The 115,343-nt window shown below is 51.1% G+C and carries 109 protein-coding genes and 2 pseudogenes (1 of these 111 running past the window's edge); 60 read left to right on the plus strand and 51 right to left on the minus strand.

Annotated elements, in window-relative coordinates; translation table 11 throughout:
• Positions 1-36 precede the first annotated feature (36 nt).
• Positions 37-1,500, minus strand: a complete 1,464-nt coding sequence (locus OGX86_RS08910) for a pyridoxal phosphate-dependent decarboxylase family protein (protein ID WP_410741882.1) — start codon at positions 1,498-1,500, stop codon at positions 37-39.
• Positions 1,501-1,515: 15 nt separating this feature from the next.
• The gene (locus OGX86_RS08915; RefSeq protein WP_008784983.1) at positions 1,516-2,901 is read right to left on the minus strand and encodes a diaminobutyrate--2-oxoglutarate transaminase; all 1,386 of its coding nucleotides are present in this window, start codon (positions 2,899-2,901) and stop codon (positions 1,516-1,518) included.
• A gap of 608 nt (positions 2,902-3,509) precedes the next feature.
• On the opposite strand from OGX86_RS08915, the gene lysC reads away from it, so the two are divergent.
• Positions 3,510-4,871: a lysine-sensitive aspartokinase 3 gene (lysC, locus tag OGX86_RS08920; RefSeq protein WP_048224056.1), complete on the plus strand. Its 1,362-nt coding sequence runs from the start codon at positions 3,510-3,512 to the stop codon at positions 4,869-4,871.
• A 126-nt stretch (positions 4,872-4,997) separates the two neighbouring features.
• On the opposite strand, the gene ychH is transcribed toward lysC, so the two are convergent.
• The gene (ychH, locus tag OGX86_RS08925; RefSeq protein ID WP_003833480.1) at positions 4,998-5,279 is read right to left on the minus strand and encodes a stress-induced protein YchH; all 282 of its coding nucleotides are present in this window, start codon (positions 5,277-5,279) and stop codon (positions 4,998-5,000) included.
• Positions 5,280-5,553: 274 nt separating this feature from the next.
• Between ychH and pth the strand changes: the two genes are divergently transcribed.
• Together pth and ychF are read left to right on the plus strand one after the other, a co-directional pair.
• The gene (pth, locus tag OGX86_RS08930; protein WP_128317244.1) at positions 5,554-6,138 is read left to right on the plus strand and encodes an aminoacyl-tRNA hydrolase; all 585 of its coding nucleotides are present in this window, start codon (positions 5,554-5,556) and stop codon (positions 6,136-6,138) included.
• 115 nt (positions 6,139-6,253) lie between these two features.
• The gene (ychF, locus tag OGX86_RS08935; protein WP_003020818.1) at positions 6,254-7,348 is read left to right on the plus strand and encodes a redox-regulated ATPase YchF; all 1,095 of its coding nucleotides are present in this window, start codon (positions 6,254-6,256) and stop codon (positions 7,346-7,348) included.
• A 172-nt stretch (positions 7,349-7,520) separates the two neighbouring features.
• Here the strand turns inward: ychF and OGX86_RS08940 are convergent, their stop codons facing one another.
• From OGX86_RS08940 to OGX86_RS08955, 4 genes are read right to left on the minus strand one after another with little or no spacing between them, the layout of a single operon-like run.
• Positions 7,521-7,787 carry a YkgJ family cysteine cluster protein gene (locus OGX86_RS08940; RefSeq protein ID WP_048224059.1) on the minus strand — a complete coding sequence of 89 codons (267 nt, stop codon included), beginning with the start codon at positions 7,785-7,787 and terminating at the stop codon, positions 7,521-7,523.
• Positions 7,784-9,355, minus strand: a complete 1,572-nt coding sequence (locus tag OGX86_RS08945; RefSeq protein WP_048224062.1) for an ATP--cob(I)alamin adenosyltransferase — start codon at positions 9,353-9,355, stop codon at positions 7,784-7,786. The genes OGX86_RS08940 and OGX86_RS08945 overlap by 4 nt, the downstream gene beginning before the upstream one ends.
• Positions 9,356-9,401: 46 nt before the next feature.
• On the minus strand, positions 9,402-10,499 hold the full coding sequence (locus OGX86_RS08950; RefSeq protein WP_048216231.1) for a hypothetical protein: 1,098 nt from the start codon (positions 10,497-10,499) through the stop codon (positions 9,402-9,404).
• 38 nt (positions 10,500-10,537) lie between these two features.
• Positions 10,538-11,458 carry a helix-turn-helix transcriptional regulator gene (locus OGX86_RS08955; RefSeq protein ID WP_048216230.1) on the minus strand — a complete coding sequence of 307 codons (921 nt, stop codon included), beginning with the start codon at positions 11,456-11,458 and terminating at the stop codon, positions 10,538-10,540.
• Positions 11,459-11,987: 529 nt separating this feature from the next.
• Here OGX86_RS08955 and OGX86_RS08960 point away from each other — a divergent pair.
• A complete protein-coding gene (locus OGX86_RS08960) occupies positions 11,988-12,599 on the plus strand; it encodes a GntR family transcriptional regulator (RefSeq protein WP_286639840.1) in 612 nt (203 codons plus the stop codon).
• A 53-nt stretch (positions 12,600-12,652) separates the two neighbouring features.
• Here OGX86_RS08960 and fucO read toward each other — a convergent pair whose 3' ends face one another.
• The 7 genes from fucO to OGX86_RS08995 form a co-directional block, all read right to left on the minus strand.
• Positions 12,653-13,804, minus strand: a complete 1,152-nt coding sequence (gene fucO, locus OGX86_RS08965; protein WP_048216228.1) for a lactaldehyde reductase — start codon at positions 13,802-13,804, stop codon at positions 12,653-12,655.
• Positions 13,805-13,883: 79 nt separating this feature from the next.
• The gene (locus tag OGX86_RS08970; protein WP_286639841.1) at positions 13,884-14,780 is read right to left on the minus strand and encodes a dihydrodipicolinate synthase family protein; all 897 of its coding nucleotides are present in this window, start codon (positions 14,778-14,780) and stop codon (positions 13,884-13,886) included.
• 29 nt (positions 14,781-14,809) lie between these two features.
• On the minus strand, positions 14,810-15,910 hold the full coding sequence (locus OGX86_RS08975) for a mandelate racemase/muconate lactonizing enzyme family protein (RefSeq protein ID WP_048216226.1): 1,101 nt from the start codon (positions 15,908-15,910) through the stop codon (positions 14,810-14,812).
• 47 nt (positions 15,911-15,957) lie between these two features.
• The gene (locus OGX86_RS08980; protein WP_079934766.1) at positions 15,958-16,953 is read right to left on the minus strand and encodes an aldo/keto reductase; all 996 of its coding nucleotides are present in this window, start codon (positions 16,951-16,953) and stop codon (positions 15,958-15,960) included.
• A 28-nt stretch (positions 16,954-16,981) separates the two neighbouring features.
• Entirely contained in the window at positions 16,982-18,361 is a 1,380-nt protein-coding gene (locus OGX86_RS08985) for a PTS transporter subunit IIC (RefSeq protein ID WP_136391960.1), read from the minus strand.
• Positions 18,362-18,374: 13 nt separating this feature from the next.
• Positions 18,375-19,229: an amidohydrolase family protein gene (locus tag OGX86_RS08990; protein ID WP_053069328.1), complete on the minus strand. Its 855-nt coding sequence runs from the start codon at positions 19,227-19,229 to the stop codon at positions 18,375-18,377.
• A 523-nt stretch (positions 19,230-19,752) separates the two neighbouring features.
• Positions 19,753-20,748 carry a LacI family DNA-binding transcriptional regulator gene (locus OGX86_RS08995; protein ID WP_286639844.1) on the minus strand — a complete coding sequence of 332 codons (996 nt, stop codon included), beginning with the start codon at positions 20,746-20,748 and terminating at the stop codon, positions 19,753-19,755.
• 174 nt (positions 20,749-20,922) lie between these two features.
• On the opposite strand from OGX86_RS08995, the gene OGX86_RS09000 reads away from it, so the two are divergent.
• The 3 genes from OGX86_RS09000 to OGX86_RS09010 all read left to right on the plus strand — a co-directional run bounded on the left by OGX86_RS09000 (position 20,923) and on the right by OGX86_RS09010 (position 24,662).
• Positions 20,923-22,359 carry a glycoside hydrolase family 32 protein gene (locus OGX86_RS09000; protein WP_286639846.1) on the plus strand — a complete coding sequence of 479 codons (1,437 nt, stop codon included), beginning with the start codon at positions 20,923-20,925 and terminating at the stop codon, positions 22,357-22,359.
• A gap of 30 nt (positions 22,360-22,389) precedes the next feature.
• Entirely contained in the window at positions 22,390-23,337 is a 948-nt protein-coding gene (locus tag OGX86_RS09005; RefSeq protein ID WP_286639848.1) for a PfkB family carbohydrate kinase, read from the plus strand.
• Between the two features lie 65 nt (positions 23,338-23,402).
• Entirely contained in the window at positions 23,403-24,662 is a 1,260-nt protein-coding gene (locus OGX86_RS09010) for an MFS transporter (protein WP_286639850.1), read from the plus strand.
• A 76-nt stretch (positions 24,663-24,738) separates the two neighbouring features.
• Here OGX86_RS09010 and OGX86_RS09015 read toward each other — a convergent pair whose 3' ends face one another.
• The 4 genes from OGX86_RS09015 to ycgZ form a co-directional block, all read right to left on the minus strand.
• Complete coding sequence (locus OGX86_RS09015; protein WP_286639851.1) at positions 24,739-25,290, minus strand: LuxR C-terminal-related transcriptional regulator; 552 nt, start codon at positions 25,288-25,290, stop codon at positions 24,739-24,741.
• A gap of 133 nt (positions 25,291-25,423) precedes the next feature.
• Positions 25,424-25,690, minus strand: a complete 267-nt coding sequence (locus OGX86_RS09020) for a biofilm development regulator YmgB/AriR family protein (protein ID WP_008784990.1) — start codon at positions 25,688-25,690, stop codon at positions 25,424-25,426.
• A gap of 34 nt (positions 25,691-25,724) precedes the next feature.
• A complete protein-coding gene (locus OGX86_RS09025) occupies positions 25,725-25,997 on the minus strand; it encodes a hypothetical protein (protein ID WP_008784991.1) in 273 nt (90 codons plus the stop codon).
• A 40-nt stretch (positions 25,998-26,037) separates the two neighbouring features.
• Positions 26,038-26,274 (minus strand): regulatory protein YcgZ, encoded by a 237-nt coding sequence (gene ycgZ / locus OGX86_RS09030; RefSeq protein ID WP_003833500.1) that lies wholly within the window; start codon positions 26,272-26,274, stop codon positions 26,038-26,040.
• A gap of 318 nt (positions 26,275-26,592) precedes the next feature.
• Here ycgZ and OGX86_RS09035 point away from each other — a divergent pair, with 318 nt between their 5' ends.
• The 19 genes from OGX86_RS09035 to OGX86_RS09125 all read left to right on the plus strand — a co-directional run bounded on the left by OGX86_RS09035 (position 26,593) and on the right by OGX86_RS09125 (position 51,618).
• Entirely contained in the window at positions 26,593-27,822 is a 1,230-nt protein-coding gene (locus tag OGX86_RS09035) for a diguanylate phosphodiesterase (RefSeq protein ID WP_048224091.1), read from the plus strand.
• 203 nt (positions 27,823-28,025) lie between these two features.
• Complete coding sequence (locus OGX86_RS09040; RefSeq protein ID WP_286639852.1) at positions 28,026-28,757, plus strand: MerR family transcriptional regulator; 732 nt, start codon at positions 28,026-28,028, stop codon at positions 28,755-28,757.
• Between the two features lie 309 nt (positions 28,758-29,066).
• Positions 29,067-29,597 carry a Csu type fimbrial protein gene (locus tag OGX86_RS09045; RefSeq protein WP_003833507.1) on the plus strand — a complete coding sequence of 177 codons (531 nt, stop codon included), beginning with the start codon at positions 29,067-29,069 and terminating at the stop codon, positions 29,595-29,597.
• 14 nt (positions 29,598-29,611) lie between these two features.
• Positions 29,612-30,334, plus strand: a complete 723-nt coding sequence (locus tag OGX86_RS09050; protein WP_286639854.1) for a fimbrial biogenesis chaperone — start codon at positions 29,612-29,614, stop codon at positions 30,332-30,334.
• A gap of 55 nt (positions 30,335-30,389) precedes the next feature.
• A complete protein-coding gene (locus OGX86_RS09055) occupies positions 30,390-32,675 on the plus strand; it encodes a fimbria/pilus outer membrane usher protein (protein ID WP_286639856.1) in 2,286 nt (761 codons plus the stop codon).
• Between the two features lie 13 nt (positions 32,676-32,688).
• Positions 32,689-33,657 (plus strand): Csu type fimbrial protein, encoded by a 969-nt coding sequence (locus OGX86_RS09060; RefSeq protein WP_048216215.1) that lies wholly within the window; start codon positions 32,689-32,691, stop codon positions 33,655-33,657.
• 322 nt (positions 33,658-33,979) lie between these two features.
• Positions 33,980-35,254, plus strand: coding sequence for a Glu/Leu/Phe/Val family dehydrogenase (locus OGX86_RS09065; RefSeq protein WP_020996616.1), 1,275 nt, complete (start codon positions 33,980-33,982; stop codon positions 35,252-35,254).
• 396 nt (positions 35,255-35,650) lie between these two features.
• A complete protein-coding gene (locus OGX86_RS09070; RefSeq protein ID WP_133158641.1) occupies positions 35,651-37,510 on the plus strand; it encodes an STY4199 family HEPN domain-containing protein in 1,860 nt (619 codons plus the stop codon).
• 38 nt (positions 37,511-37,548) lie between these two features.
• Positions 37,549-39,660, plus strand: a complete 2,112-nt coding sequence (locus OGX86_RS09075; protein ID WP_286639859.1) for a hypothetical protein — start codon at positions 37,549-37,551, stop codon at positions 39,658-39,660.
• A gap of 275 nt (positions 39,661-39,935) precedes the next feature.
• Entirely contained in the window at positions 39,936-41,006 is a 1,071-nt protein-coding gene (gene dhaK, locus OGX86_RS09080; protein WP_286639861.1) for a dihydroxyacetone kinase subunit DhaK, read from the plus strand.
• A gap of 11 nt (positions 41,007-41,017) precedes the next feature.
• Complete coding sequence (dhaL, locus tag OGX86_RS09085; RefSeq protein WP_020996617.1) at positions 41,018-41,650, plus strand: dihydroxyacetone kinase subunit DhaL; 633 nt, start codon at positions 41,018-41,020, stop codon at positions 41,648-41,650.
• 10 nt (positions 41,651-41,660) lie between these two features.
• Positions 41,661-43,091 carry a dihydroxyacetone kinase phosphoryl donor subunit DhaM gene (dhaM, locus tag OGX86_RS09090; protein ID WP_286639862.1) on the plus strand — a complete coding sequence of 477 codons (1,431 nt, stop codon included), beginning with the start codon at positions 41,661-41,663 and terminating at the stop codon, positions 43,089-43,091.
• Between the two features lie 170 nt (positions 43,092-43,261).
• Entirely contained in the window at positions 43,262-44,974 is a 1,713-nt protein-coding gene (locus tag OGX86_RS09095) for an alpha,alpha-trehalase (protein WP_286639863.1), read from the plus strand.
• A gap of 207 nt (positions 44,975-45,181) precedes the next feature.
• Positions 45,182-46,204, plus strand: coding sequence for an ABC transporter substrate-binding protein (locus OGX86_RS09100; protein WP_286639865.1), 1,023 nt, complete (start codon positions 45,182-45,184; stop codon positions 46,202-46,204).
• Between the two features lie 26 nt (positions 46,205-46,230).
• On the plus strand, positions 46,231-47,190 hold the full coding sequence (locus OGX86_RS09105) for a FecCD family ABC transporter permease (protein ID WP_394810792.1): 960 nt from the start codon (positions 46,231-46,233) through the stop codon (positions 47,188-47,190).
• A complete protein-coding gene (locus OGX86_RS09110) occupies positions 47,187-47,948 on the plus strand; it encodes an ABC transporter ATP-binding protein (protein ID WP_286639866.1) in 762 nt (253 codons plus the stop codon). The genes OGX86_RS09105 and OGX86_RS09110 overlap by 4 nt, the downstream gene beginning before the upstream one ends.
• A gap of 9 nt (positions 47,949-47,957) precedes the next feature.
• On the plus strand, positions 47,958-48,770 hold the full coding sequence (locus OGX86_RS09115; protein WP_032943738.1) for a class I SAM-dependent methyltransferase: 813 nt from the start codon (positions 47,958-47,960) through the stop codon (positions 48,768-48,770).
• Positions 48,767-49,624 carry a ModD protein gene (modD, locus tag OGX86_RS09120; RefSeq protein ID WP_136391975.1) on the plus strand — a complete coding sequence of 286 codons (858 nt, stop codon included), beginning with the start codon at positions 48,767-48,769 and terminating at the stop codon, positions 49,622-49,624. Before OGX86_RS09115 ends, modD begins: the two co-directional genes overlap by 4 nt.
• Before the next feature lie 23 nt (positions 49,625-49,647).
• Positions 49,648-51,618: a TonB-dependent receptor plug domain-containing protein gene (locus tag OGX86_RS09125; RefSeq protein WP_286639869.1), complete on the plus strand. Its 1,971-nt coding sequence runs from the start codon at positions 49,648-49,650 to the stop codon at positions 51,616-51,618.
• Between the two features lie 772 nt (positions 51,619-52,390).
• Here the strand turns inward: OGX86_RS09125 and OGX86_RS09130 are convergent.
• The gene (locus OGX86_RS09130) at positions 52,391-52,645 is read right to left on the minus strand and encodes a GlsB/YeaQ/YmgE family stress response membrane protein (protein ID WP_003020908.1); all 255 of its coding nucleotides are present in this window, start codon (positions 52,643-52,645) and stop codon (positions 52,391-52,393) included.
• A gap of 201 nt (positions 52,646-52,846) precedes the next feature.
• Here OGX86_RS09130 and ycgR point away from each other — a divergent pair, with 201 nt between their 5' ends.
• On the plus strand, positions 52,847-53,581 hold the full coding sequence (ycgR, locus tag OGX86_RS09135; protein WP_286639871.1) for a flagellar brake protein YcgR: 735 nt from the start codon (positions 52,847-52,849) through the stop codon (positions 53,579-53,581).
• Positions 53,582-53,592: 11 nt separating this feature from the next.
• On the opposite strand, the gene emtA is transcribed toward ycgR, so the two are convergent.
• A complete protein-coding gene (gene emtA / locus OGX86_RS09140) occupies positions 53,593-54,204 on the minus strand; it encodes a membrane-bound lytic murein transglycosylase EmtA (RefSeq protein WP_003020914.1) in 612 nt (203 codons plus the stop codon).
• 98 nt (positions 54,205-54,302) lie between these two features.
• Between emtA and ldcA the strand changes: the two genes are divergently transcribed.
• Together ldcA and OGX86_RS09150 are read left to right on the plus strand one after the other, a co-directional pair.
• Positions 54,303-55,217, plus strand: a complete 915-nt coding sequence (gene ldcA, locus OGX86_RS09145) for a muramoyltetrapeptide carboxypeptidase (RefSeq protein WP_048224132.1) — start codon at positions 54,303-54,305, stop codon at positions 55,215-55,217.
• Between the two features lie 97 nt (positions 55,218-55,314).
• Positions 55,315-57,030: pseudogene (locus OGX86_RS09150) on the plus strand (potassium/proton antiporter); the annotation flags it as partial.
• Here OGX86_RS09150 and OGX86_RS22825 read toward each other — a convergent pair.
• The 3 genes and pseudogenes from OGX86_RS22825 to OGX86_RS09160 all read right to left on the minus strand — a co-directional run.
• Positions 56,989-57,102, minus strand: a pseudogene (locus tag OGX86_RS22825) (hypothetical protein); the annotation flags it as partial. The pseudogenes OGX86_RS09150 and OGX86_RS22825 overlap by 42 nt on opposite strands.
• Before the next feature lie 51 nt (positions 57,103-57,153).
• On the minus strand, positions 57,154-58,224 hold the full coding sequence (gene dadX / locus OGX86_RS09155; protein WP_168978208.1) for a catabolic alanine racemase DadX: 1,071 nt from the start codon (positions 58,222-58,224) through the stop codon (positions 57,154-57,156).
• Between the two features lie 12 nt (positions 58,225-58,236).
• A complete protein-coding gene (locus OGX86_RS09160; RefSeq protein ID WP_286639874.1) occupies positions 58,237-59,535 on the minus strand; it encodes a D-amino acid dehydrogenase in 1,299 nt (432 codons plus the stop codon).
• A gap of 322 nt (positions 59,536-59,857) precedes the next feature.
• Here OGX86_RS09160 and OGX86_RS09165 point away from each other — a divergent pair, with 322 nt between their 5' ends.
• Entirely contained in the window at positions 59,858-61,390 is a 1,533-nt protein-coding gene (locus OGX86_RS09165) for a SpoVR family protein (protein ID WP_003833557.1), read from the plus strand.
• A 102-nt stretch (positions 61,391-61,492) separates the two neighbouring features.
• On the opposite strand, the gene fadR is transcribed toward OGX86_RS09165, so the two are convergent.
• Positions 61,493-62,212 carry a fatty acid metabolism transcriptional regulator FadR gene (gene fadR, locus OGX86_RS09170; protein ID WP_003833559.1) on the minus strand — a complete coding sequence of 240 codons (720 nt, stop codon included), beginning with the start codon at positions 62,210-62,212 and terminating at the stop codon, positions 61,493-61,495.
• Positions 62,213-62,448: 236 nt separating this feature from the next.
• Between fadR and nhaB the strand changes: the two genes are divergently transcribed.
• The 3 genes from nhaB (at position 62,449) to OGX86_RS09185 (ending at position 65,117) form a co-directional block, all read left to right on the plus strand.
• The gene (gene nhaB, locus OGX86_RS09175) at positions 62,449-63,993 is read left to right on the plus strand and encodes a Na(+)/H(+) antiporter NhaB (RefSeq protein WP_008785014.1); all 1,545 of its coding nucleotides are present in this window, start codon (positions 62,449-62,451) and stop codon (positions 63,991-63,993) included.
• Between the two features lie 141 nt (positions 63,994-64,134).
• Entirely contained in the window at positions 64,135-64,665 is a 531-nt protein-coding gene (dsbB, locus tag OGX86_RS09180; protein WP_286639876.1) for a disulfide bond formation protein DsbB, read from the plus strand.
• Positions 64,666-64,775: 110 nt separating this feature from the next.
• Positions 64,776-65,117: a TehB family protein gene (locus OGX86_RS09185; protein WP_003020940.1), complete on the plus strand. Its 342-nt coding sequence runs from the start codon at positions 64,776-64,778 to the stop codon at positions 65,115-65,117.
• A gap of 29 nt (positions 65,118-65,146) precedes the next feature.
• Here the strand turns inward: OGX86_RS09185 and ycgN are convergent, their stop codons facing one another.
• The 3 genes from ycgN to OGX86_RS09200 form a co-directional block, all read right to left on the minus strand.
• Positions 65,147-65,593, minus strand: coding sequence for a cysteine cluster protein YcgN (gene ycgN, locus OGX86_RS09190; RefSeq protein WP_003020944.1), 447 nt, complete (start codon positions 65,591-65,593; stop codon positions 65,147-65,149).
• Between the two features lie 92 nt (positions 65,594-65,685).
• Positions 65,686-66,345 carry a fumarylacetoacetate hydrolase family protein gene (locus OGX86_RS09195; protein WP_128317262.1) on the minus strand — a complete coding sequence of 220 codons (660 nt, stop codon included), beginning with the start codon at positions 66,343-66,345 and terminating at the stop codon, positions 65,686-65,688.
• A 69-nt stretch (positions 66,346-66,414) separates the two neighbouring features.
• Entirely contained in the window at positions 66,415-66,708 is a 294-nt protein-coding gene (locus OGX86_RS09200; RefSeq protein ID WP_003833735.1) for a YcgL domain-containing protein, read from the minus strand.
• 126 nt (positions 66,709-66,834) lie between these two features.
• Here OGX86_RS09200 and minC point away from each other — a divergent pair, with 126 nt between their 5' ends.
• Genes minC through minE form a run of 3 tightly spaced genes read left to right on the plus strand, consistent with a single transcriptional unit; the run spans position 66,835 to position 68,648 of the window.
• Positions 66,835-67,542, plus strand: coding sequence for a septum site-determining protein MinC (minC, locus tag OGX86_RS09205; protein ID WP_003833736.1), 708 nt, complete (start codon positions 66,835-66,837; stop codon positions 67,540-67,542).
• Positions 67,543-67,565: 23 nt separating this feature from the next.
• Positions 67,566-68,378, plus strand: a complete 813-nt coding sequence (minD, locus tag OGX86_RS09210; protein WP_003020956.1) for a septum site-determining protein MinD — start codon at positions 67,566-67,568, stop codon at positions 68,376-68,378.
• Between the two features lie 3 nt (positions 68,379-68,381).
• Positions 68,382-68,648 (plus strand): cell division topological specificity factor MinE, encoded by a 267-nt coding sequence (gene minE, locus OGX86_RS09215; protein ID WP_003833739.1) that lies wholly within the window; start codon positions 68,382-68,384, stop codon positions 68,646-68,648.
• A gap of 86 nt (positions 68,649-68,734) precedes the next feature.
• Here the strand turns inward: minE and OGX86_RS09220 are convergent, their stop codons facing one another.
• Positions 68,735-69,652: a LysR family transcriptional regulator gene (locus OGX86_RS09220; RefSeq protein WP_003833741.1), complete on the minus strand. Its 918-nt coding sequence runs from the start codon at positions 69,650-69,652 to the stop codon at positions 68,735-68,737.
• Between the two features lie 103 nt (positions 69,653-69,755).
• Between OGX86_RS09220 and OGX86_RS09225 the strand changes: the two genes are divergently transcribed.
• The 4 genes from OGX86_RS09225 (at position 69,756) to OGX86_RS09240 (ending at position 74,897) form a co-directional block, all read left to right on the plus strand.
• Positions 69,756-70,838 (plus strand): tartrate dehydrogenase, encoded by a 1,083-nt coding sequence (locus OGX86_RS09225; protein WP_128317264.1) that lies wholly within the window; start codon positions 69,756-69,758, stop codon positions 70,836-70,838.
• A gap of 251 nt (positions 70,839-71,089) precedes the next feature.
• On the plus strand, positions 71,090-72,691 hold the full coding sequence (locus tag OGX86_RS09230) for a BCCT family transporter (protein ID WP_048216200.1): 1,602 nt from the start codon (positions 71,090-71,092) through the stop codon (positions 72,689-72,691).
• A gap of 44 nt (positions 72,692-72,735) precedes the next feature.
• On the plus strand, positions 72,736-73,860 hold the full coding sequence (yeaW, locus tag OGX86_RS09235) for a carnitine monooxygenase, oxygenase subunit YeaW (RefSeq protein WP_048216199.1): 1,125 nt from the start codon (positions 72,736-72,738) through the stop codon (positions 73,858-73,860).
• A 71-nt stretch (positions 73,861-73,931) separates the two neighbouring features.
• Positions 73,932-74,897 (plus strand): PDR/VanB family oxidoreductase, encoded by a 966-nt coding sequence (locus OGX86_RS09240; protein ID WP_286639881.1) that lies wholly within the window; start codon positions 73,932-73,934, stop codon positions 74,895-74,897.
• A 49-nt stretch (positions 74,898-74,946) separates the two neighbouring features.
• Here OGX86_RS09240 and rnd read toward each other — a convergent pair whose 3' ends face one another.
• From rnd to yoaA, 5 genes are all read right to left on the minus strand, one after another.
• Positions 74,947-76,062, minus strand: a complete 1,116-nt coding sequence (rnd, locus tag OGX86_RS09245) for a ribonuclease D (RefSeq protein ID WP_048224155.1) — start codon at positions 76,060-76,062, stop codon at positions 74,947-74,949.
• Positions 76,063-76,146: 84 nt separating this feature from the next.
• Entirely contained in the window at positions 76,147-77,832 is a 1,686-nt protein-coding gene (gene fadD / locus OGX86_RS09250) for a long-chain-fatty-acid--CoA ligase FadD (protein WP_122973804.1), read from the minus strand.
• A gap of 204 nt (positions 77,833-78,036) precedes the next feature.
• The gene (locus OGX86_RS09255; protein ID WP_003020975.1) at positions 78,037-78,621 is read right to left on the minus strand and encodes a Slp family lipoprotein; all 585 of its coding nucleotides are present in this window, start codon (positions 78,619-78,621) and stop codon (positions 78,037-78,039) included.
• Positions 78,622-78,715: 94 nt separating this feature from the next.
• Positions 78,716-79,411 carry a tRNA (adenosine(37)-N6)-threonylcarbamoyltransferase complex dimerization subunit type 1 TsaB gene (gene tsaB / locus OGX86_RS09260; RefSeq protein ID WP_168978206.1) on the minus strand — a complete coding sequence of 232 codons (696 nt, stop codon included), beginning with the start codon at positions 79,409-79,411 and terminating at the stop codon, positions 78,716-78,718.
• Between the two features lie 58 nt (positions 79,412-79,469).
• Positions 79,470-81,380 carry a DNA repair helicase YoaA gene (yoaA, locus tag OGX86_RS09265; RefSeq protein ID WP_003020980.1) on the minus strand — a complete coding sequence of 637 codons (1,911 nt, stop codon included), beginning with the start codon at positions 81,378-81,380 and terminating at the stop codon, positions 79,470-79,472.
• Positions 81,381-81,521: 141 nt separating this feature from the next.
• On the opposite strand from yoaA, the gene OGX86_RS09270 reads away from it, so the two are divergent.
• Positions 81,522-81,866 (plus strand): RidA family protein, encoded by a 345-nt coding sequence (locus tag OGX86_RS09270; RefSeq protein ID WP_286639882.1) that lies wholly within the window; start codon positions 81,522-81,524, stop codon positions 81,864-81,866.
• A 6-nt stretch (positions 81,867-81,872) separates the two neighbouring features.
• Here the strand turns inward: OGX86_RS09270 and OGX86_RS09275 are convergent, their stop codons facing one another.
• Positions 81,873-82,052, minus strand: a complete 180-nt coding sequence (locus OGX86_RS09275; RefSeq protein ID WP_003020986.1) for a YoaH family protein — start codon at positions 82,050-82,052, stop codon at positions 81,873-81,875.
• An 83-nt stretch (positions 82,053-82,135) separates the two neighbouring features.
• Between OGX86_RS09275 and pabB the strand changes: the two genes are divergently transcribed.
• The 4 genes from pabB to pdeD all read left to right on the plus strand — a co-directional run bounded on the left by pabB (position 82,136) and on the right by pdeD (position 87,359).
• Positions 82,136-83,497 (plus strand): aminodeoxychorismate synthase component 1, encoded by a 1,362-nt coding sequence (gene pabB / locus OGX86_RS09280; RefSeq protein WP_286639884.1) that lies wholly within the window; start codon positions 82,136-82,138, stop codon positions 83,495-83,497.
• 3 nt (positions 83,498-83,500) lie between these two features.
• Complete coding sequence (locus OGX86_RS09285) at positions 83,501-84,079, plus strand: CoA pyrophosphatase (RefSeq protein WP_003020991.1); 579 nt, start codon at positions 83,501-83,503, stop codon at positions 84,077-84,079.
• Positions 84,080-84,262: 183 nt separating this feature from the next.
• Entirely contained in the window at positions 84,263-85,627 is a 1,365-nt protein-coding gene (gene sdaA, locus OGX86_RS09290) for an L-serine ammonia-lyase (protein ID WP_003833765.1), read from the plus strand.
• Between the two features lie 130 nt (positions 85,628-85,757).
• A complete protein-coding gene (gene pdeD / locus OGX86_RS09295) occupies positions 85,758-87,359 on the plus strand; it encodes a cyclic di-3',5'-guanosine monophosphate phosphodiesterase PdeD (RefSeq protein WP_048224169.1) in 1,602 nt (533 codons plus the stop codon).
• Positions 87,360-87,365: 6 nt separating this feature from the next.
• On the opposite strand, the gene yoaE is transcribed toward pdeD, so the two are convergent.
• Positions 87,366-88,925, minus strand: a complete 1,560-nt coding sequence (gene yoaE / locus OGX86_RS09300) for a CNNM family cation transport protein YoaE (RefSeq protein ID WP_008785026.1) — start codon at positions 88,923-88,925, stop codon at positions 87,366-87,368.
• Positions 88,913-89,122 (minus strand): protein YoaL, encoded by a 210-nt coding sequence (locus tag OGX86_RS22830; protein ID WP_008785027.1) that lies wholly within the window; start codon positions 89,120-89,122, stop codon positions 88,913-88,915. The genes yoaE and OGX86_RS22830 overlap by 13 nt, the downstream gene beginning before the upstream one ends.
• A 262-nt stretch (positions 89,123-89,384) precedes the next feature.
• Between OGX86_RS22830 and manX the strand changes: the two genes are divergently transcribed.
• The 5 genes from manX (at position 89,385) to mntP (ending at position 93,587) form a co-directional block, all read left to right on the plus strand.
• Positions 89,385-90,347 (plus strand): PTS mannose transporter subunit IIAB, encoded by a 963-nt coding sequence (manX, locus tag OGX86_RS09305; protein WP_003833768.1) that lies wholly within the window; start codon positions 89,385-89,387, stop codon positions 90,345-90,347.
• A 58-nt stretch (positions 90,348-90,405) separates the two neighbouring features.
• Entirely contained in the window at positions 90,406-91,206 is an 801-nt protein-coding gene (locus OGX86_RS09310) for a PTS mannose/fructose/sorbose transporter subunit IIC (protein WP_003021004.1), read from the plus strand.
• Between the two features lie 12 nt (positions 91,207-91,218).
• Complete coding sequence (locus tag OGX86_RS09315) at positions 91,219-92,070, plus strand: PTS mannose transporter subunit IID (protein ID WP_003833769.1); 852 nt, start codon at positions 91,219-91,221, stop codon at positions 92,068-92,070.
• Positions 92,071-92,130: 60 nt separating this feature from the next.
• Positions 92,131-92,589 (plus strand): DUF986 family protein, encoded by a 459-nt coding sequence (locus tag OGX86_RS09320; protein WP_048216190.1) that lies wholly within the window; start codon positions 92,131-92,133, stop codon positions 92,587-92,589.
• Between the two features lie 431 nt (positions 92,590-93,020).
• Positions 93,021-93,587, plus strand: a complete 567-nt coding sequence (mntP, locus tag OGX86_RS09325; RefSeq protein WP_003021013.1) for a manganese efflux pump MntP — start codon at positions 93,021-93,023, stop codon at positions 93,585-93,587.
• Here mntP and rlmA read toward each other — a convergent pair.
• The 6 genes from rlmA to mgrB form a co-directional block, all read right to left on the minus strand.
• Positions 93,584-94,393 carry a 23S rRNA (guanine(745)-N(1))-methyltransferase gene (rlmA, locus tag OGX86_RS09330; protein WP_048216189.1) on the minus strand — a complete coding sequence of 270 codons (810 nt, stop codon included), beginning with the start codon at positions 94,391-94,393 and terminating at the stop codon, positions 93,584-93,586. The genes mntP and rlmA overlap by 4 nt on opposite strands.
• 63 nt (positions 94,394-94,456) lie before the next feature.
• Entirely contained in the window at positions 94,457-96,202 is a 1,746-nt protein-coding gene (gene ftsI2, locus OGX86_RS09335) for a peptidoglycan DD-transpeptidase FtsI2/PBP3(PARA) (RefSeq protein ID WP_003833773.1), read from the minus strand.
• A gap of 219 nt (positions 96,203-96,421) precedes the next feature.
• Positions 96,422-96,631: a transcription antiterminator/RNA stability regulator CspE gene (cspE, locus tag OGX86_RS09340; RefSeq protein WP_001062678.1), complete on the minus strand. Its 210-nt coding sequence runs from the start codon at positions 96,629-96,631 to the stop codon at positions 96,422-96,424.
• Between the two features lie 12 nt (positions 96,632-96,643).
• Positions 96,644-96,787, minus strand: a complete 144-nt coding sequence (locus OGX86_RS09345; RefSeq protein WP_003034983.1) for a DUF2627 domain-containing protein — start codon at positions 96,785-96,787, stop codon at positions 96,644-96,646.
• Positions 96,788-97,423: 636 nt separating this feature from the next.
• Positions 97,424-97,708, minus strand: coding sequence for a YebO family protein (locus OGX86_RS09350; RefSeq protein ID WP_048216188.1), 285 nt, complete (start codon positions 97,706-97,708; stop codon positions 97,424-97,426).
• 74 nt (positions 97,709-97,782) lie between these two features.
• Complete coding sequence (gene mgrB / locus OGX86_RS09355; RefSeq protein ID WP_003034977.1) at positions 97,783-97,926, minus strand: PhoP/PhoQ regulatory lipoprotein MgrB; 144 nt, start codon at positions 97,924-97,926, stop codon at positions 97,783-97,785.
• A 164-nt stretch (positions 97,927-98,090) separates the two neighbouring features.
• Here mgrB and OGX86_RS09360 point away from each other — a divergent pair, with 164 nt between their 5' ends.
• Entirely contained in the window at positions 98,091-98,330 is a 240-nt protein-coding gene (locus tag OGX86_RS09360) for a YobH family protein (protein ID WP_003034975.1), read from the plus strand.
• 114 nt (positions 98,331-98,444) lie between these two features.
• On the opposite strand, the gene kdgR is transcribed toward OGX86_RS09360, so the two are convergent.
• Complete coding sequence (gene kdgR / locus OGX86_RS09365) at positions 98,445-99,236, minus strand: DNA-binding transcriptional regulator KdgR (protein WP_003833778.1); 792 nt, start codon at positions 99,234-99,236, stop codon at positions 98,445-98,447.
• Between the two features lie 174 nt (positions 99,237-99,410).
• Here kdgR and OGX86_RS09370 point away from each other — a divergent pair, with 174 nt between their 5' ends.
• Complete coding sequence (locus tag OGX86_RS09370) at positions 99,411-100,784, plus strand: MFS transporter (RefSeq protein ID WP_048216186.1); 1,374 nt, start codon at positions 99,411-99,413, stop codon at positions 100,782-100,784.
• Positions 100,785-100,831: 47 nt separating this feature from the next.
• On the opposite strand, the gene htpX is transcribed toward OGX86_RS09370, so the two are convergent.
• The 4 genes from htpX to msrC form a co-directional block, all read right to left on the minus strand.
• Positions 100,832-101,713 carry a protease HtpX gene (gene htpX, locus OGX86_RS09375; RefSeq protein ID WP_003034964.1) on the minus strand — a complete coding sequence of 294 codons (882 nt, stop codon included), beginning with the start codon at positions 101,711-101,713 and terminating at the stop codon, positions 100,832-100,834.
• A 192-nt stretch (positions 101,714-101,905) separates the two neighbouring features.
• Entirely contained in the window at positions 101,906-103,954 is a 2,049-nt protein-coding gene (gene prc, locus OGX86_RS09380) for a carboxy terminal-processing peptidase (protein ID WP_008785035.1), read from the minus strand.
• A 19-nt stretch (positions 103,955-103,973) separates the two neighbouring features.
• On the minus strand, positions 103,974-104,660 hold the full coding sequence (gene proQ / locus OGX86_RS09385) for an RNA chaperone ProQ (RefSeq protein WP_003833781.1): 687 nt from the start codon (positions 104,658-104,660) through the stop codon (positions 103,974-103,976).
• 96 nt (positions 104,661-104,756) lie between these two features.
• Positions 104,757-105,254 carry a free L-methionine (R)-S-oxide reductase MsrC gene (gene msrC, locus OGX86_RS09390; protein WP_136391988.1) on the minus strand — a complete coding sequence of 166 codons (498 nt, stop codon included), beginning with the start codon at positions 105,252-105,254 and terminating at the stop codon, positions 104,757-104,759.
• 128 nt (positions 105,255-105,382) lie between these two features.
• On the opposite strand from msrC, the gene yebS reads away from it, so the two are divergent.
• The 5 genes from yebS (at position 105,383) to OGX86_RS09415 (ending at position 111,400) form a co-directional block, all read left to right on the plus strand.
• Entirely contained in the window at positions 105,383-106,666 is a 1,284-nt protein-coding gene (yebS, locus tag OGX86_RS09395) for a membrane integrity lipid transport subunit YebS (protein WP_048216185.1), read from the plus strand.
• A complete protein-coding gene (locus OGX86_RS09400; protein WP_048216184.1) occupies positions 106,635-109,268 on the plus strand; it encodes a PqiB family protein in 2,634 nt (877 codons plus the stop codon). Before yebS ends, OGX86_RS09400 begins: the two co-directional genes overlap by 32 nt.
• Before the next feature lie 79 nt (positions 109,269-109,347).
• A complete protein-coding gene (rsmF, locus tag OGX86_RS09405; protein WP_075552803.1) occupies positions 109,348-110,769 on the plus strand; it encodes a 16S rRNA (cytosine(1407)-C(5))-methyltransferase RsmF in 1,422 nt (473 codons plus the stop codon).
• Between the two features lie 100 nt (positions 110,770-110,869).
• Positions 110,870-111,106, plus strand: coding sequence for a YebV family protein (locus OGX86_RS09410; protein WP_165612495.1), 237 nt, complete (start codon positions 110,870-110,872; stop codon positions 111,104-111,106).
• Positions 111,107-111,208: 102 nt separating this feature from the next.
• The gene (locus OGX86_RS09415) at positions 111,209-111,400 is read left to right on the plus strand and encodes a YdfD/YebW family protein (RefSeq protein WP_003034941.1); all 192 of its coding nucleotides are present in this window, start codon (positions 111,209-111,211) and stop codon (positions 111,398-111,400) included.
• On the opposite strand, the gene pphA is transcribed toward OGX86_RS09415, so the two are convergent.
• From pphA to yobA, 4 genes are all read right to left on the minus strand, one after another.
• The gene (gene pphA, locus OGX86_RS09420) at positions 111,401-112,042 is read right to left on the minus strand and encodes a protein-serine/threonine phosphatase (protein ID WP_048224177.1); all 642 of its coding nucleotides are present in this window, start codon (positions 112,040-112,042) and stop codon (positions 111,401-111,403) included.
• Between the two features lie 412 nt (positions 112,043-112,454).
• Positions 112,455-112,793 carry a YebY family protein gene (locus OGX86_RS09425; protein WP_032943770.1) on the minus strand — a complete coding sequence of 113 codons (339 nt, stop codon included), beginning with the start codon at positions 112,791-112,793 and terminating at the stop codon, positions 112,455-112,457.
• Between the two features lie 20 nt (positions 112,794-112,813).
• Entirely contained in the window at positions 112,814-113,686 is an 873-nt protein-coding gene (copD, locus tag OGX86_RS09430; RefSeq protein WP_008785042.1) for a copper homeostasis membrane protein CopD, read from the minus strand.
• 3 nt (positions 113,687-113,689) lie between these two features.
• Positions 113,690-114,064: a CopC domain-containing protein YobA gene (gene yobA / locus OGX86_RS09435; RefSeq protein WP_212025416.1), complete on the minus strand. Its 375-nt coding sequence runs from the start codon at positions 114,062-114,064 to the stop codon at positions 113,690-113,692.
• A 143-nt stretch (positions 114,065-114,207) separates the two neighbouring features.
• On the opposite strand from yobA, the gene OGX86_RS09440 reads away from it, so the two are divergent.
• The 3 genes from OGX86_RS09440 to exoX all read left to right on the plus strand — a co-directional run.
• Positions 114,208-114,438 (plus strand): DNA polymerase III subunit theta, encoded by a 231-nt coding sequence (locus tag OGX86_RS09440; protein ID WP_003034925.1) that lies wholly within the window; start codon positions 114,208-114,210, stop codon positions 114,436-114,438.
• Between the two features lie 106 nt (positions 114,439-114,544).
• Entirely contained in the window at positions 114,545-115,201 is a 657-nt protein-coding gene (locus OGX86_RS09445; RefSeq protein WP_008785043.1) for a carbon-nitrogen hydrolase family protein, read from the plus strand.
• Between the two features lie 23 nt (positions 115,202-115,224).
• A protein-coding gene (gene exoX, locus OGX86_RS09450) for an exodeoxyribonuclease X (RefSeq protein WP_003833802.1) crosses the window boundary here: on the plus strand, positions 115,225-115,343 show its 5' end (the start). The gene runs 544 nt beyond the window's last position; 119 of the gene's 663 nt are visible here — the first part of the coding sequence; its start codon is at positions 115,225-115,227; its stop codon lies beyond the right edge, outside the window.

Raw genomic sequence — 115,343 nt, forward strand, 5'->3', positions numbered from 1 at the left:
CTTACCTGGGAGCCATTTTTATAACAAGCTTATTGCTTACGCGTTCAACAGTTGCTCAGCCGTTGCCTTCACGCTTGCCAGCAGGACTTTAACATCCTCCAGACATACCGTCGGATTGAGCAGCGTTAGCTTCAGGCAGGTGACACCATCTGCTTCGGTCACGCCGACGTTGGCGCTACCAGAAGCCAGCAGAACGTCACCAATACGCTGGTTCAGCAGCGCGACAAACGCCATGTCGTCACTTTGCGGGCGGAAGCGGAACAGCACGCTTGCCAGCTGCGGCTCCATCACCAGTTCAAGATGTGGCTGGGTTTTGACAAACTCAGCAACATCACGCGCCAGCGTCACACCGTTATCAATGATCTCGGCATACTGCTTTTTGCCCAGCGCTTCGAGGCCCATCCACAGCTTCAGCGCATCGAAACGGCGCGTGGTCTGCAGCGACTTCGATACCAAGTTTGGTACGCCAGCCTCTTCATCGAAATCAGAGTTCAGGTACGCCGCCTGGTAACGCATCAGCTCGTAGTGGCGCGCATCTTTTAACAGGAACGCACCGCAACTTATGGTCTGGAAGAACTGCTTGTGGAAATCCAGCGTCACGGAATCTGCCAGTTCAAGGCCGTTCAGGAAGTCACGGTACTTCTCAGAAAGCAGTAACGCCCCGCCCCATGCCGCATCCACGTGCATCCAGATCTGATGTTCTGCAGCCAGCGCTGCAATATCCGCTAACGGATCGATTGCGCCCGCATCGGTAGTACCGGCAGTGGCGACGATTGCCATCACCTGCTCACCGTTGGCTTTCGCCTGGGCCAGCTTGTCTTTCAGGTCAGCCAGATCCATGCGTGAAAACGCATCGGTCTTCACCTGGGTGACGGAACGGTAGCCCAGCCCCATCAGCGCCATGTTCTTCTGCACGGAGAAGTGCGCGCTTTCAGAGCAGAACACTTTGATTTTACTCAGATCACCGGTCAGACCATCCTGCTGAATGGAGTGCCCCTGGCGAGCGAAAAAAGCATCACGCGCCAGCATCAGGCCCATCAGGTTACTCTGCGTACCGCCGCTGGTGAATACGCCCGCATCGCCTGCCGGGTATCCAACCTGCTCACGCAACCACTCGATCAGCTTGATCTCAATGATGGTGGCCGACGGGCTCTGGTCCCAGGAGTCCATACTCTGGTTGGTGGCGTTGATCAGCACTTCCGCCGCCTGGCTAATCACCAGGCTCGGGCAGTGCAGATGCGCCACGCACTGCGCATGGTGAACCAACAAGCTGTCTTTGAGAAAGTATTCAACCGCACGCTCAATAGCGGCCTGGTTGCCCAGGCCCTGAGACGTAAAACTCAGGTTGATACGTTCACGCAGTTGCTCAACGGTTTTACCCTGATACATCTCAGGCTGCTTTAACCATTCAACGACCGCTTGCGTACTCTGCTCGATAGCGTCCTGATAAGCTGCAATGCTTTGCGCCGAGCCGGACAGAATCGGATTTACGTCTGACATTCGATCCAACTCCGTTTAAACCGGCTTCACGCCAGCGCCCAGCAGGGCGTTTTCGAATTTATCGAGGAAGATTTCCAGCTCAGCGTTGGTGATCAGCAGTGACGGCAACAGGCGCAGCACGCAACCATTGCGGCCACCACGCTCCAGAATCAGCCCATTTTCGAAGCATTTTTTCTGCAGCAACGCGGACAGCTCGCCATCGGCCGGGTAGCAGCCCATGTGATCCTGCGCTTCGTTCGGCTTCACGATTTCCAGGCCGATCATCAGACCCAGACCGCGCACCTGGCCGATAACCGGGTAGCGTTTCTGCAGGTCAGCCAGTTTGCCTTTCAGCCACTCGCCCTGGGCAGCAACTTTATCGGCAATCTTGTCGTCTTTGAGGATCTTCAGCGTTGTCAGACCGGTCGCCATCGCCAACTGGTTGCCGCGGAAAGTACCAGTGTGGTGGCCCGGAGCCCACGCATCGAACTGCTTTTTAATGCCCAGCACCGCCAGTGGCAGACCGCCGCCAACCGCTTTGGACATCACGATGATATCTGGCTCAATACCGGCGTGTTCGAAGGCGAACAGTTTACCGGTACGTGCAAAGCCCGCCTGAACTTCATCGATGATCAGCAGAATGCCGTGTTCCTGCGTCACTTTACGAATGCGTTGCAGCCACTCGACCGGAGCCGGATTCACGCCACCTTCACCCTGCACCGCTTCGAGGATCACGGCAGCCGGTTTACGCACGCCGCTTTCAACGTCGTTGATCAGGTTTTCGAAGTAGTAGGTTAATGCTTTAACGCCAGCGTCGCCGCCGATACCCAGCGGACAACGGTATTGATGCGGATACGGCATAAACTGCACTTCCGCCATCATGTTGCTGACCGCTTCTTTCGGCGACAGGTTGCCGGTCACGGACAGCGCGCCGTGGGTCATCCCGTGGTAGCCACCGGAGAAACTGATGATGCTGGAACGGCCGGTGACTTTCTTCGCCAGCTTCAGCGCCGCTTCAACAGCATCTGCGCCGGACGGACCGGTGAACTGCAGGCAATATTCTTTGCCCTGACCCGGTAATAAAGAAAGTAAATAAGATGAGAATTCATCTTTTAACGGCGTGGTAAGGTCAAGCGTATGTAACGGTAAGCCGCTTGTGATGACACTTTGAATGCTCTGCAGCACTTCAGGATGGTTATGACCAAGCGCCAGGGTTCCGGCACCTGCCAGGCAATCAAGATATTGATTATTTTCTACATCAGTAATCCAGACGCCCTGCGCTTTAGCGATCGCTAATGGCAGTTTACGTGGATAGCTGCGGACATTAGATTCAAACTCAGCCTGTCTTGCTAAAAAGGTATCATTGCTCTGCGGTAATGAATTAGCACTTAAAGTATCAATACGGACTTTATCCGTCATCATATCACTCCTACAACCAGGTGTAGATTAACGCCTGATTGAATAAATGGTTATAAGGATTACCTGTAAAAAAGCGCGGCTAATATATGTTGTTTTAGCTTAGGACTCAATCATTTATTTTTCGGCATTAAAAATAACAACTTTCCCCTTTAAATTCAAAGTGTAACAACCATTTACCATTACTAAATCCTAAAGAAATATATCTATTTAATTAACAATGTTGTAGCTAATTGCAACGCAGACAATCTAATAAAAACCATGGAATTTTCGTGTTTTTATTATTTTTTTACACGTTTTTACCATTAATGATGCTCGCAATATCTTGTGATGACATGATTTTTCACTTATTTGTCGATAAATCGAATAAAAAAGTCGATCCCTCAATATAAATCACTTAGTATGGCGCGCTTATTTGCAGGCTATGTAGATAAAATTAATGCGCAGCACCCGATAACGCGTACAGGCGACACGCGTTATCGACAACAGGTATTCCCTGGGTTGTCAGCAGAAATGTTCGCGGGCGGACATTTCGTAAGGCGAACTTCGTTCCCTTATGCCGAGAATGAAAATTTTCTAGCCATACTTTTATGGCGCCCTGATATGAGATTGTTATGACTCGCATTTATCCACCATCCGTCGTTGCCAAATTTGGCGGCACCAGCGTCGCTGATTTTGATGCGATGAACCGCAGCGCCAGCATTGTCCTTGCTGATCAAGATGTCCGTTTAGTCGTTTTGTCTGCTTCAGCAGGCGTGACAAACTTACTGGTTGAGCTTTCTGAAGGTCTGGAAACACATCAACAATTAGATAAGATTGAGACTTTACGCGCCATCCAATACAACATTATTTCCCGCCTGAAGCAGCCGTCCGTTATCAGCACGGAAATCGATAATCTTCTAAACAATATCCGTCGTCTTGCACAAACGGCGATGGTTTCGCCGTCTGATGCGTTAAGCGATGAATTAGTCAGCCATGGCGAGCTGATGTCCTCGCTACTGTTTACTGAAGTCTTACGTGAACGGCATGCTGAGGCCGGGTGGTTTGACGCCCGTAGCGTGATGCGTACTAACTCGAACTTCGGCTGTGCCGAACCCGAGCTTGGCACACTGCACCACCAGGTGGAGACTCACCTGCGCCCTCGTCTTGAACAAGCGATTATGGTGACTCAGGGATTTATCGGGCGTGATGCCGCAGGGCACACCACAACGCTTGGACGCGGCGGTAGTGATTACACGGCTACGCTTCTCGGTGAGGCGCTTCACGCCACACGCGTTGACATCTGGACCGACGTCGCAGGGATCTACACCACCGACCCACGCATTGCGCCGCGGGCCAAACGAATCGACCATATCTCATTTTCCGAGGCCAGCGATATGGCCGCCTACGGTGCGAAGGTCCTCCACCCGGCGACACTGCTCCCGGCAATGCGTAAAAGCATTCCGGTCTTTGTTGGCTCAAGTAAGGATACTGCCGCCGGAGGTACGCTGGTGCACAACACCACCGATAATCCACCTCGCTATCGCGCGCTCGCCGTGCGTCGTAAACAGACGCTTTTGCGGTTACACAGTCTGGAGAAACAACCTTCCTGTTCTTTCCTGGCGCAGTCCTTCGCCATTTTAGCTCGCCATGCGGTCACGGTGGATTTGGTTACAACCTCAGAGAATAGTATTGCGCTGGCGCTGGACGCCACTCATGCAACCTCAGGTGAAGACCATGTGTTGACCACCGCATTGTTTACCGCATTGTCCTCCCACTGTCGGGTGGAAGTGGAAACCGGGCTGGCGTTGGTCACTTTGGTAGGGAATCAACTCACACAGGCTGCGGGAGTTTGCAAAGACGTTTTTGCCTGGCTTGAAGAGCATACGGTACGAATGATTTGCCATGGGGCGTCAAACGACAACCTGAGCATCCTGTTGCCGGCTGACAATGCAGACAGCGCGATCAAAGCGTTACATTATCGGTTATTCGAATAACGCTTCTTTGTAGTATGCCACCAAGGGTAGAAGTCGTTTAACCCAGTACTGACGAACAAGCAGAGCCCTGGTTTTTAAACCAGGACTTTGTGTTCAAACAACTGCACTCCGAGTTGGGAGAGCTATTTAGTTATGCCGATGATTGGTATCACCGCGACGGCAGCGTTTGTCATAATGGCGCACCCACCAGTAACGATCGCTGATTTGTTCGTGCCCCCCCACTCTGGCACCCGCCAACCAGAGGACACCACCAACAAAAATACTGAGCACGGCACCATGTGCGAAAAACTGTGGCAGATTAAATTGCGGCAGTTGGTTTAAAATAGAGTAACCAACACCACCCACCATCACCACCAACCCTAAAGCCATGAGCACGTTACCGAGTAACGAAGCGTTTTTGCGTTTCATGTGTCACCTCCGGAACTTTGGGTTGTTACAGGGAATACCCCTAATCCTTATGTGTAAAGTATAGACAACACTGCCGTTCGCAAGTGCGGGAGCGATCACAATTACAAACACTCATGCAACAAAACTTTACAAATAAGCTACTGAACATACTCATTTTCTAATAGTCCATTTGTGCAATTATTCAGCTTTTGGCGATAAGCACGCAGTTTTTTGTCAACAGCAACGTCAGACAGTAAACTACACGTCGTTTATCGAAACACTCAGGACAAAACACGTGGCGATTAAATTGATTGTCGGCCTGGCGAACCCCGGCGCAGAGTATGCGGCAACGCGACATAATGCAGGCGCATGGTATGTCGATCTGCTGGCAGAAAGATTACGCGCTCCCCTGCGCGATGAGCCGAAATTCTTCGGCTACACCTCCAGAGTTACGCTTGAAGGTGAAGACGTCCGTCTGCTGGTGCCAACCACATTTATGAATCTGAGCGGCAAGGCTGTCGGTGCGATGGCCAGTTTTTATCGTATCAACCCCGATGAAATTTTGGTCGCACACGATGAGTTAGACCTGCCGCCAGGCGTTGCCAAATTTAAGCTTGGCGGCGGCCATGGCGGACATAATGGCCTGAAAGATATCATTAGCAAGTTAGGTAATAACCCCAACTTTCATCGTTTACGCGTTGGAATTGGCCATCCGGGCGATAAAAACAAAGTTGTCGGATTTGTTTTAGGCAAACCACCTGTTTCAGAACAGAAGTTAATTGATGAAGCAATTGACGAAGCGGTACGTTGTACCGAGATTTTGTTCAAAGATGGCCTGACCAAAGCAACGAGCCGGTTACACACCTTTAAAGCGCATTAAGTAGCGATGTGGGGCATTTTTCTCGCGTGCTGTGTATAATAGGCAAAGTTATTTACATTTCTACAATCTGTTTTCCATAACAGGTTGAATATCAAAAGATTAAGGTGATTTAAACATGGGATTCAAATGCGGTATCGTCGGTTTGCCAAACGTAGGCAAATCCACCCTGTTCAACGCGCTCACAAAAGCGGGTATTGAAGCGGCAAACTTCCCGTTCTGTACTATCGAGCCGAACACCGGTGTTGTCCCGATGCCCGATCCGCGTCTGGATCAGCTGGCTGAAATCGTCAAACCGCAGCGTATCCTGCCAACAACGATGGAATTCGTCGACATTGCCGGTCTGGTAAAAGGTGCGTCCAAAGGTGAAGGTCTGGGTAACCAGTTCCTGACCAACATCCGTGAAACCGAAGCTATCGGCCACGTGGTGCGTTGCTTTGAAAACGACAACATCATCCACGTTAATAACAAAGTGGATCCGGCTGACGACATTGAAGTTATCAATACCGAGCTGGCGTTGTCCGACCTCGACACCTGTGAGCGCGCTATCCATCGCGTGCAGAAGAAGGCTAAAGGCGGCGACAAAGACGCTAAAGCAGAACTGGCTGCGCTGGAAAAATGCCTGCCACAGCTGGAAAACGCTGGCATGCTGCGCGCACTGAAAACGCTGACTGACGAAGACAAAGCGGCCATCAAATACCTGAGCTTCCTGACGCTGAAGCCAACAATGTACATCGCCAACGTCAACGAAGACGGTTTTGAAAATAACCCGTACCTCGATAAAGTGCGCGAAATCGCGGCTGCCGAAGGTTCTGTTGTGGTTGCCGTTTGCGCAGCCGTTGAAGCTGACATCGCAGAACTCGATGATGCTGACCGTGAAGAATTCATGGCTGAAATGGGTCTGGAAGAGCCGGGTCTGAACCGCGTTATCCGTGCTGGATACGAATTGCTGAACCTGCAGACCTACTTCACCGCTGGCGTGAAAGAAGTCCGTGCATGGACCATTCCTGTCGGTGCCACGGCTCCGCAGGCAGCCGGTAAAATCCATACCGACTTCGAGAAAGGCTTTATCCGCGCACAAACCATCGCGTTTGAAGATTTCATCACCTATAAAGGTGAGCAAGGTGCGAAAGAAGCTGGGAAAATGCGTGCCGAAGGTAAGGACTATATCGTCAAAGATGGCGATATCATGAACTTCCTGTTCAACGTCTAAATAAAATGTGTTGTCTCATGAGGTTGCAACGAATCTCATGAAAATCGCAAAACCCTATAAAATCCACGCAATTGCGTGGATTTTTGTTTTCACAGCATCTCAACTCATCTCGTCACAGCACCGTCAAAAATGAGTACATATTGACGCTGACCCCTTCGTGAAGCACACCGCCCTACAGTTTCTCCAGAATTAAACACGCTTCACGATTAAGCGTAATGAACTCCTGCCAGCTATATTGCTGTTGGTAGTTAAGCTGATACTGCTTTTCTACCTGGCAAATAAGCGGACGTGTTTCATAAATCGCGCACAGCTTTGTCTCCATCTGATAGTGACGACAAATGCCGTCACCGCGATCAAGAAATTGCGTTTCACTGGCGCGATCGACGTGGCGACAACAAGCGCCACACTGGTTACAGGGAAACGCGGGCGTGAGCGTCATAGCTTACTTAACCAGCTACGTACAGAGCGGGTATTCCCTGCTTCAAACGGTAGCGCAATATTTCGGCGCTCAACCTCTGCACGCAGCAACAAACCACGCTCAATTTCATTGTTCACCGCGTTAAGATGCAGCGAGAAACGCGATAACGCTGACGTATCAATAGCAAACTCTAACGCCGAAAGCTCCAGTAGATAACGATCGAGTTCAGCATTCACCTGTTGATAATACTCTAGTGCTTTCTGATACTTATCTTTAAACGTATCCAGAAACGCCCAGACCTTTTTCATCAATGCGCTGTGTTCCAGGAAGTAGTTCATTACCAGCGTCAGAATACCTGTCGCCAGCGCACCGCAGAAAGCGGCCAGTTCCGGACCAAAAGGAAAGACGAGCATCTTGGCTAAAGCTTCGTTAACCACCACACCAGCAGCCACGGCCACACCCGCAGCCACCAGCTTGCTTACCGCTTTAGCGAGCTGCCCCGGCGCTAAGCCTTCAGGGTTAAAGACCATAACTTTAAAGGCCTGTACCAAATTGTTCCACATCTCACGAATCAGGCGCACCATCATCTTCTTAGTCGTAAAGAAGATATTGAAGAGCGTCGTCGTAATGCTGGAGAGCACGCCACCGATGGCACCGTCTTTAAAGGACGTCAGGAAAGTGCTGAATTTACCCTGCACTCGCTGCCAGACTGCGCGTAATGCCTCCGCCGCATCTTGCAGGAAGTCTCCGGCATCGAATGAATGACGATGCTTCTCAAACATCACGGGAATACGCTCGCGGAACTCAAACCAGGTCTCTGCCAGAATCAGTCCCAACATCTGCCGCGTTCCCATGCGAAACGCATTGTTCATTGTGGCGGTGGCGACATTCTTCGCAAACTTACTGCTGGTATAATATTCCTGATTGATTGTACTGTTGTATTTTGCCCGCGCCTTTTTGTCGGCCTCTTTCATCCGTTCAAAATCGGCGGCGGCTTTATTTTCCAGCTTATTCAGCTGTTTTTGCTCTTGCTCGGAAAGCGTTGGTTGGCTGCGTAAACGGGCAATTTCCTGCGTGGTCACAGCATGCTGTTCTTGTAGCGTTTGCACGAAGGCATCCATCGTTTTCGCCTTCTTCGCCTTATTCAGCGACTCATTCGTGAAGGTCAGATTTGATGAATCATTAGCCAGATCGGCACCATCGCATTCGGCAAGGATACGCCCAGGATCGTTGTGAATTTCATGGGCGGCAATAATATGGTCGAGGTTCTTTTTATCATTAGCCGCAAATTTCTCACCGGTGTAGGTATCGGTCAACTTACCGGCCTCGTGCGCCTTTTTTCCCGCCCGGTTGGTGGCAATGTAGTTTTCGTGGCTATGGTAATGATGAGAATCATACCCTTCACGTTGCTCGTACCGTTGACGCTCGGCATCGGTGGCATACACTCCCTCGCGAGCGTTATGAATGGTATTCACATCGCCGCCGTGTTTATCCTCCAGCAAGAGAAAATCCAACCCAAAAGAGGTGGTCAGACTCTTAACCACCGTCTGATGTAACTCTTCACCCCAGTCAAACCTGGCTGTGTTCATTGTGCTCGCCCATAGCAATGCCGGGCAGATTCGCCCGGCGCGTCGATTAAATACGAGAAGAAAATGCGTCAAACTCAGAAGCAGAAACCGCCAGTTTTTCGTCCAGAATCTCTTTGTTCAGCAGGTTCATACCGTTGCTGTCGGTCTGCAGTTGGATCACGCCATCTTCGATAACGGCTTCACCGTTTTCCTGCGTCACCGGCTTGAACAGCGGCGTGGTGATCACGTCGGTCATGATGGCGGCTAATTCATAACCATGGTCGATAATCGCCATGATCTCTTCCGACTCACTAATCTCGGTGGTTATATTCTTCTCATGACGTTCAACAATGATGGCATGCATCGCTTTCAGCGGTTCAAAGTAGTGTTGAACAAAGACGCTATGCATACGGGTTATTGATTCATAAATGCTATTTACATACTGCTGCACCTTCGTCAGCTGCGCTTCAGCCGCATTCATTTTTTCCACCGCAGCTGTCACTTCACGAGAGCTTTGATAAGCATTGTTAAGCGCCTTTTCGGCATGGCTATCGTAAGCCCAGCCTGCGATAGCAATCAACGGAGCCACTACCGCGCCGCCAAGTACCATCGCACCGCCCGCCATTCCCCAGCCGCCTGCGGCCAGAGAACCGCCGCCAATAGCCGCCATTGTGGCGTTATACGCCGCCGCACCAGACAGGGCGGCAATCGGCGTACCGGTAGACGCTGCGGCAAACGCCATCACGCCGCTGTACACGGCAAAACCAGCGGCAGCACCGGACACCCCGGCACCGACGACCGTCGTCAGGTATTCCGTGGCGGAAATCGCCAGACTCTGAATTTTATTGATGTTGTGCTGCGGTACCTTCAGACGAAGATCTTTATGTCCATCCTTAGCCATACGCGCCAACAGATCGTCGGCAATCGTTTTAAATTCATTGAAATCTTTACCGATCTTCAGTTCTTTTTCACCCAGCTCGGCCAGTTTTTTCGACGTTGTTTCATTCGCCAGATCAAAGCTCTCTTTATGCTTATCAAAGCGACGCTGCGCGCGATCTAAAACATCGTCGGCTTCAGATTTTTTCTGGTAGCCATCATAAGCTTTTTTGCCACCAAACGCCGTTGCCGCTGCCGCGACGCCCAGAATAATGAAAGGTAATGCCATAAATAAAAATCTCCTGTGCAATAAGTCGTTGTTACCCGCTACGCATCACATTCCAGAACAGGAACAGAGTCGCGATCGCCAGTGATGTAGTTATGCAGTATGTTGATGACCGTTGTTTTCAACCATTCAGGTTCCAGAATTTCTATATTCGGTAACCAGAATAGAATTAATGGAATAATTTGATTCTGATGTGCTGCCTTGCAAAGCAAAGTCACGCCATCATTCTCTTCACGCACTAATTCTTGCTGAGGCAGTAAATCTCGTCTTGCGAAGTAGCCAGCAATGCTGTGTTTAATACGCACCCGCACCTCAAACGTCTCTTCACTTACCCAAGGATCGCGATGCTCATCAATTAATGACAGTGTGGGTGTATCGACCGTAAAATGCTCTTTCCGGATATCCAACCACCGAATTTTACTTAACGAAAAAGACTTTAGCTTTCCGTCCTCGGTCGCCTGCAGATACCAAATATTTTTCTGGTTAACTAATTTATAAGGGTGAACGGTGCGCGTTTTGTCTTTATATAAAATATGACAGACACTGTTTTTCTGAATCGCTTTTTCTAATAAGTTAAAATACTTTCGCAAATCATTTCTGACTGAATGTTCAGGGCGACCAAACTGAACTCTAACATGCTGTTCTACCGCTCGTTTTTCTAAGCTAAGCCAAAAATCCTCATCTCTATCAGGAAAAACCGCGTCGGCGTCCAGCAGCTTTGCCAGTGGGTCATGAAGGGCATAGGCGCTATTATTCTGCGCGCGAATCGGTATCAATCGATACTCTCCTCCACCACACCCCTCAATAAAGGAGGAAAGCATATTAAGATCACGATAGACCGTTCGTTCAGTGATATTAAATTTCTTCATCAACTGATAGCGATTCACAACGCCACAAGTTTGCAGCTCTATTAGGATATCGACTAAACGTTCTGCTGAGCAACTCCTTGCTGAATCAGCCATAAGCACCTACTTTTCTGTTTTCCTGACATGAATTATATATAAAATGCTGACATATCCTGTCAGTGTATCGGCACGCTGATCATTTTTTTTAGAGAAATCGACAATTTATTTGACCATTAGTCGCATTGGACAATTTTTAGGGACAAAAAGCGCTCCTCATCAGGAGTAAATGCCAGAGACATGGCGGCCAAAAGACCACCTACATACATCCTCATCAAACTGGCTAACGGCTATCTCTTCCACTAAGCCAAATTCAACGTTGAGTTTGCAAAGGTGGATTGTCAGGAGAGTTTCTTAATGATGGCCAGTATCGTGGTATGAACGCCGGTATTTGGTTTCTTCACGCTGAGTAAAAAAACATCATCTGCAGAAGGATGTGGGCGCGCTGGCAGCTGTTAGTGCTGCTGACTGAGTCGTTGAAACACGAGCTAATTCGTTGTACAACCGGGCTTACCCATTGATTTCATAGTGACAAGGGGCTAATTTGTATCTCATTAAACATGATTATGACCCTCATTAAAGCCAGACTATGAACATCAGCGAAAAAACATATCATCAATTGAAGGCCAAAATCATCGCCAATGAGTTGGTGGGGGCTATCTCAGAAAATGAGCTATGTCAGGAACTTAATGTCAGCCGTACGCCGCTGCGCGAAGCTTTGTTTCGCCTGATGACTGAAGGCTGGATTGAGCCTTCCAAAAATAAAACGAAAACCATTAAACCCATTACGCTCAGTGAAATACGTGATATTTTCCAGATCCGAAAAGACATTGAAATTATGGTATTGAATTTGTCATGGGAGAACCAGGACCCGCAACGCTACCAGACAATTAAAGATAAAATTGAAGTCGGTTTTCATGATTCGAATGTGTCTTTATTACTCGAAGCTGATAACGAGCTACATGAACAAATGCTATCCGATTGCCACAACGCTATTGTGACTAAAACGCTGACCTTCATGTATGACCGGTTACGCATGCTGCGTTCAGACAAAATGAAAAATGATTCAATTATTGATTCATCCAAAGAACATTTGAAAATTTGCGCCGGTATTATTGCCCGCGATATAGAACAAACCCGTGAGGCCATTGTCCATCACGTCAACAACTCCTACAACCGCCTGTTCTCCAGCTTTAAATAGGCTATGCATATAACATGACCGGTATTTCTACCGGTCATGTGGAAAGTTAAAAATTAGTAGAGTTGTCGGTACAACGCCTTAATCTCTTCAATACAAGTATCTCGAGGGTTTCCACCTGTACAGACGTCCGCCATTGCCGCGGCTGCCAGAGCATCGATATCTTCATATTTCATGCCGATATCGCGCAGTCGGGCGGGAATATTTACGTCGCGGTTAAGCTGTGCCACGGCTTCAACGGCCGCCTGACGCGCCTCTTCGATCGGCATCACCATGGCCTGAGTATTGCCCAAAGCCTGTGCAATTTGGCGATATTTGTCTCCTGTAAACTCGGCGTTGTATGCCATGATATGCGGCAATAGCACTGCATTGGCGACGCCGTGTGGCGTACCATAGAATGCACCCAGAGGATGGGCCATCCCATGCACCAGGCCCAATCCGACATTAGAAAAGCCCATCCCGGCAATATACTGCCCCACCGCCATGCCTTCAGCGTCCTGGGCGACTCCCTGTATCGAACCGCGTAGCGAACGCCCTATCATCTCAATCGCCTTTAAATGAAGCGTATCGGTTAATTCCCATGCCCCTTTCGTAATATATCCTTCGATTGCATGAGTCAGTGCGTCAACACCGGTTGCCGCTTTTAAACTGGGCGGCATGCTGGCCATCATGTCAGCATCAATAATGGCAACGACCGGAATAGCATGAGGATCGTAGCAAACGAACTTACGTCGGTTCTCTACATCGGTAATCACATAGTTAATAGTCACCTCAGCTGCCGTACCCGCGGTCGTTGGAATGGCAATCATCGGTACAGCGGCATTTTTAGTGTCAGCCCCACCTTCGAGGCTGCGGACATCGGCAAACTCAGGGTTGTTAATGATTATCCCTACCGCTTTGCACGTATCCTGCGGTGAACCGCCACCAATAGCGACCAGGTAATCTGCCCCCGCCTGACGAAATGCCTCAACACCTTGCTGCACGACGTCAATCGTAGGGTTAGGTATGACCTTATCAAAAATTTGGTAAGGCAACCCTGCGCTATCAAGAATATCAAGTACCTTGGTCGCTACATTAAACTGGATAAGATCGTGGTCAGTAACTACCAGCGCTTTTTTAAAACCTCGCTTTTTAACTTCATCAACGATAGCGTTAATTGAACCCACGCCAAAATATGAGGTTTCATTTAATATCATTCTATAAGACATATTCTATACCTTATAACAGAGAGGTATAACAGCAATACAGCATTGCCGTAGCATAATGTATGCTGTTATTGATTTTTGATTATTGGATACTGAACATTATGTCAATCTGTTGCGATTCCTGACGAGTTAGTTCCCCCGCAAAGCTTCTTGATTTCTCTCCAGAATACTGAAACTTATGAGCCACCGCGGTTTTAATTGTAGTAACAAAATCATTACCAATATTATAAATAGCAGAAAGTCGGCTTATCTCACGCTGTATGCCAGTAAGCTGGGTAAGATCATTTTCATCCCAGGCTTTAATTGCCCGCACAAAAAGTTCGGGACAAATATTATTTAATCCTGAAATAACTCCCGCGCCACCCGCGAGAAGATTTGGGATAAGATATTCATCATAACCGGACAGAACAACAAAATCGTCTCTAACGGACGCGACTTTCTGAATAATTTCGCGAGTATGAGAGAGACAATCAACAGTATCTTTAACACCCACAAAATTGGGAAATTCTGCCGCTAATTGCGCTACCAGTACCGCGTCCAGGTCGCATCCAGTTCGGGCAGGAAAGTTGTATGCGAACCATTTTCCATTCAGGCGCTGCCCCAGACCGCGGTAGTATGCCAATAGTTGGGCCGGCGTTTGTTGAAAATAGTAGTGAGGTAGAATCATCACTGCTTGATACCCGCAATGCCAGGCCTCTTCTGACAGACGTATCATATCCGCCATACAGGTAGCTGAGATATTTGCCACCAGCGGCAGCGATGACATTTTCCGTGCCTCACGGATAAGCATCAGTCGTTCATCCAGCGTTAATGCGGTGAACTCCCCAATACTTCCCATTAGCAATACGACATGAGTCCCAGCCTCTTCCAAACGTCGCAAATGCTGCTGCAGTGCCGATAAATCAATATTTCCTTGTTGATCAAAAGGCGTAATTGATGGGCACCATGCACCGTGAAATTGAACATGATTTTCAGACATAATATATTCCTGAGAACATAAAAATTGTTTTATTCAATGACATGGTAAACAACAGTATCAGCCTGTATTTTCTGCCAGTCCCACTGAATACCCAAACCAGGTTCTTCTGGTGGGAAAGCATATCCTTCGCGAATATTCACTTTATTCAGAGTAACACTATCGAGCTGTGGAATATATTCCAACCAACGGCTATTAGTAATGGCGCAACATAATGATATATGCAATTCCATCAAGAAATGCGGACAGACAATTTTATTAAAGCATTCCGCCATATGTGCAACTTTAAGCCATGGTGTAATACCACCAATACGAGCCACATCAACCTGAATAATATCTGCGGCATTATTCTGTAAATACTCTTTGAAGTGCTGGATAGAATAAATGGACTCACCCACCGCGACAGGAATGGTGGTTGACTCACACAATTTTTGATGAGAATCAACATCATGCGCCAGAAACGGCTCTTCAATCCATGAAAGATTAATATGCTCCAACAACGCTGCGCGCTGTTTGGCTTCCGAGAATTTAAACGCCTGGTTGCAATCAGTCATGATCACGTACTCATCACCCACCGCTTCACGTACAGCAGTCAAACGCTCGATATCACGCACCGGACTTTCAGAACCAATTTTGATTTTAGAACCGCAGAATCCCTGCGCCTTAACAGCCAGCGCATCATCAACTAATTCCTGAGTGCTTAAATGCAGCCAGCCCCCTTCGGTGGTGTATAACTTCATGCGCGACTTCGCACCACCTGCGACTTTATACAGCGGCAAATTCATGCGCTTACACTTCAAATCCCATAATGCGGTATCAATGGCTGCCAGTGCCAGAGACGTAATGGCGCCAACCGAGGTCGCGTGAGTTGAGAACAGCAATGATTCCCAGATGCCCTCAATCATCGTCGCATCCTGACCAATCAATTTCGGTAACAGGTGATCTCGTAACAGCGCAACCACAGATGAGCCGCCGGTGCCAATTGTGTAGGTATAGCCCTCACCAATTTCTCCACTCGATGTTGTTAAACGAATAATCGGCGTCTCTTGTGAGACAAAAGACTGAATCGCATCGACACGTTTTACTTTAGGTTTCAAATCAACCATAAAGATTTCGGCTTTAACTATTTTCATTACATCCTCAATATCTGTTAATTTTTTCGCAAAGTTACAAATGATGCTTACTGAATACCAATGCTGGCCAGTTCATCCCACAATTCCTGCGGAATATCCCAGTTAGCCCAGGCAAAATTAGTCAACGCTTGTTCTACGGATTGAACGCCGCAGGTTACGGTGACCACATTTTGGTTTCTTAATGGGAATTGCAGCGCCGCAGCACCAATTGGCACGGCATGTTTTGCACATAGCGCTTCTATCGCATTTACTTTTTCAATAACCTGCGCTGGAGCGGAACCGTATTCATACAACGCCTTCGATTTATCTTTCGCGACTAAAACTCCGGTAGCGAAAGGTGCAGCAACAGCCACCGAAACATTGTTGCTTTCACATTTGGCAAAGAACGCCTGGCGGTCTGTTTCCAGCAGGTTGTAGCGGTTGGCGAGCATTAAGATATCCGGGGCAGCGTTATCCATCACCTCCATCAGGATTGCCTCTTCATTCGCGCCTGCGCCCCAGGCTTTGATATCGCCATTGCGCTTAAGCTCTTCTAGTGCTTTCTGCCCTGACTCACAGAAGGTTTTAAAATGTTGGCGTTCCAGTTCCGTATTGCCGTAGGTATAAGTGCCGAGATCGTGTACATAGAGAATGTCGATATAACGGGTTCCCAGCCGCTGGATAGAGTTTTCGTATGAGCGCATGATGCCCTCATAGGAGTAATCAGCCTGTCGGTTAAAAGGGTTCTCATCATAAAAAAATTCTCCTGCTTCAAGGCCTGGCTCTTGTTTCCGGGATTGCAGCAGACGACCAACCTTGGTGGACAAAACATATTCGCTACGCTCCAGTCCACGTAATCCCAGACCTAAACGCAACTCAGAAAGTCCGCTGCCATAATGTGGTGCAGTATCAAAGTAGCGCCAGCCAACCTGAATGGCCTTATCAACAATGTCCATGGCTTCGTTATTGCTCAGCGTTCTGAATAAATTAGCCAGGCTGGCTGCGCCGAAGGTTAAAGAAGGTACACTAAGCCCTACACTTTTAATTGTATTCTGAGTGATCATAATATTCCCCTGATGTTTATCAGTATTCTTAGTCAACTTTGTTTGTAGTTAATGAGGTCGCTGCTGTTGATTTATTATTAATATTAAAAATCAACTTCAGCACATAAATAATAATCCCGGTCACTACGATAGAAAAAAGACACAAGAGCGCAGGATTCATTCCTTTTAACAGCTCGAACATTTTGTAGAAGATATAAGATATAGCGTGTGAGCCACCATCGATTGATGAGGCCATCATCTCTTTTGGCACATTCAGTTGTGCCTTTTCGGCCAAAGCCTGCGACACTACAGCGAGATCCGAACCAAACCACAAGATCCCACACACGATGACAATGCCATTAATTAATCCACGGAACATGTTTCCGTTGCATGCAACCGTGCCAAAGACAACAAATATCGGCAGATAAGGAATATCGGCGAATGGCATCATGGTATTAAAAGGCAAAATAGTACTAATCAGGATCGTGAGTGGCACCATCAAAATACCTACAGACAATACCGCAGGGTTTTTAAAAGCAATTTCACCGCTGATACCAAAATAAAGTGACTTTGTAGGAAAACGTTTCTTTACCCATTCAGAAGCAATTTCAGTAATCGGTACCAGACCACTGACCAGCACTCCCGCCATCGTCGGTAATAACACCATGACCGCAGCAAAATTCATTCCACTCTTAATAATATCGCTGAACGGTAGCGCGCCAAGCATACCGATGATCACCCCCAGAATGGCCCCCATCGCTAACGGACTACCAAAAAACCCTAGTTTGGCTTCAATTTTGCTGAGATTAAGGTCAATTTTGTTAATCAAAGGAATGCGATCAATTACACGGTCCATTAAAAATGCCAGCGGGGCCCATGCGACGATCTCCGCCTGAGTAATGGTCACGTTTGGCGTGTCACAGAATTTCTGCACATGTGGGGCAATGTAATCGGCGATTTTTAGCGTAATAATAAATGTGATCCAACTTGCAAAAATCCCCATCCAAAATGAACCCGTCACCTGTTCAACGATGATTCCGGCAAATACAAAGTGCCAGTAATTCCAAAAATCAACGTTAAGGGTTTTGGTGGTATTGGTTGAAATCATCAACAAATTAGTGGCAAAACATAACGCATAAACAATCGGCAGAGAAAGCGCAGCCAGACTGAAGGCGCTAATTAACGGCCAGCCCAGATCCAATACTTCATAATGAAGATTGAGGTTTTTTACCATCGCTTCTGTCGAGCTGCTGAGTGATGTCACCATAAAACCAATCAGCAACGAAAGACCGAGAAACCCAATACCTACCGTCATTGCATTTTTTGCCGCATCGGCAAGTTTCGCGCCAAATAGCACGGCAAATAAAAACATAATCATTGGAATGACCACTGCCGGGCCAAATCCGAGGATATATTGAACGACTTCCATAAGTGCCCCCCTGTTACTTTAATGAGTAAACCTTCTCTGCCACGCGATAAAAAAAGTTATCACTGGAAAGAGCCTGGTGAGATTGCAGGTAGTTCTGGTAAAGCCCTAAAGTGTCGGCGTACGGTAATGCCAGTAGAGAAACAGGCCAGTCGGAGCCATACATCACTCGCTCATCACCAAATGCGGCAAAAACCGAGCTAAAATAAGGTTCCAGCTCCTGGCTCGCCTGCTCAGGTCCCGTCCAGCGGGCATAATCTGCTTCCGTGACCAGGCCTGATAGTTTGCAAAAAACATTGCTGTAAGCCTCACCAATCAACATTAACTGTTCACGCCAGCGGGTAATTTCCCCATCGCGAACTGCGGGTTTTGCCGCATGCTCGATAACAAAGGTCACTTCCGGACAAGCAGAGATAAGCTGGCTTGCCGCCTCCAGCTGTTGGTGCGTAACCAGCAGTTCATACACCAGCCCCTGCTCTCCAACGCAACGTACCCCCTGGATAAATTGCGGGGTCACTAAATGGCTCTCAGGCAAGCCCTGAGACATATAGCGGATCCCTTTCAGATAGCGGGATTTTCTCTGCAGTCTCTGCAAATCCTCTGCGATCCCAGCCCCGCGGTTTATATCCACCCATCCCACAACACCTTTTACTTCATCGTGATGCTCAGCTATTTCCAGCAGCCATTCGGTCTCCTCAATTGAAGGGATGGCTTGTACTAAAATGGCGCCTTCGATGTGGTTTTCAGCCAATACGGCCTGCAAATCGTCAATAAGAAAATCACGGCGAATTGCCGCCAGATCGTCTGTGATCCAGGCAAAATGCTCTCCCTGGCAATGCCAAACATGGTTATGGGTATCAATCACTTTCATACTCACCTTCCTGTATTTTAATTGTATACAATGAGAATACAATAAAAGTCTGTGGTTAAAAGGCAACCACGGAATGCACTATCTGAGTACGGGATCACAATTTTCACGGTTTATCTGTAGGCTAAAAAAGGAACGTAAAAGCCTATAACCGCCGTAGAATCCGATGTCACTGAGCTGAACTATTGCATGTGGTTAATGTGGTGGACGCTTGTGCGTCCCGCTGAAGTTAGAGAAGCAGAATGAGCAGAGAAGAGCGATAGATGGGTAAGTACGAACTAAAATCTAAACGTTTCGTAAGTTACGATGTATTGATACGTTAACATTAATAAATAACGGTTATTTTATTGAAACCCTAAATTACGACGAGAGTTTAATACACGCCCCAACTTTGAGCCTTGCGCGCTAAACCGTGACTTAGCAGTACCCCCACGTTTCAGTTTTGTAACATCCACCAGCAAATTAGCGATACCCCCCACATAATTCACACATCCCTCCAGTTGATGAAACGAAGCAGTTAGGTTAATCATATTGAGGCGCGCGGAAGCCAGGGGCTGTCTACCCGCACGGTATCCCGGTGATCGAGCCCCTGGATAAGATGCAGCGCGCTAAGACGACCGATTTCATAGTGCGGCAGCTGTACCGTTGAGAGCGGCGGCAAAAATAGCTCGCCGGTGCCCACCATATTGTCATAGCCCAGCACAGCGGCGTCCTGCGGAATGCGCAGCCCTCGCCCCAGCAAGAGCTGGTAGATAACAAAAGCCACGCGGTCGTTACCGCACACCACCGCATCGAACATCGGGCGCGCGCCGCTCAGGTAATGCCCGGCAATCTCCGCCGCATCAATATGGTGGCGCTCGCCCGGCGGAAGATAGTGGTGGAACATTGCATCAGGGTCGACACCCGCTTCACGACAAGCCCTCTCCATTCCCGCCCGACGGCGATCGGTCGCCACAATTCCTTTCGGTAGGTGGATACACAGCAGTCGGCGATAGCCTGCGGCCAACAGCGCTTTCACGCCAAGATATTGCCCTTGTTCATCATCGGGAATATAGGTGGGGAAAGGGCCGCTTGTGCTTTCACAGTTCGCCAGCACGCAGCGATACTTATGCAGCTTTTCCGGTACCGGTACCTGGCGCAGTCCCATCGCGGTGTAGATAATACCGTCCGGGCGATGCGCCAACAGCAGATCAACCATTTTCTCTGGCTTGTCATTGCTGAACATATTCACTACAAAGCTATTCCAACCGTGCGCCCGCGCGGTCTCTTCGATAGAGAGCGTTATCTCCACGGAAAATGGCGTAGTCATGGTGTCCAACGCCAGCACCCCAATCGTGTTAGCTGTGGTTTTCGCACCACGAATTTTTTTAGCGGAGAGATCGGAGACATACCCCAGCGCATCTACCGCTTCCATCACCTTTTTATAGGTTTCAGGCCGTAGTCGTTCGGGCTCGTTAATCGCCCGCGATACGGTCATTAACGAGACGTTAGCCCGCTGCGCCACATCCTTTAAAGATGCCATACCCTCTCCTTCGCCGATGTTCACTTTGCCGGGGTCTGATAATGCGATCTCGATAACGCCCGTAAAATGTTAACGTTAACTTTTGTGATTAACATCGATATTACCATCAAATCTGCGAGAAAACCGAGAATGTTAACGTTATCTTTTGATCAATTCACTTACAGGGACAAGCAAATGACGTCACTACTTTCCAAAGCCAACGAAGCCTTAAGCCAGCAGAAAGACCTTGTAAACCCGCGCTGGTATCCACGCTATCACCTGGCGCCACCAACGGGTTGGATGAACGATCCCAACGGTCTGTCCTGGTTCGATGGTTACTACCATGCGTTCTATCAGCACTATCCGTGGCAGCCGGTCTGGGGACCAATGCACTGGGGCTATGCGCGCAGCCGCGATATGGTGAACTGGGAGCACTTACCCATCGCGCTGGCACCAGAAGGGCCGGAAGATAAAGACGGCTGTTTTTCCGGTTCAGCGGTGGTTGAAGGCAATAAGCTGGCTCTGATCTACACCGGACATAAGTTTGACGGCGAGGCGAAAGAGGAAAACTTGTATCAGGTACAGTGCCTGGCCACCAGCACCGACGGGATCCACTTTGAACGCCAGGGCATGATTCTGGATACCCCGCGAGGCGTACACCATTTTCGCGATCCGAAAGTCTGGCAAGAGGGAGACAGCTGGTACATGGTGGTGGGTGCCCGGGTCGATGACGTGGGCGAAGTGCAGCTCTATCGCTCGCAGGATCTACAGCACTGGCAGTTTGCCAGCACGCTCGGCAGGGCCGATGACGGCATGGGCTACATGTGGGAGTGCCCGGACCTCTTCCCACTGAACGATAAGCTCGTCTTCATGTTCTCGCCGCAGGGCATCGCTGCAGACGGATACGATTACCGTAACCTGTTCCAGAGCGGCTATTTGGTCGGCGAATGGCAGGATAATCTCCATTTTCACGTCACCCGCGCCTTCCAGGAGATGGATCACGGGCATGATTTTTACGCTCCCCAGTCATTTACCACCCCGGATGGGCGCCGCATTGTGATTGGCTGGCTGTCGATGTGGGAATCGCCAATGCCAGAGCAGGCCGACGGCTGGGCGGGCATGCTTACCCTCCCCCGCGAGGTGACGCTCGACGCGGAGCAACGGCTGCGTATGAACCCGGTGAAAGAGCTGGAATCATTACGTGGTGAGCTTCATGTCTGGCTGGTCAGCGAACTGCACAATCGCACCCTGATGGTAGAGGAGCAGGCGCACGCTATTGAAGTCGATCTTAGCCTCGATATTACCCGCAGCAGTGCTGAAGAATATGGTATCGCGCTGGGTGACGGACTACGGGTCTACGTCGATGCTCAGGCACAGCGTCTGGTGCTGGATCGTCGCTACCCGCAGCATGGTCTCTCTGGTTATCGCAGCGTGCCGCTGCCAGTTGGTGACCTGCTGGATCTGCGCTTATTTATCGACAGCTCCTCGGTAGAGGTATTTGTCAATCACGGTGAATATACCCTTAGCAGTCGTATTTATCCTGAACCGGACGATCGCCAGCTGACCTTATTCAGCCAGAACGGACACGCCATTTTTAATCAAGGGCAGGCCTGGCCGCTCAGCGCCAAATAAACACCCGTCTTACTGCTTTGGGGAAAAATAATGACTATCTGGACGCTCGGAGACGCCGTGGTGGATTTATTGCCACGCGACAATATGCAGTTTGAAGCCTGTGCGGGAGGCGCTCCCTTCAATGTGGCAATCGGTGTCGCTCGCCTTGGCCGCGCCAGCGGTTTTATTGGCCGTGTGGGCAATGACACTTTTGGTCGATTTCTGCATCAGACGCTGGAAACAGCGCAGGTGGATACAGGAAGTCTGGAGTTTGATGCACATCAGCACACCAGTACCGTACTGGTTTCACTGGCTCCCAACGGCGAGCGGCAGTTTGAGTTTTTGGTCAATCCGTCTGCCGATCAATTTCTCAGCCCGGCGAGACTGCCCGACTTTGGCGCCGATATTCTGCACTTCTGTTCGCTGGCGCTGGTTGCCCCTGACTGCCGCGCCACCCTCGCCCAGGCTATGGCCGCATTGCGACAGACCGGCGGTACTCTGAGCTTTGACATCAATCTGCGTCCGCAGATGTGGAGCAACGAGATGCAGATGTTTGACCTTGTCTACGAGTTTGCCCGGCGGAGCGACATTCTGAAGATGTCGGAAGAAGAGCTGCTGTGGCTAACACAGACCAACTGTCTCAGTAGCGCCTGCGAACGTCTGGTTGATTTTCCTGCACGCCTGAAAATCGTCACCCGCGGTGCCGACGGCGCTATCGCTTTCTGGCAAAACAGCAGGCTAACTTTAAGCGGCTATAACGTCGAAAGTATCGATACTACCGGCGCCGGTGACGCCTTTATGGCCGGGCTGCTGGCGGCACTCGCCGAGGAAGGCTGGCCCACATCGACGTCAACGCTACTTCCACTTATCGAGCAGGCCAGCGCTTGTGGTGCTCTGGCGACCACCCGGCGTGGCGCGCTAAGCGCGTTTCCCGACAGCCAACACCTGAGCAGCTTTATTCAGTCACAACCGTCGCTACGGAGAACGATTACCCCGTAATAAAGCGCACTCGTTACGTCGTATCAGAAAGACCTTACAATGACCTGATCTGGATTGGAAAAATCATGAAGATAAATATGCCGTTCAGTAATGACAAATATCGATACTCATCCGGGTATCTGCTCTTTTTCTTTGCCGCCTGGTCGTTGTGGTGGTCTTTTTATGCGATATGGCTAAAAAATAAACTTGGCCTGTCCGGAACGGAGCTGGGAATGCTGTATGCCGTAAACCAGTTCTTTAGCATGCTGTTTATGCTGGTCTACGGTTTTCTGCAGGATAAGCTCGGCACCCGTAAACACCTTATCTGGCTGATGGGGATAGTCATCACGCTCAGCGGCCCGTTCCTGATTTATGTTTACGAACCGCTGCTGACCTCCAACTTCAAGCTTGGTATGGCGCTGGGAGCTATTTTCTTTGGCCTTGGCTACCTCGCGGGTTGTGGTCTGGTTGAAAGCTTCGTCGAAAAAGTGAGCCGCAAATTCAACTTTGAATTTGGCACCGCCCGCTTGTGGGGATCGCTTGGCTACGCCGCAGGGACTTTTGTTGGCGGTATCTTCTTCAGCATCAACCCACACATTAACTTCTGGTGCGTATCGGTAATGGGGGTGTTATTCCTGTTGATTAACGTGTTGTTCAAAACCAACTCACCCGCCCCATCTTCTGTAAAAACGCGCTCTCCTGAACCTGACGCGCTGACCCGAAATGATTTTCTCACTATCTTCAAAAATACGCAGTTCTGGTTTTTCGTTATCTTTGTCGTCGGCACCTGGTCGTTCTATAGCATCTACGATCAGCAGATGTTCCCTGTGTTTTACGCCAGCTTATTTGACGATCCCGAACTGGCACCACGCGTATACGGCTACCTCAACTCGGTACAGGTCTTTATGGAAGCCGTCGGTATGGCGCTGGTTCCATTCCTGATTAACCGCATCGGGCCTAAATCCGCATTGCTGCTGGGTGGCACAATCATGACCTGTCGAATCCTGGGTTCAGCACTGTTCACCGATATCTATATTATCTCCTTGATTAAAATGCTTCATGCGCTGGAAGTCCCACTGTTTGTTATTTCAGTGTTTAAATTCAGCGTAGCGAATTTTGACAAACGCCTGTCATCAACGATATATCTCATTGGCTTCAATATCGCCAGTTCCATTGGCATTATCGTGCTGTCACTGCCTGTCGGTAAGTTGTTTGATAAAGTGGGCTATCAGGAAATCTTCCTGATTATGGCCAGCATTGTGGTAATAACGCTAATATTTGGCTATTTCTCGTTGAGCAAAAAGCATCATCAGCAGAAGATGGGAAATGAACTGGTGACAGAGTAGCGAAGTTTAAAATATATCGGACAGGGCCATTGGCCCTGTCGTATCCCCCAACAGTAAGTACGAACTGTCGATTTACTCAGGCATGTTCCAGCCAGTTGCGGAATATTTTCGCTCGCAGTATTCCCTGAAAATCAATCAGCCCAGAACAACCAAGCTTCTTGATCAGATTCTGCCTAGCCTGGTAAATCGTTTTTAAATGTAGATTTAACAAAGCGGATATCTCAAAAATAGTTCGCCCCTCCCCTAACTGCGTTAAAATATATTTATCTCGCGCAGTCAGAGAAATATTTAGTTCCGACTGATTGTCGTGTATACCGCCAGAACGAGTAATATCAATAATAAATTTTTTGAATGTGGCAACGCTAACATCTATTGGCAGTCTGTAAAGTGATAAATCATTGAGATATCTGTACAGATGACCATCAATCAGCAGTACCAGACGATGCGTTTTCAGATCGTAATTTTGCCTTTTTACCGCCTCAAAGTGATTGGCGGTGAAAAAAACCAGATGCGTCTTATCATCTTCGAAAACAATATCTGCAAGAATATTCTTTAGCCCTTGCCTGATAAAAATATCATCAATCCATAACTCTGCGTTTCCAGTGTGTTCCTGAACGATGTTCATCATTATGGCCTCAATGAAAAATCACAATTGTTCTAGAAAGGGTGCTATGTATAGTCTTAATCAAAAAAATGCTCAGCATGAGTGCTTTCAGCATATAACAAAGGTACTGTACATATTATATTAATATGAAGACTTTTTAGACGTCGTCAGCTGTGTAGCGCAGCACTATTTCCAGGGTTTTTCTGATAACATCTGCCTGGACAACGTCAACTGTTGATTCCAGAGAACTAATCAGGCTTAAAATGATGTTTTTATTATTAACATTATCACCTGCCAGAATTACATTGGTTACCGCCTGACCCAATACCACAGACTCATCTGCTAATAGCTCACCTGCATTATGGAAGTAACTTGATAAAGCTTTATCCGTCATTACACTGTGGACATTAATTTCATGAAGCATGGTAACCTCGCTTGTATAGTCTGGAAGATTATCTTTAATGTAATTTAGGGTTTTTGCTGGCACTGAAAGCACTCTCATCTCTGGTTTTATCCGGTTTTCTACTTATCTTCCCCGGATTAATGTTTGTAAAATCATTGATAACGCTGTCAATTAATTGCTTGCGTGTGCCATCTATTTCACTGGCCTGCATAAGTCGCAATTGCTTAATCACTGCAGCTAACGAAACGTCTGTATGCATTCGCAAAATTTCTAGCACAGCCAAACCTGTAATTTCATGTTTCAGGCGTTCACTATCAGTTTTCTTCATAACTCCTTCACTACTTACCCCTATAAGTAAGGGGTTTATTTTATTCAAAAAGCAGGCCAATTAACGCATTGTAATGTTTCTGTTCTTTCTCCCCGGATGCTTTTTCAAGACGACACAGAAGCTTGGTGCAAAGTGATTTGCGGTTCAGATTTCGTCCATCCTTGAGTATCTCAGTGACGATTTCTCCCAATGTTTCCTGTTGAGTTGGCAGATGCGCCTTCGCAAAGTAACGAGAAATCGCGCTTGCAGTATCAGTGCGAACGGTATGCTGCTGCATGTCATGCTCCTGTAACAAAATGCTGGTGAATATTAAGTTTTATAACAGTAGCAAAGTTGTACCAAAAATGTGTACAACACGAACCATCAATTTTTATCAAAAAGTGCTAAATAAATACAATCAGAAAGTTAGATGAATACCAAACTACATAAAATCAAATTCAGTTGTACAATCCACTTCGTTTAACGAATGAATTCGATCTGTTTGAGGGTCTTTGTTTGTAAAAATAAAGTTAGAATAATGTATTAAAATCAGGACATAAGCTGGTTTGTTTGATACTGTCCATATCTCTTCCCTTCCCTTGATCCCGGATTGTCCATGCTCACGACCATTATTTACCGTAGCCATCTACGTGATGACGCCCCCCTCAGAGCGCTTGAGGATATGGTGACAGCCGCAAATCTAAAAAACCGGCGATCCGATGTTACGGGGATTTTACTCTTTAATGGCCGCCACTTTTTCCAACTGCTTGAAGGACCTGAGGAGCAGGTAAAAGAGATTTATCGTTGTATATGTAACGATCCACGGCACCACAATATCGTTGAGCTGATGTGCGATTACGCGCCTGCGAGAAGATTCGGAAAGGTGGGAATGGAGTTATTTGATTTACAAAAACATGAACGCAATGACGTCCTGCAAGCGGTACTTAACAAGGGAACATCAAAATTTCAGCTCACCTATGATGACCGGGCATTACAGTTTTTCCGCACATTTGTCCTTGCGACGGAAAAATCGAGTTATTTTGAAATACCTGCGCCTGATTACTGGAGTTTTATTGCCGACAACTCTTGTACTCTCCTGGATGAAAGCACACTCCCGTCCAATATCGATTTCAGCTTTGCTTTTCAACCCATTATCGATCCTATGTCGCAGCGCGTCATTGCTCTGGAAGCACTTATTCGTGGTAGAGACGGTGAAACGCCCGCAACTTATTTTGGCAACTTAAATCCTGAAGAACTGTATACCGCGGATCTGCAGAGCAAAAAGACTGCTTTTGCAATGGCAAGCGCGCTGGGACTTAACGACAAAATGCTGTCAGTCAATCTGCTCCCCATGACCCTGGTAAACAAACCCGATGCAGTCAGCTTTCTGATAAACGAAATCGCGGCGCACGGACTGGTGCCTGAACAAATCATTGTAGAGTTTACCGAAAGCGAAGTTATATCGCGCTTTGATACGTTCGCGCAGGCAGTAAAGTCACTCAAGGCTGCGGGGATCTGTGTGGCGATAGATCATTTTGGGGCAGGTTTTGCCGGGCTTCAGCTTCTGTCTCGTTTTCAACCCGACCGAATTAAGATAAGCCGCGAGCTGATCACGGATGTGCATAAAAGTGGACCAAGACAGGCCATCATTCAGGCAATTATCAAATGTTGCACTTCACTGGAAATCATGATTTCCGCAGTCGGCGTTGAAAAACCTGAAGAGTGGATGTGGCTTGAGTCCGCAGGTATTGAAATCTTCCAGGGTAACCTTTTTGCACAAGCCTGCCTGAATGGTATTCCGTCTGTTGCATGGCCAGAGAAAAATGATTTCTCAGCGTCAAAATAACTAACGCATTGTTATAAATAAACAATCACCACAACCGCCCTCATGCTGAACATAAAAATTCAGCATTTAATCCCTGCGTGATAGTAAAGTAAATCTTAATTTTGCTAGAATCCTCTGTATGTTTTGTACAATTTGATGCATGTTGTACAAAGTAACAGGAACCGCATATCGGTGACGGAGAATCAGGGGTGCCCGGGGGAACTATGGCTTATTACAGCATTGGGGATGTCGCAGAACGTTGCGGGATAAATCCTGTCACCCTTCGGGCATGGCAACGACGTTACGGTTTACTCAAACCTCAACGCAGTGAAGGCGGCCACCGACTCTTTGATGAAGAAGATATTCAGCGTATTGAAGAAATAAAACGTTGGATTAGCAATGGCATACCTGTTGGGAAAGTTAAGGCATTGCTGGAAACCAGTACCCGTCAAGCTGACGACGACTGGAATCAATTACAAGAAGAGATGATGAGCATTCTTCGCATGGCGCATCCACCGAAGCTGCGAGCTAAAATTACCGCACTCGGTCGCGTTCACCCCGTAGATGCGCTGATCGATCACGTTTATCTTCCCGTACGTCAACGGCTGATACTTGACCATAATACATCCCACATAATGAACAGCATGCTTGATGGCGCATTGATTGAATATGTTGCCACACTGCTGTCTGAAACGCGGCGCAAGTCAGGAAAGGATGCCCTCCTGATGGCCTGGGATGTTGAAGACAGAACCCGTCTGTGGCTCGAAGCCTGGCGCTTATCGCAATCTGGTTGGCATATTGCCGTTCTGGCTGAACCCATTGAATCGCCAAGACCTGAACTTTTCCCTGGGCAAACCCTTTTTGTCTGGACAGGTATTACGCCAACCCGCAGACAAAATGAACTGCTCCAACACTGGAATGAACAAGGTTATAAGGTCATTTTCCACAGCCCGTAACCTACACGTAATACGTGTAAGATAAATCATACAACTCTCATTTTTTGGGTGGTTATTTTGAGTACCATCCAAGGAATATGTTGCCCTCGATCCTCCTGACTTAACCCCGGCCATAGCATAAAAACAAAACAATATACTAACCCATTGGTATTATTTTTTTGCAGACGACATCACCTTTTTCCTAAGTAAAATTTATTAGAACAACTGGCGTACGTCTAATACTTATTCTAGGGTTAAATTATGTCTTCTTGTGCCACATTATTGTTTTTCTAAAGTAATAAATGTGGTTATTTGAAAAAGGTAAAGGATATGGCTCTAGTCTTAGACAAACGCTTAATTCTTTGTTGCTGCGCCTTTTCCATTATTTCTGTGGCAAATGCAGCAACCGTTAACGGAACATTTCAGGTGCTGATGACGATTCAAAAGGCCTGTACCGTGACTGCCGGTTCGGCTTCAAATATTACACTTGGTCCGGTGAATACCACGGCGACAAATACCAGTGCAAGCAACACTATTTCAATTAATTGCTCAAAAACCACGCCCTATTTTATCGGCCTGGCACCGTCGGCTGCCAATGGAGGGACGACAACGGGTTCTGGCGCCATGTCCTCCGTAGCTAACGCTGCCACCAATACCGATAAAGTGCCCTATCAGCTAAATCGTACGTCAGCAACAGGTCCGGTGTGGGGGAATACCGCCACCGACACCGCACCTGGAAATGGGGTAGCGGCGACGGGTACAGGTCTGGCGCAAACGTATACTGTTTATGCCACCGCACCGAGCGCCAACTTCACTCCTGACGACTATGCCGACACAGTAACGGTTAACGTTAACTACTAACTTCAGGAAGCCATATGAGAGTAAAACTGCCTGTAAAGCAGTGTGCCTGCGCATGCCTGCCAGGGATAGTTGCGAGCATCAACCTTGCCACCGCCAGTGGGCTGCAAATAGCCCCGGTCACGTTAACGTTGCAAGCGACGCAAAATGCCGATGGTATCTGGCTGAGTAACGCGGGTGAAAATGTGCTCAATGCCCAGGTTCGGGTTTTTCGCTGGAACCAAAGCGCTTATGACGACAAACTTTCCCCCTCTCAGGGGCTGGTGATTAGCCCGCCGATGTTGGCATTAGCCCCTGGAGAACGTCAGTTGATTCGTGTTATTCGCACAAACCCTCCCTCGGCACATGCCGAAGACGCTTATCGTTTATCGATAGATGAGTTACCGCCTGCAAAAGTAGAAAAAAACAAGCTTCAGTTTGTGCTGCATTATTCTGTTCCCGTTTTCATTCAACCAACATCAGCGGCACAAACGCAGGCAAAACTGCAATGGAAATTACAGCAACTGGATGGCAAAAAATTTATTGAAGTCAGTAATCAGGGAAATGGGCATGCACAGTTATCTGCTGCAACATTTATAAGCCCTGACGGTACTAAAAAAGTCATTACACCCGGACTATTAGGCTACGTTTTACCCGGATCAACAATGCGCTGGATAGTCTCCCCGTCAGCCAGGAATAATCATTACGGCGGGAAAGTTGAAGTCACAATCAATGGCCAAAAAACAGTACAAAATCTGTAACAGATCCTGGCTTCTGGTGAAATATTGCTTTCTCAATGGAGTATTAATATCGGGAATGGTTTGCGCACAAACGCTGAATAATAACCAGAACGAAAATGGTGTTATTAATAGCACCTCACAGATTACGGGAGTCGATTTGTATCTCGACGTCACCTTAAATGGGAATCCCGTTGGGCTGGTACATTTTGGCTACGATAATGGAAAGCTTTATGCAGGAGCAGATACTCTGCGTAAAATGGGCTTTCGCTTTGCTCCAGACGCCACTAACGCCGTCTGCCTGAACGATATCCCCCAGCTAACTATTGACTACAACGTTCAGTTGCAAACGCTCTCGCTTACTGCGCCACTCAGTTCACTCGATCTTGCGACCATGCAGCTTAACTCGCCCACCGAAACCGTGCCAACGGCAACAACATCACGCGGGGCGCTGCTCAATTATGATATCTATACGCAACAGGGGGATGAAAGCGCAATCAATACCTTCAGCGAAATTCGCGCCTTCAATGCGGCTGGCGTGCTCAGCACCACCCAGTTGACGCAGTACTCTACCGAGGAATATGCCGATAACAGCGTTGAGCGCCTTGATACCAGCTGGCGTACGTCATTTCCTGATTCGATGTTGGCGTTAACCGTTGGCGATACCCTGACTAGTTCACTCATCTGGTCCCGACCGACGCGAATCGGCGGCATTCAGATAGGCACCGATTTTGGGTTACAGCCCTATATGCCAACCACCCCGCTTCCAGCATATCTGGGATCCGCGACGTTACCGTCAAACATTGAGCTGTACGTCGACGGCGTCAGGTACTACAACGGAGAAGTCCCCGCAGGTAGCTTTCAGATCAACACAATGCCTAACATCAGCGGCGCGGGAACGGGTCAGGTGATGATGACAGATGCGTTGGGCAGAACGAGCGTACAAAATTTCTCGTTCTACAACGATCAGCAACTCCTGCGGGAAGGATTAACCGCCTGGTCGGCAGAATTAGGCACGGTACGCGAAAATTATGGTTACTCCTCTTTTGATTATGCCAGCGCACCGGTATTGAGCGCTACGTGGCGTCGCGGGTTTAGCAATACGTTCACCGCCGGGACTCACGCGGAAACCAGCGATGGACTGATTAACGCGGGCTTCAGTAACGACTGGATCCCAGGAACCCGCAGCGGCACGTTTTCGACCTCACTTGCCGCAAGTACCGACTCAGGAAAGAACGGGTTTTTGTACAGTTTTGGTTACCGTTGGTCCGGCGAACGGTTTAATTTCAGTACCAGTACCACGGCAACTTCCGGCGATTATCGCGATGTCGCCACCCATTACGGTGAGCCGCCCCCCACGCTTAACAGCAACACGGTTATTGGTTATTCGCTGGAAGCAGCTGGAAATGTCAGCCTGAGCTATTTGCAGTTTCGATATCCACACGAAAATGCGGTGCGCTACGCCAATGCCAGCTGGTTTAAATCTCTCACCGACAACATCTCACTGAATGCCGGATTCAACCAGAACATTGACGACAACCGCGATCGTAGCCTCTATCTGATGGTAACCATCACGACCGACAACAATCTGAGCGCCAGCAGCACCCTACAACGTACCAACGACGAAACCGGTTACCAGCTCAACGCTAGCCGGACGCCCCCTGCCGACGGCGGCTGGGGCTGGAATCTGGCTGCCAGTCAGCAGGCTTCCCGGCAAAGTGGCCAGGGCGAAGTGGGATATCTGGGACGTTATGGTAAAGCGTACGCGGGATTCAGCCGTTTACCGGATAACCATTACGGTTATGCAGGCGCAACCGGATCGCTGGTGACCATGGGAGGCGGCCTGTTTGCAGCAAGAGAAATCAATAATGGTTTTGCCGTCGTCTCAACTGACGGCGTGCCTGATGTTCCAGTCAAATTGCAAAATAACCTGATTGGCCGCAGCGATGACCAGGGACTACTGTTGGTCACCCCGTTGAACAGTTATCAAAAAAACCTGATCAGTATTGACCCGATGGATCTCCCTGCCAATATGCGGATCGCACGCGTTGAGACGAATGCCACGCCAGCCGATCGTTCCGGTACTTTGGTTAGCTTTGGCATCACCCCCGTCCGCGCTGCGCAGATTATCCTCGTCGACAATCAGGGTAAGCTAATTCCTGAAGGCAGCATGGCTTACGCCATCAACGGAAAAGGACAATCGTCTGTCGTTGGCTTTGATGGAATGACATGGTTCGACACCCTGGAGCAGCACAACACGCTGCGCGTTGATACGGACATCGGTAGTTGTCGCGTGCAATTTGACTATCCCGCGTCAGCAAAGGGGATTGTGCAAATAGGTCCACTGGTTTGTCGCCCACACTAACAGGAGTGCGCTCATGAGGTTAAGACATCTGCTACTCATCGCTGCCGTACTTTTTTGTCCGGCAATTAGCCATGCGGTAACCTGTTCGGTGAGCAATGTGCAAGCCATAAATTTAGGTTCGGTCAATCCACTGTCTGCGACAGGCGCAACGTCATCAATGACGTTCAGTTACACTTGCACCAAAGAGCTTGGTGACGTGCTGGCAGGGATCAATCTCTGTTTTAATATTGGCGCCTCGGCCGTCAGTGGCCAGGTGACACCGCGAAATATGTCGTTAAGCGGAAACCCCGCCAGAACGCTGGCATACCAGCTTTACCAGGATAGCGGGCGCACCAAAGTCTGGGGCAGCCAGTATCAGTCGGGAACCACTTTTCCCATGGTACAGCTTAACCTGCTGAATTTGACGCCAGTGACAGGTTCACTCACGGTATCGGCGCAGATCGTCACGCCACAAACTTCAGCCGTCCCCGGAAACTATCAGGATAACTATACGACGGCAACAGCCCTTGTCACCCTCAATCCCGGATTACTTTTCCCGCCGACCACCTGTGGTGATACCGTTGCCGCCAGGTTTCCTTTCACCGTCACAGCTGCTGTCAGCAAACAGTGTAATATCACCTCCGCGACTAACATCAGCTTTGCTCCCACCAGCGGAACGGGTCGTAATCTCACGGCGTCAAATAACGTAGGCGTAGCCTGTTCCAATAACACGCCTTATACCATCGGACTTCAACCCTCCAACGGCAATACGGCAGGCAGCGGCGTGATGGCAGGCACGGGGTCAAATACGGATAAAGTCCCCTACCAGCTTAGTTCGACACCAGGTCCTTCCGGTATGGTGTGGGGCAATACATCGCTCAATACCGTTGCTGGCAGCGGCACGGGGACAACGACTACCTACCCGGTTTACGCCACCGTTCCCAGCGCGAACTACACGCCAGACAACTATGCCGATACTGTCACCATCGCCGTGACCTACTGACGCCCAGCTTAACAGCAATAAATCAAACACATTTTATTATCATATTGTTTACTTTTAGAGGTGCGTCATAAATCTGACAAATTGCGATTTTTACAAGTTATGCATATTAAACTAAATAAACTGCAAAACAACTGCGATGACAGCAAGAATAAAGAATAACTATTCACCACCAAGCCAAAACCCACACTACTCATACCGATAATCCGTGTTAGCCAGGCAGGCTGTTCTATGAAAAAAATGTTAAATTTAGGTTTATATGGTGAGATTCACTGTATACCACGGCCAAATTAAGAACATATTACTTTTATAACTAAGGTTTATCATGGATAAGTTATCTTACGCTTCAGATAGCAGCACATCTGCCTGGAATACCTACCTGCAACAAATCGAGCGTGTGGCCCCTTACCTGGGCGAACTTTCCCATTGGGTGGACACCCTGCGCCACCCAAAACGCGCGCTGATTGTCGATATCCCGGTGCAGATGGATGACGGCACTATCCGTCATTTTGAAGGGTATCGCGTGCAACATAACCTTTCCCGCGGTCCGGGCAAAGGCGGTGTACGTTATCATCCTGATGTTGATCTTAATGAAGTGATGGCCCTGTCTGCATGGATGACCATCAAATGCGCAGCGTTGAATCTGCCGTACGGCGGAGCCAAAGGCGGTGTGCGCGTCGATCCGTTCTCACTTTCTGAAGGTGAACTGGAGCGTTTAACCCGCCGTTATACCAGCGAAATCGGCATTATCATTGGGCCGCAGAAAGACATTCCTGCGCCGGATGTAGGTACTAACGGAAAAGTCATGGCCTGGATGATGGATACCTACTCCATGAACCACGGCACCACCGTGACCAGTGTGGTCACCGGTAAACCTATTCACCTTGGCGGCTCGTTAGGCCGTGATAAAGCCACCGGTCGCGGCGTTTTCGTCAGCGGTCTGGAAGTAGCGCGTCGTGCGAACATTGAAGTTGAAGGCGCTCGCGTGGCGGTACAAGGTTTCGGTAACGTCGGCAGCGAAGCCGCCCGCCTGTTCGCCGCAGCGGGTGCGCGTGTCGTCGCTATTCAGGATCACACCGCAACGCTGTTTAACTCCACGGGTATCGACATGACCGCGCTGTCTGCCTGGCAGTTAGAGCACAAACAGATTGCCGGTTTCCCTGGCGCTGAAACCATCGCCAGCGAAGCCTTCTGGAGCGTGGAGATGGATATCCTGATCCCTGCCGCGCTGGAAGGACAGATTACCCGTCAGCGTGCAGAAATGCTGACCTGCAAACTGGTACTTGAGGGCGCTAACGGCCCGACTTACCCGGATGCCGATGATATGCTGGCAAGCCGCGGTATCATCGTGGTACCTGACGTCGTATGTAATGCAGGCGGCGTAACCGTCAGCTACTTCGAATGGGTCCAGGACATGGCAAGCTTCTTCTGGAGTGAAGAAGAGATCAACAATCGCATGGACAAAATCATGACTGATGCGATGGTGCACGTATGGGAAAAAGCAGCTGAGAAATCCTGCTCCCTGCGTACCGCAGCCTACATTGTTGCCTGCGAACGCATTCTGCTGGCACGTAAAGATCGCGGAATTTATCCGGGCTAATACGACGGCAGATACGCCAACGTTTTTGACCGACGATAAACGCCAGTCGTGAGTTACGCCAATAATGCTGCATTATTTGTGGCATTATTGGCGTGTAGTAGCCTGATTCATCTGCCCCGCTTTCTGCGTTTTACTTACCCAATATCTGCGCATTTTGTTAGCCAATAAACATTAAATTCCATCGCTGCAACCATAATTTGCGTTAAGAACCCATAGCAACGCATTATTGGTTGCAATGTCTACTACCAATATTACGCCCCCCATATATATTGACGAACTGATTAAAAATCCCGAATAATTGTCGAATTATGGCATTCTGGCTGCAGGGAAAGTTGCCTGACACAGTGCGATTAGATCGGGCCGGGAAAACTCAGCGAATAACCACGTGAGAATATAATGGTCGATCATTCATCTGCTTCTGAGCACAACGATTTTACTCGTTGCCTGTCTCTTTTCGACAGCGCATTTCCACAAATCTTATCCCTGCTGGGTATGCCAGCCCCCACGCAACTTTCGCCTGATACGTTTTATTATTCACTTGATAAAGCCCGAGAGAGATTGGGCAACTGGAGCAGTGTAGCGGCCCGGTTTAACTATAATGAGCAGGAAATGGCGAGCTTTCTTGCGGCATTACGCACCTTGAACAAATGGCTCGGCAGAAATACAGATGGCCAGCCTGCCGACAGAAATCTGACCATTGCCGCGTTGCGTTTTTTGTGGCAGCTCGAATATTTGCGAGAAAAACAGCCTCAATTAACTTATTCAACGACGCTGCATAACGAAGGCGAAGAAAAGCAGTTACGTAGTTTGCAGCAGGTACGAGCATTAGAGCTGACCATTCGTAGTTTAATTAATGAAGCGTACAATAACCAACAAGCCCTACTTGAGCACCTAAACAAACTATTTGGTCAGGAACGTGTAAAAAAATGGCTCAACGTTGCCGATCGTGATGACGTATTGAGCGGTACCCTTTTCAGTGAACTCGCCTCACTATTTATTGATAAAGACGAATATCCCATCCACTACTCTCCACTTTATCAATATACCCCTTTGCTCAGCTTTGTTAACGATAAACGTAGAACACTGAATACCTTTCTTGACGATATTCGCGTAATTCGCAACCGTCTGGCGCATCATAAGCGGGTAACCTCCGTCCAAACAACATTGATGAATTACTATTACCAAGAAATTACTGAGCCGGTACAGGAGGCCTTCGACGAAGGCCGGGTAAAAGTTAACCCTGATCGCTTTTTTGATGACAGCAATGCTGAGGTTGCTCACTATTTCGAACAGACAGCCCAAAAAATTGAAGATCTCGGCGGTGACGTTCAGGAAATAAAGGATGATCTGGTGGCTCAGGCTCAGGATATTGGAAAAATCAAAATTGATACGCGCATCATTCGCAATCGAGTAGCCTGGGTGCTGGGCGGTATCGTCGTCATTATTGTTGGCTCAGTACTGACTTTCGGAACCTCAACCAAGACGCTGGTGAATACGGAGTCCATCCGTAGCGATCTCGGGGAAGTGGGTAAAACGGTTGCTGGGGCGAAAAAAGAAACCAGTAACGATCCGCGTAAAGAACTGGCGAATATCGGCATTGCCTGGGATGAAAAAAATCTTCGCGCCGCTATCGATCGCGGTGATACCCAGGTTGTCAATCTGTTTCTTGCCGGAGGCATGCGCTGGAAACTGTATTATGCCGAAGCCGCATTACAGGAAGATCGCCAGGAAACGTTGAATGCCCTATTACAATCAGCGTCGTTGATGGATGAAAAAAACGGCTGCCTCAGAATGGCCGGTAAATTACGTCAGCAAGCGGACCACAATGGCACGCTGACCCCCATACAGATTCGTTATTTAAAAACATTCTGTTCTTCTGCCAAGGATGTTCAGGGTATTAAAGCGGAACTGGACAGAGCGCTTAATTTTGAGAAAGCCCAGAAGAAAGCTTACGATGAAGAAATGGCCAAAAATGAACCTGCAGGTCGCTGTGAGCGCCGTCTGATGGCCGATAATGCGCGTGAGCTACTGGCTGACGCGGCGCAATTTTCACTGCAAAGACCGACCACTTATTCACTCCATGATGTGTTATTGAAAGAACTGAATACGCGTCTGATGTTCGGCACACTCAACGAGGCAGAGTTAAAAAGCCTGGTTAAGAACTACTGCGTAAAACAAGAAAACCATGAACCCAATATTGCGATTGGCGATAACTGGAGTCGCTCACAACGGGTCATTTATAACGTAGTCAAATAATGAGCGATCCAACAACACATTCATCGAAAGAGAATTATATGTTCGCATTCAATAATGCATGGCCGCTGTTTACTTTCGAGTTCAATCCGTCGCAGCGTGATGCACCGGCAGGCAGTCTACTGATCGGATTGGGCGACGGCAATGATACGGAAAGCCAAAAGGGTATCGCGCTCAATAACAAAGGATACCGTGCAGGTCACTACAATTCGGTGAGTGAACTGGTGGCAAATGCCGACGATCGTCAATGGTCTATATGGCGCAGTAAACTCTCAAGTGTCCAGGGAATACAACGAATCGTTATCGAAGATTTCTCTCTGGATACCTGTTTTACGCTGTTGCTGTTTTTGAACCATCTCGATGCCGCTGGTTCGCTGTCGCTATCAACACATCCGTGGCTGGAATACGTCACCGCATGGGAAAGCGGTATTTATCTGGACGGTGATGATACAACTCGTTCTGCCGCTTGCTTGTTATCCGCACTCGCGCATAGCAGCCTGTGCGAGCAATCCATGGATGATACTGTCGTTGTTCGCCACAACATGCTGGCCTGCCTTCGCCTGTTGAGCGATATGATGATAGCCAACCCAGACCCCACCGCAGGCATTATGCCCATGCACACGCAATGTTATGCAAGTGCGGTCGCAAGTCTGGCGTATGAGCAACAGATTTACCAACACGTTATCAAGCGTTCGGTTACCTGCCAACTCCTGCTGGATCTCGGCACAGGCCAGCGGCAAACGGTGGTTGATGCACTGTTTATTACCGAAACGCTCCCCTCTGGTATGTTGAAAATTCTCGCGCGGTGCGATAAAGAACGCAGTTGGACGCACAATGGATTTGGGTTGCTGGCCATTTATCGACCGCGAGAAGTGGGTACGGGAAATGATATCGTTATTTCGCTCAACCCGATTCAGGGGACACGCCTTGATGCCCTGTGGTCCGCTCTGGAACAACGTGAAGATGTGGCCTGGCAAGGACTACGCCCGCACGATACTCCGCGTTTTCTCGAAAGCTATCGCCTGGCCGGAAGCGATAAATTGATCCCAGGCGCACCGAACCAACCCTGGTACGACGATCAAGGCAGAATGACGCTAATTGCGGCACCGAAGCAGCTTGCGCCCGGAGAGCCCGGCTCGAAACTGACCTGGCAAAAAGACGTTTTGCCCGCAATCTGGGAAAATTATTTTACCCGTTATCTTGATAACGCCATTGTGCCAATAGCTTTACCCGAACTTGATTGCCGCACAAAAGGTAAATGCATTCGTGTCTATCAGCATCGCATCCCGGAGGGTGGTGATATTACGATCGTCCCGCTGATGCGAATGATCGATACCCCCACCTTTCATGCCTGGCTGGCAGCACAGAGCGATAGCACGCGCGTCGTTAGGAGTCCTGCGGATCTCCCCCCCACCAGCGAGTACCACTGCCAATGGTACAGCAATATTCTGGTTATCGCTCACCGTCATGGCGTCACAATCTTCTGTCGCGAAGAAGAGGATAAACATCTGGCGATACTGATTAAAGCGGCCATTTCTGTAGCGGATGTAAGCCATGAGTATGAAAATTTTCTGGCGAACTCTGCCCAACAGATTGAACAGTGGCTCAAGGATCTGCTCGAGTCGCAGCAAAAACACAACCGAAAGGGAAAAATTCGTCGTCTATCTGACTGGTCCGAAATGATGCTGGAAACCAAAGCCCAGGCGCTAAAAGCCATGAATAAAGGTGCTTTAGTCGGCAACGATGCCCTACATAACCAGCTGAGTGAAGATCTCTCTCGGCAGTGGGGATTGTCTGAGCAACGTCAGGAGCTCATGACGCAGATAGAGCAATTGGATCAGCTCATGCGCCAGGCTATTAGTCAGCGTCAGGAAAAACGCCAACGTATTTACGGCGCACTGTTTTCTGCTTTAGCACTCGGCGCGGCGGCTAACCATATTTGGGAACCGATTAAAGAGATAAAAACAACAAACCTTTATGAATGGCAACTCATGCTATTCAAAGAGCAGCCAGCCCCGGCAATGGACAAGTTACAGACGATTGCTGCAGATGCCGCGCGATATGAAGTCTATACCCTAGCTATTCTGCTAATTTTTGGTTTTATTGGTTTTATCTTGTTCTGGTTTTTCGATTTTAATGGCAAAGAAGAGTAAGGAATAACGTTTTACTCATGATGCCGTCAGCATAAACTTTGCCGCATCTCTCACTTCCGCTGTTTTATGCACCACCACGTTTCAATATGGAACATTAAAAGATGCCAATGTTCCGTATTGAAACACCAATCACATCAATTTTCTTTTGACTACCCGTGTGCAAAATTACCTTATCGGCAGCGAGCGGTCGCCGTGACGTTGAACCAACCGATACCCTACATCAGATGCCTGCCCGAATTTGGCAGCCATCCAGGACTGTCTGCGGAGCATAAATAATGAAAAAATTGATCAACCGTGTTGAAGACGTATTGAATGAACAACTCGCCGGACTGGCGAAAGCGTATCCTTCCCTGGCACTGCATCGGGATCCGGTATATGTCACCCGCGCAGATGCGCCGGTGATGGGCAAAGTGGCACTGCTTTCCGGTGGCGGCAGCGGACACGAACCTATGCACTGCGGCTACATTGGTCAGGGCATGCTCTCTGGCGCCTGTCCAGGTGAGATTTTTACCTCGCCCACACCCGATAAAATGTTCGAATGCGCCATGCAAATTGACGGTGGCGAAGGCGTGCTGCTGATAATCAAAAATTACACCGGCGACATTCTTAATTTCGAAACCGCCACCGAGTTGCTGCACGAAAGCGGTGTCAAAGTCACCACCATGGTGGTGGATGACGACGTGGCGGTGAAAGACAGTTTGTATACCGCCGGTCGACGTGGCGTGGCGAATACCGTATTGATCGAAAAACTGGTCGGCGCGGCCGCCGAACGCGGTGATTCGCTGGAAGCCTGTGCGGCGTTGGGCCGTAAGCTGAATAACCTGGGCCACTCCATTGGCATAGCCATTGGCGCCTGTACGGTTCCAGCCGCCGGACAACCGTCGTTCACGTTGCAGGATAACGAGATGGAGTTTGGCGTAGGTATCCACGGGGAACCGGGCATTGACCGTCGCCCCTTCACCTCTCTCGATCAGACCGTTGATGAAATGTTCGATACCCTGCTGGAAAACGGTAACTACAGCCGAACACTCCGCCACTGGGACAACGTCCAGGGCGCGTGGCAGGAAGGTAAAGAAAGCAAGCGTGCGTTACAAAGTGGCGATCGCGTTATTGCGCTGGTCAATAATCTCGGTGCGACGCCGTTGTCTGAACTCTTCGGCGTGTATAACCGCCTGGAAAGCCGTTGTCAGGATGCAGGCATCGTCATTGAGCGCAACCTGATCGGCTCTTACTGTACCTCTCTGGATATGACCGGTTTCTCGATCACCCTGTTACAGGTAGATGACGAAACGCTGAGCTTATGGGATGCACCGGTTCACACCCCTGCTCTCAACTGGGGTAAATAAGGAGATTCATGATGTCCCTCAACAGAACGCAAATTGTTAACTGGCTCTATCGCTGCGGTGAAATATTCACCACCGAAAGTGATTTTCTCACCGGACTTGATCGGGAGATCGGCGATGCCGACCACGGTCTGAACATGCATCGTGGTTTCAGCAAAGTCGTTGAAAAGCTGCCGTCCATCGCAGACAAAGACATCGGCTTTATTTTGAAAAACACCGGAATGGTGCTGCTATCAAGCGTCGGCGGGGCCAGTGGACCGCTGTTTGGCACCTTTTTTATTCGAGCCGCCCAAGTGACTCAGGCTCATCAAAGCCTGACGCTTGAAGAGCTGTATCAAATGATGCGTGATGGCGCAGAAGGTGTGATTAGCCGCGGTAAGGCTGAACCTGGCGACAAAACCATGTGCGACGTCTGGTTACCGGTGGTCGAATCTTTACGTCAGTCCTGCGAGCAAAAGTTAAGCGTACAGGCAGCGCTGGAAGCGGCAAGCCAGCAAGCGGAAGCCGCAGCACAAAGCACCATCACCATGCAGGCTCGCAAAGGCCGTGCCAGCTATCTTGGTGAGCGCAGTATTGGGCATCAGGATCCCGGCGCAACGTCGGTCATGTTTATGATGCAAATGCTAGCTCAGGCGTCCAGAGAGTAAGGATAAAGCGATGGTAAACCTGGTTATTGTTTCTCACAGCGCCCAACTGGGCGAAGGCGTCGGGACGCTGGCCCGGCAGATGTTAATGGGCGGTGATTGCAAAATCGCCATTGCCGCAGGCATTGATGATCCTGAGAATCCGATTGGCACCGATCCGATCAAGGTGATGGAAGCCATCGAGTCCGTGGCCGATACGGACCACGTGCTGGTGATGATGGATATCGGTAGTGCATTACTGAGTGCGGAAACCGCGCTGGAACTGCTCGACCCTGGCATTTCCGCCAAAGTGCGTTTGTGCGCAGCACCACTGGTTGAAGGCACACTGGCCGCGACGGTTAGCGCCGCCGCGGGTGCTGATATCGATCGGGTCATCCGTGATGCCATGAACGCCCTCGACGCCAAATGTGAGCAACTGGGTTTACCTTCGCCATCCGCAGCGAAACCCGCATCTGCTGCACTGTCTCCCGATGCAGATGCCCGTTCTGTTGCCATTGTGGTGAAAAACCCTAACGGCATCCACGTTCGACCGGCTTCGCGACTGGTTTCCGCGTTGTCTGGTTTTAACGCCGACATGTGGCTGGAGAAAAACGGCAAATGTGTGGTTCCTGATAGCCTGAATCAGATAGCTCTGCTGCAGGTACGCTGTAATGACACGCTACGCCTGATTGCCAAAGGCGAACAGGCAGAGGATGCGCTGGCCGCATTTAAACAGCTGGCAGCAGAGAATTTTGGTGAATCGCTCGAGTCCGCTAATGCTGATAACAAGGCAACTCAGGCTCCCTCAAAAGTCACGGGGACGGCATTCTGTTACACGCCGTTCTCGCCCGAGGTAAACCCGCAGCCAGTCGCATCACTCCAGGCTGAGCAGCAGCGATTACAGAACGCCATCCAAAGTACGCTGAACGACCTGAGCGAACTCACTGCACTTGCTGAAGAACGATATTCCGCAGATATCGCCGCCATCTTCTCCGGTCACCACACGCTGTTGGACGATCCTGAACTGTTTGAAATGGCCTGCGATGTAATGCGCGAAAAGCAGTGCAGCGCCGCCTGGGCCTGGCATCAGGTGCTGAGCGATCTCAGCCAGCAGTATTTACAGCTCGATGATCCTTATCTGCAGGCGCGATACATTGATATTGAAGATTTGCTGTCTCGTTCACTGCAGCATTTGACGGGGGAGAGCGCGCAAATTCCCGCGTTCTTGCGCCCCACTATCCTGGTCGCTGATGTCATTTATCCGTCTACGGCACTGCAACTCGATCCGAAGGCTATCAAAGGTATCTGCCTGCGGGACGGCAGCGAAGCCTCGCATCCGGCGATTATCGCTCGTGAAATGGGTCTGTGCTGGATGTGTCAGCAAGGCGCGGCTCTCGATAGCATCAAGATGGGCGATACTCTGACCATTGACTGCGTCTCACAGCGGATAACTCGCGTAAACTGATACCGAAGCACCCCCTTTCCAACAAAGGGGGTGCTTCTTCTCTATTCGCGTCGGGAAATGTCTGTTTATTCGCAAAATGGGGAGCTGATCACGCGCAACGGTCATTCCTGAACTAAGGTTTTCTCATGGTAAATGCCGCTACTTCGGCACGCCGCTAAGGAGATTAACCGATGATAACGCCAGCAACTCGCCATCCTGGCCTGCTCTCTGTTGCAATAAAACTGACGCTCGCAAGCACCTTTTTTGCCCTTTCCTCTTTTACCGTCAACGCCGAGGACGCACCAGCCGCTACGCCTGCGCCGCCTGATATTCTGCTTGGCCCCCTGTTTAACGATGTACAAACAGCCAAACTGTTTCCTGACCAGAAAACCTTTGCGGACGCGGTGCCAAACAGCGATCCATTAATGATCCTTGCCGATTACCGGATGCAGAAAAACCAGTCCGGATTCGACTTACGCCATTTTGTGCAAGTAAATTTCACCTTGCCGAAAGACGGCGAGAAATACGTGCCCCCGGCCGGGCAATCATTACGCGAACATATCGATGGCCTGTGGCCGGTACTCACCCGTTCGACAACCAACGCTGAAAAATGGGATTCGCTGCTGCCGCTCCCGGAGCCGTATGTGGTACCTGGCGGGCGTTTTCGCGAAATATATTATTGGGACAGCTATTTCACCATGCTGGGGCTTGCCGAGAGCAATCACTGGGATAAGGTCTCGGACATGGTGGCAAACTTCGCTTACGAGATTGATTCCTGGGGACACATTCCTAACGGTAACCGCACCTACTACCTGAGCCGTTCGCAACCGCCGTTCTTTGCCTTTATGGTTGAACTGCTGGCGCAGCACGACGGAAATGATGCGCTGAAAAAATACCTCCCGCAGATGCTCAAAGAGTACAGCTACTGGATGGAAGGCGTCGAAACACTGCAGCCCGGTCAGCAAAATAAGCGCGTGGTTAAACTGGATGACGGCACCATTTTGAACCGCTACTGGGATGAGCGCGATTCGCCTCGGCCAGAGTCGTGGGTAGAGGATATCGCCACCGCTAAAAGCAACCCAAACCGCCCAGCCACAGAAATCTACCGCGACCTGCGTTCAGCTGCCGCGTCCGGCTGGGATTTTAGTTCCCGCTGGATGGACAATCCTAATCAGCTGGGCACTCTGCGCACCACCAGCATCGTTCCGGTCGATCTCAATGCGTTGATGTACAAAATGGAAAAAATGATCGCCCTCGCCAGCAAGGCTGCTGGTGATGATGCCAAAGCGGCGCAGTACGATGGCTACGCTAATGCCCGACAAAAAGGGATCGAGAAGTACCTGTGGAATGACAAGGAAGGCTGGTATGCCGACTACGATCTGAAAAGCCACAAAGTACGCAACCAGCTCACGGCTGCCGCCCTGTTCCCGCTGTATGTCAATGCAGCGGCAAAAGATCGCGCCAGTAAAGTCGCCACGGCCACCCAGGCACATCTGCTGCAACCGGGCGGCCTTGCTACCACGTCGGTGAAAAGCGGTCAGCAGTGGGATGCCCCCAATGGCTGGGCCCCGCTCCAGTGGGTCGCAGCATCCGGGTTACAGAATTACGGTCAGGATGCTGTCGCCATGGACGTGACCTGGCGATTCCTCACCAATGTTCAACACACCTACGATCGCGAGAAAAAGCTGGTTGAGAAGTATGACGTGAGCACCACTGGAACCGGCGGTGGCGGCGGTGAGTATCCGTTGCAGGATGGTTTCGGCTGGACCAACGGCGTAACGCTGAAAATGCTCGACCTGATTTGCGCCAAAGAAAAGCCCTGTGACAACGTACCCGCGTCGCGACCTACCCCGGCAAGTACAGCGCCAGTCGAGTCTAATAAACAGACTCAACCGACGCCATAACATCATAGCCTGAGCCGTTTTACTTCCTGAATCCGCGCTTCGTCGCGGATTTTTCTTTCTTATATTTCCCCCTTCCAGCTGTCTCTATGGCCTCTAGCCCTTATGGGGTATCCGGGGTTTTCATCCGTGAGAAATTGATTCTGAACATGTTTTTATTCGCTGTATATGTAAATATATAGCGATTTTGTAACCTTCAGGATAACAATAATGCCACTGACAAGACGGATGTTTGCCCAACTCGTGGCATCTGCACTGCTGCTACGCCATCTTCCCGCGTTTGCTCAAACCTCGCTGACTGTGGCCATTGGAGACTCTCCGAAGCCAGCAACGACCCAACGTGTGGTCAGTGCTGGCGCGCCTGCTGACATGCTGCTGCTGGCCGTTGCACCGGAAAAACTGGTGGGACTTTCCTCCTTTGATTTCTCTCGCCAGACCGCCATCCCGTTTAACGATAACATTCGGACTTTGCCGAAACTCGGCAGGCTGGCGGGGCGCGCCAGCACACTCTCGCTTGAAGCACTCCTGGCGCTTAAACCTGAACTGGTTATTGACTGCGGTAATGCCGATGAAACCTGGCTTTCTCAAGCCAGACAAGTGAGCGCACAAACACACATTCCTTGGCTGCTGATTAACGGCGAATTGCGCCATACCCCAGAACAGCTGCGCGCAGTCGGTGAAGTATTGGGCGTCGTCTCGCGAACCGCAATGCAGGCCGCTCTGGCCCGTCGATTTATCGATGATGCAATAGCTTTCTCGCATTCACCCGCGGCGAATCTGCGTTTTTATGCCGCGCGCGGTGCCAGAGGACTGGAGACTGGTTTACAAGGCTCTCTGCATACCGAAGCAGCAGAACTATTGGGGTTGCACAATGTGGCGCACATCCCCGGACGACAGGGGCTCACACAGGTCTCAATGGAAAATCTTCTCAGCTGGCAGCCGGATATTATCCTGGTGCAGGATGCGGTGACAGCGCAGTTCCTACGAGAAGATCCGGTCTGGCAAGGAGTCAAAGCGGTTGCTGACCGGCGCATTCTGTTTCTCAGCGGTCTGCCGTTTGGCTGGCTGGATGCACCTCCTGGCATCAACCGTTTACTGGGGTTACGCCGCCTGCATGCCTGGCTTGATCCTCAGGTTAACGCGAGCTTTAAAGCCGATATGAAGCGCTACAGTGAATTGTTCTGGCACACCACGCTAAGCGACGCACAGTATCAAAGGTTGGTGGCAGTCTGATGAAAACATCAACCCTCGGTTTTCTGATGATTGCTGCGGTGGTGCTTTGCGCGAGCGTTGCTGCGGTATCAGGCGCGTATCGCCTGGATGCACAGCAGGTTCTGAATCTCGTGGCCGGTACAGATGGCGTTCCAATGCAGGACAAAATCGTCTTCTGGCAAATCCGCCTGCCACGCATACTGGCTGCATTGCTGCTCGGCGCGGCGCTGGCGGGCGCAGGAACCACCTATCAGGGCATGTTCCGCAACCCACTGGTCTCGCCGGATATTCTCGGCGTGGCGGCGGGTGCGGGTTTAGGTGCCTGTTTAGCAATCCTGTTAGGTTTACCGATCCTGTTCATTCAGCTGTATGCGTTCATGGGCGGTTTATTCGTGGTCGCCGGTGTCTGGTTGATTACCCGGCGAGTCAAGCGTCACGACCCGGTGTTAACGCTGGTGCTGGTCGGGATTGCGCTGGGTACGGTATGCGGTGCGGGAATTTCGCTCATCAAAACGCTGGCCGACCCGTATACCCAACTCCCGTCTATCACCTTCTGGCTGCTTGGCGGTTTATCGACGATCACGCTGCACGATCTGTGGTTCTCGGCACCGCTGATCTTCGCAGGACTGATCCCGCTATTGCTGCTGCGCTGGCGCATGAACCTGCTCACCCTGTCGGATGATGAAGCACGATCGCTTGGGATCAATGTCTCGCGATTGCGGCTGGGACTGATCGTCTGCGCAACGTTAATCACCGCCTGTACCGTTGCCATCGCGGGCATTATCGGCTGGATTGGGCTGGTTGTACCGCACATCGGCAGACTCCTCAGTGGCAATAACCACCAGCAGTTGCTGCCAGTTTCCATGGGGATCGGCGCCATTTTGCTGCTGCTCACCGATACTCTTGCCCGCACGCTGAGCAGCACAGAAATCCCGCTGGGGATCCTGACGGCATTTATTGGCGCACCGTTCTTTTTGCTGCTTTTGCTTCGAGGAAATCGCCCATGACGCTTCTGACCCTCCACCATGCGTCGTTGGGATACCACAGTCACCAGCCCGTGTTACGCGATGTCTCATTTCAGGTTTCGCCCGGCTCCGTCTGTTGTCTGATTGGGGCCAACGGCAGTGGAAAAACCACTCTGATGCGCACCATTCTCGGCGTTCTTTCGCCTCTTCACGGTGACATTCTGCTTGATGGCGTCGCCATAAATCATCTCAGCGATCGGCAACGCGCCGCCGCTATCGCCTGGGTTCCTCAGGCACATGACGGCGCGTTTGCCTTCACTGCGCTGGACATGGTGATGATGGGGCTGGCCCCGCAATTGGCGGCATTTGCGGTTCCCGGCGCTAAAGAGCGTGAAAATGCGTACCAGCAGATGACGATGCTGGGAATTTCTCATCTGGCACCCCGGCGCTGGAACACGCTGAGTGGCGGAGAGCGGCAACTGGTGTTGATTGCCCGCGCGCTGGCGCAACGCCCGCGCCTTTTGTTGCTGGATGAACCCGCTTCCAGCCTGGATTTTGGGCATCAGATCCGTCTGCTCGACACACTGGTGACGCTGAAAAATTCAGGTATGGCCCTGCTAATGTCGACCCATCATCCGTTACACGCCCGGGCAATCGCCGACAGTGTGGTACGCGTTGAACCAAATGGCGAAGTGTCGCAGGGGCTTCCTGAACAGCAGCTCGCCACCGATCGTCTGGCTGCGCTGTATCGCGTTACACCGTCACAAATCGCTCATCATCTCTTTGGTTCACACAATTAAGGAATAAGAATGCTCATTGACGACATTGATTTTGCCGATCTTTACCGTAAACAGTTACAGCTGGCGAACAGAACCGAGAAAAAGCCGGAGCACTGGGATAAACGTGCGGAAAAAATGGCGGAAAATTGCGCCTCATTAACCGACAGCTATCTGCTGCAACTGCTGGGGAAAATCGACCTGAAAGGGGCGGAGTCGCTGTTTGACATGGGTTGCGGTCCCGGTACGGTCTCGCTGGCGCTGGCTAAAAAGATGCCAATAATTTACGGCGTAGATTACAGCCAGGGCATGCTTAGCGTAGCTGCCCGCCGCGCTGCGCAAATGAACGCCCGTCACGTGCAGTGGGTGCAGCGGGCCTGGGAGGAACACTGGGATGATTTACCCCAGTGCGATATTGCCGTCGCCTCGCGCTCTACGCTGGTTGCCGATATGCGCCAGGCGATGACCAAACTGAATAATCAGGCCCGACTGCGGGTTTACACCACTCATCTCGTCAGTTCATCTTTCGTTTCCCCCACCATTCAGCGTGCACTGGGCCGCGAAGTGATTGAGCTTCCCAACTATATCTATGCGCTTAATGTCCTGTATCAGATGGGGATCCACGCGCATGTTGATTTTATCCGCGGGCCCAACTGCCAGCAGGACAACAGCACCTGGACGCGTTTTCTGGAAAACGTGCGCTGGAGTATGGGTGAACTGAGCGCCGATGAGGTCGAACGTCTGGAAACCTGGTATCAACAGCAGGATCCACGCACGATTGCCCCCGCCAGCCGTGACTGGGCGCTTATCTGGTGGGACAGCGTGCCGCGGGAGGCGCTGCGATGATCTACTTTTCGCAGGCGCAAACCGACGCGCTGCTGCTGGAAGATATTCAGGGCGGCGATCTGACTACCCGCGCGTTGGGGATCGGCGCACAGCCGGGCGTTATGGCGTTTTATCATCGCCAGGGCGGATGCGTTAGCGGCACCGCCGTTGCCAGACAAATGCTCACCTCATTAGGGCTGACCGTCAGCGACATGGTGGCCGATGGTGAACAGGTAAGTGCAGGACAGCGATTGATTCGTGCACATGGGAATGCGGCGGCGCTGCACCAGGGCTGGAAAGCGGTACAAAATGTCCTGGAGTGGAGCTGTGGGGTTTCGGGCTATCTTGAGAGCATGTTGAGCCAACTGCGCCAACGCTATCCTGATGGGCAGATTGCCTGTACCCGCAAAGCCATTCCCGGCACGCGTTTGTTGACGACTCAGGCAATACTCGCCGCGGGAGGCATTATCCATCGCGGAGGATGCGCCGAAACGGTACTGCTGTTTGCTAATCACCGCCATTTTCTTACCAACCCAAACGACTGGTCAGGTGCGATTGCGCGCTTACGCCGCCATGCGCCAGAAAAAAAGATTGTGGTTGAGGCAGATACGCCAGATGAGGCATTAGCCGCGCTACGCGCCGCACCCGATGTCCTGCAACTCGACAAATTTACCCCTGAGCAAGCAACAGAAATTGTCCGCCAGGCCCCTTCTCTGGCCCCCCATTGCACGCTGGCGCTGACTGGCGGAATTACCCTCGCCTCACTGGCGAGTTATCTCGACTGTGGCATCAGACTTTTCATCACTTCCGCGCCATACTACGCTCCACCCGCGGATATCAAAGTTAGCCTGAGCCCGGACGCACGTGGCATATAACATTAATAAATGGACTAAAAATAATGAATTTCAACAAAAGTTGTCTTTACACAGCCCTGTCGTTTGCTTTCGCGCACAGTGCTTTTGCTGGGCAGGAAAGCGAAACCATGACCGTCTGGTCAAGTCCGGCCTCCGCCGCAACCACTACGGTTCTCGGTCAGGAAACGATGCAGCAACTGGATAAGCAAAACGTGGCGCAGGCACTGAGCGTTGTCCCCGGCGTCGTGCTGCAAAAGTCAGGCAACCGCAATGAACAGCAGGTGAAAGTTCGCGGTTTTGACAGCCGTCAGGTTCCCGTCTATTTTGACGGCGTGCCGGTATACATCCCCTATGATGGCAACCTCGATTTAGGCCGTTTTCTGACCTCAGATATCGCTTCGGTTGAAGTCTCCAAAGGCTACTCGTCGCTGTTACAAGGGCCGAACCAGATGGGCGGCGCCATCAATATCACCACCCAAAAGACTACCAAACCGATTGAAGGCAGCATTGGCTATCGCCAGGGCTGGAGTCGTAGCAAAGACAATGCCCACGATATGCACGCTTCATTTGGCGCCAGCAACGATCTCGGCTACATCCAGCTCAGCGGCAGTCAGTTGAAGCAGGATTTCCTTGGCTTACCGCACGGTGTGGACAACCCTATTGCGGGCAGCAACGGCAAGATGATTAACTCCTCCGCCGATGACAAACGCGGTATCGTGAAGCTGGGCTTTACCCCACGTGGTAATGACGAATATGTGCTGACCTATATTAATCAGGACGGTGAAAAAGATAACCCGCCGTACGCTGGAGCAAGCAGTCAGAAATCACGCTACTGGCAATGGCCACAGTACGATAAAGAAAGCTATTACTATCAGGGCACCACCCATCTGGGCGATCGTTTCACCCTGAAAAGCCGTCTGTATCGCGATACCTTTGAAAATACGCTGATGATGTACAACTCACTTGCCGATCTGAAAAACAAGAAAGGCAACTACAGTCATTATTCAGACTACAGCGATGGCGCTGGCCTGCAGCTCGCTGCGGAAATGCGAGAAAACGACCTGCTCTCTTTCGCCGTGAACTGGAAAGATGATGTTCACCGCGAGAAAGGCGCTCCGAATGCAGCTTACGACCGTTACGAAGACCGCACCTGGTCCGTTGCCAGCGAATACCAGTGGGCAGCGGCGGATAACGTCGATGTAGTAGCTGGAATAAGCTATGACTGGCGCGACAGTCTGGAAGGCATGAAGCACGAAAAAAATGGTAGCGTCACCCACTATGATGACAACAATCAGTCGGCCTTCAACTGGCAGATGATGACCAAATATCACTTTGAAAATTCAGACACATTAGCGCTGTCCTACTCTGACAGAACACGTTTCCCGACTTTGAAAGAGCGCTACACCACCTCGAAACCGGCCTATAACCAGGTGGCGCTGGTCAATCCGCAGCTTAAACCGGAACGCGCCCGCAGCGTGGATCTGACCTGGAATGGTTCACTTGGCAAAGACTGGGGATTCGAAGCCAGCGTCTATTACAACCGCATCAGCGATGCCATTCTTTCACACAATATTGATGCCGATACCATCCAGAATCAGAACAGCGGCCGGGTGGATTACACCGGTCTGGATGCAGGCGTTAAAGGTAAAGTCTTTGATATGCTGGATGTTGGGCTGAGCTATGGCCTGATTCATGCGGACGTCAAACGCAGCGACATCGGCAAAATAACCGATTTGCCGACGCAAACCCTCACCGCATGGATGACGCTGAAACCGTGGGATCCGCTGAGCATTACGCTGTCTGAAGAGGCCCGCTCATCGAGCTATAGCAATAGCGACGGCTCGCAGAAAGCCGCAGGTTTCGCCATTACCCATTTACGCGCCGACTACGCCATCGGTCACGGGTTCAGCGTCAACGCTTCGGTCAATAACCTGTTCGATACACGATACGTGTACAGCGAAGGATTTATCGAAGAAGGCCGTAATTACTGGGCTGGGATTGAGTATCAGTTCTGATTTAACGATGCAAAGAAACGGCCCCACTCGGAGTAATGCTCTTCAGTTAACGCCTTAGTTTCAGAAAGTATCGCCGGTGTGGGTAGAAGTTTTGAATATGCACTCTCAGAAAAAGGGTTCCGTTCACCTCCTGTTCATAGTTTCTCTGAAACGCCGATACCCGTGAACGTGTAAAGGGCGTTCTCCGTCACGCCCTTTACAATCCCGACTCCCGGCGGGAAAATTGTTGCTACGCAATACCCTCCGCTTATTCCTCCAGGCTACCGGGCCGGGCGCGAGGTAGCGTCCTTGCAAAGCGCGCCCTGAGCCAGCATCCATGCTGGCTCTCCCGGCCTGACGGAAACACGTCGGCAATTTTCAGCCGGACCAGCCCACACCTGACCATCTGCGTTTTTTGTTTAAACAGCAAAAAAGATTTAACTGGAAGTCAGTGCGTTGAAGCGATACCCCCGGTCCGGCTGAAAATCGATGAGGCGTTGACGGCTGACCGGTGCTGTCCGCAGGGATGCGGACAGAGGGGACGGCCTGCATGGACGCAGGCTCGGCCCCGACCTGACAGGCAGGCGGCATAAGACGAATGAATCGCGTAGCGACGATTTTCCCGCCGGGAGCCTGGGTTGCAAGGGAGGCGGCGGCGAGCCTCCCTTGCACGTTCACGGGTATCTGCGCTTCAGAGAAATGACACCGTTGAGGTGAACGGAGCCCTGAACAAGAATCACATGTTCACCGTACATGCTTAACTGAACGGCATTACCGCATGGAGGCCGTTCGATTAATCTCGCCGTACAAGCCGGAAGACACCCAGCACAACAATTGCGCCGACCACGGCCACCAAGAAGCTGTGGAGATTAAACCCGCTGACATCGCCGCCAATACCAAACATCGTTGCCAGCCATCCACCGACCACAGCACCGACGACACCCAGAATACAGGTCAGGATAAATCCACCGCCATCGCGCCCCGGCATAATCAGTTTGGCGATAACCCCCGCAATCAGACCAAAAATAATCCAGGCAATAATTCCCATTTTCAGGCCCTCTTTCCAGTGAACGCACGCGCAAGACATTCCTGCGCCAGCACTTAAAGTATAGGCAAGCCATCGCGACATGCTTTTATCACTCAGACTTAATTCATTGGGTTTGGTAAAAAATTTCATCCATTTGTATTAAGTTCCGTCGATTAATGCCGATAACCCAACGACAAACCAGGCATCCAGGAGTCATTAGGTGTGAGTAACTACAATGAGCAGTTCCTGAAGCAAAATCCGTTAGCGGTGTTAGGTGTACTTCGGGACTTAAAGTCGCAGCAGGTTCCACTGCGTATCTCCTGGTCAGGCGGCCAGTTCATCAGCAAAATTCTGACCGTCAGTCCCGATGAACTGATCATGGATTTTGGCAGCCAGGAATATGAAAACCAGGCCGTACAGCGGGCCAGCCAGATCTCAATTATCGCCGAAACGCAGGGAGCCAAAGTAGAATTCACCCTGCCACAGCTGAAAAAAGGCGAGTATCAGCAACTGCCGGCCTTTATTTCATCGTTGCCACCTTCTCTGTGGTTTGTGCAGCGTCGGGAATATTTCCGCATCGGCGCTCCGCTGCACCCTCCCTATCGCTGCACGGCAAAAATGCCGGACAACAGCACGCTGTGTTTTCGCTTATTCGATTTGTCGCTAGGCGGTATGGGCGGGCTGTTAGAAACGGCAAAACCAGAGGGGTTGGCAGAAGGTATGCGCTTCGCGCAGGTTGAACTAAATATGGAGCAATGGGGGGTGTATCACGTTGACGCCCAGCTTATTTCCATTAGTGAGCGCAAGGTTATCGATGGGAAAAACGAAACGATTACCACTCCCCGCCTGAGCTTTAGTTTTCTCAACGTCGGCCCGGCGGTGGAGCGGAACTTACAGCGGATTATTTTTTCCCTTGAACGCGAGGCCCGGGAAAAGTCGAATAAGGTGCGCGAATAAACTCACACGAACTACATCACATCCAGCGCTTGTTGAAGCTTCCAGATATAGCGCGGGGCCTGCGGCGCCGGATGATTGTCCGCAACATGTTCAATAAATTCATCCGGGCTGAGGTCGTTGATTTTATTGATCGCTTTTTTCCTGTCGGAGGAGAACGTGCGTAGCAGTGCGCCCGCACCGTTGGCGTACGATACTACCAGCGCATACTGCATCACCTGCGGATCTTCAATCCCGGCCAGCGGCCCGGTTTCGAGAATACTCAGATATGCGGCCCCCATGGAGATATTGCGCTCGGGGTTTTTCAACTCACTGGTCGACGGCTCTCCGCTCCAGCCCATGCGGCGATAAACATCGCGTCCTGAAGTTGAGGCTTTCAACTGCATCAGACCAATCGCATTGGACTTACTGACCGCATTCGGATTTCCGCCTGATTCAATGGCGATAATAGCGGTAATCAATTGTGGACTGACACCCCAGGCCGCACCGGCTTTTTCACTGATCGGCATCCATTGCATTGCGCGTTTAACCGGAACTTCAGCATTCCACGGCGGGTTTTTGTAATCATGTTTTGAACTACAGCCCGCAAGTAATACAACCAAAAAAGCAAACCATCTCAATTTCACGTCATCTATCCTTATAGCCGGAACCTGTCGCTGAGGTGACAACGACATACCTACGCGGCATGATATACATTTGGTTTTAGTTGTAGCAAGGAAATGCCATGTCCCGGTTTCACTTAATTGCCCCGTCGGGCTACTGTATCAATCAGCAGGCAGCCTTACGTGGGCTTGCGCGTCTTACTGAGGCCGGTCATCAGGTCGACAATTCAGCGGTCATTGCACGCCGCTGCCAGCGTTTTGCGGGGACAGAGGCAGAAAGGCTTGCTGATGTGAACTCGCTCGTTAATCTGAAAACCCCCGATACCATTGTGATGGCGGTACGCGGCGGCTATGGCGCGAGCCGTTTACTGGAAGAAATTGACTGGCAGGGGCTGGCAGCTCGCCAGCAACAAGATCCGCTACTGCTGTGCGGACACAGCGATTTTACGGCGATCCAGTGTGGTCTGCTGGCACAGGGGAATGTGATTAGCTTCAGCGGCCCGATGCTGGCAGCGAACTTCGGCGCCGAAGAAATGAACGCATTCACCGAGCACCATTTCTGGCAGGCATTGCGTAATGTCCAATTTACCCTCGAATGGCAGGGTGACGGTCCGCAGTGCGCGACTGAAGGTACTCTGTGGGGCGGAAATCTGGCGATGATCATTTCGCTGATGGGTACGCCGTGGATGCCGGCTATCAAAAACGGCATTTTGGTGCTGGAAGACATTAACGAGCATCCATTCCGTATCGAGCGCATGCTGCTGCAGCTGTACCACGCCGGAATACTGGCCCAGCAAAACGCCATTATCCTCGGCAGTTTTAGCGGCAGTGCGCCGAATGATTACGACGCGGGTTACAATCTTGATTCAGTTTGTGATTTTCTGCGCGCCAGACTGTCCGTTCCGTTGATCGGCGGCCTCGATTTTGGCCATGAACAACGTACCGTCACCCTGCCGTTGGGAGCCAGTGCGGTGCTGAAAAATGATAAAAACGGCACTCAGCTCACCTTAAGTGGGCATCCGGTACTAAAATCGTAAAAAAAGCGGCTAATAGGGCTAAGTAAAACGCTGTTTCTGTCGTTATTATGGTAGGGTTTATTAATACGAAACAGCGTAATTCAGGAGTAACCGAACGTTGGATGCCGCAGCAATTATTAGCCTTTTTATTTTGGGTTCCGTTCTCGTCACCTGCAGTATCTTACTCAGTTCATTCTCATCACGTCTCGGTATCCCAATTCTGGTGATATTTCTCGCTATCGGTATGTTAGCGGGCGTGGATGGTATAGGCGGCATACCTTTCGATAACTATCCTTTCGCCTACATGGTGAGTAACCTGGCACTGGCGGTTATCCTGCTCGACGGTGGGATGCGCACCCAGGCCAGCTCTTTTCGCGTTGCGTTAGGCCCGGCGCTATCGTTGGCGACGGTCGGTGTGCTGATTACTTCCGGACTCACTGGCATGATGGCCGCCTGGCTGTTTCATCTGGATCTTATCGAAGGACTCCTGATTGGCGCGATTGTTGGTTCAACCGACGCCGCGGCGGTCTTTTCCCTGCTTGGCGGTAAGGGGCTTAACGAACGCGTTGGCTCTACGCTGGAAATTGAATCCGGTAGTAATGACCCGATGGCCGTGTTTTTGACCATCACGCTCATCGCCATGATCCAAAACCACGAAACCGGTTTAAGCTGGATGTTCGCGGTGCACATTATCCAGCAGTTTGGCTTAGGCATCGCTATCGGTCTGGGCGGTGGATATATGCTCCAGCAGATGATTAACCGCATTTCTCTGCCTGCCGGACTGTATCCGCTACTGGCGTTAAGCGGTGGGATCCTGATTTTTGCCCTGACCACTGCGCTGGAAGGCAGCGGTATTCTGGCGGTTTATCTGTGTGGTTTCTTGCTGGGTAATCGCCCCATCCGCAACCGGTTTGGCATTCTGCAAAACTTCGACGGTCTGGCCTGGCTGGCGCAAATCGCCATGTTCCTGGTGCTCGGACTGCTGGTTACGCCGTCCGACCTGCTACCTATCGTGGTTCCTGCGCTGATTTTGTCTGCGTGGATGATTTTCATTGCCCGTCCACTTTCGGTTTTCGCCGGACTGCTGCCGTTTCGCGGCTTCAATCTGCGCGAGCGCATTTTCATCAGTTGGGTGGGTCTGCGCGGTGCGGTACCCATCATCCTCGCCGTCTTCCCAATGATGGCGGGTCTGGAGAACGCGCGCCTGTTCTTTAACGTCGCGTTCTTCGTGGTACTGATCTCGTTGCTGTTTCAGGGAACCTCTCTTTCATGGGCCGCTAAAAAAGCCAAAGTGGTGGTCCCTCCCGTCGGCTGGCCCGTATCGCGCATTGGCCTGGATATTCATCCGGATAACCCGTGGGAGCAGTTTGTTTATCAGCTCAGCGCAGATAAGTGGTGTGTGGGCGCCGCGCTGCGCGACCTGCATATGCCGGAAGAAACGCGAATAGCCGCCCTGTTTCGTGACAACGTGCTGTTTCATCCCTCCGGCAGTACGCGTCTGCGCGAAGGCGATGTATTGTGTGTTATTGGCCGCGAGCGCGATCTCCCGGCTCTTGGCAAGCTGTTCAGCCAGTCGCCACCTGTGTCGTTAGACCAGCGCTTCTTCGGTGATTTTATTCTTGAAGCCAGCGCAAAATATGCCGATGTGGCGCTGATTTATGGCCTGGAAGATGGCACCGAGTATCGTGATAAGCAGCAAACGTTGGGTGAAATTGTCCAGCATCTGCTTGGTGCCGCGCCGGTCGTCGGTGACCAGGTGGAATTCGCGGGTATGATCTGGACTGTGGCCGAGAAGGAAGATAATGCGGTGCTGAAGGTCGGTGTTCGCGTTGCTGAAGATGAGGATGAGTAAAGCGGATGTTTTTGCCGGGTGGCGGCTGCGCCTAACCCGGCCTACAAAATGCACTGACTCTGAAGACCTGATAAACGCAGCAGCATCAGGCAATGCTATATAAAGTTACACCGTCACAACTGGCACGCGCAGCGCCAGAGAACACATTAACTCGTAGCCTACCGTACCTGCGGCGGTGGCCACATCGTCAATTTTAATCTCTTTGCCCCACAGCTCTACCGGCGTCCCGATCCCTGCCTGCGGGCACGGTGTCAGATCTACCGCCAACATATCCATTGAGACTGTCCCCACCGTCCCGGTACGTACACCATCCACCAGCACAGGCGTTCCGCTTGGCGCATGGCGTGGATAACCGTCGGCATAGCCGGTCGCTACAATGCCAATGCGCTGCTCACCGCTGGCAGTGTAACGTCCACCGTAGCCCACCCGATCGCCAGCTTTCAGCGTTTGTATGCCGATGATCTCACTGCTCAGCGTCATCACTGGCTTCAGGCCGGTATTGGCGATGTCCCGCCATTGTCCCGAAGGCGACGCACCATACAAAATAATGCCCGGACGAACCCAGTCATAATGCGCTTCAGGGTGCCACAGTGTGGCGGCCGAATTCGATAGTGACCGTCTGCACTCCAGCCCTTCAGTCGCCTGCGCAATACGCGCCATAGCATCCTGGATACCTTCCGGGTGCTCTGCATCGGCAAAATGCGACATCAGCGTCATTTCGCCGACGTTGGGCATAGCCCGCAGCTGTTGCCAGACCGTGGGAACTCTTTCCGGTAAAAAACCAAGGCGGTTCATACCACTGTTCACCTTCAGGTAAACATCGAGCGGCGCCTTCAGGCGCGCATTCTGCAATGCTTTTAGCTGCCAGTTACTGTGTACACAGGTGGTGAGTCGATAATTGTCATATACCGTCAGGTCTTCGGCGTGGAAAAAACCCTCCAGCATGAGTATCGGGCCTTTCCATCCGCGCTCGCGCAGGGTTATCGCCTCTTCAAGATTGAGCATGGCAAAACCATCGGTTGTGCCTAGCGCATTCCAGACGCGTTCAATGCCGTGTCCGTACGCATTGGCTTTCACCACCGACCAGACGCGAGCGTCCGGCGCGGCCTGGCGGGTAATGGTCAGATTTTGTTTCAACGCCTGCAGGTCAATGCTGGCCAGTATCGGGCGGGTCATCTCACGTCCTTATCAGTTATGTGCGCCATGTAAATGCCGTGGACGGGAGGGGGTAAACCCCGGACTGTAACGCGCCACGCTCAGATCGTCATAAGGTATGGCTGGCGTGCGGCCAGAAAGGATATCGCTCAGCAGCTGACCGGAGCCGCAGGCCATGGTCCAACCCAGCGTGCCGTGGCCGGTATTGAGCAGCAGATTCTTAAAGCGGGTGCGCCCCACCACCGGCGTTCCGTCCGGCGTCATCGGACGCAGTCCGGTCCAGAAGGTTGCCTGCTCCACATGACCGCCGCGCGGGAAGAGATCGCGTACGACCATTTCCAGCGTTTCACGACGAGGTTGTAGCAGTTCTGTATTAAAGCCGACAATCTCCGCCATGCCGCCAACGCGAATACGATTGTCAAAGCGGGTAATAGCGATTTTGTAGGTTTCATCAAGGATAGTAGAAACCGGCGCACCGTCGTCTTGCGCCACCGGAATGGTCAACGAATAGCCTTTGAGCGGATAGACCGGGATATCAACGATCCCTTTCAGCATTGCCGTGGAGTACGAACCAAACGCCATCACATAGGCATCGGCTTTAACTATCTCTTCGCCGCACTGGACGCCATAAATCTGCTCACCATCGCTCAGCAGCTTATCGACCGGGGTATTAAAGCGAAACTTAACGCCTGCCTGCTCCGCCATCTGCGCCAGACGCTGGGTAAACAGCTGGCAGTCGCCGGTTTCATCATTCGGTAAACGCAGACCGCCGGTCAGCTTGTGCGCCACTTCTGCCAGTGCGGGTTCGACTTCCGCCAGACGGTTTGCTTCCAGCAGTTGATATGGCACGCCCGCATCTTCTAGCACGGCGATGTCGCGGGTAGCGTTCTCATACTGTTGAGCGGTACGGAAAAGTTGCAGGGTTCCGCCCTGGCGCCCCTCGTACTCGATACCGGTAGAGGCGCGCAGCGCTTTCAGGCAATCACGGCTGTATTCCGCCAGTCGCACCATGCGTCCTTTATTTTCCATGTAGTGGCTGGTGTCGCAGTTGCGCAGCATCTGCCACATCCATTTCAACTGGAACTGGGTTCCGTCAAGACGGACGGCCAGCGGAGCGTGGCGCTGAAACATCCACTTAATTGCTTTTAGCGGTACGCCTGGTGCCGCCCATGGTGCTGCATAACCTGGAGAGATTTGCCCCGCGTTCGCCGCACTGGTTTCCAGTGCCGGACCGGGCTCACGATCAATGACGGCGACATCGTGTCCAGCCTGACTTAAGTACCAGGCGCTGGTCACGCCAACGACACCACTTCCCAGTATGACAACTCGCATAGCCACTCCGTTAACAGTAAAAGAACAATCATCTAATTACATCTTGATAACTCAGTTGAAAATATTATTCAACATATGGCTTTTTTATGGTGACTTACCTCACATATAGCGGTGATGGCTGGGGACTCTCCGCTTTGGCATCTCCTGCTGTGCGTTATTTTTATCCAGCATAAAATTTTGCGGCCATGCCATTTTTCGACGCCTCGCTAACGTGAAATCGCAAAGAAAAAATTTCTGCCGCAGCACGTTTTTTAACACCATGATCTATGCTTGACATGAGGTACTCCAGACAGAGAGTGCCGCCAACAATGAGGGTGCGCGAATGGCTACGATTGATTCCATGAACAAGGACAGCACACGGTTAAGCGATGGACCCGACTGGACGTTTGATCTGCTGGATGTCTATCTGGCAGAGATAGACCGCGTGGCGAAACTCTACAGACTGGATACCTACCCGCACCAAATCGAGGTGATCACCTCCGAACAGATGATGGACGCTTATTCCAGCGTCGGGATGCCGATCAATTATCCTCACTGGTCGTTTGGTAAAAAGTTTATTGAAACCGAGCGCTTGTATAAGCATGGTCAGCAGGGGCTGGCCTATGAGATCGTTATCAACTCCAACCCATGCATCGCGTATCTGATGGAGGAGAACACCATCACTATGCAGGCGCTGGTGATGGCGCATGCCTGCTACGGACACAACTCCTTTTTCAAAAACAACTACCTGTTCCGAAGCTGGACGGATGCCAGTTCCATTGTCGATTACCTGATCTTCGCGCGAAACTATATTACCCAGTGTGAAGAGCGTTACGGCGTGGATGAAGTCGAAAAGCTGCTCGACTCCTGCCATGCGCTGATGAACTACGGCGTTGACCGTTACAAACGCCCGCAAAAAATTTCCCTACAGGAAGAGAAAGCCCGTCAGAAAAGCCGTGAAGAGTATCTGCAAAGCCAGGTGAATATGTTGTGGCGCACGCTGCCGAAGAAAGAGGAAGAGAAAACCGTGGCGGAAGCCCGGCGTTATCCCTCTGAGCCACAGGAGAACCTGCTGTACTTCATGGAGAAGAACGCCCCGCTGCTGGAGTCCTGGCAACGTGAAGTCCTGCGCATTGTACGCAAGGTCAGCCAGTATTTTTATCCGCAGAAACAGACGCAGGTGATGAACGAGGGCTGGGCCACTTTCTGGCATTACACCATCCTGAACCACCTTTATGATGAAGGTAAAGTCACCGAACGGTTTATGCTGGAGTTTCTGCATAGCCATACCAATGTGGTATTTCAGCCGCCCTACAACAGCCCGTGGTATAGCGGGATAAACCCTTATGCCCTGGGGTTTGCCATGTTCCAGGATATCAAACGTATTTGTCAGTCGCCGACCGAGGAGGACAAATACTGGTTCCCGGACATAGCGGGTTCTGACTGGCTGGAAACCCTGCATTTTGCGATGCGCGATTTCAAAGATGAGAGCTTTATCAGCCAGTTCCTGTCACCAAAGGTGATGCGTGATTTCCGTCTGTTCACCGTGCTGGATGACGATCGTCACAACTATCTGGAGATTTCAGCGATTCATAACGAGGAAGGATATCGTGAGATCCGCAACAGGTTGTCGTCGCAATACAACCTCAGCAACCTGGAGCCGAATATTCAAATCTGGAATGTCGATCTGCGTGGCGACCGTTCGCTCACCTTACGCTATATTCCGCATAACCGCGCACCGCTGGATAAAGGACGCAAAGAAGTGCTCAAGCACGTACACCGGCTTTGGGGTTTTGACGTGATGCTGGAGCAACAGAATGAAGATGGCAGCGTGGAGCTGTTGGAGCGTTGCCCGCCAAGGATGAACGGTCTGTAAATCTTATTACCGGAGGCGGTGTAAACACCATATCCGGCCTACGAAGTGCACGTATTGTAGGCCGGATAAGACGCTTTGGCGTCGCCATCCGGCTTTGAACAATTAACGACCCTGAATCGCCAAATCGCCCGGCAGGCTCTTTTGCATGCGATGCCAAATTTCGCCACTGTCGTGACCATAGCGGCGCACCGTTTCATACACCTGCTCATGAGCGCCCTGCTCGCAGAGTTCTGACAGTTTACGGTAGAAGCTCAGCGCCAGCGCGCGCGCTTCCGGATTGGCAAAATAATGACGACCAATGCGGGTATATAATCCTTTCATACCGTTGAGGATCAAACCGTAAATCGGATTGCCGGAGGCAAATGCCAGGCCGCGGAAAATGTTATAGTCCAGATCGGCAAATGCGTCAGCGTGGTCGGCCACCTGATTTGCCGTCGCCAGAACCTCCTGTGCTTTATCAGGATGCTGGCGAAACGCAGTGCGAACAAAGATCGTCGAAATATTGGTACGCACGGACAGCAGATTATCAATCAACTGCGGGACACTCTCGTGATCGAGACGCGCCAGCGTTTCAAGAATATTCAGCCCGGAGGTTTCCCAGAAGTTATTCACCTTCGTCGGTTTGCCGTGTTGAATGGTCAACCAGCCATCTCGCGCCAACCGCTGCAATACTTCGCGTAGCGTGGTACGTGTCACCCCAATAAGTTCGGAGAGTTCACGTTCAGCGGGCAAAATAGTGCCAGGTGGGAAGCGGTTATTCCAGATACTTTCAATGATGTACTCTTCCGCGAACCCAGCCGGGCTTTGCGCCTTAATGACCATAGTAAAAATTCCATTACACAGCAAAACATAGTTACACACATCATACCAGATGGGTATCTTAGCTGATAGCTGACGCAATGAAGAAAAAGTGGATCAAGGCTTCATTTTCCAAATAACGCTACAGCACAGCCAAACTTGCCAGTCTCGTGAATAGCTTGCCTGTACTCCCTCCTCCCGCTAAGCTTTGCGGTCAAACATAAAAACATGATTTCATTTTTAAAGGTAGGGAAATCACCATGGAGCTATCATGGGGCCGCGCTATGTGGCGCAATTTTTTAGGTCAATCACCAGACTGGTACAAACTTGCACTGCTTGTCTTCTTAGTCGTTAACCCGATTATTTTTTTCATCAACCCTTTTATCGCCGGCTGGTTGCTGGTGGCCGAGTTCATTTTCACGCTGGCGATGGCGTTAAAATGTTACCCACTGCTGCCAGGCGGGCTGTTGGCTATTGAAGCTGTAATTATTGGCATGACCAGCGCCACGCATGTGCGTGAAGAGGTTGCCGCAAACCTTGAGGTGTTATTGCTGCTGATGTTTATGGTGGCAGGCATCTACTTTATGAAGCAGCTATTACTGTTTATTTTCACTCGTCTGCTGCTCACTATTCGCTCCAAGACGCTGCTGTCACTGTCTTTTTGTGTTGCAGCCGCTTTTCTCTCTGCGTTCCTCGATGCGTTGACCGTCGTGGCCGTGGTAATCAGCGTTGCGGTCGGTTTTTATGGTATCTACCATCGCGTTGCTTCTTCTCGCGCGGAAGACAACAACATGCTCGATGACAGCCATATCGATCAGCACAATAAGGTCGTTCTTGAGCAGTTCCGCGGTTTTCTGCGTAGCCTGATGATGCACGCGGGGGTCGGTACGGCGTTAGGCGGCGTGATGACCATGGTGGGTGAGCCACAAAACCTGATTATCGCCAAAGCGGCTGGCTGGCATTTTGGCGACTTCTTCCTGCGTATGTCGCCAGTTACCGTCCCGGTACTGATTTGCGGCCTGTTAACTTGTGTGCTGGTCGAGAAATTGCGCTGGTTTGGCTATGGCGAAACGCTGCCGGAGACCGTCCGTGATGTCCTGCAACAGTTTGACGATCAAAGCCGCCAACAACGTACCCGCCAGGACAAAATCAAACTGATTGTCCAGGCGATTATTGGCGTCTGGCTGGTCGTTGCTTTGGCACTGCATCTGGCAGAAGTCGGATTGATCGGTTTGTCGGTCATCATTCTGGCAACCTCGTTGACCGGCGTCACCGACGAACATGCGATAGGTAAAGCCTTTACCGAGTCGCTACCCTTCACCGCGCTGCTGACCGTGTTCTTCTCTATTGTCGCGGTGATTATCGATCAACAGCTCTTTTCGCCGATTATTCAGTTTGTTTTGCAGTCGTCTGAACATGCACAACTGACGCTGTTTTATCTCTTCAACGGCCTGCTGTCTTCGATCTCTGATAACGTTTTTGTTGGTACGATTTATATCAATGAAGCCAAAGCCGCGATGGAACATGGGACCATCAGCCTTAACCAATTTGAGCTGTTGGCGGTGGCGATCAATACCGGGACCAACCTGCCTTCGGTGGCCACGCCAAACGGCCAGGCTGCATTCCTGTTCCTGCTGACCTCTGCACTGGCGCCGTTGATTCGCCTCTCTTATGGTCGCATGGTGTGGATGGCTCTGCCTTATACTCTCGTCCTGACGCTCGTCGGCCTGCTTTGCGTCGAGTTCACGCTAGTTCCGGTGACCGAGTGGATGACTCAAACGGGCTGGTTAGCTACACTTTCATAACAATTAACCGGGCGAATCACTGCCCGGTTTGACTTTTTGCATGATAAATATCCGATTACGCAAATTTTCAATTCCCGCTAGTGGCGCATAAAGTGAATTGGTTTAAACTGCGGTCTCTACGCATGTTGCAGGGAAATGATTATGTTGCGATTTTTAAACCAGTGCTCCCGAGGTCGTGGAGCATGGTTATTGTTGGCGTTAACCGCCTTTGCGCTGGAGCTCGTCGCGCTGTGGTTCCAGCACGTCATGCTGCTAAAACCTTGCGTGTTGTGTATTTACGAACGTAGCGCATTATTTGGCGTGATGGGGGCAGGGCTGGTGGGTGCTATCGCACCAAAAACACCGCTGCGCTATGTGGCGATGATAATCTGGATTTACAGTGCCTGGCGCGGACTTCAGTTAGCGTATGAGCACACCATGATCCAGCTGCACCCATCCCCGTTTATAACCTGTGATTTTGCCGCACGCTTCCCAAGCTGGCTTCCACTGGACAAATGGCTGCCGCAGGTGTTTTTAGCGTCCGGTGACTGTGCTGAGCGCCAGTGGTCTTTTTTAACCCTGGAAATGCCGCAGTGGCTGTTGGGGATCTTCGCCGCCTACCTGGTGGTCGCCGTGCTGGTGGTGATAGCACAACCGTTCAAACCGAAAAAACGTGACCTCTTCGGTCGCTAACAGAGACGCTCCTTCGGGAGCGTTTTTTTTGCTTTAAATTCATTGCCTGCTGGCATCTATAAGATGTATATTAAATACATCTTATAGATGCCACACCAAGGAGATGTCTTATGTCCCATTTACGCATCCCGGCAAACTGGAAAGTTAAACGCTCTACTCCCTTCTTCACAAAAGACAACGTCCCAGCAGCACTGCTTTCTCACCATAACACTGCAGCAGGCGTTTTTGGCCAGCTTTGTGTGATGGAAGGTACGGTAACGTATTACGGCTTTGCCAATGAAGACGCAAAAGAGCCTGAAGTAAAAGTGGTGATTAATGCCGGTCAGTTTGCGACCAGTCCGCCGCAGTACTGGCATCGCGTTGAATTAAGCGATGACGCCCAATTCAACATCAATTTCTGGGTTGAAGATGACAACCATGGCGATGAGATGTATCAGGCGAAAAAGTCTTAAGCCTTAACGCCTGCTAATCGATGGGCGGCTTAGTCCGCCCATGAAGGTTTGTTCAAAATATGATCCTGCCAGTCACGCACTTCCGATTCTTTCACCGCAATATGACGTACTGAAATACGTTCACCGTGCATCGCCGCTTTTGATCCCGTCAGCAGTGGATGCCACTCCGGCAGCCCTTTACCTTCCGCTAGCAGACGATACGCACAGGTCATCGGCAGCCATTCAAAGGTAGGCAGATTATCGCGCGTCAGTTTGATACAGTCAGGCTCGTACTCGAATCGGCGTTCGTAATTACGGCACTGACAGGTTTTGATATTGAGCTGCTTACACGCGACGTTAGTAAAATAGATTTCGTCGGTGTCTTCATCCATCAGCTTATGCAGGCAGCATTGACCACACCCGTCACATAATGACTCCCACTCGGCATCGGTCATTTCATCCAGGGTTTTACTTTGCCAGAAAGGTATGTCGCTCATCAGGGTATCCGCTATTGCAATAAAGCTGCACCTTATAACCAGTCTGGCACGCTGATGCAAGTTTTGCCGCCCGAAAAGGCGGCAAGAAGAGATTACAGCACGCGTGTCGTCAGCGTTTGACCATGAAAACTGATAGCCAGCTCATCACCGCTGTTTAACGGCCCAACGCCCGCTGGCGTCCCCGTCAACACAACATCGCCCGCTTTGAGGGTAAAGAAACGACTCATGTAGGCAATCAAAGGAACGATGTGATGGATCATATCTGCCGTGGTGCCGTGCTGGCGCTGCTCACCGTTAACCGTTAACCCGAGCATCGTATCCTGAGGATCACCATTAAATTCCGCCATCGGAATAAACCCTGACAGCGGGCAAGAGTTATCAAAGCCCTTCGCTTTTTCCCACGGCTGCCCCGCCTTCTTCATTTTGCCCTGAATATCACGCAGGGTCAGATCCAACGCGACGCCATAGCCCGCGATGGCTTTGCGCACATGTTCTTCCGTCGCCTGACGTAGGGTCGCGCCAATTAGCACAGCCAGCTCAACTTCATGGTGAACCGAACCCATATCAGATGGGATCACCAGCGGCTGGCGTAAATCGCACAGCGCGGTTTCCGGTTTAATAAACAGCACCGGCTCTTCCGGGGTACTTCCGCCCATCTCTTTAATATGATTAGCATAGTTACTCCCTACGCAAACCACCTTACTCACCGGATAATCCAGCAGAGCACCATGCCAGTTATGATGTTGATACATTACTTTCCCCTAACGTAGTTATCAATTTCAGGTACTGCATCGATGGGGCGTGCTGCTGCCGGATGCAGTTTAACGTTTATCGTCTGGTGTATTTTGTTTCGTCGCGGCCAGATGCTGTTTAAGTAAATCTTCTGGCGGCGGTGGTATTTGTAAATAATAGCCCTGCTCGGTGAGTGCCTGTTTTACTTTTTCCAGATCGGCATTAACCAGCTTTTTACGGCCATCAAGCGGCAACATCATTGCCAGCGTCGGCTGACCAAATCCTTTCATCAGTTCTTCAGGAACTCGCGAGAAATCGTCTTTTTTTTCGACATATAAATAGGTCTGGTCACGTTTACTGCTTCGGTAGATCACACAAAACATATCTTTTACTCTGAATTCACGGAATGGTGGCTTGCCTCAATATAATACTGACTATAACATGCCTTATAGTCTTCGGAATATCACCCCGCGCTGGGGATGATAAATAGCAAATTGAGTAAGGCCAGGATGTCAAACACGCCAATCGAGCTTAAAGGCAGTAGCTTCACCTTATCAGTGGTTCATTTACATGAAGCAGAACCCGAGGTTATTCGTCAGGCGTTGGAAGACAAAATCGCGCAGGCACCTGCTTTTTTAAAACATGCTCCCGTAGTGGTTAACGTGAGTGGTCTTGAAAGCCCGGTAAACTGGTCAGCGCTGCAGAAGGTTGTCGCGTCTACCGGATTGCGCATTATCGGCGTTAGCGGATGCAAAGACGCCAGACTCAAGGCTGAAATCGACGAAATGGGTCTTCCTTTACTGACTGAAGGTAAAGAAAAAGCTATTCGTCCTGCGCCCGTTGAGGCCCCGGCTCCCGTCGCTCCGCCACAAAACGTTACTCCCATCACAAAAACACGATTAATAAATGTGCCGGTTCGTTCCGGTCAGCGCATTTATGCACCACAATGTGATCTGATTGTTACAAGCCACGTCAGTGCAGGCGCAGAGCTTATCGCTGATGGCAATATTCATGTTTATGGAATGATGAGAGGCCGTGCGTTGGCAGGCGCAAGCGGTGACCGGGAAGCGCAAATTTTTTGTACCCATCTGACGGCAGAACTGGTGTCTATCGCAGGTGTTTATTGGCTGAGTGATAAAATCCCAGCAGAATTTTATGGCAAAGCGGCACGTCTGCAATTAGCAGAAAACGCTTTGACAGTTCAACCGTTGAATTGATCCCTTTTTAACAAGGAATTTCTATGGCACGCATTATTGTTGTTACTTCGGGTAAAGGGGGCGTTGGCAAAACCACCTCCAGCGCGGCCATCGCTACAGGTTTGGCCCAGAAGGGAAAGAAAACTGTCGTTATTGATTTTGATATCGGCCTGCGTAATCTTGATCTGATTATGGGTTGTGAACGCCGCGTCGTTTACGACTTCGTCAACGTTATTCAGGGCGATGCGTCGTTAAATCAGGCGCTAATCAAAGATAAGCGTACCGAAAATCTCTTTATTCTTCCGGCCTCACAAACTCGCGATAAAGACGCGCTGACGCGTGAAGGCGTCGCGAAAGTTCTGGACGATCTGAAAACGATGGAATTCGACTTCATCGTCTGCGACTCTCCGGCGGGTATTGAAACCGGTGCGCTGATGGCCCTGTATTTTGCCGATGAAGCGATTATTACCACCAACCCGGAAGTCTCCTCTGTACGTGACTCTGACCGTATACTGGGTATTCTGGCGTCGAAATCTCGTCGCGCGGAAAACGGTGAAGATCCAATTAAAGAGCATTTGTTGCTGACGCGCTACAACCCTGGCCGCGTTAATAAAGGTGACATGCTGAGCATGGAAGACGTACTGGAAATTCTGCGAATCAAGCTGGTTGGCGTGATTCCTGAAGATCAGTCAGTCCTGCGCGCGTCTAACCAGGGTGAGCCGGTTATTCTCGACATCAATGCTGATGCCGGTAAAGCCTATGCTGATACCGTAGACCGTCTGTTGGGAGAAGAACGTCCTTTCCGCTTCATTGAAGAAGAGAAGAAAGGTTTCCTCAAACGCCTGTTCGGAGGATAAGTTATGGCATTACTGGATTTTTTTCTCTCGCGGAAAAAGAGCACAGCGAACATCGCTAAAGAGCGACTGCAGATTATTGTTGCGGAACGTCGTCGTAGTGACGCCGAGCCACATTATTTACCGCAGCTGCGTAAGGATATTCTCGACGTTATCTGTAAGTATGTACAAATTGATCCCGAAATGGTCACGGTACAACTTGAACAAAAAGACGGCGATATTTCGATCCTCGAACTTAACGTGACATTACCTGAAGCAGAAGAGTCTAAATAAGCTCTTTTGTCGCTAAATCATGGTTACGAAAAAGGCAGATTATTCTGCCTTTTTTATTTTCTGTCTCTGACTAACCTATTGAGCATTTATTCCAAAGTAAACTTTGGGTAGTTTTCGGCAAAATAGCGGCGCAAATACTCAACCGTAATACGGATTTTTGCCGACGTCGCCAGCCGGGAGACATAAACCGCCCATATATTGGCGGGTTGATAATACTCAGGCAATATATGCACCAGATGTCCGCTGGCAATGTTGTCGCAAACGTCCCACCACGAACGCAAAGCAATTCCCTGCCCATCCAGACACCATTGATGTACCACTTCACCATGGTTAGACGACAGCGGCCCCGTAACCTTTATTGAGTGTGCGCCCTCTTTATTACGCATTTGCCAGATACCAAACGGATGGTCGCGTTCTTTAATAACCAGGCAGGGAAAAGTAGAAAGATCGTTCAGTTGTTTCGGCACTCCATGCTGCGCCACAAACTCCGGCGAGGCGCACAGAATACGATAGTTAGTCGCCAGCTTGCGGGCAATCAGGTTCGGCGCGATATCATCCCCGATACGAATATCGAGATCGACGCCCTCATTGACCATATCTACCAGACGGTCTTCAACATCAAACCTCAGTTCTAACTGCGGGTACTCTTTTGCCAGCGCAGACAGCGCCGGAGCGACCACCCGGCGGCCAAAACCAAAGCTACTGATAATTCGTAGCATCCCCTGCGGGATCTGCCTGGCATCGGACAGCTCGTCCATCATCTGATCGACATCCTGCAGGATCCGCTGTGCCCATTCGTAGATCCGCTCCCCCTCTTCCGTGATGGTTACGCGCCGCGTTGTTCGGTGCAACAGCACCACGTTCAGCGTTTGCTCCAACAGGGCAACGCGCTTACTGATAAAAGCCGGAGATACGCCCAACTCTTCGGCAACGGCGGCAAATCCCGCACGACGTGCAACCAGCATAAAGACGCGTAAATCATTTAGCAGCGGCAGATTATTCATGATCTGTGTTTTATGTTTCACCAGTTAGGGGGATTAACTATTAATCAGTCAATTATAGGATACGGGGAAAGTCAATTTTGATGGCGTACAAGTGAGAGCTGCTATGAAGAAAACCTGTCGTATTGCCGCTATCCCCGGAGATGGCATTGGTAAAGAAGTCCTGCCTGAAGGCATTCAGGTGTTGCAGGCAGCCGCCGAGCGTTGGGGGTTGTCACTCAGCTTTGAGCAAATGGAATGGGCCAGCTGCGAGTACTACGCCCATCACGGAAAGATGATGCCGGATGACTGGCATGAGCAGTTACAATCCTTCGATGCTATCTATTTTGGTGCCGTTGGCTGGCCGGACACCGTGCCGGACCACATCTCATTATGGGGCTCGCTGCTTAAGTTTCGCCGCGAATTCGACCAGTATGTCAACCTGCGCCCGGTACGTCTGTTTCCAGGCGTACCTTGCCCGCTGGCTGGCAAGCAGCCTGGAGACATTGATTTCTATGTGGTGCGCGAGAACACCGAGGGAGAATACTCTTCACTCGGCGGACGCGTAAGCGAAGGTACAGAACACGAAGTGGTTATCCAGGAGTCGGTCTTCACCCGTCGCGGCGTCGATCGTATATTGCGTTACGCTTTCGAGCTGGCACAAAATCGCCCGCGTAAAACCCTGACCTCGGCGACCAAATCCAACGGCCTGGCCATCAGCATGCCGTACTGGGACGAGCGTGTAGAAGCAATGGCGGCTCACTATCCCGAGATCCGTTGGGATAAACAGCATATTGATATACTCTGCGCCCGCTTTGTGATGCAGCCGGAGCGTTTTGACGTGGTGGTTGCCTCCAACCTGTTTGGCGACATCCTTTCCGATCTGGGTCCAGCCTGTACCGGAACGATTGGCATTGCGCCTTCAGCCAACTTAAACCCGGAACGCACCTTCCCGTCTCTGTTCGAGCCAGTACACGGTTCGGCCCCCGATATCTACGGCAAGAACATCGCCAACCCTATAGCGACTATCTGGGCTGGCGCCATGATGCTCGACTTCCTTGGCAACGGTGATGCTAACTATAAAGCCGCACACGACGGTATTCTGGCTGCAATTGAGCAGGTTATTGCCAGCGGCCCGAAAACACCGGATATGAAAGGCACTGCCACCACCCAACAGGTTGGTGAGGCCATCTCTCGGGCATTGCGTTAGAGGTCAAACCACGGAATATGAGCCGCGTCACTGACGCGGCTTTTTTATGCTTTTTATGGCGCCAATAACCTGCGCCAATTCACCTTTTATTATTTCCGTTCCGTGTTTTATTGCTTCACGCATCGAGCAATTGTTTAATTCATGTAAAAAACAAATAATAAAATTGTTAAATACAAAATCACTGATTCCCTACAGCATGATAACAACGACAGGCTAATGCCATACGCGGGCAACTGTGCCCAGGAGATCCCATGTTGAGCAACGTTAAGAAAAAAGACATGCCGCTGATAGCCATCAGTCTGGTGGCTATTCTTTTCATCGCCGCCACACTTAGTCTCTTCCCTCAGCAGTCTGCACAAGTCGCAAATACCCTTTTTAACGGCGTTACCCGGATGCTGGGTTCCGCCGTGCAGATCCTCGTTCTGATGGCGATGGGTCTGGTCGTCTGGCTGGCCACCAGCAAATACGGCAATATTCGTCTGGGAGAAGGAAAAGCGGAATACAGCACGCTGTCCTGGCTGTTTATGTTTATTTGTGCCGGACTAGGTTCCTCCACGCTCTACTGGGGCGTTGCTGAGTGGGCCTATTATTACCAGACCCCGGGTCTGAATATCGCTCCGCACTCGCAAAAAGCGCTGGAATACAGCTTACCCTACTCTTTTTTCCATTGGGGAATCAGCGCCTGGGCGACCTATACGCTGGCTTCATTAACCATGGCCTACCACTTTCATGTGCGGAAAAACAAAGGGCTGAGCCTGTCCGGAATAATCGCCGCTATCACCGGCGTGCATCCGCAGGGCGTCTGGGGCCGGCTGGTTGATTTGATGTTCCTGATCGCCACAGTTGGCGCGTTAACCATCTCTCTGGTTGTCACCGCCGCCACCTTTACCCGTGGTTTATCTGCTCTCACGGGTTTACCGGATAACTTCACAGTACAGGCGTTTGTTATCCTGTTCTCTGGCGGCATTTTCTGTCTGAGCTCCTGGATTGGCATCAACAACGGCTTGCAACGTCTGAGCAAAATGGTCGGCTGGGGGGCGTTTTTACTGCCGCTGCTGGTGCTGATTGTCGGCCCGACCGAGTTCATCACCAACAACATCATTAACGCCATCGGTCTGACGACACAAAACTTTTTGCAGATGAGTCTGTTCACCGACCCGCTCGGCAACGGTGAGTTCACCCGCAACTGGACGGTGTTCTATTGGCTGTGGTGGATCTCCTACACCCCTGGCGTGGCAATGTTTGTCACTCGCGTATCCCGAGGTCGCAAAATCAAAGAGGTTATCTGGGCGTTAATCCTGGGTAGTACCGTTGGCTGCTGGTTCTTCTTTGGCGTGATGGAAAGCTACTCCATTCACCAATTTGTGAACGGTGTGATCGACGTACCGCAGGTTATGGCCACGTTAGGCGGCGAAACAGCCGTACAGCAAGTGTTGATGTCGTTGCCTGCCGGGAAACTGTTCCTGGTGGCGTATCTGGCGATCATGATTATTTTTCTCGCCTCGCATATGGATGCCGTCGCCTACACCATGGCGGCCACCAGCACGCGTAACCTGCAGGAAGGGGAAGATCCGCAACGTAGCTTACGTCTGTTCTGGTGCGTGGTCATCACCCTGATCCCATTATCGATTTTGTTCACCGGCGCGTCCCTGGAAACCATGAAGACCACGGTGGTTCTGACCGCACTTCCCTTCCTCGCCATTCTGTTGGTGAAGGTTGGCGGTTTTCTTCGTTGGGTACGGCAGGACTATGCCCACGTTCCTGCACATCAAATTGAAGGTCATCTCCCCGAAACGCCAGTGGACGTCCCCGTCGCACCACCGGCCGCGACATTACTCAAAGGCGACAATTAAGCGCCAGTAAAAAATCCTCTTACTCACAAATTAAAGGTATTCCAATGAGCAATCTGAGCCCTGAGTTTATTCTGCCGCAAAATTTCTGTGCCAACCCGCAGGACGCCTGGACTATCCCTGCCCGGTTCTATACCGACCATCAGGCCTTCGAGCACGAGCAGGAGAAAGTGTTCGCTAAGAGCTGGATTTGCGTCGCCCACAGTAGCGAACTGGCGAAACCCAATGACTATGTAACCCGGGAAGTGATTGGCGAGAACATTGTGCTGGTACGTGGTCGCGATAACGTGCTGCGCGCGTTCTACAACGTTTGCCCGCATCGTGGTCATCAACTGTTGAGCGGCGAAGGGAAAGCGAAAAATGTGATTACCTGCCCTTACCACGCCTGGGCATTCAAGCTTGACGGTAACCTGGCGCATGCACGTAACTGCGAAAACGTTGCCAACTTCGACAGTGAGAAAGCACATCTCACCCCGGTACGGCTGGAAGAATATGCCGGATTCGTGTTTATCAACATGGATCCGAACGCGGGCAGCGTAGAAGAACAACTCCCAGGTCTTGCAGACAAAGTTATCGAAGCCTGCCCTGATGTGCATGACCTGAAGCTGGCGGCGCGCTTTACGACCCGAACTCCAGCCAACTGGAAGAATATTGTCGATAACTATCTGGAGTGCTACCACTGCGGCCCGGCTCACCCTGGTTTTTCCGACTCGGTTCAGGTTGATCGTTACTGGCATACTATGCACGGCAACTGGACGCTACAATACGGTTTCGCCAAACCGTCAGAGCAGTCATTTAAGTTCGAAGAAGGTGTTGATGCCGCCTTCCACGGTTTCTGGCTGTGGCCGTGCACCATGCTCAACGTTACGCCAATCAAAGGCATGATGACCGTTATCTACGAATTTCCAGTGGATGCAGAAACTACGCTGCAAAACTATGACATCTACTTCACCAACGAAGATCTGACCGAAGAGCAGAAACAACTGATCGAATGGTATCGCAACGTCTTCCGCCCTGAAGATTTACGTCTGGTTGAAAGCGTCCAAAAAGGGTTGAAATCGCGCGGGTATCGCGGTCAGGGCCGCATTATGGCCGACACCAGCGGCAGCGGTATCTCCGAACATGGCATTGCCCATTTCCATAATCTGGTCGCGCAGGTGTTTCAGGAATAACCAGAGGCTGTAACGACAGGTTCCGGCGCATCGTCAAGCCGCGCCGGACAGATTTTTTAGGGAGTGCCGCAATGTCTGATTATCAAATGCAAGAAGTCCGGGTCAGCCGGATTGAGACGATTACCGCGCAGGTAAAACGCTTTACCTTAACGGCGACATCAGGCGAGCCGTTGCCCGCGTTTCAGGGTGGCAGCCATATTATCGTGCAGATGCGCGATGGCGAGAATCTGTACAGCAATGCTTACTCGCTGATGAGTTCACCCTTTGATACGAGCGCCTGGCAAATCGCCGTACGACTGGAGGAAGCATCCAAAGGCGGCTCACGATATCTGCATCAAAACGTGAAACCCGGCGACACGCTCACGATCTCCACACCAAACAATCTGTTCGCCCTCGCTCCTCAGGCACAACAACATCTGTTGATTGCTGGAGGTATCGGCATCACACCGTTTTTATCGCATATCCCGGAGCTGGAACATTCTAAGGCGCAATGGCAACTGCATTATTGCTCTCCCAATCAGGACAACTGCGCGTTTTATGACGAACTCCTGCAGCACCCCAGCGTCGATCGTATTCATCTGCATCTGTCAAGCGCAGGGACCCGCCTTGATTTATCTCGCCTGCTGGCCGATGTCGAACCCGGCACACATATTTACACCTGCGGGCCAGCAGTGCTCAACGATGCCGTCAGAGAAGCGACTTCCCTCCATAGACTGGACAGCAATACGCTACATTTCGAACAATTTGCGCTGGAAGATAAAAGCGGTGATGCCTTTACCCTGATTCTGGCGCGTTCAGGACGCGAGTTTGTGGTCCCGGAAGAGATGACCATTTTGCAGGTTATCGAAAATAACAAAGCCGCGCGCGTTGAGTGCCTGTGCCGGGAAGGTGTTTGCGGCACCTGTGAAACGACGATTCTTGAAGGGGAAGCGGATCACCGCGATCAGTATTTCAGCGACGACGAAAAAGCCAGCCAGCAAAGCATGCTTATTTGCTGCTCACGCGCCAAAGGTAAGCGCCTAGTGCTTGATTTGTAGCGTTGCGCAGGCCGGGTTAGCAATGGCGCAACCCGGCGAGCCTGGTGACTTACTGCGGATATTCCTGCAGCAGCGCGTTGAGACGATCGGACATCAGTTCGCCACGCCAACCGGAAACCAACTCCGGCAGGGTCTGCTGCGGCTTTAATTTCCAGTGCCAGTTGAGTAGCTGGTTGATTTGACGGCGTGAAGCCAGCAGTTCGACGCTAAGATTATGCTCAGTACTCACCTCGGCAACCAGCGCCTTAATAGCTTTAAACGCTTTGCGGTATCCAGGCATATCCATCAAATTCAGCAGCGGCTGTGGCAGTGATTCTTCCGGTAAAGCCTGCGCTTTTTCTACCAGAGAAATCAGCGTTTTGCCGTGGAAGCGAATTTCACTACCGGAAAGGCCGAGGCTGTCCAGTTCACCCAGACTCCCTGGCATATAACGAGCGACCGCCCACAGGTGTTCTTCACGCACCACAAAGTTCACCGCCAGATCGCGCTCACGCGCTTTACGCAGTCGCCAGTCGGCAAGCAGTTGCAGGCAGGCCAACTGACGAGTACGCAACTGCCAGGCGTTAGTGATATCGCGCCATGCGTCTTCAGGCGCCAGAACCTCCTGGCGACGCTGCTGCATTAAGCGACATTCGTCCAGTGCGGCTGGCAGCCAGCCGCTGGCTTCAGTTTCAACCATCAGTTTTGTGGTGATCGGTAATAGATACCAGACATCAGCCGCCGCGTACTCACACTGACGCTCGGTCAGCGGTCTGGCCAGCCAGTCGGTGCGGGATTCGCTTTTGTCCAGCGCCACCCCCGTAAACTCTTCCACCATCGCGGCAAACCCCCACGACAGCGGACGACCGCAAAAAGCAGCCAGAATTTGTGTATCAATCAACGGCTGCGGCAGTTCGCCAAAAGCGTTGAGAAACACTTCCAGATCTTCGCTACCTGCATGCAGGAATTTGGTGATGGCAGTATTACGCAGAATATCGCGCAGCGGCGACCAGTCGGTGATCCCCTGCGGATCAATCAGAGCAACGTGTTTGCCATCAAACAGCTGGATCAGCCCCAACTGCGGATAATAGGTACGCGTGCGAACAAATTCTGTATCCAGGGCTATCGCCGGAAATTCACGGACGGCTTCGCACAGCGTGGCCAACGCGTCGTCCGTGGTGATCATTTGATAATTCAAATCGTGCTCTCTTAGGTTTGCGCCAAAAAAAACGCCGGATTTCCCGGCGTTTTCTACTGGCTGACTTAACGCTCAGCCTTTATTGTCCACTTTGGCACGCGCTTCGTCACGTAATTCTCGTCGCAAAATTTTACCAACGTTAGATTTCGGCAACTCATCGCGAAACTCCACCAGCTTTGGTACTTTATAGCCCGTCAGGTGACGACGACAGAAAGTGACCAGCGCTTCATCGGTTAACGAGGCATCTTTCTTCACTACGAAAATTTTCACCGCTTCACCGCTGCTGCCGGACGGAACCCCAACCGCAGCCACTTCCTGCACGCCAGGGTGTTGCATAACCACGTCTTCAATTTCATTAGGGTAGACGTTAAAGCCGGACACCAGGATCATATCTTTCTTACGATCGACAATACGCAGGAAGCCTTCATCATCCATCACCGCAATATCGCCGGTGTGCAGCCAGCCGTCTTTGATGATTTCGTCAGTGGCGTCTGGTCGCTGCCAGTAGCCCAGCATCACCTGTGGACCTTTCACACACAGCTCACCCGGTTCTCCCGGCGGCACTTCGTTGTCGTCGTCGTCCACCAGCTTGACCTCAGTGGAGGGAACCGGTAAACCGATACTTCCGCTGTGGTAGTCAATATCGTGAGGGTTGACACTCACCAGCGGCGCGCACTCCGTCAGGCCATAACCTTCCAGAAGATACTGCCCCGTCAGCTTCACCCAACGTTCAGCTACCGCCTGTTGAACCGGCATTCCACCACCTGCTGAAAGGTGCAGTGACGAGAAGTCCAGTTGCTGAAACTCTTTGTTATTCAGCAGCGCGTTAAACAGCGTATTGACGCCGGTCATCGCGGTAAACGGATACTTCGCCAGTTCTTTGACCAGTCCTGGGATATCACGCGGGTTAGTAATCAGCAGGTTTTGACCACCCAACTCAATAAACAGCAGGCAGTTCATCGTCAGCGCAAAAATGTGATACAGCGGTAGAGCCGTTACCACCAGTTCTTTGCCTGGATGCAGCAACGGGCCGTAGGTGGCGTTAACCTGCTCCAGGTTAGCCAGCATGTTGCGGTGCGTGAGCATCGCGCCTTTCGCCACGCCGGTTGTCCCGCCGGTATATTGCAGGAACGCCAGATCTTCCGACACCACTTCGGGTTTCACATACTGCATGCGATAGCCGTTTTGCAGCGCACTGCGAAACGAGATGGCATCCGGCAGGTGATACTTCGGCACCAGGCGCTTGATGTACTTCACGACAAAGTTAACCAGCGTTCCTTTGGCGGTCGACAGCTGATCGCCCATACGCGTCAGGATCACGTGTTGCACCGACGTTTTGTCGACCACTTTTTCCAGCGTATGGGCAAAGTTGGACACGATGACAATCGCCGACGCGCCGCTATCGTTGAGCTGATGTTCCAGCTCGCGAGGCGTATACAACGGGTTCACGTTCACGACGATCATGCCGGCACGTAAAATCCCAAACAGTGCGACCGGATATTGCAGCAGATTCGGCATCATCAGCGCGACGCGATCGCCCTTTTTCAGCCCGAGCCCCTGTTGTAAATAAGCGGCAAACGCACGGCTACGCTCTTCAAGCTTGCGGAAGGTCATCACCTCCCCCATGTTTACAAACGCGGGCTGATCGGCATAGCGTCTTACTGAGTGTTCAAAGAGTTCCACCAGGGATTGATAACGGTCAGGATTGATCTCCGCAGGAACACCAGCGGGATAACGGTTAAGCCAAACCTTTTTCAATACATCACCTCTAAAATGCGTATTCGTCGTCATCACAACCCCAGGCAATAAACAAACTGTTAACATAATATTAACTCAGCGTACCAGTTTGTTTATTACACAACGACAAGGTTGCGAAGCACGTCACTATTTATTTTTCTTATATCCACGTTAATGCAGAAACAGCGGACGAGCCGCTGTTTCTTTTACCAATAAAACAAAGAGTTACTCTGTTACTATGGTCTGAACCTGTGCCGGGCCGGGATTGTACCAGCCCCATCCGCCGTAGCCGCCGTAAGGCCAGCCACGCGCACCGTAGAACCAAGGGTCGATAGGCTGAGGCGGCATGACAATCTGCTGAGTAATATGCCAACGTTTATAACCAGTTACCTGCATCAGCATGAATTTATACGGCGTATTACCGATTTTTCCGTCCACCGTACCGCTTATCGGGCCGACGACGGTGACCAACTGACCACGGAAATCTACCGGGTCGAGAAAGCCATTTACATCAGCATAAATCCGCCCACGAGAGGCTTCACCCAGCACGGGGCGTGCACCGCTATCGAGCGGAACGGTGGCAATTTCCAGACGGGATTTTCCCTGCTGGTTCTGAATATCCACCACTTTGCCACCGAAACGCGCTTCCTGTCCGACATACAGCTGCGGCGCATTCATCACCCGCACCAGATCCTGCTGCGGCATCGGGCTCGAACCTTTAATCGCATCCGGGATGGTGACGCAGCCGCTAAGCATTAACGCTAAGGCCCCCGCCAACACACCTTTCAATAACTGCTTTTGCACCGCCATATTGCGACTCCCTTTTCTTAGCGTCAGCCCCGGCATAATCACAATGCTGTTTACTGACGACTGTACGTCTTAGCCGGGGTTCTACTACTAAGATTCATTCTTTACCGGGAAGTTTCTTCCACGCCACGGTGTTACGTAAATAAACCGGTTCAGCGTGTTCGACCGCTACGGTCTCACCCGCAGCCAGCATTTGCGTGGCGACGGGCAGCATGTCTTCAGCCGCTGGAAGCAACACGTCACCATCGCTGAGCGTCAGCCCGCTGTCTTTACCAAGCTCAGGCCATGCCGGCCAGCCCGTCCCGACCGTCACCCAGTCGCCAGACAGCTGCAATAAACGCTCATGTACCTGCTCGGGGGTTAACACCGCTTCGGTTTCTTCACCGTGCCAGTTACCGTTGTCATCACGCTGGTATTCGGCCCAGTAGACTTCGCCCATTCGCGCGTCAATTGCCGCCAGTACGCGAGTCGCACCCAACTTACGCCAGGCGCCCTGCGCCATGGTTGCCAGGGTGGAGACGCCGATCATCGGTAAGTTTGCGCCTAACGCCAGCCCCTGAGCAATGCCAATACCGATACGCACGCCGGTGAAACTGCCGGGACCGCGACCAAACGCCAGGGCGTCGATATCGGTTAACGTGAGATCGCCAGCGGCCAGGATTTCCTGAACCATCGGTAAAATTCGTTGGGTGTGTTCTCGTGGGCAAAGCTCAAAGAGAGCCTTGATAGTACCGTCATTCCACAGGGCAACAGAGCACGCCTCTGTGGCGGTATCGATAGCCAGAATTCGCATGGGTGTTTGTGATCAGATCAATAAATTTGGCGCGCATCTTACCACACTCCGTAACAAATTACTCAGTCGTTGGTATGGCAAGAAAGCGAACCGCGCGAGCGATGTCACGCGTCCGCGGCGCAGGAGGAAGACTCGCCAGGAAGGTGGCGCCGTATGGCCGCATAACCAGACGATTGTCGCAAATCACCAGCACGCCGCGATCGTCAGCATCACGTATCAGACGCCCTACACCCTGCTTCAGGGTGATTACCGCATCCGGCAACTGGACGTCTTCAAACGGATCGCCGCCGCGCAGTCGACAATCCTCCATTCGGGCTTTTAACAGCGGGTCGTCCGGCGAGGTAAATGGCAGTTTATCGATTATCACCAGCGACAGCGTATCGCCGCGCACGTCCACGCCCTCCCAGAAGCTGCTGGTGGCAACCAATAGCGCATTACCTGCGCTGACAAACTGCTGTAGCAGTTGTCCTTTGCTGGTTTCGCCCTGCAGCAGTACGGGAAGCGTCATGGTAGCGCGGAATTGTTCCGCCAGATCGCGCATCATCGCGTGCGAAGTGCACAGCATAAAACAGCGGCCGTTGTTCGCTTCGATAATAGGTCGCAGCATGGATGCTAACTGGCGCGCAGCCCCCGGCTGGTTGGTTTGCGGGAGATTACGCGGCACGCACAGCAGCGCCTGGCGCGTGTAATCAAATGGGCTTGGCAGCAGCATCGACTCGGCATCTTCAATACCCAGTCGTGCGGTGAAATGATGAAGATCGTCGTTTACCGACAGCGTCGCGGAAGTAAAAATCCAGCAGCCCGGCTTTTGTTCCATCACCTCTTTGAATTTATCCGCCACCGTAAGCGGTGTCAGCGCGAGGGTGAAATGGCGGGAGGTGCATTCATACCAGTAGCTGAAGCCTGGCTGGTTGATCTCTTTCAGGCGCTTCAGACGCGCACGATAAAGCGTGGCGCGCTCAAACGCGGCATCCAGCAATGCCGAACGCCCGAGAGACAGCTTCGCCACGTCATAACACAGCTCCAGCGTGTCATCGAGCAGCAAAAACGCGCGCTGTACGCGCTGGTCGGCCAGCAGTTCCCGCAGATTTCCGCGATAGCCCGGCTCACCAAGCTGCAAGCGGAAGTCCTGAGCGCTTTGTGCAAGGCGATCGGCGCACTTTTGCAGCTGCTGAGTGTCTTTCAGCTCGGTGCGATAGGCAATGGTGATGTCTTTCGCCAGGTCTAACAGCTGGCGACTGGAGAGCGATTGACCAAAGTACTGGCTGGCGATATCCGGTAACTGATGCGCTTCATCGAAGATCATCACATCAGCTTCCGGGATCAGTTCGCCAAACCCGCTCTCTTTTACCACCATATCGGCGAGAAACAGATGATGGTTAACCACGACGACATCCGCATCCATCGCTTTTTTACGCGCTTTAACGACAAAACACTCTTTATACAGCGGGCAGTCGCTGCCCAGACAGTTGTCATTAGTGCTGGTCACCAGCGGCCAGGCCTGAGAGTCTTCCGCCACACTGACGCAGGTGCTGATGTCCCCATCAAGGGTTTGATTTGACCAGGAGCGCAGCAGAATGACGTCGCTTAACGTTTGTACCGGCAAGTCGCCACCCGCCAGCGCCTGCTGTTCGAGACGCTCAAGGCACAGATAGTTTGAACGCCCTTTCAGCAGCGCCAGTTTACCGGTGAACTTCAGTGCTTTCGCGACGGTCGGGAGGTCGCGGCTGTATAGCTGATCCTGCAACGCCTTCGAGCCCGTGGAGACAATGACCTTCTTTCCTGCACGCAGCGCTGGGGCAAGATAAGCGTAGGTTTTACCCGTTCCGGTTCCGGCTTCTACCACCAGTGGTTGTGATTTTTCGATGGCATGACTGACGGCGATGGCCATCTGCCGCTGTGGTTCTCGCGGTTTAAAACCCGGTATCGCTTTAGCCAACTGACCGTCTGCTGCAAAATCGTCCGTCACACTGCCCCCTGTTCATTTGAACAGGGATTATGTCAGGCCAGCGGGTCTTTCGCCAGTTGAAGAGGTGACGTGGGCACAACATTATGGCAGTCTTGGCGCAACCCAAAGCTATTATGAAAAAACGTAAATGAGGAATGATTTATGACGATTGTGCGCATTGATGCCGAAGCGCGTTGGTCCGACATGGTAATCCACAACAACACGCTGTATTACACCGGCGTGCCGGAAAATCTGGATGCAGACGCCTTTGAGCAGACGGCAAATACGCTGGCGCAAATTGATGCGGTGCTGGAAAAACAAGGCAGCAACAAGTCACGTATTCTTGATGCCACCCTATTTTTGGCAGACAAAAACGATTTTGCCGCCATGAACAAAGCCTGGGACGCGTGGGTCGTTGCTGGCCACGCGCCGGTACGTTGTACCGTTCAGGCCGGATTGATGAACCCGAAATACAAAGTTGAGATTAAGATAATCGCTGCAGTTTAAGCGGCGTTATTCGTCTTCATCTTCAAAACGCGCCACGATCCGCTCGCCGGTATGACTGGCGCGTAACTCTTCAGCAACCAGAGCAATGGCTTGTCCGCTGCTCATCCCCTGCGACATCAGCTCCTGAATACGCTCTACCGCTTTTTGCTGCTGCTCATGACTGAGTGAAGGTAAACCTGCAAACATTGTTAACTCCTGCTAAATTGTCTGCGCTAATTATTTCATGCTACCGGGCAGTTAGCCAGTAGAGTAGCAACGAGTCAGGACTGATGAAGACGTTATCTCCCGCAGTAATCACATTACCCTGGCGTCAGGACGCCGCTGAACGCTATTTTTCGACATTAAGCCATCTGCCCTGGGCGATGCTGCTGCATTCGGGTCAAGCCGACCATCCGCATAACCGCTTTGATATTCTGGTGGCGGATCCCGTCACCACGTTGGTTACACGTGCTGAAGAGACCGTAGTGCAGGACAGGCACGCAATCACGCGCTCGCTTGATGATCCAATGACGGTATTACATTCCGCGCTAGCTGCACACAAGATTCACCCCGAGTATCACCCCGATCTGCCGTTTCAGGGCGGCGCGTTAGGTCTGTTTGGCTACGACCTTGGCCGACGCTTTGAATCTCTGCCGACTATTGCTGAGCGCGATATTACGCTACCGGATATGGCCGTTGGCATTTACGACTGGGCGTTGATTGTTGACCACCAGTTGCAGACCGTATCGCTGCTCAGCCATACCGATGTCGAGGCTCGCCTGAAATGGCTCGACGCGCAACAACCGCCAACGCGTGAGCCGTTTATATTGACCTCGGCGTGGCAGTCCAATATGAGCCGCGCCCGGTACGGCGAAAAATTCCGCCAGGTGCAGGGCTATCTGCACAGCGGCGATTGTTACCAGGTCAACCTCGCGCAGCGTTTTCAGGCGCATTACGAGGGGGATGAGTGGCAGGCATTTGTCAAACTCAATCACGCTAACCGCGCCCCGTTCAGCGCGTTTATTCGTCTTGAGGAAGGCGTTATCCTCAGTCTTTCTCCGGAACGTTTTATTCTGCTGGAGAACCAGCATATCCAGACGCGTCCTATTAAAGGTACGTTGCCCAGGCTTGAAGATGCCAATGCCGATCGTGAGCAGGCCCGGCGGCTGGCGAATTCGCCGAAGGATCGTGCGGAGAACCTGATGATCGTCGATTTGATGCGTAATGATATTGGCCGCGTTGCCGTACCGGGGTCAGTACAGGTTCCGGAGCTGTTTGTCGTCGAACCGTTCCCTGCCGTTCATCATTTGGTCAGCACCATTACCGCACGTCTGCCAGAGTCATTACACGCCACCGATCTGCTACGCGCAGCCTTCCCCGGCGGCTCTATTACCGGTGCGCCGAAAGTGCGGGCGATGGAAATTATTGACGAACTGGAGCCACAAAGACGTAATGCCTGGTGTGGCAGCATCGGTTATCTGAGTTTCTGCGGCAATATGGATACCAGCATCACCATTCGCACGCTGACAGCCACAAGCGGACAAATTTATTGTTCCGCTGGCGGCGGCATAGTGGCGGACAGTCAGGAAGACGCTGAGTATCAGGAAACATTTGATAAAGTGAATCGTATTTTGCACCAACTGGAGAACTGAGACGTGGAATACAGCAGCCTGACGCTTGATGATTTTTTATCGCGCTTTCAACTCCTGCGCCCGCAGGTCAATCATGCCGCGTTAAACCAGCGCCAGGCCGCCGTACTGATCCCCGTCGTGCGTCGTCCACAGCCGGGATTGTTGTTAACCCAGCGTTCCGTTCACCTGCGCAAGCACGCAGGACAGGTCGCCTTCCCCGGTGGGGCGGTGGATAGCAGTGATGCCTCGTTAATTGCCGCCGCCCTTCGCGAGGCACAGGAGGAGGTGGCGATCCCACCTTCATGCGTAGAAGTGATCGGCGTTCTGCCGCCGGTCGACAGCGTGACCGGTTTCCAGGTCACCCCAGTGGTAGGCATTATCCCGCCTAATCTGCCGTATCGCGCCAGTGAAGATGAAGTTTCAGCAGTGTTCGAAATGCCGCTGGCCCAGGCCCTGCATTTAGGTCGTTACCACCCGTTGGATATTTACCGTCGTGGCGATTCACATCGCGTATGGCTTTCCTGGTATGAGCAATATTTCGTCTGGGGAATGACTGCCGGAATAATTCGTGAGCTGGCGCTGCAAATTGGCGTCAAACCCTGACTATACTTATCTTTACGCGCGCCATAGACAACTTGAAACTCAGGTCACAACATTAGTAAAACCGCGGTTATCTATTAGTTTAATTCATGTGAATAGTTAAGCCGATCGCCGCGTTCCCTCTTACACTATGCGCAGTTATAACATCGTTACTGGAAAGCCCAGTCGCCCTGTAGGAGTATTATCGTGATTAGTCTATTCGACATGTTTAAGGTGGGGATTGGTCCCTCATCTTCCCATACCGTAGGGCCTATGAAGGCGGGTAAACAGTTCGTCGATGACCTGGTCGAAAAAGGATTACTGGACAGCGTTACTCGTGTCGCCGTCGACGTGTATGGTTCACTGTCGCTCACGGGTAAAGGTCACCACACCGATATCGCCATTATTATGGGTCTGGCGGGCAATGAGCCTGCTACCGTGGATATTGATAGCATCCCCGGATTTATCCGCGACGTAGAAACGCGTGGACGCCTGCTGCTTGCGCAAGGTCAGCACGAAGTGGATTTCCCGCAGAATGACGGGATGCGTTTTCACAACGGCAACCTGCCGCTGCATGAAAACGGAATGCAGATCCATGCGTACAATGGCGAAACCGTCATTTATAGCAAAACCTACTACTCAATCGGCGGTGGATTCATCGTTGATGAAGAACATTTTGGTCAGGATGCCGCGGGCGAGGTCAGCGTGCCTTATCCGTTCAAATCCGCGACTGAAATGCTGGAGTACTGCAACAGCACCGGCCTGTCTCTCTCTGGCATGGCGATGCAGAACGAACTTGCTCTGCACAGCAAAAAAGAGATTGAAGAGTACTTTGGCCACGTCTGGCAAACCATGCAGGCCTGTATCGATCGTGGCATGAACACCGAAGGTGTGTTGCCGGGTCCGCTGCGCGTTCCTCGTCGTGCTTCAGCCCTGCGTCGTATGCTGGTTTCCAGCGATAAGCTGTCCAACGATCCGATGAACGTGATCGACTGGGTGAACATGTTCGCGCTGGCCGTTAACGAAGAAAACGCCGCGGGCGGTCGCGTAGTGACAGCGCCAACCAACGGTGCCTGCGGTATCGTGCCTGCGGTACTGGCCTATTACGATCATTTCATCGAGTCCGTCAGCCCAGATATCTATACCCGCTATTTCCTGGCGGCCGGTGCAATTGGCGCGTTGTACAAAATGAACGCCTCAATCTCTGGTGCAGAAGTAGGTTGTCAGGGTGAAGTGGGTGTAGCCTGCTCCATGGCTGCCGCTGGTCTGGCTGAACTGTTGGGCGCGAGTCCTGAGCAGGTGTGTGTTGCTGCTGAAATCGGCATGGAACATAACCTCGGCTTAACCTGCGATCCGGTTGCCGGTCAGGTACAGGTTCCGTGCATTGAGCGTAACGCCATTGCTTCAGTGAAGGCGATCAACGCTGCGCGTATGGCAATGCGCCGTACCAGCGCGCCGCGCGTCTCGCTGGATAAAGTCATTGAGACCATGTACGAAACAGGTAAAGACATGAACGCCAAATACCGCGAAACGTCACGCGGTGGCCTGGCAATCAAAGTTCAATGTGACTAATACTTAATTTTCGCCCATCTGCGACGGATGGGCGAATTTGCCCCCTCTCCCTCGTCTACTGTAATTTTCCCCACTACACTTGCTCTGTTGCTGTTGGCTTCTGTGACCAACGGCTTATCGGGCGGCCCGCATGCAAACAGCACAACGGATCATTAAAAATTATCGCCGGAATCGCTTAATCGTCTGCACAGTATGTGCACTACTGACGCTCATCCTCACATTAACTGTCCGATTTATTTCGGAGCGTAATTTAAATCACCGAAATATCGTCACCTTTGCCAACCATGCTGTAGAAGAACTGGATGACGTGCTTTTACCCTTGCAGACCGGACGTGATGTATTGCTGCCGTTAATTGGCCTCCCCTGCTCAGTAGCGCGTTTACCCTTAAGCAAACATGCCGCAAGACTGCAAACAGTGCGTTCTATTAATCTTATTCAAAGCGGGATCCTCTACTGCTCCAGCATTTTTGGGTATCGCAATGTCCCCATTCGCCAACTACAGTCCGAATTACCCAGCCGGGAACCGCAACTGCTGCTGTCTACTGACCATTCGCTGATAAAAGGCAGTCCGATTCTCACGCAATGGTATCCATCCTCTGCCGATGGTGAAGATGGCGTGCTGGAAATCGTCAATATCGATTTATTGTCGTCTATGTTGCTTGAACCCCAGCCGCCGCAGATCACCGATGCCAGCTTAACCGTTGGTAATCGGCATCTACTGTATGATCAAGGTGTGGTCGATACTCTGCCTAAGCTAAATGATGAAAAACGCTACCAGCTGTCATCTCAACATTTCCCGTTTACCATTAGCGTCACCGGCCCCGGTCCCAGTGAACTGGCGATTAAACATCTGCCAACACAGTTGCCGCTGGCGGTGATCCTGAGTTTATTAGTGGGCTACCTGGCATGGCTGGCAACTGCCAGCAGAATGAGTTTTTCCTGGGAGATTAATCTGGCCCTTGCTGCTCGGGAATTCGAGCTATTTTGCCAGCCGCTGCTTAATGCGCAAACCCAGCAATGCATGGGCGTGGAGATTCTTCTACGCTGGAATAACCCACGCCAGGGTTGGATCTCTCCGGAAGTGTTTATTCCCATCGCTGAGGAGCACAACCTGATTGTGCCGCTAACCCGTCATGTCATCGCAGAAACCATTCAGCAAAGACACGTTTTCCCGATGAGCAGTCAGTTTCATATTGGGATTAATGTCGCCGCCAGCCATTTTCGCCATGGCACGCTGTTAAAAGATCTCAACCAGTATTGGTTTAGCCAGCATCCCATTCAGCAGTTAGTCATCGAACTTACCGAACGAGATGCGTTACTGGATGTGGATTATCGGATTGTACGCGAGCTAAATCGCCTTGGCGTAAAACTGGCGATTGACGATTTTGGCACCGGCAACAGCTCGCTCTCATGGCTGGAAAAACTCCGCCCGGATGTGCTGAAGATCGATAAATCATTTACTTCGGCAATAGGAACAGACGCCGTTAATTCAACCGTCACAGACATCATTATCGCTTTGGGGAAAAAATTGAATATAGAACTGGTGGCGGAAGGCGTTGAAACACTGGCGCAGGCTCAGCATTTGCGCCGACACGGCGTACATTTGTTGCAAGGTTTTTTGTACGCAAAGCCAATGCCGCTGCGCGATTTCCCTAAGTGGCTGGCGGGCAGCACGCCGCCGCCCACCCGACATAACGGGCGACACAGTATGCCCGTCATGCCGTTTCGCTAAACCCGATTACTCGTCTTCGTCGTGAGCGGGTTGTTCTTTAACAATGCGAACTAAATCCACACGATAGTCATTCGCTTCGACAATCGTAATACTCAGCGGTGCAACCTCGATAACATCACCGACACGTGGAATATGGCCGTTAGCCGCAATGACTAAACCTGCCACCGTGGCGATGTCTTCGTCTTCATTCACTAACGTATCCACGTCCAGCGCCTGTTGCAACGCATGCAGATCGGTACCGCCTTTGACCAACCAACCACCTGCATCAGCTATAATTTCTGGTGTTTCATCGGCATCCGGGAATTCACCAGCAATGGCTTCTAATACGTCCAGCGGCGTGACCAGACCCTGTACTACGCCAAACTCGTTAGTGACGATAACGAAGCTACCGCGGGCACGACGCAGAACGCCTAACAGATTGATCGGGTCCAGCGTTTCCGGAACAACGATAGCCGGAGAAGCAGAGGCAATCGCCGCCACATCCACACCGTCTTCCAGCGCCACCAGCAGCTCTTTAGCACGCACGATACCGATGATTTCGTCCAGCTCGCCACGGCATACCGGGAACAGGCTATGAGGTGACGAAAGCAACTGCTCACGAATTTCCGCCACGCTCAGGTCGGCATCAACCCAGCTGATTTCACCACGTGGCGTCATAATGCCGCGTAATGAACGCGACGCCAGGGAGAGGACGCCGTTGATCATATAGCGTTCTTCTTCCACAAACGCGCCTTCCGGGACAGGAACCGGCACCGGGTTATCGGATTCCATCTGCACGCTGGCCTGACGTTTACCGCCCATCAGACGCAGGATTGCATCGGCAGTTCGTGCACGCAGCGGCAGCGTCGACTGGTGGCGAATAAAGTTACGACGGGCAATCTGGTTAAACAACTCGATGATGATCGAGAAACCAATCGCCGCATACAGATAACCTTTCGGAATATGGAAGCCAAACCCTTCGGCAACCAGGCTCAGACCAATCATCAACAGGAAGCTCAGACACAGCACCACCACCGTCGGGTGTTGGTTCACAAATCGTGTCAGCGGCTTAGAGGCCAGCAGCATCACGGCCATGGCAATCACTACTGCCGCCATCATCACTGGCAGATGGTTGACCATGCCGACCGCCGTAATCACGGCATCCAGCGAGAACACCGCATCGAGGATGACAATCTGCGTTACGACAACCCAAAAGCTCGCATACCCTTTCGTCTGCCCGGTATCATGTTCACGGTTTTCCAGCCGCTCATGCAGCTCTGTCGTAGCCTTGAACAAGAGGAAGATACCCCCCAGCAGCATAATCAGATCGCGCCCCGAGAACGCATAGTCCATTACCGTGAACAGCGGCTTTGTCAGCGTCACCATCCACGAAATCACGGACAACAAGCCCAGACGCATAATCAGTGCCAGTGACAAACCGATTAAACGCGCTTTATCACGCTGTTTCGGCGGCAGCTTATCAGCCAGGATCGCAATGAAGACCAGGTTATCAATACCCAGAACAATTTCGAGAACGACAAGCGTGAGCAAACCCACCCAAATCTGCGGGTCCATTAATAATTCCATGACAAGCTCCTGCTTAAGGAATGACCAAACTGCGCGCTGAGGATCTCAGGCGTTAAAGCGATATGCAGAGAAAATTTGTGGCAAAAAGTGCCAATCTGACAGGCTTGATACGGCCTGAAGGTGAAATGACGTCGGTGACGATCCATATGGTGGGCTACTGCCCTATACTCCTGAGTAATTAAACAGATGCTAAACATAACAGAGAGAAGCTGTTTTTAGCAAAGATTTACCTTCCTTTGCAATAAGTTGTTTCGGAGATATTTTACCCTTCGAAATTTCTTTTTATCGGAAGTTAAATTACGGATCTTCATCACATAAAATATTTTTTTCGATATCTAAAATAATTCACGAAAATCATAGGTTTTTCTTTGTAACCCTTATCTGAATCGATTCGATTGCGGACGACGATTCAAATACATCTTCACGTTGATGTGTTAACGATAATAAAGGAGGTAGCAAGTGACCATTGCTATTGTAATAGGCACACATGGTTGGGCTGCAGAGCAGTTACTTAAGACGGCAGAGATGCTGTTAGGCGAGCAGGAAAACGTCGGCTGGATCGATTTCGTTCCAGGCGAAAATGCTGAAACGCTGATCGAAAAGTACAACGCTCAGTTGGCAAAACTCGATACCAGTAAAGGCGTGCTGTTTCTCGTTGACACATGGGGAGGCAGCCCGTTTAACGCTGCGAGCCGCATTGTCGTCGATAAAGAGCATTACGAAGTAATCGCCGGTGTGAACATTCCCATGCTGGTTGAGACCTTCATGGCGCGTGATGACAACCCAAGCTTTGATGAATTAGTGGCACTGGCCGTTGAAACCGGTAGCGAAGGCGTGAAAGCGCTGAAAGCAAAACCGGTGGAAAAAGCCGCTCCTGCCCCTGTCGCGGCACCTAAAGCAGCAACCCCCGCGAAACCAATGGGTCCGAACGATTATATGCAGATCGGCCTGGCGCGTATTGATGACCGCTTAATCCATGGTCAGGTGGCAACTCGCTGGACCAAAGAAACCAACGTAACACGCATTATCGTCGTCAGTGATGAAGTTGCCGCCGATACCGTGCGTAAAACGCTGCTGACTCAGGTAGCACCTCCGGGTGTGACGGCGCATGTGGTTGATGTCGCGAAAATGATCCGCGTCTACAACAACCCGAAATATGCAGGTGAGCGTGTGATGCTGTTGTTCACCAACCCAACCGACGTAGAACGTATCGTTGAAGGTGGTGTGAAAATTACCTCCGTGAACATTGGCGGTATGGCTTTCCGTCAGGGTAAAACGCAGGTAAACAACGCAATTTCTGTCGATGACAAAGACATCGAAGCCTTCAAGAAACTCAACGAACGCGGTATTGAGCTTGAGGCCCGTAAGGTTTCTACCGATCAGAAACTGAAAATGATGGATTTGATTGCCAAGGTGAAATAATTCTCTGGCATTTACTTAGTTTTCACACTTAAGTCTGTATAGCAATAGGAGAAGTACAATGGAGATTACCACTCTTCAGATTGTGCTGGTGTTCATCGTCGCATGTATCGCGGGTATGGAGTCGGTACTCGATGAATTTCAGTTCCACCGTCCGTTGGTGGCCTGTACGCTGATTGGTGCCGTTCTCGGGGATATGAAAACCGGTATCATCATCGGTGGTACCCTGGAAATGATCGCCCTGGGCTGGATGAACATCGGTGCTGCGGTTGCACCAGATGCCGCACTGGCCTCAATTATCTCTACCGTTCTGGTTATCGCGGGTCACCAAAGCATTGGTGCCGGTATCGCGCTGGCTATCCCACTGGCAGCAGCAGGCCAGGTACTGACCATTATCGTTCGTACAATCACCGTAGCATTCCAGCACGCAGCGGATAAGGCAGCCGAAAACGGTAACCTGACTGCGCTCTCCTGGCTGCACGTATCCTCCCTGTTCCTGCAGGCTATGCGTATCGCTATCCCGGCGGTAATCGTTGCGATTTCTGTTGGTACCAGTGAAGTTCAGAGCATGCTTAACGCCATTCCGGAAGTCGTAACCGGTGGTCTGAACATCGCAGGCGGTATGATCGTAGTGGTTGGTTATGCGATGGTCATCAACATGATGCGCGCAGGCTATCTGATGCCATTCTTCTACCTCGGCTTCGTCACCGCGGCATTTACTAACTTCAACCTGGTTGCTCTGGGTGTGATTGGCGCAGTCATGGCCATCCTCTACATTCAGCTGAGCCCGAAATATAACCGCGTAGCCGGTGCACCTGCTGCGGCGGCTGGCAATAACGATCTCGATAACGAACTGGACTAGCAGGTGAGCGAAATGGTTGATATGACTAAAACTACCACCGAGAAAAAACTCACTCCGAGTGACATTCGTGGCGTGTTCATTCGTTCTAACCTGTTTCAGGGTTCATGGAACTTCGAACGTATGCAGGCGCTGGGTTTCTGTTTCTCCATGGTACCGGCTATCCGCCGCTTGTACCCGGAAAACAACGATGCACGTAAGCAAGCGATTAAGCGTCACCTGGAATTCTTTAACACCCATCCGTACGTAGCGGCTCCAGTACTGGGCGTTACGCTGGCAATGGAAGAACAGCGTGCAAACGGCGCAGAGATTGACGATGGTGCCATCAACGGTATCAAAGTTGGTCTGATGGGTCCGCTGGCAGGCGTCGGTGACCCGATCTTCTGGGGTACCGTACGTCCGGTCTTCGCCGCACTCGGCGCAGGTATTGCGATGAGCGGCAGCCTGCTGGGGCCACTGCTGTTCTTCATCCTGTTTAACCTGGTTCGTCTGGCAACCCGTTATTACGGTGTGGCATATGGCTACCGTAAAGGTGTCGATATCGTTAAAGATATGGGCGGCGGCTTCCTGCAGAAACTGACCGAGGGGGCGTCAATCCTCGGCCTGTTTGTCATGGGAGCATTGGTTAACAAGTGGACGCACGTAAACATCCCGCTGGTGGTTTCCACTATCACCGGTCAGGATGGTCAGACTCGTGTTACCACCGTGCAGACGATCCTTGACCAGCTGATGCCGGGTCTGGTTCCTCTGCTGCTGACATTCGCCTGTATGTGGCTGCTGCGTAAGAAAGTGAACCCGCTGTGGATCATCGTTGGCTTCTTCGTCATCGGTATCGCGGGCTACGCTGTCGGACTGCTCGGCCTGTAAGACTGTTGTACATCACCGGGGGCTTGCCCCCGGTTTTTCTATTTAGAGGGTTGAGGATTCATGACTATCACGGACCTGGTGCTGGTTCTATTCATCTTTTCGCTGCTGGCGTATGCCATTTACGATCAGTTCATCATGCCCCGCCGTAATGGCCCTACTCTGCTTACTGTCGCCCTGCTTCCCCGCAGCAGAGTCGACAGCGTTATCTTCCTTGGCTTGGTAGCTATTCTTATCTACAACAACATCACCAGCCACGGCGCGCAATTTACCACATGGTTATTATGTGCACTGGTATTGATGGGGTTGTATCTGTTCTGGATCCGTACGCCAAAAATCATCTTCAAGCAGAAAGGTTTTTTCTTCGCCAACGTCTGGATTGAATATAACCGCATTAAAGAGATGAATTTATCTGAAGACGGTGTATTAGTGATGCAATTAGAACATCGAAGATTGTTGATCCGCGTACGAAATATAGACGATCTTGAGAAGATATATAAACTTTTAATTTCAAATCAATAACTTATAAATATAGCCTGAACTATGTTTTTATATATCAGTATAAAACAAACATAGCCAAGGCTATATTTAACTGTCCACAATGTTATTTATTTTAACGTTTTATTTATAAATAAATCTAAATGAAAATCGTTTTCAATTAGAAGTCAAATATTATTTCTGCGTTTCTTGTTTTATATTCTCAAAATATGTTAAGGTTGCGCCCGTCGTTGGGGAGTAGCCGATTTCCAGACTCCGGAAATGTACGTGTCAACATACTCGTTGAAAAACGTGGCGCGTACGGACTGAATTTACAGGTTCAGTCAGGCGAGACCATAGGCACATCAACTGCAATGCATATCTGAATGGCGCTGTATTTATAGTGATTCCGGCCTGTATGCATGGTTACTGGGGGCAGTGATGTGTTTTATGGATACCCCGGTCAGGACGCTGTTATGAATCTCACCGCTACAGTTCTTCTCGCTTTCGGCATGTCGATGGATGCTTTCGCTGCATCAATTGGCAAAGGCGCCACACTGCATAAACCCAAATTTTCTGAAGCATTGCGTACAGGTCTGATATTCGGCGCAGTTGAAACGCTTACGCCGCTGATTGGCTGGGGCATGGGTATGTTGGCCAGCAAATTCGTGCTGGAGTGGAACCACTGGATCGCCTTCATTCTGCTGATCTTTTTAGGCGGGCGAATGATAATCGAAGGTTTTCGCGACAACGGGGATGAAGAGGAAGAACCGCAGCGCCGTCATGGTTTCTGGCTGCTGGTTACCACCGCCATTGCCACCAGTCTCGACGCAATGGCCGTCGGGGTGGGTCTGGCTTTCCTGCAGGTCAATATTATTGCCACCGCGCTGGCCATCGGCTGCGCCACATTGATTATGTCCACGCTCGGCATGATGATTGGTCGTTTCATTGGCCCGATGCTGGGCAAACGAGCAGAAATTTTGGGTGGGGTGGTGCTGATTGGTATCGGTGCCCAGATCCTCTGGGCACACTTCCACGGTTAATTCAGACGCTGCCAGACATGAATACTAAAATCGGTCTGGCAGTCAAACGTCGTTTTCTCCGCTAACGTTTTCCACACCTCCGGCTTTGCCCGCCAGGCGAACGGCGTCATTTGCAGTAACGCAACGGCCTCGCTGCCCTGAAGCTGCATCTGATACCCCAGCGCAATACTCTGTTGCAGAACAAAACCGTCCAGTTGCTCTGTGTGCGGCGCATGCAAACGCACCTCATCATAAATAAGCCCTTTCAGTTCCATTAAATGACGCGGTCCTGGCGTGGCGGTGATAACCCATCCCCCCGGTTTAACCACGCGTGCCAGCTCTTGCGCTTTACAGGGCGCGTAGATCCTGATGATGGCATCCATTGACTCATCTGCGAACGGCAGACGATGGCTGGAGGCAACGCAAAAGGTCACCTGCGGATAGCGTCTGGCTGCAGCTTTAATTGCCACTTTGGAGACGTCAAGACCAAAGGTTGTACAACCCGTCAGCGCGTCGGCAAACGCATGGGTGTAATACCCTTCCCCACAGCCAATATCCAGGATCGCTGCATCTTCTGAAGTCGACTTCTCTTTCAGCACATTCACAATCGCATCACGCAACGGTTGATAGTGCCCGGCATCAAGAAATGCCCGTCGCGCCTGCATCATCTCAGCGCTGTCACCCGGATCGCGCGATCGTTTATGCTGAACCGGCAGTAAGTTGACATACCCTTCTTTCGCCACGTCAAACTGGTGCCGCCCGGGGCAGACAAAACTGTTATTCGCTTGGGTAAGAGGCTGGTGGCAAAGAGGACAGGAAAACGACATGACAACTCCGGCAGGTGACTTAAGGGCGCAAGTGTAACGCGAATTGCGCCCTGGGAAAATAACTTACAGCGACGGCGAGGATACGTTGCTGCCGTGCATCACCAGCAGATGATCGGAGTCAGCAGGCATGCCATCCGGTTTAACGTTCTCCAGACGCAGGACATCACCCATTATCTGGCTGAAGACAGGCGCAGAGACAGCCCCACCATAATAAGCACCGTTTTGCGGATTATTGATGACGACCACCAGTGCAAATTTCGGGTCGCTCGCTGGCGCAACGCCTGCTGTATAAGCCACGTATTTATCGACATACTTACCGTCATCACCAATTTTCTTTGCCGTTCCTGTTTTAACCGCCACGCGATAATCCCTGACCGCGGCTTTAGTTCCCCCACCACCAGGTAACGCAACGCTTTCCATCATATGTTCAACCTGGTGAACCAGAGCCTCCGGCATCACTCGGGTACCGATTACCGGCGGGTCAATACGGGTAATCGAAAGGGGCCGATAGATACCAAAACTACCAATGGTTGCATATACGTGCGCCAACTGCAGCGGCGTTACCATTAATCCATAACCAAATGCAAAGGTCGCGCGATCCAAATCGCTCCAGTAGCGGCGTTGAGGCATTAAACCGCTGCTTTCACCGGTTAATCCCAGTCCGGTTGGATCGCCAAAACCAAAGCTTTTATAGGTATCCAGCAATTTTTGGACAGGCATAGCCAATGAAAGGTGCGACACGCCGGTATCGCTCGATTTCTGTAAAATCCCGGTCAGCGACAGTTCCGGGTAAAACCCGACGTCGCGAATGCGATGTCCATCAAGGTAAAAAGGATGGGTATCAATCACGCTGTCGGGTTGTACTATCCCCTGCTGGAGTGCAGTCATGATCACCAGCGGTTTAACGGTTGAACCGGGTTCAAACGTATCGCTAATTGCACGGTTACGAAAATCATCCAGTACCGCGCCATCACGATTATTGGGGTTGAAGTCAGGAAAGCTCGCCATGGACAGTATTTCACCGGTAGCAATGTTGACCAGCACTGCGGCTCCTGATTCTGCTTTATTCCACGTAACGGCATTGTCCAACGCATCTTCGGTGACCGTCTGCAGACGCTCATCGATGCTGAGCTGTAATTCGTGTGCAGGAACAGGCGTAACTTCGGTGATATTCTCAATGACATGGCCAAATTTGTCTTTACGTACCAGACGGGAGCCAGGTTTACCCATCAGCTGGTTATTAAAGCTCTTTTCCAGCCCTTCAATGCCTTGTCCATCAATGTTGGTAAAACCAATGAGATTCGCCGCTACGTGGCCTGCGGGATAGAACCGGCGGGATTCCTCGCGCAGGTTGATGCCCGGGAGATTAAGATCATCTACCCACTCAGCCTGCTGAGGGGAAATTTGTCGTGCCAGATAAATAAAACGTCCGCCAGGATTACTGTTAACGCGTTCCGCCAGCGTACTCAGTGACAAATGCAGAGTCCTTGCCAGAGCCTGCCAGCGTTCGTTGTAACCCACGCCTCCCTTGCTGATGATGGTCTTAGGATCGGCCCATACGGCGTTAACCGGAACACTTACCGCCAGCGGTCGCCCTTCTCTGTCGGTAATCATCCCGCGCGGCGAGGCAATAGTTACCTCACGTAACGAACGCATGTCTTCCTGTTTCACCAGACTCGTCGGCGTGACAATTTGCAGCCACGCAACCCGACCCAGCAGCAATCCCAGACTCAATAATATTGCCACACAAAGCAGGGCAAAACGTACGGGAGTAAAATTGCGCGCGTCGCCGTCGTTTTTCTTTTTCACCTGGTCTCCAGCAAGATAGTTTTTCAGGTGTCTGATTTAACGAGAAATGTCGTAAGAAAGCGGGGAAAACTATGCTACGAACATCACGCCTTTGCAACAAAGCGCTAATGGAAGGGCATTTAGAAATATTTAGACGTATTTTGAATTAAAAAGCCCCGCATAGGCGAGGCTTTATATCTGAGATGGTTGCGCATATGCGCTTCAAATCAGTGGTGTCGATCAGATAGCTGTTACGTTAACAGCAGCCGGACCTTTCTGGCCGTCCTGAATTTCGAACTCAACGTTCTGGCCTTCAGCCAGAGTTTTGAAGCCGTTACCCTGGATAGCGGAGAAGTGTACGAACACGTCTTTGCTGCCATCAGCCGGAGTAATGAAACCAAAACCTTTAGACTCGTTGAACCACTTAACTTGACCTTTAATCTTTGCCATTTGCAAAATTCCTTAGAGTATTTTCTTCGCCCGCAGGCATAACATAGATAAAACTGAGACATTACTGCTTGAGGCACTAATATAAGGTTCGGCAGAGAAGCGGTATTCAACGTCAACGTGTTTACTCAGGACTTCTTTACTGAAAATGCCACACATAAACAGAACTGTACCTCGTTTAACCCAAAACGTGTTATCACATACAACGTTAATAATGGCAAGCCATTTTTAAACGTGTCTCGATCGGTCGCACAAATCCCGTCGTTCATCAAACAGCAACTGCACAGTTATGCGCCACACCGAGAAGTGTTATATTCCCGCCGCTCACCCCATCCCCCGTCTGGCTTGCACCATAGCCGGGACATTTCTACCATAGCTCAATAGCTTCGGTTGTTCCAGATTAGCTGTTACAGGATGTGCCGGATATCATTTTTTATGCTTAGTAATGCATAAAATGTCACAAGCGTAAAAATGAGATCCGCCTTCTGCTTTTGCACCAAAATAATGAAAGAATGATGACAATGCACAAAAAAAGTAAGAGAAACGTTTCGCTGTTAATAAAACGATCGCTATCACAAAAATGACATAATCATATTTTTATCGTATGGGAAATTATATTTATATCAGACCGGGGATAAGATATTAATTGGTTGGAGCATCTGAAAATACTGAGTTTACACGCGTATCAGAGTGCTAATTACACGACATGTACAGAAGAAAATAATCTGGCACGTTGGTGACAGGATGAAACATCTGAGAACAAAAGCAACAGATCCTCACCCTGTCATACCGTTTTTACCGCTCAGCTACCAGGCGGATGATGTCATCATCTTCATCCTTCGCTGTGACCGCAGCAGGCTCTGCTGCTTTTTCAGGTTCGTTAGCTTCGCAAAGGCGACGGAGCAATGCGTTCTGTCTTTTTTGCTGATCTAACAATGCTTCAAGCAGCTCAATCTGCTCATTAGTACGCGAACTTGCCCGATTGACGAAAAACCACAGTACAAGCCCGACAACCAGAATCACCACCGATACAGCCAAAGACGCCAAACCCAACGCGCCAGAATTCAAAACTTCGTTCATTTCACCACCTCAATGTAGACAGCGTAGTTTACCACTGCCGCACAAGAAGGTAATCAACTGTGGCAAAAATGCGCTTACCAGGGAATAAATTTATTGATGGCACAAATACCGCTGAAAAATTGTACATCCTGATCGCACATGATGTTGAACACTTGCGCCCACATCAGTATGCATACCAGCACGACAACTATCAGCACTACCCAGCGAATTTTTTTCACTCCAGCTCCACTCTTCGAATCTACATCTTATGTCTATAAATTATCATGCGTTACCTAAACCCAGCGTTAACTGTATCGGCATTCAATCTTTTTAGGAATGATTCACTTGTTTCATCCCATGTACAGGCTAATCTAATAATAACGAGAAAAGATAAGAGGTTGTAATGCGTCTGATAATCCGCGCTATTGTGTTGTTAGCTCTGGTTTGGATCGGTTTATTACTGAGCGGCTACGGAATTTTGATTGGAAGTAAGGAGAATGCAGCGGGTCTGGGCTTGCAATGCCAATATCTGACCGCCCGCGGAACCAGCACCGCACAATACGTCCACACAAACAGCGGTATCATTGGCCTGTCGGATTGCCCTTTGTTAAGAAAAAGTACGGTCATTATTGATAACGGTTAATATAGCAACAATACATACGCTACGTTATTTGCACCAACTAACGTTATGACTGTTCATAAAAAACCCCAGATACAAAAATACCTGGGGTTTTTAAGTTGACGCTATTACGCCAGATTAGAACGGATAATCGTTATAACCCATTTGTTCTGAAATTTTACGCGCAGCCGTATGCAGCATCGCCACATACTCGTGCAAACGTTCCTCTGAGAAACGCAGCGTCGGGAATGAAATACTCAAGCCTGCAATCACCACACCGAAACGGTCAAACACCGGCACACCGATGCAGCGCAGACCTTCTTCCTGTTCTTCGTTGTCTTCACCGTAGCCCTGCTCACGGACTTTATCCAGCAGTACCAGCAGCTCATCAGTATTGGTAATAGTACGGTCGGTGCTGCGTTTGTACTCAATACCGTCCAGAATTTGCTTCACTTCATCGCGGTCACGCCATGCCAGCAGAACTTTACCGATAGCCGTGCTGTACAGTGGATTACGGCGACCTACGCGAGAATACATGCGCAGATTGTACATGGAATCGATTTTATGAATGTAGACGATGCTGTCTTCATCCAGTGCGCCAAGGTGTACTGTTTCTTTGGTCAGGCGCGAAAGTTCGCGCATCTGAATATCAGCGCTACGGATAAGATCGACGTTTTGTAACGCGCGAGCACCCAGCTCGAATAGTTTCAGGGTCAGTGAGTATTTCTCAGACTCCCCTTCTTGTGCCACATAGCCCAGCGTTTTCATGGTCTGCAAAAAGCGATAAACGGTGCTTTTCGACATCATGACGCGTTGCGACAACTCGGTAATACCAATTTCGCGCTCTTCACCCAGCGCCTGCAGGATGCCAAAAACCTTCAGCACGGAAGATACAGAATCGGGTTGTTTATCCAGATCTGCGATTGCCATTTATCACCCCTTTCGAGTGTTTTATAAAAATCAGAACCGGTTTTTATTATAATTTCACGTATCAGCCCTCGCAATCGCTCTTTGCTTACTTAGTTACAAATCTGCGACCTAACGCCTGAATATCAATGCTAAAATTATTATTCTCATCATAAATTCCGACAATATTGACTTCCTATGGAAAAAACTCAGACCGATGGTCTGCCATTGCCCCAGCGATATGGCGCAATTTTAACCATTGTTATTGGCATCTCTATGGCAGTACTCGACGGCGCAATAGCGAATGTTGCCCTCCCCACTATCGCCACCGATCTTCAGGCCTCACCCGCCAGCTCAATCTGGATTGTGAACGCCTACCAAATTGCGATCGTTGTTTCGCTGTTATCGCTCTCTTTTTTAGGTGATATGTTTGGCTACCGACGCATTTATAAGTGTGGTCTGGTCGTGTTTCTGTTGGCGTCGCTGTTTTGTGCCTTGTCAGACTCGCTGCATATGCTGACGTTAGCGCGCGTGGCTCAGGGGTTTGGCGGCGCGGCGCTGATGAGCGTTAATACGGCATTGATCCGACTCATTTATCCTCAGCGCCAGCTTGGCCGCGGAATGGGTATTAACTCCTTTATCGTGGCTGTATCCTCGGCAGCGGGTCCGACTATTGCGGCGGCTATTCTTTCTATTGCCTCGTGGAAATGGCTATTCCTGATTAACGTTCCACTGGGGATCATCGCCCTGCTACTGGCTATGCGTTTTTTGCCACCCAATTCATCACGTAGCAATAAACCGCGCTTCGATCTGCCCAGCGCAGTGATGAACGCCTTAACATTCGGTTTGTTAATCACGGCACTCAGCGGATTTGCGCAGGGACAGTCGCTAAAACTGATTGGTGCTGAACTTGTGGGGCTGCTCGTGGTAGGGTTTTTCTTTATCCGCCGCCAACTCGCATTGCCAGTACCGTTACTACCGGTTGATCTGCTGCGCATTCCGCTGTTTTCACTCTCTATTTGTACTTCAATCTGTTCATTCAGCGCACAGATGCTGGCGATGGTTTCTCTCCCATTTTTCATGCAAACGGTTCTCGGGCGCAGCGAGGTTGAAACGGGCCTGCTGCTGACGCCGTGGCCACTGGCAACCATGGTGATGGCCCCACTGGCAGGATATTTGATTGAACGTGTTCATGCGGGTCTGCTGGGCGCGCTGGGCATGGCAGTAATGGCGTGTGGGCTGTTTTCGCTGGTGTTGCTGCCCGCATCACCTTCTGATTTTAATATCATCTGGCCAATGATTTTGTGCGGTGCGGGTTTTGGCTTGTTCCAGTCACCGAATAATCACACCATCATCACCTCCGCGCCGCGTGATCGTAGCGGAGGCGCGAGCGGTATGCTTGGAACGGCGCGTTTACTGGGCCAGAGTACCGGGGCCGCACTGGTTGCGCTGATGCTAAATCAATTTGGTGACAGCGGAACACACGTCTCGCTGATAACAGCGGGTATTCTGGCTTCGCTGGCCGCAATCGTGAGTGGCTTACGTATCACACAACCGCGGGTTCAGGCATAAAAAAAGCGCGTCTGTCGACGCGCTTTTTATTTTAAGTCTGCTGCCAATTATTTCAGGTATTCACCGCTGCGCAGCGCTTCAATACGTTTGTCCAACGGCGGGTGAGTCATAAACAGCTCACTCAACGATTTGGATTTACCGTTGATGCAGAACGCCATCATGCTGGTCGCTTCCTGCGGCTCATAGCTGGTTTTCAGGCGCTGTAGCGCGGCGATCATTTTTTCACGACCCACCAGTTTCGCTGAGCCTGCATCCGCATGGAATTCACGATGACGTGAGAACCACATCGTAATAATGCTCGCCAGAATACCAAATACCAGCTCCAGTACCGTCGCTACCGCAAAGTAGATTAACGGGTTACCGTTGCTACCCTCTCCCTCATCGCGGTTGCCTCCCATAAACCCAGCGGCAATCTGCGCCAGAATACGTGAGATAAAGATAACGAAAGTGTTCACCACACCCTGAATTAACGTCATGGTAACCATATCGCCATTAGCAATGTGGCTGATCTCATGCGCGATAACCGCTTCGGCTTCATCCGGACTCATGTTTTGCAACAGGCCAGTACTTACAGCCACCAGCGAGGCATCCCGGCGCGCACCGGTAGCAAACGCGTTAATATCTGGCGCATGGTAGATTGCAACCTGCGGCATAGCGATCCCTGCCTGGCGGGCCTGATTCGCGACTGTATTCATCAGCCAGCGTTCTCTTTCATTGCGAGGCTGTTCGATCACTTCTCCGCCAACGGACTTTAACGCCATCCATTTGGACATCAGCAGCGAAATGAAGGAACCACCAAAACCAAACAGCAGTGCCATGATCAACAAGCCTTGAACGCTGCTTGACTGAATCCCTGTCAGGCTCAATACCAGCCCGAAAACGACCATCACAGCCAGGTTCGTCAGCAGGAAGAGCGCGATTCGCATCATAATTTTCTTTTAACCTCAATTTAACAAAACGCACTATGCGATTACCCATATCGTATGGGTCTTATGGCTATTTTCAAGCATCCATGGGTGCTAAGTCACCAGAAAGACACAACTTTACATTTTATCGTATCAGACTGACGTCTTCATGCGCTTGTTAAAAAAACAGGCACAATTTCTTGTGCCTGTTTGAGGTTATTGACTGTTCGCGGGCTGTTCCGCTGGCTTTTCTTTTTCAAGATGCGCCAGGTCGAGCGCGATTTTTACCGTTTCATCCAGATACGGATCCGGCTCCTGGTAATCCTTCGGCAGATCGTCCAGTTTCTTCAGCAACGGTTTGCCTTCTCGCTTGAACCGATCGTTAATACGCGCCAGACGCATTGCGTCATCTTCGTTATTCTCTTTCTCACGCTGAGCGTAATTCAGAGAAGCGATGCTGCGCTTATCCTTCATCGCATTGAATCGCGCAATGTCCTTCATGATGTACTGGAACTCAGGATCGTTCGCAATACGTGCATTGTGCTCTTTCAGCAATTCAGGTCCGAACGGCGTCAGGTTATCTGACCTGGTGTAGGTTGCCGCATCAATGCTGTCCCACGGCAGCGCGTTATCTTCAAACTTCTCGCCGGTTTCAGTTTCTTCATTACCTGTCGGCATGATGATATCCGGCGTAACACCCTTACGCTGCGTGCTGCCACCGTTTACGCGGTAGAATTTCTGGATCGTGTACTGAACAGAACCCAGCGCAGGCCATTCCGGACGCAGCATCTGATCGTAAATACGATTCAGGGAGCGATACTGCTGTACGGTGCCCTTCCCAAAGGTCGGTTCACCGACGATCAGCGCACGGCCATAATCCTGCATTGCCGCGGCAAAAATTTCCGATGCCGAGGCACTGAAGCGATCGACCAATACCACCAGCGGGCCTTTGTAGTACACAACGCCGTCGGTATCACTGTCTTCACGCACTTTACCGTTATTGTCACGAACCTGAACCACCGGGCCGGAAGGAATGAACAGACCGGAAAGCGAAACCGCTTCGGTCAGCGCTCCACCGCCGTTGGTACGCAGATCGATGATGATGCTGCTGACGTTCTGTTTTTCCAGTTTCTGCAACTGGACTTTGACATCATCAGTCAGGCCAACATAGAAGCCAGGAATATCCAGTACGCCGACTTTTTCTTTGCCAACGGTTTTCACGGACATTTTAACGGCACGGTCTTCGAGACGGATACGTTCACGCGTTAGCGTCACGGTGCGCGTCTTGGTACCTTTACCGGCAGGCAGAATTTCAAGGCGCACCTTGCTGCCTTTAGGTCCTTTGATCAGCGCTACAACGTCATCCAGACGCCAGCCAATCACATCGACCATGCCCTTGCCCGTCTGCCCGACGCCGACAATACGATCGCCAACGCTGATCGCTTTGCTCTTGGCTGCCGGACCACCTGCCACCATGGAGTTAATGACGGTGTAGTCATCATCCATCTGCAGAACCGCGCCAATACCTTCCAAAGACAAGCTCATTTCAGTATTGAACTGCTCGGTATTGCGCGGAGAGAGATAGTTAGTATGCGGGTCGATTTCACGGGCGAACGCTGTCATCGCCAGTGAGAACACATCTTCGCTGTTGGTCTGCGCCAGACGGCGAATCGCAAATTTGTAGCGGCGCGTCAGCGTTTCGCGGATTTCCGCATCGGTTTTACCGGTCAGCTTCAGGCTGAGTTCGTCAAATTTAACCTTGCCGTCCCACAGCGCATTAAGCTCTGCTTCGCTCTTCGGCCACGGCGCTTTGCTTCGATCGAGGTTAAAGGTGTCATTACCGGTGAAATCCATTGGACGTGCCAGTACGCTTAATGCGTACTGATAACGTTCAAATCGGCGTTTTTGCGCCAGATTATAGAGATCGTAAAAGACATCCAGCTTGCCGGTGCGCAGTTCATCGCCGAGGACCGTTTTCTTTTTTGCATACTGTTCGATATCGCTCGCCAGCAGCACGTTGTGGCTGTAGTCGAGCAAATTCAAATAGCGGTCAAAAATTTTTGCCGAAAACGCCTGATCCAGATCGAACTGGCGATAGTGTGATCGCGTAAAACGCGACGTCACACGTTCGCTTACCGTCGCATGCTGGGTTTCTTCCTTTAACACGGGGATTTGATCGGCACGCGTGATGTCTTCCACAGCAAGTGCCTGGCCTGCTAATGCAAGCAGACCAGCTAACGCAGTAAGCCTAAAAAAAGTGTTCATGCCAGGCCTGGCCTCCGTTTCAGAACACCAGGTGTTCTGCGCGTACAATCAAAGACATACCCGAATTCAGCTGTACACGGACGCCATCTTTGGTGATTTCTAATACGGTGGCATCCATCGCATTATTTCCTGCTTTCACCTTCAGAGACTGCCCTACCGTCAGTACTGAAATATCAGATACCGGGGTATGCTGTTCTTCGCGAGGAGCACGCGGTGCTTTTGCTGCTGGTTTTTCAGCGCGAGGTTTACGCTCAGCACCTTCTTTACGACGCGGTGCAGGACGCGGCTTACGCTCGCGACGCGGGGCGTCTTCTTTTTCACCGGCGGCAGCAGCCGCTTCGCGTTTTTTCGCCTGTTGCTCTGCGCGTTGCGCCTGAACACGGGCTTTAGCTTCTTCCAGCTGTTTGCGAGCATGTTCAACATGTTGTTCATCCAGCTCACCACAAGGGTTGCCGTCGAGATCAACACGCGTTGCGCCCAATTTAACGCCATACAGATAGCGCCAGCTTGAAGTATAGAGACGTAAGGCAGAACGGAGCTGAGTCTTGCTGAGGTTCATTTCACCCTCAACACGCTCTACCAGATCCTGAAAAATGCCAATTTTCAGTGGGCGCGCTTCGCCTTCCGCACTAAAACACTGCGGGAAGCGTTCGGCCAGAAACGCGATGACTTCTTTACTGCTATTCAACTTAGGTTGATTTTCCATGAAATTTCCTGATTACAACGGACGTAGCCAACAAGCGCAGGCATGAACAGGCGACATTATAATGACGTCATCAGTAATTGCTACGTTATCCGTTGATTATCCTGCGACGCGCGCAAAGAATTTTTTGTAATCCGTCGTTGCAAGCACGGTTTCAAGCTGTGCCACAAGCGTACGCAGACCTTGTTCATCTTCTTCAGTAAAGCGGCCAAATGCCGTGCTATCAATATCCAGCACGCCGATTATCTGATTATCGACAGCGATCGGCAGGACGATTTCAGCGTTGCTGGCGGCATCACAGGCGATGTGCCCATCAAAAGCATGTACGTCCTCAATACGCTGAACCTGGTTCTGCGCCACTGCGGTACCGCACACACCGCGCCCTACCGGGATCCGCACGCAGGCAATTTTGCCCTGGAAGGGACCAAGCACCAGCGTATCGTCCTCAAGCAGGTAAAAACCGGCCCAATTCACTTCTGCAAGACGCTCGTACAACAATGCGCTGGTATTTGCCAGCGTTGCCAGAAAACTGGTTTCACCTGCCATCAATGCCTTAAAATCACGGTTCAGATCCGTGTATAGCTCTATTTTGTTCATTATATAATCACTTAGTTGTCTTACTTAAAACTGCAGCCTACTAAAATAAACATTAAATGCGTTAATGCTCAAGATCATTCCCGTCATGAGTTAAGATAACATTACTTCAACAATTTGATTCGCGATACATGGCCTTAACGACACCACGCATCACGCCAACTAAAAAAATAGCCATCAGGTCCATCGGTGAGGCACTACCTCGTGCACATTATCATCGCTGCCCTGAATGTGACCTGATATTTAGCTTGCCTAAAATGCGTTCGCACCAAAGTGCCTTTTGCCCACGCTGCCAGGCAAAAATTCGTGACGGACGCGACTGGTCGTTAACGCGACTGGCGGCAATGGCTTTCACCATGTTGCTGCTGATGCCCTTTGCCTGGGGAGAGCCACTCCTGCACATCTATTTATTAGGTGTGCGCATTGATGCCAATGTGATGCAAGGCATCTGGCAAATGACCCGACAAGGTGATCCCCTCACCGCCTCCTTCGTGCTTTTTTGCGTCGCTGGTGCGCCACTAATTCTCGTGACCTCAATCGCTTATCTGTGGTTTGGTAATATTCTCGGGATGAACCTGCGCCCGGTGCTGTTGATGCTGGAAAGGCTCAAAGAGTGGGTGATGCTCGATATTTACCTGGTGGGTATCGGCGTCGCCTCAATCAAGGTTCAGGACTATGCTTTTTTGCAGCCTGGCGTGGGGCTGTTTGCTTTTATTGCGCTGGTGATCCTGAGTATTTTGACGCTGTCGCATCTTAACGTTGAGCAGCTTTGGGACCGTTTCTACCCGCAAAGACCGGCTCGTCGGCCCGATGAAAAGCTCCGCGTCTGCCTCGGCTGCCATTTTACAGGTTATCCGGATGCTCGCGGTCGCTGCCCTCGCTGCCATATCCCGTTGCGCTGGCGCAGAAATCAAAGTATCCAAAAGTGTTGGGCGGCACTGCTGGCCTCGATTGTCCTGCTTTTGCCCGCTAACCTGCTGCCCATCTCGATAATTTATGTCAACGGCGGCCGGCAGGAAGACACAATCCTGTCAGGCATAATGTCTTTGGCAAACAGCAATGTCGGCGTAGCGGCGATCGTGTTTATCGCCAGTATATTAGTGCCATTCACCAAAGTGATTGTGATGTTTACGTTGCTATTCAGCATCCACTTTAATTGTGAACAAGGGTTGCGCACCCGTATAAAACTACTGCGTATGGTGACCTGGATTGGCCGCTGGTCGATGCTCGATCTCTTTGTTATCGCGTTAACCATGTCGCTGATAAATCGCGATCAGATACTTGCTTTTACTATGGGACCGGCTGCGTTTTATTTCGGCGCAGCGGTAATATTGACTATTCTTGCTGTGGAATGGCTGGACAGCCGCTTACTTTGGGATGCACATGAGTCAGGAAACGCCCGCTTCGCAGACTGAAGCGCAGATTAAAACAAAACGCCGTATCTCCCCGTTCTGGCTGCTGCCGTTCATTGCACTGATGATCGCAGGTTGGCTTATCTGGGGAAGCTATGAAGATCGCGGCAATACCGTGACCATTGACTTTATGTCTGCGGACGGCATTGTGCCAGGCCGTACTCCCGTTCGTTATCAGGGCGTTGAAGTGGGCACGGTGCAGGATATCAACCTCAGCAAAGATCTGCGCAAAATTGAAGTCCGCGTCAGCATCAAATCGAGCATGAAAGATGCTCTGCGCAAAGATACCCAGTTCTGGCTGGTCACGCCGAAGGCGTCGCTGGCTGGGGTTTCTGGTCTGGATGCGTTGGTTGGCGGCAACTATATCGGCATGATGCCCGGTACTGGCGAGGCCGAGGATCATTTCGTCGCCCTCGACACCCAGCCCAAGTATCGTCTGGATAATGGCGATTTAATGCTGCATCTGCGCGCCCCTGATCTCGGATCGCTTAATAGCGGTTCGCTGGTTTATTTCCGTAAGATTCCGGTGGGCAGGGTCTATGACTACACCATCAACCCGAACCATCAGGGCGTAACCATCGATGTATTGATTGAACGTCGCTTCACCAATCTGGTGAAAAAAGGCAGCCGCTTCTGGAACGTATCCGGTGTAAATGCGGATGTCAGCCTTAGCGGTGCGAAGGTAAAACTGGAGAGTCTGGCGGCGCTGGTCAACGGTGCCATTGCTTTTGATTCACCCGAAGACTCAAAACCTGCTGCGGCAGACGACACGTTTGGTCTATATCAGGATCTCGCGCACAGCCAGCGCGGAGTAATCGTCAAGCTTGATTTACCCAACGGAGATGGACTCAAAGCAGGCTCAACATCGCTGATGTATCAAGGATTAGAAGTCGGTCAGCTCACAAAACTGGATTTAAACCCAGGCGGCAAAGTCACCGGCGAAATGACGGTCGATCCCAGCGTGGTAACGCTGCTGCGTGACAACACACGCATTGAGTTACACAGCCCTAAATTATCGTTAAGCGATGTGAATCTCAGTTCGCTGCTAACAGGTAAAACTTTCGAGCTGGTACCCGGCGAAGGCGAGCCGCGTAACCAGTTTGTCGTTATTCCCGCTGAGAAGTCGTTGTTACACGACCCAGGCGTCATGACGTTTACGCTGACCGCGCCGGAGAGTTACGGTATTGATGCTGGCCAGCCGCTAATTCTTCACGGCGTACAGGTCGGTCAGGTGATTGAGCGTACGCTTTCCAGCAAAGGCGTCTCATTTACCGTTGCTGTTGAACCACAGCATCGTGACCTGGTGCAAGGTGACAGTAAGTTCGTGGTGAACAGCCGCGTGGATGTCAAAGTTGGACTTGATGGCGTGGAGTTCCTTGGCGCCAGCGCCAGTGAGTGGCTCAGCGGCGGCATTCGTATTTTGCCCGGTACTAAGGGGGAAATGAAAAAAAGCTACCCGCTTTACGCTAACCTGGAGAAAGCGATTGAAAACAGTCTGAGCGATCTGCCAACCACCACGGTCAGCCTGAGCGCCGAAACGCTACCTGATGTGCAGGCCGGTTCGGTGGTGCTTTACCGCAAATTCGAGGTCGGTGAAGTGATTAGCGTTCGTCCTCGCGCCGATGCGTTTGATATCGATCTGCATATCAAACCGGAATATCGCAACCTGTTGACCAGCAACAGCGTGTTCTGGGCCGAAGGCGGAGCAAAAGTTCAGCTTAACGGCAGCGGATTAACCGTACAGGCATCTCCCCTTTCACGCGCGCTTAAAGGGGCGATTAGCTTCGATAATTTAAGCGGTGCCAGCGCCAGCCAACGTAAAGGCGACAAGCGTATTCTGTATGCTTCGGAAACCGCCGCGCGTGCGGTCGGCGGCCAGATAACGCTGCATGCGTTCGATGCCGGTAAACTCGCTGCAGGCATGCCGATTCGCTACCTGGGAATCGATATCGGACAGATCCAGACGCTTGAGCTGATCACCGCCCGTAACGAAGTTCAGGCAAAAGCGGTTCTGTACCCGGAATACGTGCAGACCTTCGCGCGAAGCGGTACCCGTTTCTCCGTGATCACCCCGCAAATTTCGGCAGCGGGCGTGGAGCATCTGGATACAATCCTGCAGCCGTATATCAACGTTGAACCAGGACGCGGTAATCCGCGCCGTGATTTTGAGCTGCAGGAAGCCACCATTACCGACTCTCGTTACCTCGATGGTCTGAGTATTGTGGTTGAAGCACCAGAAGCAGGTTCGCTGAATATCGGAACCCCGGTTTTGTTCAGAGGTATTGAAGTGGGGACCGTCACCGGGCTGACGCTGGGCTCGCTTTCCGATCGTGTGATGGTTGCCATGCGCATTAGCCAACGCTATCAGCATCTGGTACGCAACAACTCCGTGTTCTGGCTGGCATCCGGCTACAATCTCGACTTCGGCCTGACCGGCGGTGTCGTGAAGACCGGTACCTTCAATCAGTTCATCCGCGGCGGCATCGCCTTCGCGACTCCACCGGGTACACCGTTGGCTCCGAAAGCGCAGGCAGGTAAACACTTCCTGTTGCTGGAAAGTGAACCTAAAGAGTGGCGTGAATGGGGAACCGCCCTGCCACGTTAACCTCTCCACTTGCTCCGGCGTACTCGCGCCGGAGCACTTATGCTACACTGCGCACCTGTTTTTTTGCCGGTGGTACCAAGTGGCTTATTTTCCCGACGCCTTTCTGACTCAAATGCGTGAAGCAATGCCTTCCACGCTCTCATTCGATGAATTTCTCGCTGCCTGTCAGCGCCCGTTGCGCCGCAGCATTCGCGTCAATACGCTGAAAATCTCCGTTGCCGATTTCCTCGCGCTGACAGCACCTTACAACTGGTCTCTCACCCCGGTTCCCTGGTGTGCTGAAGGCTTTTGGATCGAGCGCGATGATGAAGAGTCAGTGCCGCTCGGCAGCACCGCAGAACATTTAAGCGGCCTGTTTTATATTCAGGAAGCCAGTTCAATGCTGCCAGTCGCAGCACTGTTCGCCGAAGGCAATACCCCGGAACGCGTAATGGATGTTGCGGCAGCCCCCGGCTCCAAAACCACGCAAATTGCCGCAAAAATGAATAATCGAGGCGCCATTCTGGCGAATGAGTTTTCTGCCAGTCGCGTCAAAGTCCTGCATGCCAATATCAGCCGTTGCGGGATAGCCAACGTCGCCCTGACCCATTTTGACGGACGCGTATTTGGCGCTGCGTTGCCGGAGTCATTTGATGCCATATTGCTCGACGCACCGTGTTCCGGTGAAGGTGTGGTGCGTAAAGACCCCGATGCGCTAAAAAACTGGTCTGTAGAAAGTAATCTGGAAATTGCCGCGACCCAGCGCGAATTACTCGACAGCGCCTTCCACGCCCTGCGTCCCGGTGGCACATTGGTTTACTCGACCTGTACGCTTAATCGTGACGAAAATGAAAATATCATGCAGTGGTTGATTGAGGCCTACCCTGATGCCGTCGAGTTTTTACCTCTGGGCGATTTATTTCCGCAGGCCGAACGCGCCCTGACGCCGGAAGGATTCCTGCATGTATTCCCGCAGATTTACGATTGCGAAGGTTTCTTCGTTGCGCGTTTGCGCAAAACAGCTGCAATCCCTGCACTACCTGCGCCGAAGTACAAAGTCGGTAACTTCCCGTTTAGCCCGCTTAAAGGGCGCGAGTCTGCGCTTGTCACGCAAGCCGCGAGCGCTTGTGGACTGCAGTGGGAAGATAATTTGCGCCTGTGGCAGCGCGATAAAGAGATCTGGCTGTTCCCAACTGAAATTGAACCTCTAATTGGCAAGGTTCGCTTTTCTCGACTTGGGATCAAACTGGCCGAAACCCACAATAAAGGGTATCGCTGGCAGCATGAGGCCGTTATCGCCCTCGCCGACCCGAACCACAGCCATGCATTCGAACTGACCCTTGCCGAAGCGGAAGAGTGGTATCGCGGTAGAGATGTTTACCCGCAAACCGCACCGACGACTGATGACGTACTGGTTACGTTCCAGCATCAGCCGATCGGTCTGGCAAAACGCATTGGATCGCGACTGAAGAATAGCTACCCGCGCGATCTTGTCCGGGATGGCAAACTCTTTACGGGATAACGCACGTTTTTACTGGCGCTTTTGCTAACGTTGACTACGCTGAAAAATGGACGCCTTAACTGGTCGTACCACAACCAGCAAATTAACGGAGAGCACGATGATGAAAACCAGTGTGCGCATTGGCGCTTTTGAAATCGACGACGCCGAGTTACATGGCGAATCGCCGGGGGACCGAACGTTAACCATTCCGTGTAAATCCGATCCGGATTTATGTATGCAACTGGATGCCTGGGATGCCGAAACCAGCGTCCCGGCCCTGTTGAACGGAGAACATTCAGTACTATTTCGCGAACACTACGATCGTAAGTCAGATGCCTGGATCATGCGCCTTGCCTGATTCAAAAAGAACCCGTCGCCAGACGGGTTATTTCTTGGTTAATTTCCCTCATCTATCAACATCTTCTACACTACAGGTATGGCTTTACCATTTGAGGATGGAATGTTCACGCTGGTTCTTTTTGTGTGCTATCTGGATGGCGGTTGTGAAGATATCGTGGTTGATGTCTACAAAACTGAGCAGCAGTGCCTGATATCGATGGACGATCAACGTATTCGTAACGGCGGATGTTTACCTGCGGACGACTACATCGACAGTTTCTGGCATCCGGCCCAGGAATACAGCGATTTTTGATTATTGCAGTTGTACCAGCGTTAACTCGCCGCCAAATACAGCACCGGTATCAATATAGTGTAAATTCTCGCGATCCAGCCGATGGCGCAGCGGCGTGTGGCCAAACCAGAAGTGATCCGCGCCCTGAATCGCACAACCACTGTTCATCAGCCTCGAACGGTCCCACAGCACGCGCTGTAAATCGATCTCTTTTAGCCACTGATAATCATCATCCGGGTAATCGGCATGAGCAATAACGTGTATACCGTTCTGACAATGCAGCTCCAGTATCCAGGGTAACTGCCAACACGCTTCAAGAGCAAATTTCGCTGCCGGTTGCTCCGCCTGCTCGAACCACGAGCCACCATTCATAAACCACATGAATTGATCCCCCGTCGCCAGCGCGTCCAGCGCCATCTGTTCATGATTCCCCCTGACCGCGACAATCCAGTGTTTACGCAGTAGTTTCAGACAACGCAAACTGTCTGGTCCACGGTCGATAACATCCCCCACTGAAACCAGCAAATCCTGCCAGGGATCAAAACGGTACTGGCGCAGCTTAGCCATCAGCATCGAGAAGCATCCGTGGATATCCCCAACCACCCAGACGTGACGCCACTGCGTACCGTCGATTCGTTGATAGATATTGCCAGGTCGTCCCATGTCGCCTCCAGAGTACAAGGGTACCTGATTATAATTTTAGCAATGTTGGTAAAAAAGCCTGGACGATCGTGGGCAGGAGTATGGTATGGTTTATGGAGAATGCAGCATGCAATACGCCGTGTTTTGCCCTGGATGGCATCGCATTCGCCACATAAAAAGAGACCGAATACGATTCCTGTATTCGGTCCAGGGAAATGGCTCTTGGGAGAGAGCCGTGCGCTAAAAGTTGGCATTAATGCAGGCTAAGTTACCCTGCCATTTAAGAATAGATGACAGCGCCAGGTTTTCCAGTCCGCGACTAAAGTGGCCGGAAAAAAAGGACGTTTGTTACGCATCCAAACGCAAAAACCGCAAGTTCTCCTGCGAGATCCTTGCGGTTTTTTATTGGAAATCAGAGCGCTACATCTGACAATTAGCAGAGCTTTTCTGCACGCTCTACAAACGGTGCCAGGCTCATTTTTTCGCCCGGTTTCGCCGGATCATCAATCTGGATAATCTCGATCGGCTTTGCCGTGACTTTTCCGCTCTCCACCTGCTGTCTGGCGACATCATTCAACGGGTATTGCACCAGCGTACTGGGATTGATGACATACAGCGCGTTACCTGGACGGCAGGTCAGCATCACCTCTTCCCGATTAAACGCCCACTTATCTTTGCCAACCTCAAAACGGCTGACGGTAATGACTTGCGGCGCAGCCAGCGCGGCTCCGGAGCTTGCCAGGAGTAATAAAGAGATAATGATTTTTTTCATGCGTTTCGCCAGTCCATCAATCAGAAAGGTTCAAGGGTTGCAAACAAGCTGACAATCGCCAGCACAACGGCTCCTATACCCCATTCCAGCTTGGTCATCCAAATAAAATAGAGAGTCATGCCACGGTTATCCTGCCGCATGCGTGGTACCAGAACATACCGATTCACCAGCGCAATCGCCACCATTAACATGACCAGGGCACCTTTTAACAAAAGCAGTCGCCCGTAAGCCATGTGCCAGGGAACAGAAAAACCGACAATAAACAGCGCATTCATAATACCGGTTAGTAAAACACCGATAACGAAAAGATGCCCATAGCGTGAGAAGCGCATCATGGTACTGATGGCCTGTTCCCGCCAGCGACCTTGCGCCATTCGCATACAGTAAAGTACGGGCAGCAAACCGCCGAACCAGGCGGCAGCGCATACCAAATGTAAGGCGTGGTTAACCTGCTGGATTGCGCCAGGGATACCGCTGTGCAGCGTCGCATGTCCGACGCCAGCCAGCAAAATAAACTGCGCAATTGTCAGCATTAACAGCAGTCGCGGCATGCTACGCGGCACCATGATGGTCACCACCAGCGTGACCAACGCGAGGATAATCTGCCATAACCAGACGCCGCCAAATTGCGTTTGCAACACGGCGAGCCAAACATCAGTAGAGACAACATCCCGCCAGCCTGAGCCCATTAACCCACCCTGAATCGCCAGCATCAGCGTCGCGCTGATAAAGCTCCACGTTGCAGCATGCCGTTGCAGACGTAAAAAACGACGCATCATTAAACGACGAACCGAAACGGGGGCCAGCCATGCGCCGTAAAGCGCACAGCCAAACACCAGCATCAAAGCGGTAAAATGGATAAACCGTAGCGCAACCCAGGTAAATGCCAGCATTGGTTATTTCACGCTAAAGGTATATTGCCCCTTCGTCTTGTGACCATCCACGGAGACAACGTGCCAGTCGACCGTATATTTTCCTGCTTCAAGCGTTTGATCAAGCGGAACAATCAGCTGCGTTTTGTCCTGCTCACTGCGCGATGCCTTGCCCGTTTTGATCTGTTCTTTGTTAGGACCGGTCAGCGTTGCGCCGCTGAATCCCGGCTCTACGCCTTCAGAAAAATTCAGCGTCAACGCCTGAGGAGATGCCGCAACTTCAGCGTTAGCCGCCGGACTTTGTTTTGTGAGGTGGGCATGCGCCAATGCCGCAGGTGTTGCCAGGATGCTGGCGAGTACGATGAGCGCGTTGCGAAGCATAGATGCAGATGAAGCCATTTCAACTATTCCTTTTTGTTATGTCTAACCTGTAGAGAATAACCTTCTACAATGGTCGAGTCGAGAATCATCATTTCTGTCTTGCCATTAACGCACACTCTTAGTAACTTTGCGCGCCGAAAGACAGAGAAAAGGAGAAGCCCATGAACATCAATCTGGCCAAACTTGAGCAAGCGGAAATGGACAAGGTCAATGTCGATCTGGCTGCGGCTGGAGTGGCATTTAAGGAACGATACAATATGCCCGTTGTTGCAGAAGTTGTTGAACGCGAACAGCCAGAGCATTTACGCGACTGGTTCCGCGAAAGACTCATCGCGCACCGCCTGGCATCCGTTTCGCTTTCACGTTTACCTTACGAGCCTAAAGTTAAATAAAACTTATATTACGTTACGATTCCTTACATGACGCCTGCTACAGTATAAGCATATTCTTAATCCACACATTAAGGATGGTTGTAGACACTATGAAAAGGAAATCATTATGTCATACTGGAAAATCGCAGCAGCACAATACGAACCTCTTCACACCTCAGTTACCGAACATGTCGCGCATCACCTGCAATTCATTCATGCAGCAGCTCAATGCCAATGTGAATTGCTGGTCTTCCCTTCCCTCTCATTGCTGGGTTGTGTTGATGAGAATGACGCGCTTCCTGCCCCACCCGATGAAGCGCTGTTAGAACCTCTCGCACATGCCGCCGCGACTTATCGCATGACGATAATTGCGGGACTACCGGTAGAACATAACAACCGGTTCGTGAAAGGCATTGCTCTTTTCTCTCCCTGGATGACTTCGCCACTAACCTTCCATCAGAGCCACGGGGCCTGTATTGCCAGACAGCGAAATGCCATCAGCGTTGTAGATAGCCAACCGGAAGGCATTGATATCGACCCGGCCTATTCGCTGTTCACCAGCTGCCAGTCAGTCAGTGAACCGGAACTGCTCTCCTCTACATCTCGCCTACAAAGTTTCTCACATAAATTCGCCATCGCGGTATTAATGGCCAATGCGCGGGGTAGCAGTGCGTTATGGGATGAACGAGGTCGATTGATTGTTCGCGCAGACAGCGGTTCGTTACTGTTAACCGGCCAACGCACGCCACGGGGTTGGCAAGGTGATATCATTCCATTACGCTAGTCGTTTTGGGTCAGGAGCATGGCATGTTGCGCATAATAGATACAGAAACCTGTGGTCTACAGGGAGGCATTGTTGAAATTGCTTCTGTCGACGTGGTTGATGGAAAAATAGTCAACCCCATGAGCCACCTGGTACGCCCCGA

Source organism: Citrobacter sp. Cpo040, from assembly GCF_030332915.1.
Classification (GTDB): Bacteria; Pseudomonadota; Gammaproteobacteria; order Enterobacterales; family Enterobacteriaceae; genus Citrobacter; species Citrobacter portucalensis.

Excerpts from the sequence above, each read along its gene's own strand:
- OGX86_RS09195 (WP_128317262.1), bottom strand. The coding sequence starts at position 66,345 with ATGTATCAACATCATAACTGGCATGGTGCTCTGCTGGATTATCCGGTG.
- cspE (WP_001062678.1), bottom strand. The coding sequence starts at position 96,631 with ATGGCAAAGATTAAAGGTCAAGTTAAGTGGTTCAACGAGTCTAAAGGT.
- OGX86_RS09095 (WP_286639863.1), top strand. The coding sequence starts at position 43,262 with ATGATAACGCCAGCAACTCGCCATCCTGGCCTGCTCTCTGTTGCAATA.
- ldcA (WP_048224132.1), top strand. The coding sequence starts at position 54,303 with ATGTCCCGGTTTCACTTAATTGCCCCGTCGGGCTACTGTATCAATCAG.
- pphA (WP_048224177.1), bottom strand. The coding sequence starts at position 112,042 with ATGGGACGACCTGGCAATATCTATCAACGAATCGACGGTACGCAGTGG.
- OGX86_RS09010 (WP_286639850.1), top strand. The coding sequence starts at position 23,403 with ATGAAGATAAATATGCCGTTCAGTAATGACAAATATCGATACTCATCC.
- OGX86_RS08945 (WP_048224062.1), bottom strand. The coding sequence starts at position 9,355 with ATGAACACAGCCAGGTTTGACTGGGGTGAAGAGTTACATCAGACGGTG.
- yobA (WP_212025416.1), bottom strand. The coding sequence starts at position 114,064 with ATGGCTTCATCTGCATCTATGCTTCGCAACGCGCTCATCGTACTCGCC.
- OGX86_RS09060 (WP_048216215.1), top strand. The coding sequence starts at position 32,689 with ATGAGGTTAAGACATCTGCTACTCATCGCTGCCGTACTTTTTTGTCCG.
- OGX86_RS09320 (WP_048216190.1), top strand. The coding sequence starts at position 92,131 with ATGACTATCACGGACCTGGTGCTGGTTCTATTCATCTTTTCGCTGCTG.
- OGX86_RS09220 (WP_003833741.1), bottom strand. The coding sequence starts at position 69,652 with ATGAATAATCTGCCGCTGCTAAATGATTTACGCGTCTTTATGCTGGTT.
- OGX86_RS09115 (WP_032943738.1), top strand. The coding sequence starts at position 47,958 with ATGCTCATTGACGACATTGATTTTGCCGATCTTTACCGTAAACAGTTA.
- OGX86_RS09035 (WP_048224091.1), top strand. The coding sequence starts at position 26,593 with ATGCTCACGACCATTATTTACCGTAGCCATCTACGTGATGACGCCCCC.
- htpX (WP_003034964.1), bottom strand. The coding sequence starts at position 101,713 with ATGATGCGAATCGCGCTCTTCCTGCTGACGAACCTGGCTGTGATGGTC.
- OGX86_RS09185 (WP_003020940.1), top strand. The coding sequence starts at position 64,776 with ATGTCCCATTTACGCATCCCGGCAAACTGGAAAGTTAAACGCTCTACT.
- OGX86_RS09015 (WP_286639851.1), bottom strand. The coding sequence starts at position 25,290 with ATGATGAACATCGTTCAGGAACACACTGGAAACGCAGAGTTATGGATT.
- OGX86_RS08915 (WP_008784983.1), bottom strand. The coding sequence starts at position 2,901 with ATGATGACGGATAAAGTCCGTATTGATACTTTAAGTGCTAATTCATTA.
- OGX86_RS08960 (WP_286639840.1), top strand. The coding sequence starts at position 11,988 with ATGAACATCAGCGAAAAAACATATCATCAATTGAAGGCCAAAATCATC.
- copD (WP_008785042.1), bottom strand. The coding sequence starts at position 113,686 with ATGCTGGCATTTACCTGGGTTGCGCTACGGTTTATCCATTTTACCGCT.
- OGX86_RS09230 (WP_048216200.1), top strand. The coding sequence starts at position 71,090 with ATGTTGAGCAACGTTAAGAAAAAAGACATGCCGCTGATAGCCATCAGT.
- pdeD (WP_048224169.1), top strand. The coding sequence starts at position 85,758 with ATGCAAACAGCACAACGGATCATTAAAAATTATCGCCGGAATCGCTTA.
- OGX86_RS08995 (WP_286639844.1), bottom strand. The coding sequence starts at position 20,748 with ATGGCATCTTTAAAGGATGTGGCGCAGCGGGCTAACGTCTCGTTAATG.
- fadR (WP_003833559.1), bottom strand. The coding sequence starts at position 62,212 with ATGGTCATTAAGGCGCAAAGCCCGGCTGGGTTCGCGGAAGAGTACATC.
- OGX86_RS22830 (WP_008785027.1), bottom strand. The coding sequence starts at position 89,122 with ATGTTTAGCATCTGTTTAATTACTCAGGAGTATAGGGCAGTAGCCCAC.
- OGX86_RS08975 (WP_048216226.1), bottom strand. The coding sequence starts at position 15,910 with ATGAAAATAGTTAAAGCCGAAATCTTTATGGTTGATTTGAAACCTAAA.
- OGX86_RS09040 (WP_286639852.1), top strand. The coding sequence starts at position 28,026 with ATGGCTTATTACAGCATTGGGGATGTCGCAGAACGTTGCGGGATAAAT.
- OGX86_RS09165 (WP_003833557.1), top strand. The coding sequence starts at position 59,858 with ATGGCTACGATTGATTCCATGAACAAGGACAGCACACGGTTAAGCGAT.
- dhaL (WP_020996617.1), top strand. The coding sequence starts at position 41,018 with ATGTCCCTCAACAGAACGCAAATTGTTAACTGGCTCTATCGCTGCGGT.
- rlmA (WP_048216189.1), bottom strand. The coding sequence starts at position 94,393 with ATGTCGTTTTCCTGTCCTCTTTGCCACCAGCCTCTTACCCAAGCGAAT.
- ycgN (WP_003020944.1), bottom strand. The coding sequence starts at position 65,593 with ATGAGCGACATACCTTTCTGGCAAAGTAAAACCCTGGATGAAATGACC.
- minC (WP_003833736.1), top strand. The coding sequence starts at position 66,835 with ATGTCAAACACGCCAATCGAGCTTAAAGGCAGTAGCTTCACCTTATCA.
- dsbB (WP_286639876.1), top strand. The coding sequence starts at position 64,135 with ATGTTGCGATTTTTAAACCAGTGCTCCCGAGGTCGTGGAGCATGGTTA.
- OGX86_RS09110 (WP_286639866.1), top strand. The coding sequence starts at position 47,187 with ATGACGCTTCTGACCCTCCACCATGCGTCGTTGGGATACCACAGTCAC.
- OGX86_RS09100 (WP_286639865.1), top strand. The coding sequence starts at position 45,182 with ATGCCACTGACAAGACGGATGTTTGCCCAACTCGTGGCATCTGCACTG.
- mntP (WP_003021013.1), top strand. The coding sequence starts at position 93,021 with ATGAATCTCACCGCTACAGTTCTTCTCGCTTTCGGCATGTCGATGGAT.
- OGX86_RS09315 (WP_003833769.1), top strand. The coding sequence starts at position 91,219 with ATGGTTGATATGACTAAAACTACCACCGAGAAAAAACTCACTCCGAGT.
- nhaB (WP_008785014.1), top strand. The coding sequence starts at position 62,449 with ATGGAGCTATCATGGGGCCGCGCTATGTGGCGCAATTTTTTAGGTCAA.
- ycgZ (WP_003833500.1), bottom strand. The coding sequence starts at position 26,274 with ATGCAGCAGCATACCGTTCGCACTGATACTGCAAGCGCGATTTCTCGT.
- modD (WP_136391975.1), top strand. The coding sequence starts at position 48,767 with ATGATCTACTTTTCGCAGGCGCAAACCGACGCGCTGCTGCTGGAAGAT.
- OGX86_RS09200 (WP_003833735.1), bottom strand. The coding sequence starts at position 66,708 with ATGTTTTGTGTGATCTACCGAAGCAGTAAACGTGACCAGACCTATTTA.
- OGX86_RS09345 (WP_003034983.1), bottom strand. The coding sequence starts at position 96,787 with ATGTGTGGCATTTTCAGTAAAGAAGTCCTGAGTAAACACGTTGACGTT.
- OGX86_RS09130 (WP_003020908.1), bottom strand. The coding sequence starts at position 52,645 with ATGGGAATTATTGCCTGGATTATTTTTGGTCTGATTGCGGGGGTTATC.
- OGX86_RS09025 (WP_008784991.1), bottom strand. The coding sequence starts at position 25,997 with ATGAAGAAAACTGATAGTGAACGCCTGAAACATGAAATTACAGGTTTG.
- OGX86_RS09070 (WP_133158641.1), top strand. The coding sequence starts at position 35,651 with ATGGTCGATCATTCATCTGCTTCTGAGCACAACGATTTTACTCGTTGC.
- kdgR (WP_003833778.1), bottom strand. The coding sequence starts at position 99,236 with ATGGCAATCGCAGATCTGGATAAACAACCCGATTCTGTATCTTCCGTG.
- OGX86_RS09075 (WP_286639859.1), top strand. The coding sequence starts at position 37,549 with ATGTTCGCATTCAATAATGCATGGCCGCTGTTTACTTTCGAGTTCAAT.
- OGX86_RS09415 (WP_003034941.1), top strand. The coding sequence starts at position 111,209 with ATGTTCACGCTGGTTCTTTTTGTGTGCTATCTGGATGGCGGTTGTGAA.
- OGX86_RS09270 (WP_286639882.1), top strand. The coding sequence starts at position 81,522 with ATGACGATTGTGCGCATTGATGCCGAAGCGCGTTGGTCCGACATGGTA.
- yeaW (WP_048216199.1), top strand. The coding sequence starts at position 72,736 with ATGAGCAATCTGAGCCCTGAGTTTATTCTGCCGCAAAATTTCTGTGCC.
- msrC (WP_136391988.1), bottom strand. The coding sequence starts at position 105,254 with ATGAACAAAATAGAGCTATACACGGATCTGAACCGTGATTTTAAGGCA.
- OGX86_RS09225 (WP_128317264.1), top strand. The coding sequence starts at position 69,756 with ATGAAGAAAACCTGTCGTATTGCCGCTATCCCCGGAGATGGCATTGGT.
- OGX86_RS09410 (WP_165612495.1), top strand. The coding sequence starts at position 110,870 with ATGAAAACCAGTGTGCGCATTGGCGCTTTTGAAATCGACGACGCCGAG.
- OGX86_RS09005 (WP_286639848.1), top strand. The coding sequence starts at position 22,390 with ATGACTATCTGGACGCTCGGAGACGCCGTGGTGGATTTATTGCCACGC.
- fucO (WP_048216228.1), bottom strand. The coding sequence starts at position 13,804 with ATGTCTTATAGAATGATATTAAATGAAACCTCATATTTTGGCGTGGGT.
- OGX86_RS09000 (WP_286639846.1), top strand. The coding sequence starts at position 20,923 with ATGACGTCACTACTTTCCAAAGCCAACGAAGCCTTAAGCCAGCAGAAA.
- ychF (WP_003020818.1), top strand. The coding sequence starts at position 6,254 with ATGGGATTCAAATGCGGTATCGTCGGTTTGCCAAACGTAGGCAAATCC.
- OGX86_RS08940 (WP_048224059.1), bottom strand. The coding sequence starts at position 7,787 with ATGACGCTCACGCCCGCGTTTCCCTGTAACCAGTGTGGCGCTTGTTGT.
- OGX86_RS09425 (WP_032943770.1), bottom strand. The coding sequence starts at position 112,793 with ATGAAAAAAATCATTATCTCTTTATTACTCCTGGCAAGCTCCGGAGCC.
- OGX86_RS09020 (WP_008784990.1), bottom strand. The coding sequence starts at position 25,690 with ATGCTTCATGAAATTAATGTCCACAGTGTAATGACGGATAAAGCTTTA.
- OGX86_RS09370 (WP_048216186.1), top strand. The coding sequence starts at position 99,411 with ATGGAAAAAACTCAGACCGATGGTCTGCCATTGCCCCAGCGATATGGC.
- OGX86_RS09360 (WP_003034975.1), top strand. The coding sequence starts at position 98,091 with ATGCGTCTGATAATCCGCGCTATTGTGTTGTTAGCTCTGGTTTGGATC.
- OGX86_RS09050 (WP_286639854.1), top strand. The coding sequence starts at position 29,612 with ATGAGAGTAAAACTGCCTGTAAAGCAGTGTGCCTGCGCATGCCTGCCA.
- OGX86_RS09310 (WP_003021004.1), top strand. The coding sequence starts at position 90,406 with ATGGAGATTACCACTCTTCAGATTGTGCTGGTGTTCATCGTCGCATGT.
- OGX86_RS09065 (WP_020996616.1), top strand. The coding sequence starts at position 33,980 with ATGGATAAGTTATCTTACGCTTCAGATAGCAGCACATCTGCCTGGAAT.
- proQ (WP_003833781.1), bottom strand. The coding sequence starts at position 104,660 with ATGGAAAATCAACCTAAGTTGAATAGCAGTAAAGAAGTCATCGCGTTT.
- OGX86_RS09240 (WP_286639881.1), top strand. The coding sequence starts at position 73,932 with ATGTCTGATTATCAAATGCAAGAAGTCCGGGTCAGCCGGATTGAGACG.
- dhaK (WP_286639861.1), top strand. The coding sequence starts at position 39,936 with ATGAAAAAATTGATCAACCGTGTTGAAGACGTATTGAATGAACAACTC.
- ychH (WP_003833480.1), bottom strand. The coding sequence starts at position 5,279 with ATGAAACGCAAAAACGCTTCGTTACTCGGTAACGTGCTCATGGCTTTA.
- OGX86_RS09045 (WP_003833507.1), top strand. The coding sequence starts at position 29,067 with ATGGCTCTAGTCTTAGACAAACGCTTAATTCTTTGTTGCTGCGCCTTT.
- OGX86_RS08955 (WP_048216230.1), bottom strand. The coding sequence starts at position 11,458 with ATGGCTGATTCAGCAAGGAGTTGCTCAGCAGAACGTTTAGTCGATATC.
- dhaM (WP_286639862.1), top strand. The coding sequence starts at position 41,661 with ATGGTAAACCTGGTTATTGTTTCTCACAGCGCCCAACTGGGCGAAGGC.
- rnd (WP_048224155.1), bottom strand. The coding sequence starts at position 76,062 with ATGATCACCACGGACGACGCGTTGGCCACGCTGTGCGAAGCCGTCCGT.
- OGX86_RS09275 (WP_003020986.1), bottom strand. The coding sequence starts at position 82,052 with ATGTTTGCAGGTTTACCTTCACTCAGTCATGAGCAGCAGCAAAAAGCG.
- yoaE (WP_008785026.1), bottom strand. The coding sequence starts at position 88,925 with ATGGAATTATTAATGGACCCGCAGATTTGGGTGGGTTTGCTCACGCTT.
- OGX86_RS09105 (WP_394810792.1), top strand. The coding sequence starts at position 46,231 with ATGATTGCTGCGGTGGTGCTTTGCGCGAGCGTTGCTGCGGTATCAGGC.
- OGX86_RS08990 (WP_053069328.1), bottom strand. The coding sequence starts at position 19,229 with ATGAAAGTGATTGATACCCATAACCATGTTTGGCATTGCCAGGGAGAG.
- lysC (WP_048224056.1), top strand. The coding sequence starts at position 3,510 with ATGACTCGCATTTATCCACCATCCGTCGTTGCCAAATTTGGCGGCACC.
- OGX86_RS09125 (WP_286639869.1), top strand. The coding sequence starts at position 49,648 with ATGAATTTCAACAAAAGTTGTCTTTACACAGCCCTGTCGTTTGCTTTC.
- OGX86_RS09400 (WP_048216184.1), top strand. The coding sequence starts at position 106,635 with ATGAGTCAGGAAACGCCCGCTTCGCAGACTGAAGCGCAGATTAAAACA.
- minD (WP_003020956.1), top strand. The coding sequence starts at position 67,566 with ATGGCACGCATTATTGTTGTTACTTCGGGTAAAGGGGGCGTTGGCAAA.
- OGX86_RS09255 (WP_003020975.1), bottom strand. The coding sequence starts at position 78,621 with ATGGCGGTGCAAAAGCAGTTATTGAAAGGTGTGTTGGCGGGGGCCTTA.
- OGX86_RS09440 (WP_003034925.1), top strand. The coding sequence starts at position 114,208 with ATGAACATCAATCTGGCCAAACTTGAGCAAGCGGAAATGGACAAGGTC.
- OGX86_RS08985 (WP_136391960.1), bottom strand. The coding sequence starts at position 18,361 with ATGGAAGTCGTTCAATATATCCTCGGATTTGGCCCGGCAGTGGTCATT.
- OGX86_RS08970 (WP_286639841.1), bottom strand. The coding sequence starts at position 14,780 with ATGTCTGAAAATCATGTTCAATTTCACGGTGCATGGTGCCCATCAATT.
- minE (WP_003833739.1), top strand. The coding sequence starts at position 68,382 with ATGGCATTACTGGATTTTTTTCTCTCGCGGAAAAAGAGCACAGCGAAC.
- OGX86_RS08980 (WP_079934766.1), bottom strand. The coding sequence starts at position 16,953 with ATGATCACTCAGAATACAATTAAAAGTGTAGGGCTTAGTGTACCTTCT.
- prc (WP_008785035.1), bottom strand. The coding sequence starts at position 103,954 with ATGAACACTTTTTTTAGGCTTACTGCGTTAGCTGGTCTGCTTGCATTA.
- tsaB (WP_168978206.1), bottom strand. The coding sequence starts at position 79,411 with ATGCGAATTCTGGCTATCGATACCGCCACAGAGGCGTGCTCTGTTGCC.
- OGX86_RS09350 (WP_048216188.1), bottom strand. The coding sequence starts at position 97,708 with ATGAACGAAGTTTTGAATTCTGGCGCGTTGGGTTTGGCGTCTTTGGCT.
- yebS (WP_048216185.1), top strand. The coding sequence starts at position 105,383 with ATGGCCTTAACGACACCACGCATCACGCCAACTAAAAAAATAGCCATC.
- OGX86_RS09160 (WP_286639874.1), bottom strand. The coding sequence starts at position 59,535 with ATGCGAGTTGTCATACTGGGAAGTGGTGTCGTTGGCGTGACCAGCGCC.
- OGX86_RS09055 (WP_286639856.1), top strand. The coding sequence starts at position 30,390 with ATGGTTTGCGCACAAACGCTGAATAATAACCAGAACGAAAATGGTGTT.
- dadX (WP_168978208.1), bottom strand. The coding sequence starts at position 58,224 with ATGACCCGCCCGATACTGGCCAGCATTGACCTGCAGGCGTTGAAACAA.
- OGX86_RS09445 (WP_008785043.1), top strand. The coding sequence starts at position 114,545 with ATGTCATACTGGAAAATCGCAGCAGCACAATACGAACCTCTTCACACC.
- OGX86_RS08950 (WP_048216231.1), bottom strand. The coding sequence starts at position 10,499 with ATGGCATTACCTTTCATTATTCTGGGCGTCGCGGCAGCGGCAACGGCG.
- pabB (WP_286639884.1), top strand. The coding sequence starts at position 82,136 with ATGAAGACGTTATCTCCCGCAGTAATCACATTACCCTGGCGTCAGGAC.
- OGX86_RS08910 (WP_410741882.1), bottom strand. The coding sequence starts at position 1,500 with ATGTCAGACGTAAATCCGATTCTGTCCGGCTCGGCGCAAAGCATTGCA.